The organism is Flavobacterium daemonense, assembly GCF_007341385.1.
Lineage (GTDB): Bacteria > Bacteroidota > Bacteroidia > Flavobacteriales > Flavobacteriaceae > Flavobacterium > Flavobacterium daemonense.
This window is the reverse complement of record NZ_VJYD01000016.1, coordinates 1-105,275: the sequence shown is the minus strand read 5'-3', so window position 1 is coordinate 105,275 and position 105,275 is coordinate 1. Positions and strand designations below refer to the sequence as shown.

Below are 105,275 nucleotides of genomic sequence, written 5' to 3'. Positions count from 1 at the left end.
TTTTGCTTCCTTTCTCAATCATAAATCTACTCAAAATTTCAAAAAACAAATCTAAAGGAGGAACGAGGAATCTCCGCGAGAAGCTCTATAAAGATTGGCGACTTAGTTTGCGGAGTTTCTAGTGTGATTTCTCGTTCCTCGAAATGACAAACTAAATTGACTATGTTTGTTAATACAAGTGAAACGCCTTTATAGACAAAGCAAAACTATGTATCTATGTGTTTAAAATATTATTTAAATTTAGAAATTGCCTGATTAATAAACTCCAATTCTGAAGTTGATAAATCGAAATCCATTGCTTTTGCGTTTGAAATGGCTTGTTCTGCGTTTCTTGCTCCGGCTAAAACAACTGCAATTCCTTTTTGTAAACTTGTCCAACGTAAAACCAATTGCGAAATAGAAATGTGTTTTGTGTTTGCTAATGAACTCAATTCTTCGACTAAAGTTTTTACTTTTTGAAGATCAAACTGTCCGAAATAACCATTTCTGTGATCGTTTTCTTTTAGTTTGCTGTCGGTGAAATATTTTCCAGTCAATAAACCTCTTTCCATTGGACTGTAAGCAATGATTCCGATGTTTTCTGACACTGTAAACGGAATTAAATCGGTTTCAATTTTGCGGTTCAGCATACTGTAAGCGACTTGGTTTGAAGCAATTTGAACTGTTTTTTGCGCTTCCTGAATTTGCGGAATACTATAATTGCTTACACCAAAAGCTCTGATTTTTCCTTGTTGAATTAAAGTTTCAATGGCTTCCATGGTTTCAGAAATTGGAGTAGTGGAGTCTGGCCAGTGAATTTGAAGCAAATCGATGTAATCGGTTTGAAGACGTTTTAAGCTTTCCTCAACTTCTTTTATTACGTTTGCTTTTGATGAATATTTGTAAATAGGAACTTTTTTGCCGTTATCGTCGGCATCAAAAAAGAAATCGCCTTTTCCGTTGTTGCTTCCGTCCCAAACCAAACCAAATTTGGTCAACAATTGTACTTTTGAGCGATCGTACGATTTTATTGCTTCGCCAATCATTTCTTCGCTTAAACCAAATCCGTAAAAAGGAGCGGTGTCGATTGTGGTAACGCCATGATCGATAGAAGCTCGAACAGATTCTATTGAATCTTTCTTTTCATTTCCGCCCCACATGTTTCCGCCAATGGCAAATGCGCCGTATGTAATTGCTGATAATTCAAGTTCAGTATTGCCTAATTTTCTATATTCCATAATGTTGTATTTTTAAATCTTAAATTTCACTTGGCAAAATTATACCATTTTTAAGAGTGTAAACTTGTATAAATTTGTCTTTTTTATGTAAATTTGCAACTTCAAATAATTCACAACTCATGAAAAAAGAAAATTTATACGAACCGTTTACCGTTTCTTTTGAAACTTTAGATGAATATCCGGATGTTGGCGATCGTCATAATTTTTTTGAATTAGTCTATATTTTAAACGGAACAGGAAGGCAGTGCATCAATAAAAATATTTTTGAATATGATGCCGGACATATGTTTTTATTGACGCCTGAGGATTGTCATAATTTTACAATTGAAACCAAAACGAAGTTTTTCTTTTTGAGGTTTAATGATATTTATTTGAAGAATTCGAGTCTGCAAAACGAGAATGTGCAGCGTTTGGAATATATTCTTCAGAACGCGAATCACCAACCGGGTTGCATTTTGAAAAATGATGCCGATAAATGTTTGGTGAAAGTAATGATTGAAGCGATTTGCAGAGAACACCAAGATAAGGATATTTACAATCAGGAATTGATTCAGCAATTGGTGAATACGTTGATTATTATTGTGGCTAGAAATATTGCGAAATATCTTCCTGAGCAAGTAAATGTGGGAACGGAAGCGAAAGCAATGGATATTCTGCAATATATTCAGACGAATATTTATTATCCTGAGAAAATTAAAGCGGAGTCGATAAGTGATTATTTCGGAATTTCGAATACTTATTTAGGACGTTATTTTAAAAAACATGCCGATGAAACGATGCAACAGTATATCAGCAATTATAAAACGAAACTGATTGAACATCGTTTGCAATTCAGCGATAAGCGAATTAACGAAATTGCGTATGAATTTGGTTTTACCGATGAAAGCCATTTCAATAAATTTTTCAAAAAGCAAAAAGGCTACAGTCCTTCAGAATTTAGAAAAACGATTCGATTGAGTGCATAGATTTTGTTTGCCACTAATTTCTCGAATTTGCACTAATTTTTAGCCACAGATTAAAGTGATTAAATGATTTTTTTGTTTATACGCAGATTTTGAATGATTTAGGCAGATTTGAAAATAAATTTACATAATCTGCTCAATCTGCGAGAGAAAAAAACAAGAATCCGTAAAAATCCGCGTTTTCGCAAAGCGAATCTGTTTTATCCGCGTACTTTATTCAATTTTTCGATATAAAATCAAAGCCCTTAGATAATCTTCTTGATTACACGAAGTTTATGCGTGTGTTTGTTTATTTCTGGATTGTAAATTCCGGTGTGATCTAAACGGTCGATACGTACTTTTCCGCTTGCGTGAATGATGTAGTTATTTTCCATTATGATTCCGACGTGAATAATATTTCCTTCGTCATTATCAAAAAAGGCCAAATCTCCTGGTTCGCTTTCTTCAATAAAACTTAAAGGTTCCCCGTCAAGTGCTTGTTGCGAGGCGTCACGATGAATTTTGTAGCCATTCAGCTTGTAAACCATTTGAGTGAAACCAGAACAATCGATTCCGAAAGGCGTTTTTCCACCCCACAAATAAGGAGCATTCAAATACATAAAAGCGGTGGTTATTAACGCGCTTTTTGGTTTGATGCCACTGGTTTTTGTCCCTTCAAAATCAAAATTTGAAATATTGATTTCGTTATTATTTAAAAAAGATAATGATGCTCCTAGGGGAATTGGGAGCAATAAATTGTCTGGAGCAGTGATGTAATCAATTAAATCGGCATTAAGAATAATTGCTTCTTTGCTCAACAGATTATAATTTGCCTCAGAAATTACCTGATATTGTTTAGAATCTACCCAGCCTACATAATCATCAAACTGAATTTTGATTTTTGCCCATTGATTATGGCGTTCTAAGATTTCGATATGCTCGCCAAACAAAAGCTGTGTAACGATTTCACTTCTGTCACTAGCTTCGGCTCGAACGGGTACTATGGCTAAATTGCAAATTCCGAACATTTAGGGTAATTTATAAGTTGAAAATTAGGAGTTAAACCAATAACTCCTAATTTGTTTTAATAGTATTTAAGCTTTTTCGATAACAATTGCAGATGCTCCACCGCCACCGTTACAAATTGCTGCAGCTCCAGTTTTTGCATTGTTTTGCTCTAAAACGTTTAATAAAGTTACGATAATACGTGCTCCTGATGCTCCAAGAGGATGTCCTAGAGAAACAGCTCCACCGTTTACATTCACTTTATTGTTGTCAAGATTTAAGATTTTTGAATTGGCTAAGCCAACAACTGAGAAAGCCTCATTGAATTCAAAATAATCAACATCTGAAATTGAAATTCCGGCTTTGTCCAAAGCTTTTGGTAATGCTTTTGCCGGACTCGTAGTAAACCATTTTGGTTCTTGAGCGGCATCTGCATAACCTTTTATGTAGGCAAGAGGTTTGATTCCTAATTCGTTTGCTTTTTCTTCAGACATTAAAATCAAAGCCGCAGCTCCGTCATTAATTGTCGATGCATTTGCAGCAGTTACAGTTCCGTCTTTAGTAAAAACAGGACTTAAAGATGGAATTTTATCTAATTTTACATTAGTATATTCTTCGTCTTTTGAAAAAATAATTGGTTCACCACGTCTTTGAGGCACTTCAACAGGAACGACTTCATTGTCAAATTTTCCGGTATCCCAAGCTTTTGCACTTCTTTCATAAGACTGAATTGCAAAATTATCTTGTTCTTCACGGCTGATGTTGTATTCAGTTGCACATAAATCAGCGCAAACTCCCATTGCGTTGTTATCGTAGGCATCTGTCAAACCATCTTTTTGCATTCCGTCAAGCATTGTTGCAGGACCAAATTTGTTTCCTGCACGCATTTGTACGTAGTGAGGAATCAAGCTCATGCTTTCCATTCCGCCAGCCACTACGATTTCAGCGTCTCCACAAGCAATTGCCTGTGCGCCAAACATTACAGCTTTCATTCCAGAGGCGCAAACTTTGTTTACTGTTGTAGCAGCAACTTCTTCAGACAAACCAGCAAAAAGCGCGGCTTGGCGAGCAGGAGCTTGTCCAACGCCAGCCTGAATTACGTTCCCCATGAAAACTTCATTAACTAATTTTGCGTCTAGGTTAATTTTTGAAAGGGCTCCTTTAATAGCGGCAGCGCCTAATTTTGGTGCGGGTACGGTAGATAACCCTCCCATGAAACTTCCGATAGGTGTTCTAACGGCAGAAACGATAACAACTCTTTTGTTCATTTTCTGTTAATATTAGTTAATCAAGCAAATTTACTGTTTATTTGAACAAATTCAAATTTTGTGTCAAATAGGGCGATTTTAAATTTAAGATGAAATTTTTGTTAATTCTATTCGTTTGATTGTGAACTGTTTTAGAAAAAAGATGAAAAAAACTTTAAAAAAAGCGCAAAAATAGTTGTGAGATATGGAATGTTGTCTTACATTTGCAACCGCAAAACAGAACACGTTTCTTGAGCTTGGAGAGGTGCCAGAGCGGTAATGGAGCAGATTGCTAATCTGTCGACGGGTAACCGTCGCCAGGGTTCGAGTCCCTGTCTCTCCGCTTAAATTTTGCCTTCGGGGTGTAGCGTAGCCCGGTTATTGTGTCCCGATTAAGATCGGGAAGACCACAGATACAAATCTATGTCTAATTCGGGGTGTAGCGTAGCCCGGTTATCGCGCCTGCTTTGGGAGCAGGAGGCCGCAGGTTCGAATCCTGCCACCCCGACGGAAACTTTACCATAAAGTTTTGAAACAAATGGACGCATAGCTCAGCTGGATAGAGCACCTGCCTTCTAAGCAGGCGGTCGAAGGTTCGAATCCTTCTGCGTTCACAAGAAGCCACTCAAATCGAGTGGCTTTTTTGTTTTGTATCTCTTCTTGAAATGAGTTATCTTGTCACTATCATCACTAATAAAAGTGAAAGTGAATAAAAAAGAAATCTCCAGTTTTTGGGTCTCTAGATTGAATTTCAAAAACGCTTTTTTATTCGAATTATAGACTCAGAAAAAGAATTCTTATTATCTCTCTTTGTATTAATTCTCTAATTAAAGGGAAAATCTTAACTTTTTAACACTCAAATGATTACTACGGTATTTATTGATAATTCAGTACTGATGGAGTTTTTTACCAAGTATTCAAAAACTATTTGTTTTTTTTCTAAAATCATAATCTTTTATGTGTACGAGCACATTTTTCTTTGTATTTCTTTTTTTATTAAAACTTAATATATATTTTTGGCGGTAAATGATGATAATTTTTATTGATTTATAAATTTTGATGTGTTAAAATTACATAAAAACTAAGTACTTGGATTTTAACTGTTGAAAATTTAAAAATAGTAAATTTAAAAATGTTGTTTCCAATATGTAAATAATGTTGTAATTGTCAAAGAAAGACAAAGTTTTATACACAGTTGTCACTTTCTTAATTTGAGTTTATAAAAATGCTGTTTTTAATAAGGTTTATTTACTTTAAAAAATGCTATAGTGAGTAATATGTCCTCAAAGTTGATTTCTTTATCTGAATCTGTTGCTTTATCTAAAGTAGCAGAAGGAAACGAATTGATATATACTCAGCTTGTTGAAAAATATTGGCAAAAAGTACTGCAACATGCGCTTAGTTATGTGAAGTCTTATCCAATTGCCGAAGAATTGACGCAAGATGTTTTTATTCAAATTTGGGATAAACGTGAAAAATTATTTGATGTCAACAGTTTTGATAATTATCTTTTCATCGTGAGTCGAAATTTGATCATTAGCCATATTCGAAAAAAACTGGTAGAAACAGATTCATTAAAGGGCGAAAAACTACAGGAGTTGTTCTTTAATCCGGACGATCAATATGAATTTAAAGAGTTGGTGGAAATAATAAACGAAGGCGCCGCACTTTTGCAGGAACCAAGGCGTTCTGTCTTTTTGCTTAGCAGAATGGAAGGACGCGATACCGACTATATCAGTAAAGAATTAGGAATTGCGACCAGAACAGTGCGATGGCATTTGTTACAATCGTTAAACTTCCTGAGAAACCACCTGCATAAACAATACAATGTCGATGTATTGCTCTGTATTTTATATAGTTTACTATTTTTTTGAAAAAAAATCATTTTTTCATTGCCACTTTTTCAACCTACTTGCGTCTTTATAATTGAAGGCTAGTTTAGGTCGCACAAAACCCTTTTGCTTATGTATCAAAAAGAAGAGTTTAAATTACTTATGGAACAATATGTTTCGGGAGAAATCTCGCCCGAAGGGAAAGCAAGATTACTTGCTATGCTTGATGATCCTGAATATTCTGGAGAATTTGATGCTGTTCTGAGAGAAAATTATGATTCAGTTGAAATTCACACTGCGAGCCCTGAAGCGACCCAAAAATTTATAACAAATCTGAAGAGGAGAATGGATGCTTTTTCTCAATCTGATGATTTAGATTTTCCAGTTATAAACTTCTTTAATTGGAGAAAAATAATGGCAGCGGCAAGTGTTTTATTTGTTGTAGGGCTTGGAACTTATTTTCTTTTTCAAAATGATAGCAAACATTTAAAGGTATTGGCATCAAAAAAAATAAATGATAAAGATGCAGGTAAAACTGGTGCCATACTCACTCTTTCAAATGGTTCTAAAATAGTTTTAGACAGTGTTGGGAACGGATTGCTGGCTAATCAAAACAATACAACTATTTCTAAAACGAATGGTGGTTTGGTTTATGAAGCAAATAATGATGCTCAAGTGGTTTATAATACCATGACTACTCCTAGAGCACGCCAGTATCATTTAGAATTATCAGACGGAACAAAAGTATGGCTAAATGCATCATCGTCAATTACTTTTCCTACTTCATTTGCGGCAAACGAGAGAAAAGTTGCAATAACTGGTGAAGTTTATTTTGAAGTTGCCAAAGATAAAACTAAACCTTTTAAGGTTGTTGTAAATGATATGCAGATCAATGTATTAGGAACTCATTTTAATGTAAATGCATACGAAGATGAAGCTACTGTAAATACAACCCTTTTAGAAGGGAGCGTTTTGATTACTGAAAAAAGTAAAAAAATAATTCTAAAGCCAGGACAACAAGCTCAAAAACAGAAGTCTGGAGTTATTGCTGTAAATGACAACGTCAATTTAGATGAAGCAATTGGGTGGAAAAATGGTTTGTTTTATTTTGAAAATGCAAATCTTCAATTGGTTTTGCGCCAATTGAGCCGTTGGTATGATGTAGATATTGTTTATGAAAATGGTGTGCCTTCGAGAGCGTTTGAAGGAGAAATTCAAAGAGATTTAAAATTGTCACAAGTATTGAGGATTTTAGAAAAAAACAAAGTTCATTTTAAAATCGAAGATAAGATTTTAAGGGTGATGCCAGATTAAATATAAGGGAGAAATCCTTTTAAAATAGTATTTATTGATCATAAAAAAAGCCAGCAAATGTTGGTAGCATTAGCTGGCTTGTTCCTCAAAATAAGGAACAGTTATGAGAAAATAAGTAAACAAACCAAGCAAGGAGAATTTATTATTAACCAAAACCATTACGAAAGTATGAAATTATTACCAAAACCAAAGCCAAAGAATTATTGGCTGTCATCAAAAACGCGGACAGTTATGAAATTAACATCCATACTGGTTATTGCCCTTACGTTTCAAGTTTCGGCATCAGTATCTTCACAAACCGTTACTTTTTCTGGAAAGAATGTCGCAATTAAGAAAGTGTTATCGGTTATAAAAAATCAAACCAATTATGTTTTTTTCTATGATGTCGAAATTCTGAAAAATGCCAAACCTATTTCGCTAAATGTTGTCAATGCTCCAATTGAAAAAGTATTAAAACTTACTTTTGAAAATCAGCCCATTACATGGATCATTGAAGGCAAAACAATTTCGTTTGCATTGAATACTGAAAAACCAAAAGTCAACACAAATCCGATAGCGGTTCAAAAGCAGATAAAAGGAAAAGTGGTTGATGAAACTGGTTTGCCTATTCCAGGTGCCAACATTACAGAGAAGGACGGAACTGCTTCTGCTCAAACCGACATGGATGGTAATTTTTCGATCACAGTTTCATCAGCAAATAGCACATTAGTTGTTTCTTATGTAGGGATGGAAACGCAGGAAATAAAGGTTAAAAATGAATTTTTATCAGTTGTTTTATTGCCTCAGAAACAAAAATTAGATGAGGTTTTGGTACAAGTTGCCTATGGAACTCAAAAAAAGAAAACCTTAACAGGCGCGCAGGCATCTGTAAATCAAAAAGCGCTTGAAAATCGTCCAATCACAAGTGTAACAACGGGAATTCAGGGAACGATGTCCGGAGTGACTGTAACCACTACAAATGGTCAGCCAGGGAAAGATGGAGCTTCTATTAAAATTCGTGGTATCGGAACTTTAAATAACAGTAATCCTTTAGTGGTTGTTGACGGAATAATTGCATCAATGAGTGAGGTAAACCCTTCTGATGTTGACAATGTTACAGTTTTAAAGGATGCCGCTTCATCTGCTATATATGGTTCTAGAGCCGCAAATGGAGTAATTTTAATTACAACCAAAAAAGGAAAAAAAGGAGGGGTTCAGGTTCATTTTGAGTCGAATACAGGATTGCAGAATTTAGGACCGTTGCCGGAATATTTACCGTCGTGGCAACAAGCAGAGATGTTTAACCAAGCAAAGTTAAATGAAGGAACATCTGTTGATAATTTACCATGGAGCGCTGACAAAATCCAAAAATTAAAGGATGGAAGTGATCCGTATAATTATCCTAATACTGACTGGTTGAAGTTATTTTATAACCGCGCAGCACTACAAACCAATCATTATCTTAGAGTAGGCGGAGGCGATGGAAACTCACAGTACTCTTTTTCTTTAGGATATTTTGATCAGTATGGCAATGTTGATGGATTGAGAAACCAAAAAGCTACAACTAGATTTAATATTAATACAAAGGTTACTGACAAGTTCAGCATAAACGGTAATCTTGCTTACCAATATATGCCAACAGTTGAACCAATTAGTTCTTATGCGCCTAGTTTTAGTTCAATGCTAAAGCTGCTTAATCGTATTTCTAATACAGTAGTAAATCAGTATCCAAATGGCCAATATGGCTATGTTGGAGACGGAAATCCAATGGCATGGCTGAACTCAGGTTCTGAAAATAAAACCATTGCAACTACACTTACTGCTAATTTTGGTGCTGATTGGGAAGTCGTGAAAAATTTACATTTTAGACCTGCATTGCAATATCGTGGCACTACAGGCGAAAGAAAACAATTCATGGAAAAAATCGAGTATTTTAGTCAGACTACTGGCGCAGCAACTAAAACTCAGGGACCAAATCAATTATATCAAACATCTGATAAAAATACGTATTATAATATTCAGGCTTTATTAGACTATAAGTTAGATCTTGGAGAAAAACATCATTTTAATTTTTTAGGCGGCGCTACTAAAGAATATAGTCTTTATCAATTCATGTCGGCTTATCGTCAGGATTTCTTAAATAATGAGTTGACCGAAATTAACGCAGGGCCATCTTCGGGACAAAAAACAGAAGGATATTCTAATGATTGGGCTCTACAAGGTTATTTTGGAAGATTCAATTATAACTATAACGACCGTTATTTATTTGAAGCGAATTACAGATATGATGGTTCTTCTCGTTTTACCGGAGACAACAGATGGGCAGCTTTCCCTTCGTTTTCTGCAGGTTGGAATATTTCAAACGAGCAATTTTTTGAACCAATCAAAGAAGTTGTTAATTCGTTGAAATTTAGAGCATCATGGGGACAATTAGGAAACCAGCAAGCGTCTTCTAATTATCCAACTTATGCAACCGTTGAATCTGGACAAAATTATTCTTTCAATCAGTCTTTGGCACCAGGTATTGCTCCAAACGATGGTGCTAATGCAAATGCCAAATGGGAAACTACAACGGCTACAGATTTCGGATTAGATGTCACGCTTTTAAATAACAGTTTGTCATTTACTGTTGATTATTTTACTAAAAAAACAGACGATATTTTGATGACTTTACCAGTTGGAGAAGTTTACGGATTAACTGCTCCAGTTGTAAATGCAGGTTCTGTATCTAATAAAGGCTGGGAATTTTCAGGAAAATACAATACAAATATTAATGAGGTTAAAATTGATCTGGGAGCCAATCTTACCTACATTAATAATGAAATTACCGATTTAAAAGGTGTAGGACCAATAGTGGGTGCAGGAAGTATAACATTCCAACAAGTTGGATACCCAATTAATTCACTATACGGTTATAAAGCTGAGGGCATATTTAGAACACAACAAGAAGTAAATGATCATGCTACTCAAGGTGCTACAACAGGACCTGGAGATTTGAAATATGAAGATATCAATAAAGATGGCAAGATTGATGCTAATGACAGAACATACTTAGGCACCTATTTTCCTAAAACAACTTACGGATTCAATATTGGGGCAACTTATAAAGCATTTGAAGTTTCTGCATTTTTTCAAGGGGCAGCTGGTGTAAAAGCCAATGTATCAACTATGATTGGGCAAATTGGAGGATCTAGTTCTAAGCCAACAACGGCATTTTTAGACAGCTGGACGGTTGATAATCCAGATGCTTCTTTCCCTAGATTATGGACTTCGTATAAACAAAATGATCCTGAAAGTACACCTTCTTCTTTTTGGGTAAAAGATGCTTCTTATCTGCGTTTGAAATCGCTGATGATTGCTTTTAATTTTCCTGAGAGCTTGAATAAAAAAATTGGAATTGCTAATGCCAAAATTTATTACAGCGGACAGAATATTCTAACGTTTACCAAATTTTACTCTTGGATTGATCCAGAGGTAGGTTCTAACGCTAGTATTTACAGTTATCCACAGGTGATTACAAACTCAATTGGACTTAGTGTCAATTTTTAATTAAAGACTTTTTTAAAAAATACGTTATGAAGAAAATACTTCTTTTTATATTTTTTGCAGTATTCCTAAGTTTGGGAAGCTGTCAGGATGACTTTTTAGAACGAGCTCCAAAAGATGCTTACAGCGATGCTTCATTATGGTCTTCAAAAGCCGATGCTTTGGCAGCTCTAAACGGATGTTATGCAGGATGGGAATCTGGAGCCAGTATTATTGGAGACGACTGTTTTACTGACAATGGTTTTGATCAGTTTGGATGGGATGGATATGAACCAATGGCTTCCGGATTAATTAGCCCGGGTGACGAATGGTTTCCTAATTTTTGGAGCTATAAAACCATTCAGAGATGTAATTGGTTCCTAAGTAATGTTGATAAAACTCCGGCATCTTCTTTAAGCGAAGACTTAAAAAATAGAATGAAATCTGAAGTTCGTTTTTTGAGAGCTTATCAATACTATAAAATGACGAACTATTATGGAGATGTTCCTTTGGTTAAAACTGCGCTAACTCCTGCGGAGGCAAATACAGTTACTCGCACGCCTAAAGAAGAGGTTATTGCTTTTGTTATTTCGGAATTAAATGAAATTGCACCGTTATTGCCTGTTAGCTATACTGGTTCTGATATTGGACGCATTACACGAGGTGCTACTCTTGGATTAAAATCAAGAATTCAGCTTATTCAGGGAGATTATGCTGGAGCGGCTGCCACTTCTGCTTTATTGATGAGTGCTCCTTTTACTTACTCTTTATTTCCAAATTTTGAAGAGCTTTTCAGACCAATAAATCATGATAATCAAGAAACGTTGCTAAACTGCCAATCTTTGAAAGACCTTAATTCAGAATGGTATCCAATTGTGTACGCTCCAAAATCGCAAGGAGGATGGAGTTCTTATGCTCCAACACAAGCACTTGTTGATAGCTACGAAACCATTAATGGAAAAACAATTGAAGAAGATCCTACTTATGACCCCTTGCAGCCTTATAAAAAGAGAGATCCACGTTTAGATATGAGTATCATTAGACCAGGATCTTACTACATGGGATCTTATTTTAATCCTTATGGAGGTGACGACGATTACAATTTGGTAATGGACAACACTTCACAAACTGGATATAATCTTAAAAAATACATTTCTAATCTTGATGATTATAGAGGTACTGATTATGGTACTGATATTGACAATGTGGGTGGAGCAGTAATGGTAATTAGATACGCCGAGGTTTTATTGACTTTTGCTGAAGCTAAAATTGAGTTGAACCAACTTGACCAATCAGTGTATGACGCCATCAACAAAGTAAGAACCCGAGCAGGAATGCCTAATGTCGATAAAACGATTTATAATAATCAATCCAAAATGCGAGAGTTAATCCGTAGAGAGCGAAGAGTAGAATTGGCTTTTGAAGGAGTAAGATTTGTTGATATAAGACGTTGGAAAATTGCAGAGCAAGTGATGCCCGGAATCGTGAAAGGAATTTCAGAAGGATCTGTTGATCCTACTAATGGAAATCTGACTTTGCAGCCAAATACAACAAAAGAAGTTACTAAACGTGTTTTTACGAATCCTAAACACTATCTATTGCCTATTAAACAAAAGGAAATTGATATTAATAAGAACCTAAAACAAAACCCAGGTTACTAAATACTATATAATTGGTTAATGTAGTTTTTAATTTTATTTGAGTTGAGAGAGGAGCTCGTGCTCCTCTTTTCAATTTTTATCGTTTGCCTATTTATATTTTTTTAACTCATACATGCATTAGATTTTATCTTGTCATTTGGTTTTAAAAAAGTAAAAATTGGCTTGCGATCACCTGAAAACCATTTTAATAAAATGTAATTATGAAAAAAATATTTTCGTTATTCGTTTTCCTTTTTTTTGCAAGAACCATCATACTTACAGCACAAGTACAAACAGTTTCGCAAACATGGACAGCAGATAATAGCGATGGAACTTTTAAAAACCCATTGCTGTGGGGGGATTGGCCAGATCCTGATTTGATTCGGGTTGATGATGAATTTTATTTTGTTTCTACCAGTATGCACTATGTCCCGGGATGTCCTATTTTAAAATCAAAAGATTTGGTAAATTGGGAAATGGCCGGTTATGCGGTAGATAAATACAAGGAGGATTCTCGTTATAATTTGCAAGGCGGTGATCGATATCTTAGAGGTTCTTGGGCGGCAACAATTCGCCATCATAACGGATTGTTTTATGTCGGATTTTGTACTCCAAATTGGGATAAAGAAAAAGGAAACTTCTCTATTTGTACTTCAAAAAATATAAACGGTCCTTGGACAAGAACCATATTTCCAGAATATTTATATGATCCGGGTTTGTTCTTTGATGATGATGGAAAAGTTTATGTGGCGCATGGGCAACAAAAACTTTATATAACCGAATTAAATGCAGATGCTTTATCTGTTAAAACACCTCAGAAAGAGATTTATAATAATCGTGAATATCCTTATTTAGAGGGATCGCATATGTATAAAGTTAATGGGAAATATTATATTCTGGGTTCTACAGGCGGTACAAAAGGACGTCAAGTATGTTTGAGATCAGATACTATTTATGGGCCTTATGAATCAAAAGTGGTAATTAATGACGACCATACTTATCCAGGTAATGGCTTGCATCAGGGCGGAATGGTTCAGCTAAAAGATGGTTCTTGGTGGTTTATCATAATGCAGGATCGCGGGCCCATAGGACGTACTCCAAATTTAGAACCTGTGACTTGGGTTGATGGATGGCCAATGCTAGGAGTTGATGGCAAGGGAGTTGAAACGTATAAAAAGCCTAATACTAAAGAAACATCTTCGATTAAAGTACCCGCTACATCTGATGAATTTAATGTCCAAAACCTTGGATTGCAATGGCAATGGAATCATAATCCTGATGATAAAAAGTGGTCACTTAAAGAACGTAAAGGTTATATGCGACTAAAAGCTTTGAAAGCGAATCGACTTTATGAAGCCCAAAATACGTTAACACAAAGAGTGCAAGGCCCTTTTTCTACGGGAACCGTAGAAATGCAGACAAATGGCTTGAAAGACGGGAATACTGCAGGTTTTGGGATTTTTCAAACGCCATACGCTTACGTTGCTGTACAACAAAAGGGGAAAGAGAAAAACATAGTGATGGTAAATAATGATACGATCATAGCTTCTGTAAAATTTACCGGAAATACAGTTTGGTTTAAAGCAAATGTAACGCACGAAAACTATCTCGCAACTTTTGAATACAGCACAGATGGTCAAAAATTTCAGCCTATTGGAAATACTTTAAAAATGGGACTTGGCTTAGACTGGACGGCGAATCGTTTTGCGTTGTTCAATTTTAGTACTACAACTTCAGGTATTGATGGTTTTGCTGATTTCAATTGGTTTCATTTTAACAATGAAAATGCATTTAAGAAAGACGAAGCATTCATAATTCCGAAGAAATTTGCTCACCCGGACAGAGTTCGTTATGACGGAAAAGGGATGATTATTGAGGGAAAGGAATTCTTTACGTACAGTGCTGCTTTCCACTATTTTCGTTGTCCAAAAGAACTTTGGAGAGATCGTTTTAAAAAGATAAAAGAAGCGGGATTCAACACTGTAGAAACGTACGTGCCGTGGAACTGGCATGAACGTGAAATGCCGGACAGTATTGATGACTACTCTAAATTTGATTTTTCAGATTTGCTAGCTTGGTTAAAAATGGCACACGAGGAATTTGGTTTCTACACCATTGTTCGTCCAGGCCCTTTTATTTGTGCAGAATGGTCAGGAGGAGGATATCCGCAATGGTTGGCAAAATACACGCCAGGTACAGAATCTTTTTGGCTTCGTAGTGCCGATCCAGAACATATAAAATGGTCGCAACATTGGTATAAAGCCGTATGTAAAGCTTTAGAAAATGAACAAATTTCGAGAAAAGGAAAAGGAGAAAAAGGAATCATTTTGTTTCAAATCGAAAATGAATACGATGCCGATGAATCTGCAAATAAAGAGATTTTGCTCAATGGACTTTACAATTCTGTAAAAGAAAACGGGATTGATATTCCGATGTTTACTTGTCTTACAAATGAGTGTCGTAACAGTAAAGATCCAGAACTTTCGCAAGTTTTTGATTGTGATAATTACTATGTTGGGCTAAATGAAGCTCCGGGCTGCGCTATCAGAATGGCAGATCTTCGAAATAAACAGCCTAATGCACCCGGATTTGTAACGGAACTTCAAGGCGGATGGTTTTCTTTAGTTAATGGTAGGCTAAGTGAAGATAATTATTCGGATGCGCGTCATTATAAAGCCATCAATGTAATGAGTTTATTGGGCGGAGCATCGGGATTAAATGCATACATGTTTTTTGGAGGAACTCATTTTGAAGGTTGGGGAGCACGCGGAATGACGACTTCGTACGATTATAATGCGCCAATAAGAGAAAATGGGGCTCTTAGCTCAAAATATTATGTAGCACAAAAAATTGGAGATTTTATAAAAGAATATGGAACAAAATTAATGCAGTCAGAAGGCGGACCATGCAATTTGATGATTGATGGAAAACCCGCTCCGAAAAATCTTTTTGGTGGCGTTCGTATTGCTCCTGATGGGACAAAATTCGTTTTCCTGCATAATACAGATGATAAAAAGCCTTTTTCAGGAAAAGTTACACTGATTCCGGGAAAAATTAACAAAACCAGCGAGCCTATTTATAATATCAACCAAAATGGCGAAAAAGTATTAATCGAAACAAATGAAGTAAAAAAGAATGAAGTGATAAATATTTCTTCTTTTGATGTTGATTTCGAATTGGCCGATTTGGATGCAAAAATTCTGGTGATTCCTGGTGGAAAAAGTGCTTCTGAGGGAAAATGGTGGCCCTTAAATATTGAGACTGATAAAAAAGTTTCAATTAATAAAAAAAGTGTCCGTATTTCAAAAGTATCGATGAAGGAAGATCCACTGGAAAAAGCGAAATGGGAGCCTTTGAAAACAGAAACTTCTTTGTCAGAAAATGGAGTAAACGACTTTAGATATACTTATTACAAAGCAAATATTAAACTAACGGCAAGCGAAGCCAAGAGCCAAAATAAGCTGTTATTTAATATGTTTTCCCGAGATATTGTCAACGCGCAAATCAATGGACAAATTGCTAAAAGAATTTTTCCTGATAAAGCCGATGCTCAATCTTGGCCGACTCGCGATTGTTTCGTGCGAATTGCACCAAATGTATTTGATAATCAGTTTGATGTTTCAGGATTGTTGAAGGAAGGAAATAATGAAATTGTAGTTGTTTATGAAAATTTAGGTCATGCGCATGGTTATATGCCTATGGAAGAGCTTGCGGGTATTAAGCGCGCAGGTTTGTCTGATTCCCAAATCAAAATAAATTATGAACTAACATGGGAAGTTGCCAAGAATATTACTGGAATAACCGAAGGGTTTGAAAAGCCAGAGCTAAAAACTTCTAATTGGAAAAAAATCAATCTTGACACAAATGTTGCGCTTTTGAGAAAAGGCAACGGAGTTCAGATCAAAGCAAATCCTACAAGTTTAGTTACGTGGTACCGAGCAGAATTTAATCTTCCTGAAAATATTGATTCTTCGGCCACTTGGAAACTTTTGATTAATGCTTCAGGAAATGGTTATATCTATTTAAATGGGCACAACATTGGGAGACATTGGGAAATTGGACCACAACGCGAATTCTATTTGCCAGAATGTTGGTTACGCTATGGAAAAAATGAAAAGAATGTTATTAGCATTCAGCTTCGTCAAACAGAGAGTGGTGCCGCTATAAAAGGATTGGAAATAATAGAATATTGAATAGTCAAGTATAAAATTAAAAATCATGTTTAAATTCACTCGATATTTATTTGTATTTAATATAGTTTTTTTTCTAGGCAATTTTGACGGGTATTCACAAAAAGCCAATTCCGACGAAATGAATGCATCGGCAAATAATCCTCGAATTAGTTTAAATTTTAATACCAATTGGGCTTTTTTCAGAGGTGATGCTAAAGATGCTGAAGCAGTAAATTATAACGACAAAAATTGGACTTCAGTAAGTATTCCGCATACCATGAGCCTTGAAAAAAAACACAATGGCGATAACATTATTTATCAGGGAATTGGCTGGTATCGCAGGTATTTTAAAGTGGATAAATTAAATCAGGATAAGAGAATCACTCTAAATTTTGATGGTGTTCAGATGAATTGCGAAATCTTTTTAAATGGTGAAAAACTAACAACTCATTATGGTGGATACATTGGTTTTGTGGTTGATATAACTGATAAAGTTAAATTCGGAGGAAATAATGTTTTAGCCGTTCGAGTTTCCAGTGAAAACGATCCACAAACGCCACCAGGCAAGCCACAATCTGGATTGGATTTTTATTATTATGGAGGAATATATCGCGATGTCACTCTAAATATTACTAATAAATTGTATATCTCTGATTCGCTTGAAGCAAATAAAATAGCAGGTGGCGGACTTTTTATTGCTTATCCAAAAGTAAGTAATGAGAAAGCCGAAGTTAGCATAAAAACTCACGTTGTTAATGAGGCTAAAACAAGTAATGAAATTGTTTTAAAGACCGTTATCAAAGATAAAAATGGCATTGAAGTAGCAATGTCTAGTAGCAAAGAATATTTTTCAGGAGATAGGGATTTCCAGCAAAGTCTCGTGATTTTAAAACCAAAATTATGGCATCCGGATCATCCGTATCTTTATAAAGTGGTATCTCAAATTTACGACGGAAAGAAACTTTCAGATGTCAAAGTCACAACAATTGGTGTCCGAACGATTTCTTTTAAATCTCCAAAAGGAGAAACAGATGGTTTTTATATCAATGGCGAAAAGTTGTATTTGCGTGGCGCCAATCGTCATCAATGTTATCAGAATATTGGGGATGCAGCTTCTAATTCAATGCAATTTCGCGATGCTTTGCAAATAAAAAAAGGAGGATTTAACTCAGTAAGAGCATCACATTATCCACAATCTCCAGCATTTTTAGATGCTTGTGATCAAATAGGTTTATTGGTTATTGAATGCGAACCAAGCTGGCAATTTTTTAATAAAGATTCCATTTTTATTGCACGCACGCATCAAAATGTTCGGGAAATGATTAGAAGAGATCGTAACCGTCCATCCATTTTTTTATGGGAAACATCATTAAATGAATCCCCTACACCAGATTACTGGGCTAAAGAAATTGTACAGGTTGCACATCAGGAAATGCCAAACGATCAAATGTTTACTTCTGATGATTTCTTTGCAAAGGGAGAAAAATTCTATGATGTAAGTTATAAAGTAATTAATGAAGATGGTACAGATCCTATGCCTACGATGCCTTCATTAACGCGAGAATGGGGAGACACTTGGATGGCTGATCCTGCAAAAGAAAATGGACTTCGTGCTTCTAGAATCTACACAGAAAAAGGGCTTTTGGCACAATGTTTTTTGAGGCAAAATGCGCTGAATGGAAGTATGTTGGAAGAAGAAGGTGCTTACTGGGATCATGCCAGATTGGATGCCAATAAAAGAATTGGAGGTTATTTTTTATGGAGTTTCAATGATTATACCAGAGGTTCTGATTCGATAACTGCTTTTAGCGGAGTAGTTGATATAGATCGCTATGAAAAATTCGGGTATTATTATCTGAAAGCGATGCAGAATGCGCGAAATCCTGTTTATGGACCAATGGTATATATTGCCAGTTACAATAATCGCCCTGATCTGGATTCCGTTATTACTGTATTTTCTAACTGTGATGAGGTAAAATTGTACCGAAACAACATTTTAATTGATAAAATGACAAGGATCGAAAATGCTAAAACGGCGCCATTTATAGTGGCCAAAGGAGGAAGTCCGTATTTTAATTTTAAAATGGTCGATTATCAACCTGGCGAATTAAGAGCTGAAGGGATAATGGATGAAAAAGTTGTTTGTTCTCATATTGTTAATACGCCAGGTGTGGCCGATCATCTTGAAATTGAAGTGGCAGATCGAGGTATTAAACCTGTCGCTGACGGATCTGATATGGTGGCTTTTTACGTTAAAGTATGCGATAAAAACGGAACAGTTCTTAGTAATAAAAATCCGTTAGAAACTTACAAAATTGATTTGCAGGTAGAAGGAAATGGAACTTTAATAGGAGCCAATATTCCAAGAATTAATATCGCTTCACAAAGAACAGAAGGAGGAATTGGCTATGGAATTATTCGCACAGGAACTAAGGCTGGTGATATTGTGATTAAAGCTTCGAGTACTGGACTTAAAGCAGCTAAGACGGTCGTCAAAACAATTCCCTATAAAGGAAAATATGTTTTAGATGGCGAACATGCAAAATGGGAGAATGAAAGAGAAACTAATCCGGAGCAAACGGTTTTGAATAATGTAAAATCTGAAGTGCCTCTTTCGGTTATAAAACTTTCTCCAGATAAATTTGTTTTGTCTGCTGGTATTGAAAAAAAAGGCTTAGAAAATATTTTAGATGCTAATTCTTCTACACGTTGGACAGCTTCAAAGAATGATTTGCCAATTACCATGCAGATTGATCTTGGTGAAAAAAAGACATTAAAAGGCAGTAAGATTATTTGGGGAAAAGACAGTGATTGGTACACTTATTCTTTTGAAGTTTCAGAAAATGGTACAGAATGGACCAATGTTTTTAAAGATAAAAAAGTCTCAGGTCAGGATTATAAAATGTTGCTTTATGATTATAAAAACATACGATTTCTGAGATTTATTTTTTCAGAAGTACAGCCTAAAAATAGCACAATAGTGATTAAAGATATTGAAATATACGGGATTTCAATGTAAGTTTTATCGTTAATCAACGGTCTCTTTTAAAGGGAAAATAATGTAAATACCCGCAAGAATAAAAGTGAACTTATAAATCAGTTATTTAAGAATTTATAATAATTTAAAATATCATCATAATGAAAAAAAGTCTTCTTATTTTATCCATTTTCTTATTGCTGGCCGCAAATGCAAAAGGACAATCCAAACATACCTTTGCAATTTCAAATGGCAATTTTTTATTAGATGGCAAATCCATTCAAATTCATAGTGGAGAGATGCATTATGCCCGAATTCCAAAAGAATATTGGCGTCATCGTTTGCAAATGATGAAAGCAATGGGACTAAATGCCGTTGCAACGTATATTTTTTGGAATTATCACGAAATTGCCCCGGGAGTTTGGGATTTTAAATCCGAAAACAGGAATATAGCCGAATATATAAAAATTGCCCAAGAAGAAGGGCTTTATGTAATATTGCGTCCGGGACCATATGTTTGTGCCGAATGGGAATTTGGCGGTTATCCGTGGTTTTTGCAAAAAGTTCCAGGAATGGTAATTCGTGGAAATAATAAGCAATATTTGGCAGCGACAAAATCTTATTTTACAGAACTTTACGGACAAGTAAAAAACTTATTGATTACAAACGGCGGGCCGATTATAATGGTTCAAGGTGAAAATGAATTCGGATCGTATGTAGCACAACGTAAAGATATTCCGGTTGAAGAACATAAAAAATATAGCGCAGCTGTTTTTCAACAGTTAAAAGATGTTGGTTTTAATGTGCCATTTTTTACTTCTGACGGAAGCTGGCTTTTTGCAGAAGGTGCTCTTCCCGGAGCTTTGCCAACTGCTAATGGAGAAGACAATGTAGATAAATTGAAGGAAATCGTAAATAAATTTAACGGAGGAAAAGGCCCTTATATGGTTGCAGAATTCTATCCAGGCTGGTTGGATCATTGGGCAGAACCTTTCCCAAAAGTAAGTGCTGAACAAGTAGCAAAACAAACTAAAAAGTATCTTGATGGCGGAGTTTCTTTCAATTATTATATGGTTCACGGAGGAACAAATTTCGGATTTACTTCTGGTGCGAACTATGATGGAAACCACGATATTCAGCCAGATCTTACATCATATGATTATGATGCGCCAATAAGCGAAGCGGGTTGGGCAACTGAAAAATATAATGCTATTCGTGATCTGTTGAAAACGGCTAAAACACCAGAAGTTCCGGCAAAAATAAATGTAATTTCAATTCCTGAAATCAAGTTGACTAAAGCAGTAACATTAGAATCGTTTAAAAACAAAATCAAACCAATAAACAATGAAACTCCGTTGACTTTTGAAGAGTTGAATCAAGGCCATGGCTATGTTTGGTACAGCAAGAAATTCAAACAGCCAATAAGTGGAAAACTACAGTTAAACGGACTTCGCGATTATGCGATAGTTTATGTTAACGGGCAAAAAATAGCTGAACTAAACAGCTATTATAAAAATTATGAATGTACTATTGATGTTCCTTTTAATGCTACTTTGGATATTGTTGTCGAAAATATGGGGCGCATCAATTACGGCGCAAAAATTATAAACAGTACTAAAGGTATAATTTCGCCCGTAATTATTAACGGTGAGACTATAACAGGCGATTGGAATATGTATCCGTTGCCAATGGACAAAATGCCAAATTTGTCGGAAGCAAAAAACAATGCTAAAGCCGGTCAACCTGCACTTTATCAAGGTACTTTTAATTTGTCTAAAAAAGGAGATACTTTTCTTGACATGCGTGAGTGGGGTAAAGGAATTGTTTTTATTAACGGAAAAAATATTGGACGCTATTGGAGCGTTGGGCCACAACAAACTTTATATGTTCCTGGTTGTTGGTTGAATGAAGGAAACAATGAAATTGTGATTTTTGAACAAAAAAATGACAAACTTCAGACAAGCGTAAAGACTATTGAAACGCCAGTTTTAGAGGACTTGCGAAGTGATAAAGAAGAATCTAAATAACAGAAAATTTTAGAATAATAATAAAAAGGGCGTTGCTTCATAGTGAAGTTAACGCCTTTTATGTATAAGAAATTGAAAATCGGAAAGAATAATTCAAAATAAAAAAGACAGTTTTAAGTTACATATTGATTGATTTATTAGCTTTGTATAAAGCACCCAAAAACTTTTTCATCATGCCGGTAATTGAACAGTCAGAATACGATTTTCCTTCTATTATTCATAGGAATAGGCATATTTCTACGATATATGCCGCTTTGATTAAAAAGTTTGATGTTCCTGAATATACAAGAGAAAAACTGGAATTGAATGATGGAGATTTCATCAATGTCGACTTTGTTATAAACGATCCTAAAAAAGCCGTGATTTTATGTCATGGTTTGGAAGGTGATTCCCGAAGAACTTACAATAACAGCTGTGCCTCTTATTTTCAGGAAAAAGGGTATTCAGTTTTTGCGTGGAATAACCGTACTTGCGGAGGTGAAATGAATCGCTTGCCAAGACTTTACCATCATGGTGCTGTTGATGATTTGGATGAAGTCGTTCAGTTTGTTTTCAGAAAAGGTTTTGAAGATGTTTATCTTATTGGATATTCAATGGGTGGTGTACAGCTTTTGAATTATTTTGGGTGGACAAAAATTGATAAACGCATAAAAGCGGGAGTTTCAATTTCTGTTCCAACGCATATTGCAACAAGCGCTGAGGTACTTAAACAAGGCTTTAACAGAGTCTATCTAAAGAATTTCACGATTGACATTAAAAGAAAACTGAAATATAAAGCAACACAGTTTCCTGATTTTATAAACCGCGACCAGATCGATAATATTTCATCCTTTGATGAAGTTGATCAATATTTTACTGCACCGCTGCATGGTTTCGCGAGCCGAGACGATTATTATCAGCGTGTTTCTCCTGAATTTTCATTAAAAAACATAACGACTCCGGTTTTAATTGTCAATTCGCTTGATGATCCTTTTTTGGGCGAAAGATGTTATCCAAGAGCAATTGCTAAAGAAAGTAAATATGTTTATTTAGAAACTCCAAAGTACGGTGGACATTGCGCTTTTCCACTTAAAAATTCAACGTATTCATATGCGGAGAAAAGAGCTTATAAGTTTTTTAAATCTTGTAAAGAATCTTCAGATTTAAAAGTGGATTAATTCTTTTGGGCTCTAAATTATTTCTTTTAAATATTTGTGTTTCAGAGTACGTATTTAATTTGTCATTTTCATCAGATTTCTCAAATTCAATTAGAATTAGAAAAGTATCTTTGCATCGCAAAATTCTCCTTTTTTTCTTTTCTGAAAATATTCTAATTACCGATAATGAACCAAAATAAAAAATCTATTTACACGCTTCAGTTTATTTTACTTTGTATGAGTTCACTCTTGTTCTCGTCAAGTTTTAATATGATTATTCCAGAACTTCCTAGTTATTTAAGCAGTTTGGGCGGTGCAGAGTATAAGGGTTTTATTATTTCATTGTTTACTCTTACAGCAGGAATATCGCGTCCTTTTAGTGGAAAACTGACTGATAAATGGGGGAGAGTTCCTGTTATGGCGGTTGGATCTACAGTTTGTGTCATCTGCGGATTTTTATATCCAGTATTGAGTTCGGTTTCAGGATTTCTGTTTTTAAGGTTGGTGCATGGTTTTTCGACCGGATTTAAACCCACAGCGACTTCTGCATATGTGGCTGATATTATTCCGCAGGAACGTTGGGGCGAAGCATTAGGTTTGCATGGTTTATGTTTTAGTATTGGAGGAGCTTTGGGACCCGCACTTGGCGGAATGGTTGTAAACACTTTTGGCATTAATGTTATGTTTTACAGTTCTTCTTTTCTTGCTTTTTTATCGATTGTGATAGTAATGAATATGAAAGAAACTTTGGCTACAAAGGAAAAACTTCATCGATCTATGTTTTATATCAGCAAAAAAGATATTATTGATATTGGCGCGCTTCCGGCGGGAGTTATTACTTTTTTCTCTTATACTGCATATGGTTTGATTTTGACATTGATTCCAGATTGGAGCGAGCATCTTGGAGCGCATAACAAAGGAGTATTTTTTACCGCCTTCACAATCGCTTCTGTTTTAGTACGATTTGGTGCCGGAAAAGTTTCTGACCGATACGGACGTACAAATGTTATTCTTGTTGGATTAATTATAACTTCTTGTGCATTATTTGTAATCAGTGAAGGAAGAGAACTCAATATCATGTTAGTAGGTGCAGCGCTTTACGGAATGGGAACAGGGATATTGTCACCGGCAATAAACGCATGGACAATAGACTTAAGCCAGCCGGAACATCGCGGAAAAGCCATTGCAACCATGTATATTTCTATGGAAATAGGAATTGGCTGTGGCGCTTTATTAGGCGGAAGCTATTATAATGATCATATCATGCGAATTCCATTAATAATGAAAATCGATATTTTAGTTTTATTTATGGGAATCGTGTTTCTGTTACTGTGGAAAAGAAATTACGGCAAAAGAAAAAGACAAAACGTTTAGTTATTTCTAAAATTTTCAATTTTTCCCAGCTGCCCAAAATATTGCATTTTTAAGCAATGTCGTGTACGCTTCATTGTTGAATAATTCTGGCGAATGTCCCATGAAAATATAAACATTTCGTGAAGCAAAATGATCATTTGTCCAAATTACAGGATGATCACCCATTTTGATTTCTGAGTCGGGTTTGTACGTAGATTCATCTACTGAAGCTAAAACATGAACATTCGCACGCGGACTTTTATCATAAATGTACCATTCTTCTTTTTGTATCAAAAAATCAGACTTAATTCCTTTAAACACGGGATGTGATTTGTCTTCAATTTTTACTTCGGCGTCTGCAAAAGTCGGAATATAATTCACAAATTTGATTCCGCCCATAAAATCAGAAAACCATTGCCACATCGGATATCCGTCAAATTCTCCCAACAAAGTCGCGTGATGCAAACCTACCCAGCCGCCTTTTCCGCTGTTCATGTATTTTTGAAATGCTTTCATCGATTCTTCACTCCAAGTGTACGGCGGGTAATCGAGTTGCATAAAAACTTTGTATTGTTTTAAAAGAGCCTCGTTTATGGTTTTAGTATTTTCGATATAATCAATTGTAAAACTGCTGTCGGCTGCCAATTTTTCAAGCCAAGGTTTTGCTGCCTTTGTAAATGGCAAATGATGCCCTCCGTTTTCGTATAAAACTAAAACCTTGAACTTTTCTTTTTTTGACTGTCCGAAACAATTTGCATGTAGCAAAAAACTAAGGAGAAGTAAGACAATTGCTAATATTAAATTTTTCATTTAATTTAAAATACCGTTATTTGAATTCTAATTTTTATTTTCGACCAAAGCTGTAATCGCCTGTAAATACCACGCTGAATGCGGAATCCATTGCTCCGTCCAGCGCCATTCGTCATTTCCTTCAACATCCATCTTAAAATCTATTCCTGATCCATCAGGGTTTCCATCTTTGCCTGTAATGCCGTTTGAAATACCTCCTTTTTCTGAACCGTGCCCGTAATTTGAATGCATATACGGAACATTCGTTTCTCCAAATTGATATAAAAAGCAAACAGAATAAGGATTGCAACCTAAAATCCAGGATAATTGCTGTGAAGCGTATAAATCAAGTGATTTTTTCTGAGAACTATTTTTTTCAACTGAAATACTTTTTCCACCTTCAATTGCTGCAGTTGCCAGCGATGCTAACCTTGCATTTTCGCCCTGCCACCACCAACCGGTTTCATTTTCATGGGGAATAAAAAAGCCGTCTTTTGCTTTATTTTCGAACAAAAATGTTTGTCGCGCATATCCAAACGGATTTTCTACATTATTGGTTACGGCGACATTATATTCTAATGCTTTTTTAATCACATTTTTTGTTGCTTTTATTTCGTTATTGTCTTCTTCTTTTCGCAAATATCTGGTTAATGCTACAACTGGTAAACCTGCATCTGAAGCATGCCAAAATGGTCGATCGTTGTCATTGGTTTTAAACCAGCCTTTATCGGTCATTTTATTTTCAAGATTATGCGCCCATTTTCTGGCTTCTTTTTTATAGAAATCATCATTTGTTGCGATCCATAATTCGGTGGCCGCTATTAAAGCGCAATAATCGTCAATAATGTTTTCTTTTCCGTCATCATCGTATTTTGAATTATTTATTAGAAGATGTGTATAAGCTCGTTTCGCTCCGTCAAGATATTGTGCAGAGGTAAAATCGCCATTTTTTTTCCATTGCGAAATTCTCGCCAAAGCCGCAATAGCCATTCCACCGCCTTCGCGAAAAGCACTTTGATATTCATCTGTAGTAACACTATTGGCTTTGAGTCCAACAATTCTCCTTGCTGCCGGATTTTTATCAAAATAGCTGAAAACAATCATATAAAAATAATCTTCCTTAGAGAGACAACGCATTAAATAATCAGCACCCCAAAGCGCTTCATCATCTAATGAATCTTTTATTTTCCATTGTGTAAGTTTTTCAGGAATGGTTTCAGATGTATTGATAAGCGACCAAGTTACAAGTGGCGTTTGTTGTGGCGACATGAAATTAGCGTAGGCTAAATGCGACATATATTTGCTCACATCACCAGACGCGTCGCACCATCCGCCATGAACGTCGACTCTTTTTGTGCTGCCAAATAAAAGCATGTCTTTATCGGCCTCAAGTTCTTCCGGAGTATTTGCTCTTTGCTTGTTGTAGTAATGTACAATTGACGAAATGGTTCGTTTTGCCAAAATATCTTCTTCAATAGAAAATCGCGGTGATTCGTAGATTTGATCTGCAATTTTGAGCGTAATTTTGTAGTTTCCCGTTTTCTCAAAAGATGAAAAATCGGCTTTATAATAGATTTCACCAAGTTTCCAATCCTCCACTTTTTCAGCTTTTCCAATTAAACCGGTAAATACCGTTTTGTTTGTTTTGGCATCAATAATATCAAAAGTTGCTTTGTCTCTAAGATTATCTGGAACACCAATAATAGCTATTTTTGGACTTTTTGGATTGTAACCAACTTGATTTACATAAATATTAGCTTTGCTATAAGCCATAATAGAAAAAAACAGCGCTAGTATGACATATGGTAATGGTTTGGAGAATTTTGGCATAGTATAATTTTTAGCAAAAAGAATTATTTAGAATTATGTTCTATTGACAACAGTGATACTGTGATTGGCAAATTACAAAAAAGATAAAAATTTTTCATTAGGTTTTTATTGCCCTTGAAATTTGCTTCTGTGAACGATAAGTACTATTTACGGTCTATTTGACGGGAATCAGAAAAAAAATGATGTGTATTTGATAGATTTTTTGCTTGAAAATAAAGCTCTCAGAAACCCTTTTTTGCTAAATAAAAACCTCTTTTCTGCATATTCAAAATAAAAAGAAGAAAAAAAATGTCTCCAAGCATAAACATAAAATAGAAATAAAATTTAGGAAATCTAAAATTTGCCATTGTAATAAAAATCAAACAAAAAGTTATAAAACCAACGGTTATTTTAAGTTTAAGAAATTCTTACTTTTTTTAAATGCTAAGGGTTTGTTTTAACGAGCTTTAACTTTTTTTTATTAAATTTGGTATGACAATTTCTAGCAAAACCAAATAGTATGGAAAAATTAAAACGCCCAGTTTATGTTAAAGCGGGCAATGATGATTTTTTTAAAAAGTTGCGCACGGAAGTGAACGAAACTGTTTTACAAAACTCATCATTGTATCTGTTGAACATTATTAAGTCTGTCGGACTTGTAATTCTTTTCTTTTTATTTTACGCCTGTATTTTGCTGTTTGGAAACAGCACTCCGTTATTATTTCTGTTTTACATTTTGTGTGGTTTTACTATGATCGTCCTTTTTATTAATGCCTTTCATGATGCCGCTCACGGAGCCCTTTTCAAAAAAGCAAAATACAACGAACGCTTTATGTATGTTTTAGAGCTTTTTGGAAGCAATCATTGGCTCTGGACACGTCGTCACATCAACCTGCATCATGCGTATCCAAATGTTCCAGATTGGGATGTTGATATCAAACAGAGCGACATCATCAGGATTTTTCCAAACAGTCCGCTGTTTAATTATCACAAATACCAGCATATTTATATGTGGTTTATTTATCCTCTTTATAGCTTGAATTGGATTTATATTCGTGATTTTAAAGACTTTTTTGGGACAAGAAACAATTATGTCAAAAAAGTAGTCGAAAAGATTCCGAGACGTGAAGTTTATAGATTATTTGCAGCAAAAATTATAAATCTGACTTATATGCTTTTCGTTCCAATGCTTGTCTTGAGCCAGCCTTGGTACTTAGTTTTAGGCGGATGGTTTGCGATGCATCTATGCGGAAGCGCATTAGGAGTCGTTGCACTTGTATCAACACATGTTGACGAAGATGCACATTTTCCGGGAACTGATGAAGACGGAAATCTTTCTGCAACTTGGGCAATGCACCAAATGATTGTAACGAAAGATTTTAGCACTAACAGCAAATTGGCTAATTTTTTATACGGAGGTTTTACGCATCATGTGGCGCATCATTTATTTCCAGGCGTTGCACATACATATTATCCGTATATCACGCCAATCATAATGCGTTATGCTGAAGAATATAATCTGCCATATACTTCGTATCCGTTTTATCATGCCGTGCGTTCACACTTTAGAATGCTGAGAGATAAAGGAATTCAAGAAAATATTTTGATGACGGGGGAGATTTAGAGAAGAGGAAAGTCTTAAAGTCGAAAGTCGAAAGTCCAAAAAAAAGCGGTATTATACCGCTTTTTTTATTTATATATTTATAGTTAAAGTATTTCACATTTCACATTTCATTTTCGACATTAAGACTTTATGACTTTCGACTTTAAGACTTATTTAATTTTAGCGTTGCTTTTCTTTATATTCAAGTCGTTGAGCAATGAATCTTTTAGGACAATATTGAAATTATCTTCGGCGAAGACATTTAGTTTTGACTCGCTGAATTTATAGACGTTGATTTTATTGTTTTTTATATCGATATATAAATCATATGAATAGGTATTGCAGTCATGCTGTTTACAGCCGCTGGCGTGCAAAATTTCGCCTTCTTTTTCAAAAGGAGTTTCTGTGTTCCAGTATTTTACCATTTGATCATAATCGGTACCCAAAAGTGTTTTTAATCTTGGAGTTAATTTGCTCTCAGATAATAAATGCGTGCCAATTACACTTTTGCCCACCAGATTTGTCAATGTATCAGTCGGATTTATGACTACAGAATCTGATTTCAAAGCTTCGGTCCTAATTGAAGTAGAGTCGGTTTTAGGAACATTTTTTATGCTTTCTTTTTTGCACGCTAATATTGAAAAACATCCCAGAGCAGCTATAAGTAAATGTTTGAATCTTTTATTCATAGTGTTTTCTTTTGAATTAACTTATTGAATTGTAAAGTGTTGTTTAGCTAATTTAATAAAAAAAAAGGAAAATTGTTAGTTTGCTGTTATTCAATAGTTTTTAGTTTATAGTTGATAGTTGATAGTTGATGGTTGATAGTTGATAGTTGATGGTTTATAGTTGATGGTTTATAGTTGATGGTTTATAGTTGATGGTTTATAGTTGATGGTTGATGGTTGAAAGTTAGAAGTTGAAAGTTTAAATCTAAAATCTAAAATCTAAATTCTAAAATATAATCTAGATTCCGATTTTTTGCTTAATTTCCAATTTTAAATAAAAATACTATGTCGCAATCTTTTAAAATCTTGTTTTTTGCTGGTTTTCTTTTTTGGAACATTTCTTCAGAAGCCCAAAATGAAGCGTATGCAACTCCTGTAAAACAAGAAATTCCAGATACTTCTTTCGTTAATCTAAAGGATTTCAGTACTGATTTTGTGTATGATATGAAATACGCAACCGAAGATAATTTTTTGAAAGCAAAAGTTTATGATTGCGCCGAATGTGTTTTGAGAATGAAAACCGTAAAAGCACTAATTGCGGCTAACAACGACTTCAAGAAAAAAGGTTTTCGAATAAAATTGTATGATTGCTATAGACCTTTGTCGATTCAAAAAAGAATGTGGGAAATTGTGTCAAACCCTCAATATGTGGCAGATCCAAAAAAAGGCTCCATCCATAATAGAGGAGGAGCCGTTGATATGTCAATAGTTGATGCAAATGGAAAAGAAGTTGATATGGGAACTCCTTTTGATTTTTTTGGTATCGAAGCCAGCCATGATTATCAAAATCTTTCAAAAGAAATAAAATCAAATCGAAAGTTTCTGAAAAAAATAATGATCAAAAACGGTTTTAATTCCTTTGATTCAGAATGGTGGCATTATAATTTAAAAGCAGGTTTGAAAGAAAAGGTTTCAAATCAAAACTGGAAATGCGAATAATTATTCAACGCATCTAATATTCTGAATAAAATAAGTATCAGGATTATACACCTTGCCATTCATTTCAGATGTTAATTCGCTTTTAACGATATAATCTTCAGTATCCGTTAAATATTTAATACGCATCATTGTTACAGGAGATTTTTTTAGTTCTTCGTAATTGTCCTTCATGAACATAAAAATTCCTGTATTTACTCGATTGTCAAATCCGTTATCATGAATAAGTGTTCCGCAATTTTCTTGATTAATATGCATTAACGTCACCACTTTTCCGTTTTGAAGCTGTAAAAATACACGTGAGTTTTTATCAAAACAGTTCGCTTTTATAAAATCTTTGCTTTTTTGAATAAGCTGTAAATTAAGTGTTGGCAATCCGTCTGTTTGGGCTAATGAAAAAAAGACATAACTAGCGCTTCCGCCAAAGTTTTTTTCACTAATCAAATACTCGTTTGTAATTTTATAAGTGCCAATTGAGTCGGTTACGTTTGTGCTGTATTCGCAAGGTTTTTGTGCAAATGCTGTAAAGGTTAATAGAAAAAAGGTCAGCGTAATTAGTTGTTTCATTTTTAAGTTATTTTTCTGCAAATTAAAACTATTTTGTTATCATTTTTATCTGTTGTAAAAAAACAATATAAATTTCCTCCGTTTTTTATTTTCCATTTTTTTCGGATGTTTTCGACCGTTTCCGGAAAATTGCGTGTCGTTATATTTGCCTGCTGATTTGAAAGCGCTGTTTTTACTTCGTTTTTGCTGTACGGAATCACTTTTTCGATTTCAAAAGTTCGGCCTGGAAACGCAATTAATTCCTCTGAAGTATATAAATGAGAATGTCTGTGAAGCTTGTTTATTTTGAAAAAAGTGCTCACTTCATCAAACCCGCCCGATTTCATAATGGCAGAATTAGGCTCGTAAACATATTTTTGTGGCAAATGATATGATGGGAATTCATTTTCATTGCCTAAAACAAATTCAAATGTTTCTATTTTCTCTTTTAGAATATTTGCCGTTTTTAGCGTTATTTCTCCATTATAATTTTTATGAATTTCAAAAAGCAATTCCTTTACTTCATTTTCAAGCGCAATGATATGAATGTTTTTTACAAATTTCAATTCAGATAATCCGGCAGAAATATCCAGCAAAGGTGCTGTTTTTATTAAAATAGAATCGCTTTTTTCAAAGTAAAAATCTAGTGAGTCAGGAACATTAGGCAGACAATCTTTCAGCATAAAAACTTTGCCTTTTGCATCATTTCTTCGTGAAGGATCAATATAAATCCAATCCCATTTTTGATCGGAATTTTTTAAAATTTCGGCAGAATCACCTGCAAAGCAAGTCAGGTTTTTTACTCCTAATTGGTTTACATTATGTTTTACGATTTCTGATAATTCGGAATTGATTTCACAATGTGTTACAAATTCAAATTTTTGTGAAAAATAATAATCGTCAACACCAAAACCTCCTGTAAGGTCGATTAAGGTTTTTCCGGATATTAAAGAAGCTTTATATGCTGCCGTTTTTTCTGAAGAAGTCTGTTCAACAGAAATTTTGCTAGGATAAATAATGTTTTCGGTTTTAAACCAAGTTGGCAGTTTTTCTTTAGCTTTTGTTTTGGCTTCAATCTGATTTAAAATCGAAATCCAGTCTGCTTCAGGAAACGGATTTTTTTGAAGTGCCAGTTTTGCAATCGAAGCACCAATATTTTGAGATATAAAATCTTGAATTTCTTGGTGCAAAATAATAGTGTTCAAAGCTAAATTCTTTCTGTTAATACGGAGACGATTTTATTTTCAGGAAAAAACTCTTTTAAAATTACTTTTAGCATCGTATAAACCGGAATGGCAATAATCATTCCCACGATTCCAAACGTAATACCACTGATTAAAGTAATCAAAAAGATTTCCAACGGGTGCGAATTTACACTTTTTGATGAAATTATGGGCTGGCTTATATTGTTATCAATTGCCTGTACTAATAAAAACCCGATTACGACGTAAATGGTTGTTGGCAGAATTTCTGACTGGAAATCTTTTCCGATCAAACTGATCATCGTTAATAATGCAGCCAAAATAGTTCCAATAATTGGACCTATGTACGGAATGACATTTAAAATGGCACATAAAAATGCAATTACAAAGGCATTTTTGTTTCCAAAAATTATCAGAACGATTAGGTATAAAATGAAAACCACGGTAAGCTGCAACAACAAACCAATAAAATAGCGAGTAAGCAAATGGTTTATTTTTGTTATTGAATTTAATATCTTGTCTTCGTTTGTGTCTGGAAGAATTCTTCGGGCTTGGATTTTAAAAGCTTCCTGATCTTTGATGAAGAAAAAAGTAATAAAAAATACCGAAACCAAACCCATTCCCATATCCGCCATAAAACTCATTATGGAGTTTATAAAACTGGTGAAATAGTTAAAATCTAATGCTGAGGTTATTTTAGAGCTGCTAAGCATTTTGCTGAGATCAACGTGCTCAATATTAAAATAGTTTTCGAGAGTTCGTTCTGTCTGTACAAATTGCGACTGTAAATGATTGGTGTCTAAAAGTGCTAAATTATTGGCCTGAGAAATAATTAAAGGCACAAAAAGAAGTATAAAACCAACCATTAATAATATAAAAAGTATAATGGTTACGGTCGCTGCCAATGAATTGCTGAATTTTAGTTTGTTTCGTAAAAACTGTACCAATGGATTTGCAATCAGACAAAGAATCAATGAAATACAGAGATATACAATTACGGTTTGTATTTCGTATAAAAAGTACAAAATCAGGCAAATAGCAAGTATTGTGGCTAAAGCTCTTAAAATTCCGTTCGAAATGATTTTTGGCGTTATCATATTTAGGTTTTAGACCATAAATATAGGAAAAAGCTTTTAAAATTTTAAGGACAAAAAAAGCGAGACCGTTAAATCTCGCTTTTTAAAAATATTTGACTTGGTTTTATTGTGCAAAAGCAGCTCGTGGTCCGCCAGACGCAAAAATTGCCATCATTCTGCTTTTTTGACCTGCCGAGAACATGTACATTGCATTATCATCAACATAATCCATGTAGTTCATTGTCATTTCAACAGGAGTTCCAGAACAAGTGCTGTAATGCGGATAAGCCGGTACGCCATAATTTGCGTCATTGTGCGTTGGAGTGTCTGCTACTAAATCACTTCCGCAAGTTGCATCACCCCAAATATGACGTAAATTCATCCAGTGTCCAACTTCGTGAGTCGCAGTTCTTCCTAAATTAAAAGGAGCATTTGCAGCACCAGATAATCCGAAATAACGAGAATCGATCACAACTCCGTCTGTAGATGAAGCACCACCAGGAAACTGTGCGTAACCCAAAATTCCGCCACCAATAGCACATGACCAAAGATTAAGTTTTGTAGTAGGAGATGTTGGAGCAATTCCGCCTTGAGCTGTTTTTTTCATCGCATCATTAGTTCCCCAAGATGTTTTGGTAGTCGATTTACGGATAACTTGATCAAGAACAAATGTGATTCCGATGTTTGCTTTTACGCCGGCAAAAAGTGCAGGAACACTGTTGTAATCAGAGTTTAAAGCATTGAAATCTTTGTTTAGCACATCAATTTGGGTTTGGATTTGTGCGTTTGAAATGTTTTGTGCAGTTGTTTTGTACAATACGTTAACCACTACAGGAATTTCAATTTTGCCGTTAACTAAACGGCCAGAAAATCCTTTAAGCAACTGTTCATTTGTAAATGCCTCAATTTGGTTCATTCTAATGGCCAGCATCGGGTCTGCTTGTAATTGCGCTTCCAATACATCTTGTGAAGCACAAGAACGAACTGTTGCAACTTTTGCTTCAGAACCAGCTGATTCATTTTGGTCATTTTGACAAGAAAACAGCATTAACGCTGCAACTGCGGTAATAAAAATCTTTTTCATAATAATTTGGGTTTTTGTTATAAAAAATTAAATTTGGTTAATTATAACGCAATTTTATAACAAAAAAATATTGTAGAAAAATATTACAAAGATTATTTTGTGAGAAATTTTACAAACCCTTACAAATGTTGATTCCTACAAAAATTAGATAAAAAATATTAGTAATCTTTTTCTTTCTTTTGTGTTTTTAAGGTGTTTTTTGTCTTGATTATCTGTTGTTTACCGAAAAATTAAGCAAATCAAATCGCCAAAAAAAGGATAGGATGCTTCAAAAAGATCTTTTTATAAAGAAGTAATCTCATAAAGTGCAATACTTGCAGCTTGCACAACATTCATACTAGAGTTTTTTCCGAACATATTTATGTGCACAATTTGATGTGAAATTTTGAGAAGTTCGTCTGAAATTCCGTTGATTTCATTTCCGATTATAAGTGCAATTTTTTGATTATCAGGAATAACGACTTCTTTTAGCGGTTTGCTGTTATTTGTAATTTCAAGCGAAATAATTTCGAAGTTGTTTTCAAGAAGATGCGTTATCAAATCTGAAGTTTCTTCAATAACTCTATATGGGACATGCAAATGTGTGCTTCGGGACGTTTTATTTATTTTTCTTGGCGTAAGCGGAATATCTTTTCCTAAAAAAATAATATTTTCTACACCAAATGCCTCACTTATTCTAAAAAGCGAACCAATATTCTGCTGAAAATAAATATGATCACAGACAAGAGTTATCGGAAACGTTTTTCTTTCAAATTGATTTTCTTCGTGAGTGAGCTGCATTTTTTTTAAGTGAAAAGTAATTAGTAATTAGTAATTAGTAATTAGTAAATAGTGGTGAGTCAGAATCTAAATAATTTCATGAATTACTAGTTACTAATCACTTGTAACTAATCATTAATTAGTAAAAATATAATTTATGATGTTCGCGCCCATTTTCAAGGCTTTATCCCGAACATTTGCTGGATCATTATGAACTTCTGGATCTTCCCAGCCGTCGCCAAGGTCACATTCGTAAGTATATAGTAAGACTAATTTGTTTTCGACGAAAATCCCAAAAGCCTGCGCGCGAGTGCCGTCGTGTTCGTGAATTTTTGGAAGTCCGTTTGGAAAAGGAAACGGTTTTTGAAAAATAGGATGATTGGCCGGAAGTTCAATTAAATCATTATTTGGAAATATTTTTTTGATTTCTTTTCGAATGTATTGATCCATTCCATAATTATCATCAATATGAAGAAAACCGCCTGAGGTCAAATAATTTCTTAGATTAGCAACGTCAGAATCACTGAAAACGACATTTCCGTGACCTGTCATGTGGACGAAAGGGTAGGAAAGCAAGTCGGGATTGCTTGGTTCAACTGTTGATGGTTTTGCTTTTATTCTTGTATTAATATTAGAATTGCAAAAACGAATAAGGTTTGGCAATGAAGTTGGATTTGCATACCAATCACCGCCGCCGCTGTATTTAAGCAACGCAATTTCTTGTGAGAAAGAAGAAATTGAAATCAATAAAAATAGCAAGAATATTTTTTTCATATAATTATAAATCTTTTAATTATCTGCCGCATTTTGTCATTTCGACGAAGGAGAAATCTTCGCGAGTAACTCCGCCAACAATTGCCAATCTTTGTAGAGCCACTTGTAGAGATTTCTCCTTCGTCGAAATGACAAGAAAGTAATTAAACCTCATTAAAAAACACTACACTATGACACGCCACAACCGCAGCAGTTTCAGTACGCAATCGAGTATTTCCTAACATAACTGGCTGAAAATTATTTTCGATTGCCAATGCAATTTCTTTTTCAGAAAAATCACCTTCGGGACCAATTAATAAGGTTACATTTTCATTCGGCTTCAGAGCTTCTTTCAACGATTTTTTGTCGGTTTCTTCGCAATGAGCGATGAATTGGATACCTGTATTTTTTTGTTTAATGAATTCTTTAAAGGAAACTGCTGGATTTAATTTTGGAAGAAACATTTCATTAGACTGCTTCATTGCAGAAAGAATTATTTTTTCAAAACGATCTGCATTTATGGCTTTTCGTTCCGATCTATCGCAAAAAATAGGCGTAATTTCCTGAATCCCGATTTCGGTAGCTTTTTCTAAAAACCATTCAAAACGGTCATTCATTTTTGTTGGAGCAACAGCTAAATGAAGACGAAATTTTGGTTCTGGAGATTTTTGAATCGAAAGCACATCAACGATGCATTTGTTATCAGAGGCTAATGTTATTTGGGTTTCAAATAATAATCCTTGACCATTTGTAACATGCAGAATATCGGCATCTTTCTTGCGTAAAACTTTTATTATATGACGGCTTTCTTCTTTGTCAAAAGAAAAACTTTCTGTTGTTTCGTCAATATCAGGATTGTAGAATAATTGCATAAATTAAAATTGAATTCGCGCTTTTGAAACTACAGATGCATCTTCAAAACGTTGTGTTAAGTATTTTTGGTAACCAACAATTCCAATCATTGCTGCGTTGTCTGTCGTATATTCAAATTTCGGAATAAAAGTTTTCCAGCCATATTTGCTCTCGGCTTCTTTTAATGTAGTTCTGATTCCAGAATTTGCCGAAACACCTCCACCAATAGCAATTTGCTTTATTCCGGTTTCTTTAACGGCTAACTTCAGCTTATCCATCAAAATTTCGATAATAGTATGTTGGATAGAAGCGCAAATATCATTTAAGTTTTCTTCAATGAAATTTGGATTTTCTTGTTTGTTCTTCTGAATAAAATATAAAATCGCCGTTTTTAAACCTGAGAAACTAAAGTCCAATCCAGGAACTTTTGGTTTCGTAAATTGAAACGCTTTTGGATTCCCTTCTTTTGCATATTTATCAATCAAAGGCCCTCCAGGATAAGGAAGTCCAAGGATTTTGGCACTTTTATCAAAAGCTTCTCCAACGGCATCATCAGTAGTTTCGCCAATGATTTCCATGTCAAAAAAGCTGTTTACTTTTACAATTTGCGTGTGCCCGCCACTAATTGTTAAGGCAAGAAAAGGAAATTCAGGCTTGTCATAGCCTTCCTCATCTATAAAATGCGCCAAAATATGGGCATGCATATGATTTACCGCAATCAACGGAATTTTTAGCGCAAGGGATAATGATTTGCTGAACGAACCGCCAACAAGCAATGAACCCATCAATCCCGGACCTTGTGTAAAAGCAATGGCGCTTAGCTGTTCTTTTTGTATATTTGCTTTGCGAAGCGCGGCATCAATTACCGGAACAATATTCTGCTGATGCGCTCTTGAAGCCAATTCAGGAACCACACCGCCATATTGGTTGTGAATTAACTGGTTGGCAACAACATTTGAGAGTACTTTGTCGTTATGTAAAACTGCAGCGGCAGTATCATCGCAGGAACTTTCAATGGCAAGTATAAAAACCTCTGAATTTTGCATATAAAGGCACAAATTTTGAATTATATTTGACGAATCAAATTATTGATTTTCTTTGATTGTAAGAAGAAGCCAAAATTAAAGAATTTTTATCGAAAAACAGCTGTTCTTTGTCTGTGCAAAATAAATTTAAAAGAAAACTAAAATATAAGCAGTTATCAAAAAAGTAAAGAAAATAGTATCCAGAACCCTCATTGGGATAATTTTACTTTTGTTGGCGCTTGCTATCATACTGTCTTTGCCTGTTGTTCAGACAAAAATTGCCAGATATGCGACAGATTCTCTTCGCGAAGATTTTAATGCGAATATCACTGTTGGAAAGGTCGCAATCAATATTTTTGGTGGTGTAAAACTAAAGGATGTTTTGATTTTAGACCATCACAAAAAGGTGATGATTGTATCTGAAATTATTACAACCGATATTTTGAGTTTTAACAGATTGATGGACGGCGATCTGATTTTTGGCGATCTTCGATTGACGGGCTTGATTTTTAATTTGAAGACCTATAAAAATGAAGATGAGAACAACATCAACAAATTTGTTAAGTTGTTTGAATCTAAAAAACCTTCAAAATCTAAAAAACATTTTTTGCTTACTGCTAAAAATGCGTACATCACAAAAGGCTTTTTCTCTGTTATTGATGAGAATAAAAATACGCCAAAATTTCTTGAATTTACTAAGTTAAACGCCTATATCAGTGAGTTTCAGCTATACGGGCCAAATGTAAATACCAATATCCATAGGTTTTCATTTTTGGATCATCGTGGTTTGTATGTTTCCAACTTTGCAGGGAAATTCAGTTATACAAAAAAACAGATTAAAGTTGAAAATCTGGCTATAAAAACCAAAAGATCATCTATTTACGGTTATGCTATTTTGAATTATAAAGTAGAGGATTTTCTTCATTTTACTGATAAAGTAAAGTTTGATGTTGCTATTGATTCGGCTTCAATTGCTTCAAATGATATTCGTTATTTTTATGATGGATTGGGCCGGAATCAACATTTTAAGATTAAAACAAAACTAAAAGGGCCCTTGAATAATTTAAATCTGCATGGTTTGCGTTTGTCAGATAGAAATGGTTCTAGAATTGTTGGGAATATCAATTTTAAAAATCTTCTGGGAGATAAAATGCAGAAATTTTCAATGGATGGAAAGTTTGATAAACTGATTTCCAGCTATGATAATCTAGTCGTTTTATTGCCAAATGTATTAGGAAAAAAACTTCCGAAAGAATTGCAAAGAATCGGCACATTCAATATTACCGGTAAAGCAAAAGTTTCGACGACAGATTTGGAAGCGAAATTTAAAATGATCACCGATTTAGGAAACGGAGAAGCTGATATTCACCTGAATAATATGGATTTTATTGATAAAGCTTCGTATTCTGGGAATATTATTTTGGATAATTTCAATGTTGGTGCTTTGCTCGCGCGAAAAGACATTGGCAAAACAACACTAAATATTGATGTTGATGGTGTTGGTTTTACAGAGAAATATTTGAATACAATTATTAAAGGTGACATTATAAAATTAGATTATAACAAATACACCTATAATAATATCACGGTAAATGGTAATTTTAAATTGCCTTATTATAAAGGAGAAGTTACGGTAAACGATCCGAATTTGAGTTTGAATTTTGACGGTTTGGTTGATTTGAGCAAACGCGAAAACCGATACGATTTTCATATCAATGTCGAGAATGCCAATTTGCAAAAATTAAAATTTGTATCTGATTCTATTTCGCATTTTAATGGAGATGCCGTTGTTCAGGTTTCTGGTAATTCTATAGAAAATCTTCAAGGAAACATTTTTATAAAAGATGCGGTCTATATAAATCCGAAAAACACTTACGCTTTTGATGATATTACAATCAACTCAAGTTTTGATGAAGACAGGCTTCGAACTATTACAGTTAATTCCACGGATGTTGTAAATGGAAAAATCGTGGGTAAATTCCGTTTTGATCAGCTGGGTAAATTGGTTATGAATTCGGTTGGAAGTCTATATACGAATTACAAACCTTATCCAGTTAGAAAAGGACAATTTTTGCGTTTCAATTTCCATGTTTATGACAAGGTTGTCGAAATGCTTTATCCAGAAGTGAATGTGGATTCGTCAACGGTTGTACGTGGAAAAATTGATGCCGATTTACAAGAGTTTAAGTTCAGGTTTAAATCGAAAAAAATTACTGCAGATAAAAATACTTTCGATAATATCCGAATCAATATTGATAATAAAAATGCGCTTTATAATGCCTTTGTGGAGTTAGACAGCATCAAAACACCGTATTACAAAATACGTGATTTTAACTTGATCAATGTAACATCAAAAGATACTTTGTTTGTTCGTTCCGAGTTTAAAGGAGGCGATAAAGGCGAGGATTATTTTAATCTCGATTTGTTTCATACCATCGATAAAAATAAAAACAATATTGTTGGAATCAAAAAATCTGAAATGAAGTTTAAAGACTATTTATGGTATTTAAACGAAAAATCAGAAAAAGACAATCAGATTGTTATAGATCAGTATTTTAAAAATTTCACTTTTGATAATATCGTTTTATCGCACGAAAATCAAAAAATTGACTTAAACGGAGTGATCAAAGGAACCGATTATAAAGATCTCGTCTTGAATTTTGAAGACGTTGATATTAATAAAATTACGCCTTTAAATTCTAAGTTTGTTTTTAACGGAAATTTGAACGGAAGCGTCAATTATAAGCAGAATAAAAATGTTTATCAACCCACGGCTTCTATTAAAATTGATCATCTTAACTTGAATAAAACCGAATTAGGAACGCTGAATTTTGATATTGCCGGAGATGAAAGCTTTAAAAAATTCACCATAAATTCTAATATTCAAAATGGTTTTGCGGAATCGTTTAAAGCAAACGGAACTTTTGCAATTGAAAATAAAGAGACGATTTTAGATTTAAATTTGAAGCTCGAAGGATTTAATCTGGCAACGTTAGGGCCAGTTGGTGGTGATGTTATTTCAAATGTAAGAGGTTCGGTTTCTGGAAATGCGTCTGTTGTTGGGAATTTAAAAAAACCTGAAATCAACGGACGATTATATGTTGAAAAAGCTGGAATGACAATTCCGTATCTAAATACCGATTATGAATTAAGCGACCGCACCGTAATTGATTTGACGGATGAGAAGTTTTTGTTCAGAAATAATCAAATGACCGATACAAAGTATAAAACAAAAGGGCTTTTAAACGGAACAATTGAGCATCATAATTTTGGAGACTGGAAGCTTGATTTAACAGTTACTTCAAAAAGATTATTGGCACTTGATACTAAAGACAGTGAAGATGCTGCCTATTTTGGTACGGCATTCATAAACGGAACAGCCAGCATTAAAGGGCCTACAGATGGTTTGTTTATTAAGGTTGCTGCAAAATCTGAGAAAGGAACCGAGGTTAAAATTCCGATTAACAATGCGCAGAGTACTGCAGAAAGTAGTTGGATCCATTTTGTGACACCGAAGGAGAAATATAATTTAGCAAACGGAATTGTTGAAAAAACAAGAAATTATAATGGTCTTGAATTAGAATTTGATTTTGATATCACGCCAGACGCTGAAGTCGAAGTAATCTTAGACAGAAATTCCGGACACGGTATGAAAGGAAAAGGTTACGGATCATTATTATTTAAAATCAATACGTTGGGCAAGTTTAATATGTGGGGAGATTTCCAGGCATATGAAGGAACGTACAATTTTAAATACGGCGGTTTGATCGACAAAAAGTTTGCGGTTAAAAAAGGAGGTTCGATTATTTGGGAAGGAAACCCAATGAAAGCCCAGCTGAATCTTGAAGCGGTTTATAGAACATCGGCAAATCCTGCTGTATTATTAGAGAATTCTTCTTTTAATAAAAAAGTGCCGGTTGAAGTTGTTATTGGTTTAAGAGGAGATTTAGCAAGTCCGGATCCTAATTTTGATATTCAGTTTCCATCGGTGAGCAGTGTATTGAAATCGGAAATTCAATATAAATTAGACGATAAAGACGTTCGTCAGACACAGGCTTTGTATTTGCTTTCGACAGGTTCGTTTATGAGTCCTGACGGATTTAATCAGAGCGATTTGTCTGGAACTTTTGCCGAAACTGCCGCAAGTTTATTGGGGGGAATTATCAAATCAGATAATGACAAAGTAAATATCGATTTGAATTTTATTTCTGCTGATAAAAGAATCGGACAAGAAGCAGATGGTCAGTTTGTGGCCAATATTTCGTCGCAGATTAATGAAAAAATTTCGATAAACGGAAAAGTTGGTGTTCCGGTAGGAGGAGTTAATGAATCAGCTATTGTTGGAGATATTGAAATTTTGTACCGAGTAAATGAAGACGGCTCAATGAACCTGAGACTTTTTAATAAAGAAAATGACATTAATTATATAGGACAAGGAATTGGCTATACGCAAGGTGTGGGTATCTCATATGAGGTCGATTTTGATACGTTTAGCGAATTAGTAAACAAACTCTTTAAGAACCATAAATTAGAACGCTCTATAAAAAGTTCTGGTGATGATGTTCAGGATTCGTATTTAAATCCGGATTATATCAATTTTACCACTAAAAAAGATGCGGATAAGAATAAAAAGAAACCAGAGAAAAAGGAGGAAGAAAAGAAACCACCGCCTCAAAACAATAATCAGGGCTTAATTCCTGATAATGACGACTTTTAGGATATTGTTAAAAAAAATCCAATTATAAACCATTATTCGCGTAATGGTTTTTTTTTGTGCTAATTTTAGATTTTTAAACACTTTTTTGAATTGAAGTGTACTTCGCAATTTTATAACACTTCATTTATGTATTGTTAATTTTAAGGATTTAATTAAAATATGTGCCTTTTATTATTTTAAATGAATTTTTTGGTATCAAAAAACTTATTAACGAAAACGTTTGAATTTAACATATTTTATTAAATTATGATAAACATAGCCGGAAAAGTGGTGAATGTTTGCTAATTTTACAACTTAATACTTAAATAATGCCAAAAACAATAAAAAAAGTTGGTGTTCTAACCTCAGGAGGAGACTCGCCAGGAATGAATGCTGCAATACGATCAGTTGTTCGAACATGCGCTTATCATAATATAGAATGCATAGGAATTTATAGAGGGTATCAAGGAATGATCGAAGGTGATTTTAAAGAAATGGGCCCTCGAAGCGTAAATAATATTGTAAACAAAGGCGGAACGATTTTAAAATCGGCTCGTTCGGTTGAGTTTAGAACCCCAGAAGGTAGAAAAAAAGCACACGATAATCTATTAAAAGCTGGAGTTGATGCTCTAGTGGTTATTGGTGGAGATGGAAGTTTTACCGGAGGATTAATTTTTAATTCAGAATTTGATTTTCCAGTAATGGGAATTCCTGGTACAATTGATAATGATATTTATGGTACAAGTTTCACATTAGGTTATGATACTGCTTTAAATACTGTTGTAGATTGTATTGATAAAATTAGAGATACAGCAAGTTCACATAATCGTCTGTTTTTTGTAGAGGTTATGGGTAGAGATGCTGGTCATATTGCTCTTAATGCCGGAATTGGGGCGGGAGCAGAAGAAATCCTTATTCCTGAAGAAGATCTTGGTTTAGATCGTTTGTTAGATTCACTTCAAAAAAGTAAAGCTTCAGGAAAATCATCAAGTATAGTTGTTATTGCCGAAGGCGATAAAATTGGTAAAAACGTATTCGAATTAAAAGATTACGTTGAGGCTAATTTGCCAGAGTACGACGTAAGAGTATCTGTTTTAGGACACATGCAGCGTGGTGGTTCTCCATCTTGTTTTGATCGTGTATTGGCAAGCCGTTTAGGAGTAAAAGCTGTGGAGTCTTTAATTGAAGGAAAATCAAATTATATGGTTGGACTTAAAGAAGATAAAGTTGTTTTAACGCCACTTGAACAGGCTATTAAAGGAAAATCAGAAATTGATAGAGAATTATTAAGAGTGTCAGACATTATGTCGACCTAATAAATAAAAGTTTAAAAAAGGAAAGAAGTTTATTGTGAGGAAATTAGACTTTAAAATTAGTGTAATAAAAACAAAAGCAAAAAATTAGTAAAATGTCAAAAGTAAAATTAGGAATAAACGGATTTGGACGTATCGGAAGAATCGTTTTTAGAGAGTCTTTCAACAGAGATAATGTAGAAGTAGTAGCGATCAATGATTTATTAGATGTAGATCACTTGGCTTACTTATTAAAATATGATTCAGTTCACGGTCGTTTCAACGGAACTGTAGAAGTTAAAGAAGGAAAACTTTATGTAAACGGAAGAAACATCCGTATTACTGCTGAAAGAAATCCAGCTGACTTAAAATGGAACGAAGTTGATGTTGACGTAGTTGCTGAATGTACTGGTATTTTCACAACTATCGAAACTGCAAGCGAGCACTTAAAAGGAGGAGCTAAAAAAGTTATCATTTCTGCTCCATCTGCTGATGCTCCAATGTTTGTAATGGGTGTTAACCACGAAACTGCAAAAGCTTCTGACTTAGTTGTTTCTAACGCTTCTTGTACTACAAACTGTTTAGCTCCATTAGCTAAAGTTATCCACGATAATTTCGGAATTGTTGAAGGTTTAATGACAACTGTTCACGCAACAACTTCAACTCAAATGACTGCTGACGGACCTTCTAGAAAAGACTGGAGAGGTGGACGTGCGGCTGCAATCAACATCATTCCTTCTTCAACAGGTGCTGCAAAAGCGGTTGGAAAAGTTATCCCATCTTTGAATGGAAAATTAACTGGAATGTCTTTCCGTGTTCCTACTGCTGACGTTTCTGTAGTAGATTTAACTGTAAAAGTGGCTAAAGAAACTTCTTACGAAGAAATCTTGGCTGTATTGAAAAAAGCTTCTGAAAATGAAATGAAAGGTATCTTAGGATATACTGAAGATGCTGTTGTATCTCAAGATTTTATTTCTGACAAAAGAACTTCAATCGTTGATGCTGGTGCAGGAATCGGATTAAATTCAACTTTCTTCAAATTAGTATCTTGGTACGATAATGAGTACGGATACTCTAGTAAATTGATCGACCTGTCTGTGCATATTGCAGGTTTAAAATAATAATATATATTTGTGGAAAATCCCGTTATTTTGTAGTAACGGGATTTTCTTATTTTGTTATGTCTTTAATTAATGTAAATATCACACTTTTAAATCGGTTAAAGAAAAACTAATCCAAAAACAAAAAATAAAATGAAATTAATAGTTGATAGTGGATCTACTAAAGCAGATTGGATTGCAATTGATGATAATGGAAAAGTATTATTCACAACACAAACTTTGGGTTTAAACCCTGAAATCCTTGACGGTCCAGAAATCGTTGAAAGATTAAACGATCGTTTTGATATTTTACAAAACAAAAAAAATGCAACACATTTGTTCTTTTACGGAGCAGGATGTGGAACAGACAGAATGAAAGAATCATTGAAACAAATCTTTCAGGAGTATTTTTCTAACGCTATTGTAGATGTTCAGGAAGATACTTATGCAGCTGTATATGCGACAACTCCAAAAGGAGAAGAAGCTATTGTTTCTATTTTAGGAACGGGTTCTAACTGCAGTTATTTTGATGGTAAAGTTTTGCATCAAAAAGTTCAGTCATTAGGATATATCGTAATGGATGATTGCAGCGGAAATGTTTTTGGAAAAGAATTAATCAGAAAGTACTATTTTAATAAAATGCCTAAAGAATTGGCTGTTGAACTTGAAAAAGAGTATGACGTTGATCCTGATTTTATTAAAAATAAATTATACAAAGAGCCAAATCCTAATGCTTATTTAGCGACTTATGCTAAGTTTTTAATTAAACATAAAGACACTGAATTCTGCAGAAAAATTATTTTCAAAGGAATGAAGTCTTTTGTTAAAAACTACATCAAACAGTTTGATAACTGCAAAGAAGTTCCTGTGCATTTTGTTGGTTCTATCGCGTTTTATTTAAAAGATGAATTGCAAGAAACATTCAATAAATACGAGCTTAAATTAGGAAATGTTTTAAGAAGACCTATTGATGGTCTAATTGCTTATCATGTTGCTAACCAATAGTTCTGGATTTATGGAAATTGCAATTATTGCACATGATGGAAAAAAAGCTGATTTGATTGATTTTCTAATTAAAAATGAAGCAATACTTCATAATGAGAAAATCAAATTGATTGGTACTGGTACAACTGGAGGAAAAGCTGAAGCTGCTGGATTTAAGACACAGCGAATGCTTTCTGGGCCTTTGGGCGGTGACGCTCAAATTGCTGGAAGAGTTGCAGAAGGAATCACTAATATGGTTTTCTTTTTCAAAGATCCCTTGTCTAGTCATCCGCATGAAGCAGATATCAATATGCTGATTCGTGTTTGCGATGTGCATAATGTGCCGCTGGCAACAAATGAAGCAACGGCACAATTATTATTAGATGCTATTGCACTGCAATTATAGAAATTTCAACATTTACATTTTTTGGCAAACATGCCACTTGAACCGTTTCACGTGCTGGAGCGGTTTTTTCGTTAAAATAAGATCCGTAAACGGTGTTTATGGCCGCGAAATTATTCATGTCCATAATAAAGATAGAGGCTTTAACAACGTTTTCAAAAGTCATGTCGGCAGCTTCTAAAATGGCTGCAATATTTTCCATAACTTGTTTTGTTTCGTCATTAATATTGTCTGTAACAAGTTCTCCTGATGCTGGATTAATCGCAATTTGACCAGAAGCATAAAGTGTATTTCCTGATAAAACGGCTTGATTATACGGACCGATTGGAGCTGGAGCTTTTTCGGTAAAAATGATTTTTTTCATAATGAAAGTATTTTGATTCGAAAATTGTTTAGCGATTAGAAACGCTTCGTTTATTCCATTTAATGTCACTCAAGACACCAGATTTAATTCCGATGAAGAAGTTCCAGTTAGAATTGGTTCCTAGCGGTTGCCAGTTAAAGGCCATACGCCAGCTTAATAAGTCTCTTTCAAAACGGAATTGAGTAAAAGTAACTCCTTTTTGTACAAAATCATATCCCGTAGAAACACCACCTTTCCATTTTGGCGTAATATCAGTATTGATGGAAATCATAATGGAGTTTCCAGTAATTTTGTTTTCTCGGTTTACATTTGAATAAGTCAATGAGTAGGCCATTGTCATATCCCACGGAATTTTAGCATTGAAAAACTCTGTAATGACATCTTTATCATCATCTTTTTCTTTGGCAAATTGGCTGTTTCTGCTATCAGTCAAGTCAGTATTGGTTCCAAATAAGTCATCGTTACGTCCTCCGTTCCGCTGACTCTGCGTATTGTTTTTTTCTTTTTCCCCACCTTTATTGGAGAACGAATAATTTAAAGTAACATTGGCGCTAGTTAATCTAAACAAACTTCCGCCATTATCGATATTGTACGTGTTTATTCTTGTTCCTGAATTGTCAATAGCGTACGGATCTAAAGTAGCACCAAAATTCATATTCATTTTGTTGTCAAAAAACTGTGTTCCTCCAGATACAAGTACAGGTTGCCAAGCTAAAGTCTGCCTGCCGTCTGCATTAAAATTATAACTCGTACTGAAGTTCAAGTTATTTAAAAGCATGATTTTTTTAGGTTCCGTTTTTGTGCTGTCGCGATCTCTTACTTTTGCTTCAAAAGTATTGCTTAAAGAGAAACCTACAATGTTTGAATTTTCTTTTCCAGGTGCGCCATAAATACCACCTTCAAAACGGGTATATTCGGTCGTAATTCGGCCAGAAGCATCTACGGCATAGGTGTCGTAGTATTTTTCAAAACTCGGTGTATATGCGTACGTGATAGATGGACGCATGACATGGCGAATCGATTGAATTTTTTTATCAGAACCAAAATTGAAAGTTCCATAAATTGTAGTTCCTAAATTTGAACTGAAATTGTAGGTTCTAAATGCATCAAAACCATTTACAGTTTGATCAACAACTTTGCTTTGGTCTGGGTCGTAACTTCTGCTGATTGTTTTAGTTACCCATGTTTCTTGGTAGTTAGTTGACATTCCGGCACTGAAATACTTGAATAATTTAAAGTTTGTGCTTAACGGAATTGTATGCTGCATTCCAATTTGGGCATCTTTAAACATTTGAGGCTTAAAGAATAAAGAATCGGTCGTTACGAAACTGTTTTTACCGCTTAAGTTATATTGTAAGTTAATGTTCTTTATAAAACCTTTTTTTACGCCGTCTTTTCCAACAAAAGGATAAACACGATCAATACTTGCTTGTAGCGAAGGTAATGTCATATTAATAACTTCTGTTTGTGTATTTTGCGAATGCGTTGCTGTTAAAGCAATTCGGGCTTGTGGAATGGTGTTAAATGTTTTGTTCCAAGAAATAGATGAACTTAACGTATTGTTCAAGTTTGAACCAATGTTCGCTTGATTGATAGATTGCTTGAAATATTTACTACTACCCATGTTTACCGAAGCAGAAAACGTTGAATTCGGATTCGATTTTGTGTCTTTTGAGTGCGACCACTGAATGTTGTAAATATTTTGTTTGGAGTAATCAGGATAACCTCTTTCGCTGCTGATCAAATTCTCAAAACGGACATTGATATTACCTCTATACTTGTACCTTGTGGCATACGCCGATTCAAAGCGCATGGCGTAACTTCCGTTGGTGTAATAATCTCCGAGAACGGTCAGGTCGTAATTATCGCTTAAAGCAAAATAATATCCTCCATTTTGCAATGAAAAACCTCTTGTATTTGAGTCGTTATAACTTGGTATGATAATCCCTGAAACGCTTTTTTCTTCACTCATTGGAAAATAAGCAAAAGGCAGTGCTAGAGGAGTTGGAACATCAGCAATAACCATGTTTGTTAAACCTGTTACTACTTTTTTTCCAGGAACAAATTTTACTTTGTTGGTTTGGAAATAATATTCAGGATTGTCAACATCTGTAGATGTTGTGAAACGCGCACCTCTCAAAAAGTAAACAGAATCATTTTCTTTTTTAGTAACGGCAGCCTTTATCTTAAATTCTCCTTGTTCTGTTCTTGAATTGAAGATTAAGGCTTTTTTTGTCTTAAAATTAAATCGGATAGAATCAGGTTGTACTTCGTTTGATCCTTGCTTGAAATTTGGATACTGAATTAAAACTCCTGCAGAATCTTTTATTCTTCCGGCATAAACTTCATCCTTGGCATAATCTAGAACAATGATTCCAGATTTAAGTTCGACATCCTTATAATATAGTTCTGCTTCATTATATAAGGTGATCAGTTTTTTCTTCTGATCAATTTTTGCGTAATCTTTTGCTTTGTATTTTACTTTTCCGTCAAGAAAAGTCTTTGGAGGTTTGATGCTGTCAACTTTTACAGTGTCAATTTTACCAACAGTCGTTTTGTCTGTTTGTTTTGCAGGCTCAATTTTTGGAGCGGGAGCTTTATTTGGTTGTTTTACAGTTGGTAAGGGCTTTTTTGGGTTTTTTATTTCTTGCGAATATACTTTACCACATCCTATTGTTAGGAAAAATGATAATAAAACGATATTAAATAAGTTTGTGTGCAAAGGTTTAAATGCTATTTTTGTAAAAGTATGGCTTGTTTTTTGACATGTCAAAACTACATATAATTTTTTGGCAAAAATAATCAATTGCGAAAATTATAACAGTAGCAAATTATTAAAATTAACTTTTAGATTTATGAATATATTTAACAAAACTAGGCTATTATTTAGTTTTTTTCTAACTATAATTTCGTTTTGTGCTTACAGTCAGGCAAATGTTTTTAAAGTAACTCTTGATGCCGGGCACGGTGATCATGACTTTGGAGCTGTTTATAGCGGCCGAATTGAAAAAAATATTGCATTGGCAATTGTACTTAAAGTTGGGAAAATATTAGAAGCGAGCCCAAATGTTGATGTAATTTATACTCGTAAAACCGACGTATTTATTGATTTGGTAGAAAGAGCCAACATTGCAAACAGAGCTAATTCTAATATTTTTGTTTCTATTCACTGTAACGCAAACAAAAATACGGCGGCCGACGGAACAGAAACGTATGTAATGGGTTTGAGTAAAGTAGCATCGAACCTTGAAGCGGCGAAAAAAGAGAACTCGGTAATTACATTAGAGAAGGATTACAAACGTAAATACGAAGGTTATGACCCAAATTCTCCAGAATCGATGATCGGAATGACTTTGATGCAAGAAGAATATTTGGATAACAGTATTTCATTGGCTACAAAAATCGAAGATAATTTTGATCGTCTTGGTAAAAAAATAAGACAAGGAGGGGTTAAGCAAGCGCCTTTTATGGTACTTCATAAAGCGTATATGCCGAGAGTTTTGGTTGAAACAGGTTTCGTTTCTAATCCTACAGAAGGTAATATTCTAAATTCTGAAGAAGGGCAAAATGATATTGCAAAAGCAATTGCCGATGCTATTTTAAGTTATAAAAGCGAGTATTTTGGGTCAGGAGCTCCAGAACTTTCAGATGTAAGGCCAGCAAAAGATACTTCGACTCCTAAAAAACCTAAGACTGCCGAGCCATCAGCCGCAGCAAAAAATGCTGTAAAAGGTACATTTTATAAAGTACAGTTAATTGCTAGTATTAAAAAGACACCGTTAGAGCCTAAAAATTTTAAAGGCTTGAAAAATGTAACAATGGTTTATGAAAATAATGTGTATAAATATTTCTATGAAGAAACTTCAGATTATGAAGCAGCTAAGAAATATCTGCAAGAAGCTAAGAGTAAAGGATATGGCGCAGCATTTTTAACTGCAACTAAGGACGGAGAAAAAATCAGTATTCAGGACGCTACTAAATAATAGTCACAAGTTCGAATATTTATATTAATTTTGTACAAACACTAAGAATTTTGAAACTAACAAGAGAAATTAAAACGGCTATTTTAGTCATCGCGTCAATATTATTATTTATTTGGGGCTACAGTTTTTTAAAAGGCAGAGATCTTTTTACGAATTACAAAACATTATTTGTTGAGTATGATAATGTTGAGGATTTGGCACAATCAGCACCAGTTACCATAAACGGACTTGCAGTTGGTAAAGTAAATAAAATTACAATCAATGAAACAACAGGAAAGTTGCTAGTTGAACTACAGCTTAAAACAGATTTTCCTATTTCTAAAACAAGTACTGCTGCATTGTATTCTCCGAGTTTGATTGGAGGAAAACAAATTAAAATCATTCCTAATCTTGCTGATAAAGATCCTATCGCTGACGGCGCAACGCTTCCTGGAGCTGTTGAGCTTGGATTAACGGAATCTTTAGGAGGAAAACTAGAACCAATTCAGGCGAAATTAGATAAAATGCTTGTAAATATTGATAATCTGGTTACAGGATTAAACAATACTTTGGATAAGAATACGCAAGAAAATGTAAAGAAAACTATTGCAGAATTGAGCCAAACAATGGAGCAATTTCATAAAGCTTCTGGAAGTCTAAACAACATTTTAGATAGTAATAAAGGGCAGATCAACGGAATGGTGTCTAATTTTAATAAAGCATCAAACAACTTTAATAAAATTTCTGATTCTTTAAACAAAGCCGATTTAGGAAAAACAGTTCGAAGCTTAAACCAGACTTTAGCTAAAGTTGATGGTTTAATGGCGAATTTGAATTCAGGAAAAGGTACAGCAGGGAAATTGCTTAATGATGATGCGTTGTATAATAATTTAGCAAAAACTTCAAAAGAGCTTGAACTATTGCTTCAAGACGTTCGTCTTTACCCAACACGTTATGTGAATGTTTCTCTTTTTGGAAAGAAAAACAAACCGTATGTAGCACCAACAGAAAATACAAACTCAACTGATAAAAAATAATTATAAATGAGTTATTTAGATAATATTTTATTTGCCATACTTCTTATAGTTGGTTTCGGTTTTTTTGCAGCGAGCGTAAAAAAAATCATCCGCAACATTAATTTAGGAGTTGATGTAGATCGAAAAGATAATCCTAAAGCTCGCTGGAAAAACATGGCTTTGATTGCTCTTGGGCAGTCAAAAATGGTGAGACGCCCTGTTGCTGGTGTCCTTCATGTTTTTGTATATGTAGGTTTTGTAATTATTAATATTGAGTTGCTCGAAATTATTATTGACGGACTTTTTGGAACGCATAGAATTTTTGCGCCTTATTTAGGTGTTGTTTATGATGTTTTGATTGCTTCATTTGAGATATTAGCAATACTAGTGATTATTGCTGTTGTAACTTTTTGGATCAGAAGAAATGTAATTCGTTTAAAGCGTTTTATTAATTCTGATTTGAATGGATTTCCTAAAAGTGATGCGAATTACATTTTGTATTTCGAAACTGTCTTAATGATTTTGTTCTTGTTGATGAATGCTTCTGACTTGCATTTACAAAATGTACCAGGTGGTTATTCGCATTTTCATAAAGCAGGAAGTTATCCAATAAGCCAATTTATTGCGCCAATTTTTAATGGAACATCAAACGAATTAGTAGGTCTTTTGTTTGAAGTATTCTGGTGGTTGCATATTATTGGTATCTTGGTTTTTATGAACTATTTATACTTCTCAAAACATTTGCACATTCTTTTGGCTTTCCCAAATACTTATTTTGCAAACCTGAAGCCAGAAGGTCAGTTTGATAATTTAGCTTCAGTAACAAAAGAAGTTAAATTGATGATGGATCCAAATGCTGATCCATTTGCAGCAGCTCCTGTTGACGAAAATGCTGCTCCGGCTAAATTTGGTGCTAGCGATGTTCAGGATTTGAACTGGGTACAGCTTTTAAACGCTTATACTTGTACAGAATGTGGTCGTTGTACATCTTCATGCCCGGCGAATCAAACAGGTAAAAAATTGTCTCCTCGTAAAATTATGATGGACACAAGAGATCGTTTAACTGAAGTTGGAAAAAATATCGATGCTAATAAAGGTGTTTTTGTTCCAGATAATAAAACATTATTAAACGATTATATTACACCAGAAGAATTGTGGGCTTGTACATCATGTAATGCCTGCGTTGAAGAATGTCCGGTAAATATTAGTCCGCTCTCTATTATCATGGATATGCGACGTTATTTGGTGATGGAGCAATCAGCTGCGCCAATGTCATTGAATGCGATGATGACGAATATTGAAAACAACGGTGCGCCTTGGCAATACAGCCAGCAGGACCGTTTGAATTGGAAAAACGAGAACTAAAAAAGTATAGTTTAATCGGTTAATCGTTAATTCGTTTAATCGTCTAAGGATTTGAGGAACTGCCGATTAAACAAGTAAATAAATCAACGATTAAACAAAAAGAAATGTCAGAAAGTTTAGTAGTGCCAACAATGGCTGAAATGCTAGCCCAGGGAACACAACCAGAAGTTTTATTTTGGGTTGGTTGTGCTGGTAGTTTTGATGATAGAGCAAAAAAAATTACGAAAGCATTTGTACGTATTTTAAATCGTACTAATGTTTCATTTGCAGTTTTAGGTACTGAAGAGAGTTGTACCGGAGATCCTGCAAAACGTGCCGGAAATGAATTTTTGTTTCAAATGCAAGCCATGATGAATATCGAGGTTTTGAATGCATATGAAGCAAAAAAAATTGTAACGGCTTGTCCGCATTGTTTTAATACTTTAAAAAATGAATATCCTGAATTAGGCGGAAACTATGAAGTTATTCATCATACTGAGTTTTTAAAGTCATTGATTGATGACGGAAGATTGACTGTTGAAGGTGGTCAGTTTAAAGGAAAAAAAATCACTTTTCACGATCCTTGTTATTTAGGAAGAGCGAACAAAGTATATGAAGCGCCTAGAGATTTAATTCAGAAGTTAGATGTTGAATTGGTTGAAATGAAGCGTTCTAAAGCAAATGGATTATGTTGTGGAGCTGGTGGAGCACAAATGTTTAAAGATGCTGAACCTGGAAATAAAGAAGTAAATGTGCTTCGTACAGAAGATGCTCTCGAAACTAAACCAGATATTATTGCAGCGGGTTGTCCTTTCTGTAATACAATGTTGACAGACGGCATCAAACATCAAGAAAAAGAAGGTCAAGTAAAAGTGCTTGATATTGCGGAATTAATTGCAAATGCACAGGATTTGTAATATGAAGAGATTATTTTTATTGACTGTTTTGTTTTTTAATATTGTCGCATATTCTCAAGATATGTTGGAAGTTGTTGCTAAAGAAACCTGCAGTTGCTTAGAAGCAAAAAAAGCAAAAAGGCCTAATATGTCTACAGAAGATTTTAAAGTTGAAGTAGGTGTTTGTATGGTTAAAAGCTACTCAGATCATTTGACTGAATTTAAAGTGGAAGATAGAGTAACTTTTGACGATAAAGATGGAATGACTAAGCTAGGAGAAAATGTTGCTATAAAAATGTTGCAATTTTGTCCTAATATTATTCTGGAATTAGGGAGAAGTGCTATTAAAGAAAAAAAGGAAGTTAAGCGAGAAAATTTATCTGTTTCTGGTGAGGTTACTGATATTAAGTGGGAACAATTTGTTACTTTACAGCTTAAAGATAAAAACGGCAGAAACTACAGTTTTCTGATGTTGGATGCTTTTGACTCGGCGTCTTTATTGACAAATGATGAAATAAAGAAAAAAGACAAGCTTAAAGTAAGCTATACTGAAATAGAATTATTTGATTCGAAAGCTAAAGAATTCAGATATTTCAAGATTCTAACTAAATTAGAAAGACAATAAATGTTTAGGTAAGTTTCTATAGAAATAATCTGAAACTTCTCAACAATTTAAAATCACTCCCGAGGTGTCGGGACTAAAATCTAAAATTAAAAATGTATATACCTTTTGAAAATTTACCTGGTGAATCTAGAGTTTGGATTTACCAATCGAACAGAAAATTTTCTGAGGAAGAGTTTTCTGAAATCGAAACCGATTTAAAAGCTTTTGTTGAGGAATGGGCGGCTCACGGAACAAGCCTTGAAGCTTCATTTTTGCTGAAGTATAACCGTTTTATCATTCTAGCTGTAAATCAGGACGTGCAAGCGGCGACGGGTTGTTCTATCGATAGCTCTGTTGAATTTATTCAAGGTTTGGAGAAAAAGTACAATGTCGATTTGCTTGACAAAATGAACGTTACTTTTAAACTTGGAGAGCATATTGCTCACAAACCTTTAATTGATTTCAAAAAGATGGTTAAAGATAAATCGGTTTCTGCAAATACGATTGTTTTTAATAATCTTGTGAACAACATTGAAGAATTTAATGAATCTTGGGAAGTTCCTGCTGCCGATAGCTGGCATAGCAGATTTTTCTAAGAGAAATTTATAATATTTTTGAAAGGCACGAAACTTAGGTTTTGTGCCTTTTTTGTTTTTTATTGTTTCAGGTTTCACGTTTCAAGTTGCACCCAAGTTTGTCATTCCGAGGAACGAGGAATCTCCATAAGTAGCTCAACAAAGATTGGCGACATACGTTATGGAGTTTCTTGCGGAGATTCCTCGTTCCTCGGAATGACAAACTTTGTGTTGATTTAACTTTGTCAAAGTTTTAAACTTTGACAAAGTTGCTTAATCTTGTTGTTCTTTCGAAGAGCAGATTGTCTATTTTTATCAATAATTTTATGTTTATGAGGATAGTTTTCAATTTTGTGAGTGTTTTATATTTTATTTGGAGCTTAACAATACTAAGCTTTATTTTTAGAGGAAAGATAGTTTTCGGACAAGGAGTAGGTGATATACTATTTCTCTTATTATTGTTCATGTTACAAATTATATTTGGCTATGTTTTTTTTCTAAACATTAAAAACAGAGTAACCTTGCCTATAGTTATAGTAGTGACTATTTTATTAATTGTCTTTGTTTTGCTTTTTACCTTAAAAATGACAATTTACCGAGGAATGGAATATCCTTGGAACGGTAATTTCTTTTTTGAATAAATCTTTAAATGGATTTCTTATAAAAACAAAAACGTCTAGTTTAGCCCCGATGGAAGCGGCATCTCCCGATTTAGAAAAACAAGGCTTTTTCAGCCGTAGTTTTTGTTAATCGGGAATATAGCGGACAGCGGGACGAGTGGTCTTTTTGATCGAAGTTGTTCTGCTTCAAGAAAATAACATATTAATTAGAATTAATCTAATATTGTCGAAAATCTAACAATTTAAAAGCTTAATTAAACGCTATTTTTGAGTATTTTCGTAGAATTAAATTTAATACATGAAAATAGCAATAGTTTGTTATCCTACATTTGGCGGTAGTGGGGTAGTAGCCACAGAGTTAGGTCTTGAATTAGCCAGACGAGGACACGAAATACATTTTATAACTTATAGTCAGCCTGTGAGGTTGGCACTATTGAATCCGAATGTTCATTATCACGAAGTAAACGTTCCAGAATATCCTCTTTTTCATTATCAGCCTTATGAGCTGGCTTTGTCAAGCAAATTGGTTGATATGGTGAAATTATACAAAATTGAGGTGCTTCATGTGCATTATGCAATTCCACACGCATATGCAGGTTATATGGCAAAACAAATGCTGAAAAATGAAGGAATTAATCTGCCAATGATTACTACGCTTCACGGAACTGATATTACGCTTGTTGGTAATCATCCTTTCTACAAACCAGCGGTGACTTTCAGCATAAACAAATCGGATTATGTGACTTCGGTTTCACAGAGTTTGAAAGACGATACTTTGAAATTATTCAAAATCAAGAATAAAATTAAAGTAATTCCGAATTTTATTGAATTGGATAAAGTGGTAAAAGATCCAGATGCGCCTTGCCATCGTTATGTAATGGCGAAGGAAAATGAGCGTATCGTGACGCATATCAGTAACTTTAGAAAGGTGAAGAGAATTCCGGATATTATTAAGATTTTCTATAATATTCAGAAAGAAATGCCAGCTAAACTGATGATGGTGGGCGACGGTCCAGAGAAAGAAAAAGCCGAAGTTTTATGTATGGAATTGGGCATTTATGATAAAGTAATTTTCTTTGGAAACAGCAACGAGATAGACAAAATTTTATGCATGACCGATTTGTTTTTGCTTCCTTCAGAAACAGAAAGTTTTGGTTTGGCAGCGTTAGAGGCTATGGCTCTTGGTGTTCCGGTGATTTCTAGTAATTCGGGAGGTTTGCCGGAGGTTAATTTTGATGGTGTTTCGGGTTACTTGAGCAATGTTGGAAATGTTGATGAAATGGCGGCAAATGCTATTAAAATTTTAAAAGATGATGCTACGCTAAAAGAGTTTAAAAAGAATGCTCTTGAAGTGGCGAAGAAATTTGACATCAAAAACATACTTCCAAAATATGAAGCTTTGTATCAAAAGGCGATTGACGATTATAAAGAGTAAAACATTTCTTATTGGTGTATAAAAAAACAATTTAACACATAGAAACATAGTTTTTGAAATTGTGAAATAGAATGCAAAAGAAAGTGAGTTTCTCACACATAGACTATGTTTGTAAATCTAAAATGAAATGCCTTTTACGGTTTACAAATCTATGTTTCTATGTGTTGAAAATAATTGCACACAACAGATTAAAACATTAATTTAAAATTAAATGCATGAAAAAGATAATTTCAGTTTTGGTAGTTTTTGTTTTGTTTTCGTGTGGAGCTAAAAAAACTCCGAATTCAACTGCGCTTTATGAAGTTTTGACGGAGCAATCTAATGGTGGTGGAAATATCAAATTTTTTGAGATTTTGACAGAGCCAAATGAAATTAAAATGCTTCAAAATGATCCGCTTTTGGCTGACAAAATGAAACAGGCCGATATCAACAATTCGAATTACGTAATTTTGAATATGGGCGAAAAAAATACCAGCGGTTATTCAATTGATGTTGAAAAAGTGGAAGAAACAGATAAAAATATTATTATTACGGTAAAAGAAAATAATCCAGCGCCAGACGCAATGGTGATGCAGGTTGTTTCCTATCCTTATACTGTAGTGAAAGTGCATTCTAAGAAGGAGATTATTATTAAATAATTAGTCCCTAGTGATTAGTTTTCAATTTTAATCATAAAAAAAACCTGTCGCAAAACGACAGGTTTTCTTTTACAATTATTTTTTAATTTAATTTTAGAATTTGAATTTGATTCCTAAACCAACGTCAAATCCAAAGTTATCATCGTCATAGTATCCAGAACCAATTTCTGGTCTTGCATCTAATGAAAGTAAAATTGGCACTTCTTTAAATCCGTACTCAATTCCGATATCTCCTGCAGCAAAAACATATGTTCCACTGTCATTATATTTTGTATTGTTGTTGTAATAATCGTGGTCCCAAGCAGCTAAACCACCACCTACACCAGCGTACCAGTTAAAACCTCCGTCTATATTCCAAACCCATTGATAAAGCGCTACACCTTTAATAGCATCAACGTCGCTGCTGTTTCTCCAGCCTAAATCAAATTCAAGTCTGTTTTTTTGATTTAATCCTCTTTGATAAGATACTTCTCCTCCAAAACCGTTATTGTCTCCTAAACGCAATCCTAGCGCGTTTTTTGCAATGTCTTGTGAATGAGCTGTAAATGCTAATCCTAATAGCATGATGGCAGATAAAATGATTTTTTTCATAAAAATGGTTCAATTAATTTTTTCAAATGTATAAATACGTTCAAGTAGAGAACGTATAAAATTTTTGAAAATTGTTATATAATTTACATTTTTATGAATAAAAAACGCTGTTATACGCCTTGTAGAGGCTTATTTGGCTGTGTTTCTTGGTTTTGCAATTATTTATTAGCGATTATTGAAGTCAATAATTGGGAAGTTAAATTATCTTCCATTTCAAATAAATTTTCTTCTTCAGCAAAGTTGCTTTCGGCATAGGAATATAATTTCCAACGTCTTTTATGGTATTCTAAAGCGGTTAAGTTTTCGATCCAGTCTCCCGAATTTAAATATAAAGTAGAGCCATGGCGATTTTCCTTGGTAATGATTTTTGGTTCATGAATATGACCGCAGATCACATAATCGTAGTTTTTTTCAATTGCTAAATCGGTCGCCGTTGTTTCAAAATCGGATATGAATTTAACGGCCTTTTTTACGCTGGCTTTTATTTTTTTAGAAAAAGAGTAAGGTTCACGCCCCAGTTTCGCTAGACACCAGTTTGCAAATCGGTTACAAAGTATTAAATAATCATAGCCTAATCCTCCCAATTTTGCAATCCATTTTGAGTGCTGAACCGATGCATCGAAAACGTCTCCGTGAAAAATCCATGCTTTTTTGCCGTCTAATTCAAGAACCAGTTTATCAAGCAAAGAAAAATTTCCCATATTCATATCGCTGAATTTTCGAAGAATTTCGTCGTGGTTTCCGGTAATATAATATACTTTGGTTCCTTTCGAAGCCATTCCGATAATACGCTGAATTACTCGTAAATGTGCTTTTGGGAAATATGATTTTCGGAATTGCCAAGCATCAATAATATCTCCGTTTAAAACTAATGTTTTAGGTTTAATGCTTGATAAATAGTTGTTTAATTCCTTGGCGTGGCTTCCGTAAGTTCCCAAATGGACATCTGAAATAATGACCAGTTCGACATTTCTTTTTTTCAATTTTTCGTGATTTGAAGTTTAACAAATAAAAGAAACAATCGGCTGATTTATTTTATCAAAAGGTTATCAATTTGGAAGCAATTTTAATAAATTATGATTTTTGAACGGCTTAACCTTTAATTAATAATCACAATTTTATATTTTTTAATTTAATTCATAAAACTTACATTTGCTAAAACAAATAACATGGCAGGAAATAGCTACGGCACACTATATAGAGTTACAACTTTTGGCGAATCACATGGTGAAGCTTTAGGCGGGATTATTGATGGTTGTCCATCAGGTATCGAGCTTGATTTTGAAGCAATCGAAGTTGAAATGTCACGAAGAAAACCGGGACAATCGGCAATTGTAACACAAAGAAAAGAACCAGATGCGGTTCAGTTTTTATCTGGAATTTTTGAAGGAAAAACGACCGGAACTCCAATCGGTTTTATTATTCCAAACACCAATCAAAAATCAGACGATTACTCGCATATAAAAGATAATTACAGACCAAGCCACGCTGATTATGTATATGATCAAAAGTATGGTTTTCGTGATTACCGCGGCGGCGGAAGAAGTTCTGCGCGTGAAACAGCAAGTAGAGTAGTAGCGGGTGCAATTGCTAAGCAGATGCTTCCGGAAATTAAAATCAATGCTTACGTTTCTTCTGTTGGACCAATTCATTTGGATACTCCTTATCAAGATTTAGATTTTTCGAAAATTGAAAGTAATCCTGTTCGTTGTCCAGACGAAAAATCGGCAGCGATTATGGAAGAATATATTCGTGATATCCGCAAGCAAGGTGATACTGTTGGTGGAGTGGTTTCGTGTGTGATTCAAAATGTACCGGTTGGTCTTGGCGAACCTGTTTTTGACAAATTGCACGCTGAATTAGGAAAAGCAATGCTATCTATCAATGCTGTAAAAGGTTTTGAATATGGAAGTGGTTTTGCAGGTTCTGAAATGAAAGGAAGCGAGCACAACGATTTGTACAATCCTGACGGAACTACAAAAACAAATCTTTCAGGCGGAATTCAAGGTGGAATTAGCAACGGAATGGATATTTATTTTAAAGTTGCTTTCAAACCAGTTGCAACAATTATGCAAACTCAAGATTCATTAGATAATAAAGGAAATATTACACCAATTACAGGTAAAGGACGTCATGACCCGTGTGTAGTACCTCGTGCGGTGCCAATTGTTGAGGCAATGGCCGCAATTGTTTTGGCTGATTTTTATTTGATCAACAAAACATATTAATAAAAGTTAAGGCAGTGAGGGTCTTAATATTTTAACTTAACACAAACAAATTAATGCAAGTTACAGAAACTAAAAAAAAATCATTTCTTTCAGGATTAACAGGGCAAATTATTATTGCAATGGTTCTAGGGGCAACGCTAGGAATTATATTGCATAATTACATTTCTCCAGAAGCAGCGCAGTCATTTAGTGATAAAATTAAAATGCTGGCTACTGTTTTCATTCGATTGGTGCAAATGATTATTTCACCTTTGGTATTTACAACTTTAGTGGTTGGAATCGCTAAACTCGGAGATATAAAAACGGTTGGTAGAATTGGAGGAAAAGCTCTTGGATGGTTTTTTACGGCTTCATTTATTTCGTTATTAATTGGTTTGTTTTACGTAAATGTTTTAGAGCCGGGTGTAGGTTTGAAATTAGACCACGTTGATATGGCTGCGGCGACTGAAGTAACTGCAAAAACGAAAACACTTTCGGTTGAGAATTTTGTTGAGCATATTGTTCCTAAAAGTATTTTTGAAGCAATGGCAACTAATGAAATCCTTCAGATTGTTATTTTCTCAATCTTTTTCGGGTTAGCTGCTGCGTCATTAGGAAGTACTGTAAAACCTGTAATTAATGCTTTAGACAAAGCTTCGCATATTGTTTTGAAAATGGTGAATTATGTAATGAACTTTGCTCCAATTGGAGTTTTTGGTGCCATTGCAGGAGTATTTGCTATTAGAGATGCAGAAGAATTAGTGATTACTTATTTTAAATTTTTCGGTTCCTTTTTAGTCGGAATTAGTACTTTATGGGTTGTTTTAATTGCTGTGGGATATATTTTCTTAAAAGGAAGAATGACCGAATTATTACGCCGTATTGTTGGACCATTAGCAATTGCTTTTGGAACAACAAGTAGTGAGGCTGTTTTTCCAAAATTAACAGAGCAACTAGAAGAATTTGGTGTAAAAGATAAAATTGTTTCTTTCATGTTGCCGCTTGGTTATTCGTTCAACTTAGACGGAAGTATGATGTACATGACATTTGCCAGTATATTTATTGCGCAGTTTTATGGAGTTCATCTAGATCTTGGATCTCAAATGGTAATGCTTTTGGTTTTAATGCTGACCAGTAAAGGAATTGCGGGCGTGCCAAGAGCGAGTTTAGTTGTTGTTGCGGCTACTTGTGGTATGTTTGATATTCCGGTTGAAGGAATTGCTTTGATTTTGCCGATAGATCATTTTTGTGATATGTTCAGAAGCGCAACAAATGTTCTAGGAAACGCTTTGGCTACTTCTGTTGTTGGTCAATGGGAAGATAATAAAGAAATAGAAGGAGGTTTAGAGCAGTAAATTCTGAAAACAAGATTCATATTAGGCTAGCTTTTACGAAGTTAAAGTCTAAACAATTATTAAAGAAAGTTGTATTTTTAGTTGAAATACAGCTTTTTTTTATTTTTAAGTGTATATTTGGTAAAATTAGCCATTTATGCCCCGAATGCGGATTTTTCTTTTTCTGGTCGTTTTTCTGAATTGTGGTATCAGTTCAGCATTCGTGCAGTCTGAAACGATCCCGGATGCTAAAATCAGCAAGCTTGTCAAGCAGGCTTGGGATGATTTTAAGGAATCCAACTTCGAAAAATCCCTAATAACTTCACGTGTTGCTTTGAACTATGCAACTACTTCAAAAAATAATATTTTAATTGCAAAGTCATATAAAATAATCGCTGGTAATTACAATGAATTATCAGAGTTTGATAAAGCGATTTTTTTCTATAATAAAAGTTTGTTTTATGCCAATAAAACTAATAATGATTCCATAAAATATAGTCTTCATAATAATTTAGGAAACATTTACTGTTTTGAAAAAAAACAGTTTGATAAAGGAATTACTTATTACAAAAAATCAATCGCATATAGTTTAAAAATCAATGCGATAGATCAGGTTTATTTTACGAATGTAAATATAGCATGGGCTTATTTTGATATTGGAAAGTATAAAGAAGGTTATCCGTATTTGAAATTTGTTGGCAATAACATCGAAAAATATGGTGACGAATCCACCGAAATTGTGGTTAATATGCTGAACGGCATGTATGCTTCCTTCAGGAATGAAAATGATACGGCAAATGCCTATTTTTTAAGTGCGATTGCGGCCGGAAAAAATAGCGAAGAAAGATCGGATTTGTCCTATGCGCACCAAGAATATTCAAAGTTCTTGATGAAAATCAAAAAATATAAAGAAGCATACGAAAATCTTACTGCATATAATAAGATTTCAGAAGAGCTTTACAATCAAGAAAAGCTCAAAAAGGCAACTATTGCGGGTTTTAATCTCGAGTTGGATGAATATAAAAGACAAATCGATAAAATTGAAAACGAGAAAATTTCGCAATATCAAAGTCTTAAAAAGTCCCGAATTATTGTAATTCTATTTGTACTGATTTCTCTTATTCTCCTTGTTTTGATTATTACGTTAGTTAAGAACATCAGATTCAAAAAGAAACACAATTTAGAGCTTCTAAAAGCCAAAGAAATTGCAGAAGAAGCCTCATTGCTCAAAACACAATTTATTTCGACTATAAGCCACGAATTGCGCACACCGCTTTATGGTGTTGTTGGAATTACAAACATGCTTTTAGAAGAGCACAAAGAATTATCAAGAAGCCAACATTTAAGTTCGCTTAAATTCTCTGCTCGATATTTGTTATCCTTGGTAAATGATATTTTGCAGATTAATAAGATTGAAGAAAACAAAGTGGTTTTAGAAAACCTGACATTCAATATTTCTGATGAAATCACAATGATCAAAAACTCACTTTCTTTTTTATCTCAAAAAAATAACAACAAAATCAATATTTACATCGATCCAGATATTCCTGAATATCTAATTGGTGATAAACTGAGACTCGCTCAAATTTTGATGAACTTAGTGAGCAACGCGCTGAAATTTACTAAAAATGGTGAGGTCGAAGTTAAAGTAGATCTTTTGAAGACGGAAGGGAAAAATTATTTTTTGGATTTCTTGATTAAGGATAATGGTATTGGGATTGCGACGGTTGATCAGAGCAAGATTTTTGAAAAATTTGTTCAAGTTGGCCGAAAAGATGAAGATTATCAGGGAACTGGACTTGGTTTGAGTATTGTAAAACGTTTATTAGGATTGTTTGGCAGTACAATTACGCTTGAAAGTGATTTGGGACAAGGAACTTCTTTTTCATTTGTTATTCCGTTTGAACACGATCCAATAAAAACTAAAAAAATCATTGATGAGATAGAAGTTGATTTGACATCAAATGACGTTCATAAAATTTTAATTGTCGAGGATAATCGCATTAATCAGCTTGTAACAAAGAAAATTATTGAGAAGAATAACTACATCTGCATAGTTGCTGATGATGGTTTTGGCGCTTTGGATATTTTGGAAAAAGAAAAATTCGATCTTATTTTAATGGATATCAATATGCCATTGATGAACGGATTCGAAACTAGCAAAAGAATTAGATTACAGGATATTAAAACGCCAATTGTTGCTTTGACCGCTTTTGATAAAGATGAAATCACAGATGAAGCAATTTCGTCAGGAATAAATGATATTATTATAAAGCCGTTTGAGCCTGTAAAACTCTTTAAAATTATAAGTTATTTGATAGAAGAAGCAAAAAACGCTGGTTAATACCAGCGTTTTTTATTTTTCTTAGATGTATTTGATTTTCTTGATTTGTGAGCGCCTCCGCTTCGATTTGAGCTTTTAGGTTTTTCGCCTGCTTCAGGACTTCCAGAATGCCATTGGTAAGGATGCTCGGTGATTACTTTTACATCGACTTTTATCAATTTTTTGATGTCTTTCCAATATGGTTCTTCGTCTTTTCCGCAAAATGAAATTGCAATTCCGCCATTTCCTGCACGTCCCGTACGACCAATTCGGTGTACATAAGTTTCGGGAATATTAGGCAAATCAAAATTGATAACATATGGAAGTTGTTCAATATCAATTCCTCTTGCAGCAATATCTGTAGCAACCAGAACACCAACTTCTTTATTTTTGAACGCGTCTAAAACACGTTGTCTTGCATTTTGTGATTTGTCGCCATGAATCGCTTCAGCCGGAATATCTTTTTTGCGAAGTGCTTTTACTACATTATCAGCGCCGTGTTTGGTTCTCGAAAAAACAAGAACGTTTGATAAATTTTCTTCTTTGATTAAATGATACAGCAAGTTTCTTTTTTCTGTTTTATCAACAAAATAAATACGCTGCTCAACATTTTCGGCAGTTGAAGAAACTGGAGAAACTTCTACTTTTTCTGGATCTTTCAAAAACATTTCTGCCAATTCTCTAATTGCGATTGGCATCGTTGCAGAAAACAATAAAGTCTGGCGGTTTTTAGGAGTTAATTTTACGATCTTTTTCACATCGTTGATAAAACCCATATCCAACATTTGGTCGGCTTCGTCTAAAACCAAAGTGTGTAAATGGTCTAGATCAAGAAATCCTTGTTTGTGTAAATCCAATAATCTTCCTGGAGTTGCCACAAGAATATCGACTCCTTTTTTTAAGGTATCAACTTGCGGATTTTGCGAAACGCCTCCAAAAATCGTTAACTGTGTTAAATTGGTATATTTTGCATACGTGTCAAAACTTTCTCCAATTTGCACGGCAAGTTCACGTGTTGGTGTAACGATAAGTGCACGAATTTGTTTGGCTTTTTTTGATGAACCTACAATTCGGTGTAATTGATGTATGATTGGGATAGCAAATGCTGCTGTTTTTCCTGTTCCTGTCTGCGCGCACCCAATTAAATCGCGTCCTGATAAAACGATCGGGATTGATTGTTCTTGAATTGGAGTGGGGTTTAGGTAGCCTTCTTCAAATACGGCTTTTTGTATACTTTTTGAAAGTGATAAATCTTCGAATAACATATCTTAGGTATTAAGAATTTAGTTTTAAGTACTAAAATTCTGTGCAAAGATAGGTTTATTCGGCCAATCGTTTATTTGATTCTTGTATTATTTGGAAAATGTGTGGTTTTAAAGTAGTTGACCTTCAGTTTGATTTATCTTTTTCGTTGTTGGCTTTTATGAAATCAGTAACCAGATAACCAATTAATTTTCCAATTAAATTATTATTTGGAGAATCGGCTAAATCTGGCGCTCCTTCGCAAATATGCAAATAAGCGGCATTTTTATGCTGACCGAAAAAAGATACGAATTGTCGAAGCTCTTCTACAGAAAAACCGCTTATTGTCATGGCGCTGCTCGCAATATTTGGGATTGCGTCCAAATCAATTTCGATTCCGAATGCATCACTTCGAATAAATTCCAAAGCAAGAGCCATTTCTCTAGTGAAATCTTTTTCTTTTCGGATGTTTACGCTGTCATACGTGTTGTAACGCACGCGGTCTTCCAGTTTTTTGATAATATCCAAAACACTTTTTGAAGTATAATTTTCATGCAATCCAAAGATGAAATATTTTTTAAGGAAACCTTCTTCATAAGCATATGAAAATCCGTTTCCGCTATGGCGTCCTTCTAAAATCCTGAAATCTGAATGTGCATCAAAGTTGATCGCATTTATTGGTTTTCCTTTGGCAAGAGCCGAACCTTTAATATTTCCGTATGCATTATTATGGCCTCCGCCAATGATAATTGGAGTTTTTCCGGCTTTTATAATTGTGAAGATAATATGAGAAACTTCTTTATCGATTTTTTCAACCAGCTGACTCAATTTTGAACGATCGTCAATGTCATTAAAATCAAGATTTTCAACATCTCGCATTTCCTGCGCAACATTTATTTGTCCTAAAACTATTATTTGGCTTCCTTTTGAAAAACGATTGTGCTGAATATTGGCAATACTTTTTATAGCACATTCCCACGCCGATGCAGCGCCAGGACGGCCGTAATTTGCTCGAACACCAATATCTTCAGGAATTCCCAGCAGTACATATTTAGCTTCACTTTCGGTCAAGAATTTTACTTTGTCAGCTTCTTTTGGAATGACAATCATTTTTTCGCCAAATTTTATTTCGCCGCTTCGGTGATTTGTGATTTTTGCTAAATCATTAACAGTAAAAGGAATTAACTTCTCCATATAAAAAAAATATTGCTCAAAAATAATATAATTGTGACAACTTACGTTATTACGATATATTAATTCTTAAATTTGTTAATAAAGAAAATTATTAAATATGGAAAACCCAAAGAACAACAACTCAAGTCTAAAGGCGGTAATCGCTGTTTTAGCAGTCCTACTGATTGGTAGTTTAGTGTATATTTTTAAATTATCTTCTGATACAGAAGTGGTTAAAACTGAACTTACCACTACAATGACAGAAAAAGAATCTGTTATGAAAGATTTGCAAGAATTGAAAGCAACTTATGATGCTGCAATTGCTGAAAATACATCAATGTCTGATGAATTGATTCAGGAAAGAGATAAAGTAGTAGCTCTTATGGATGATTTGAACAAATCAAAAGGAGATGTTTCTAAATATAAATCTCAAGTTCTGGCAATGCAGGCTAAAATGAAAACTTTAGTTGCTGAAAATGACGAGCTTAAAAAACAAAATGGTGTTTTAACAACGCAAAGAGACAGTACTATTGTAGTTTTAGGAGAATCTAAAAAATACAATGAAGTATTAGTTGGTCAAAACGAAGAGTTGGCAAAAACGGTTGAAAAAGGTGCAAAATTATCTGTTTTGAATACTAAAACTTCAGCTTATAAATTGAAAAGCTCTGGAAAACAGATTGAAACTGATAAAGCAAGCCGTGCTGATATCTTGAAAGTTAGTTTTACAATTGCTGAAAACCAAATTGCAAAATCTGGTGACAAAACATATTATGTACAAGTTATCGATGCTAAAAACAACGTTTTAGGCGAAAAGAAAACAGAAAGTTTTGGAGATAATTCATTGACATACAGTTTTAAAACTACTGTAAAATATGAAAACAAAACTGTAAACGTAAGTGAAGATCTTCCAGGAAAAGATTTTGCTAAAGGAACTTACTTCATCAATATTTTTGATAATGACGAATTAGTTTCAAAAACTAGTTTCAGCTTAAGATAATTAGTGCCAAAGGATATAATACCACTTTGATATTAAAGGTCTGTGATTTTTCACAGACCTTTTTTTATAGATGAATTTTATTCTAAAATTTTTCCTTCCAGAAAAACATATTCGATTAAATTGCTTCCAAAAGCATACGGAATTTGATAATAAGATGAAACTGGTTTTGTCAGGATCAAATTTGCTTTTTTACCTTTTGTGATACTTCCGTGGGTTTCAGAAAGTCCCATTGCATATGCTCCGTTTATTGTTGCGGCGTTTATGGCTTCTTCAGGTGTCATTTTCATTTTAATGCAAGCCGTTGCCACCACAAAATTCATATTTCCAGATGGAGTAGAACCGGGGTTGAAATCTGTGGCTAAAGCTAATGGAAGTCCAGCTTTGATCATTTCGCGCGCTGGCGTATATGGGATACTCAAAAAATAAGAACATGAAGGCAATGCAACAGGCATTGTTTCAGTGTTTTTTAACGCCTCAATGTCTTCTGGGGTCATAATTTCGAGATGATCGACAGAAAGGGCTTTAAATTTGATTCCGGCTTGAATACCGCCAATAGAATTAAATTGATTGACGTGAATTTTTGGCTTTAAGCCAAATTGAATTCCGGCTTCCATGATTTTTTCTGTTTCTTCAACAGAAAAATAACCCGTTTCACAGAAAACATCTACATAATCTGCGAGTTTGTTTTTTGCAATTTCCGGAAGCATTTTGGTGATGATTTCGTCAATATAACCTGCTTTGTTTTCTTTGTAATGCTTTGGAAAAGCATGCGCGCCTAAAAAAGTAGCTTTTATCGCAATTGGGTAATTTTTAGCTAATTTTTTAATCACCCGAAGCATTTTTAATTCGCCTTCAATTGTGAGACCGTAGCCAGATTTGATTTCGACAGCGCCGGTTCCTAGTTGCATAACTTCTTCCAATCGAATTTTAGATTGCTCATAAATTTCTTCCTCGGAAGTTTCGTTTAGTTTTTTAGCCGAATTTAAAATACCGCCACCGCGATTGGCGATTTCTTCATATGATAATCCATTAATTCGGTCCACAAATTCTTGTTCGCGATTTCCTGCATAAACAATATGTGTATGACTGTCGCACCAAGTTGGCAGTACAACTTTTCCGGTTGCATCGATAACTTTATTAGCTTTGATTTCAGGAAGATTTTCCATCGATCCAAAATCTTCAATAAGATTATCTTTTATAACTAAAAAAGCATTTTTAATTGTAGGAAGAATTGCCATTTCGGTTCCAGAAACTTTAGAAATTGAAGTTTCGCGAACTTGAAGCAACTCTTTTATGTTTGTAATTAATGTTGTCATTATTGATATTGTTATAAAACACAAATTTCACAAATTTTACAAATTATCACGAACTAATCCGTGAAATCTGTGAAATTTGTGTTTTCAAATTAGTTTTCTTATTTATTCTGAAACTGTAATTTCAAATAAAGTATCCCAATATTTTCCAGTTACAAAAATGGTTTTGGTTTTTGGATTGTAGGCAATTCCGTTTAAAACATCTGCATCAGCATTTTTGACGAATTTTTTTAATCCTGACATGTCCAAAATTCCTTCAACAGCTCCAGAAGTAGGATTTACAACTGCAATTGCATCTTTTTGCCAAACATTTGTATAGATTTTTCCGTTGATCCATTCTAATTCGTTGATGGCTTTTATTTTTGATTCACCAGAATAAACGTTGATGTAATCAATCATTTTTTGAGTAGCAGGATCCATTTTCCAGATTTTCTCTGTTTTATCTGTTTGGTAGATGTATTTTCCGTCATTCGTCATTCCCCAACCTTCAATATCTTTATCGTAGGCAAAAGTTTTTTCCAATTTCAAAGTTTTGGCGTCATAGATAAAACCAGTTTTTTCTTGCCATGTCAACTGGAATAATTTTCCGTTTACGAAAGTAATTCCTTCGCCAAAATATTTGGAATCCATATCAATTTGCTTGAATATTTTCCCTGTTTTATAATCGTATTTTCTTAAGTACGAAGCTCCTTTTTGACCTGTATTTTCATATAAAGTGTCATTGTAGAATTCTAATCCTTCTGTGAAAGATTTTGTGTCGTGAGGATATTTATTGATGATTTTGTATTTCAATAATTTTGGTTGAACATCTGAAACTAATTCAATTCGTTTAGTCGCATCTGAAGAATCAGAACCAAAATGTACAACCGCTTTTAAGTATTGGTAACCTAATTTTTGATCTTTTAATTCAAATTTGAATTTTTCAGCACCTTTTGTACTTCCCACTCTTTTGTCATTTACAAAGTAGGTAATGCTGTCGATTTCTTTCGATTTTGGGTTTAAAACTCCAATTGAAACGGCTTCTTTTTGCGTAAAATGTGCCGGAAAAGCTGAATCATCAATATTAAATAAAGAATTTTCACCTTTATTTTTATCTCCACATCCAATTAATGTGATTCCTAATAAAATGACAGTTAGGAAGTTATATTTTTTCATAGTTTAAAATTTGAATAAGCCAATATACGACGATATTTTTATAGCAACAAAGCTCTTGCAAAAATATAAAAAGATTGTATATTTGCACCGGCAAGTCCTACACGACCAGCTCCTGCAGACTCCCCCAGGATGGGAACATAGCAAGGGTACGTGGTTGAGCGGTGCGATGTAGGTCGCTTGCCATTTTTTAGAATTTATTCAAAAGCGGTCTTCCTTCGGGAGGATTTTTTTATTTTTACCCCTTTCAGAAGTAAGAAGTTGTATGTGAGATTAAAGATTTTGTCTCAAACGCATAATCTCAAATAAATAATAAATGCCAAAATTTTCAAAAATAATTTTAGTAGGTTTTGCAATTGGAGTAATTTGTCTTTTTGTGAAAAGTGCGAATGATAGAAAAGAAATTGAAGAACATCCTGGTCAGACAATTTGTAAATATACTCTTTGCAGACAATCTGGAAGATCTAGTGATGCTTATGTGAAATATTATGTGGATAATAAATTGCATAGAACTAGAGCGGGAGGTTGTCCTAAAAATTCGGAAGAAAAAATAAATAAATATTTTGTAATAAAATATTCTACAATTGATCCTGATAATATACTGGTGGATTTTGAAAATGAAGTCAAAGATTCACTGTTAATAAAAGAATTGGAATCAAAACTTGAATTTAAATATTGGCTTGACCATTAAATATGATTCGAACTCATAACTAAAAACTCATAACCCATAACTAAAAAAAATGAACAAAGTCGTTTTAATTACTGGAGGATCCTCAGGGATTGGAAAATCAATTGGAGAATTTTTGCATAAAAAAGGTTTTGTGGTTTATGGAACCAGCAGAAATCCTGAAAAAGTCGTGAATTCTATTTTTCCACTAGTAGCTTTAGATGTTCGAAATGCCGATTCTATTAAAACTGCCGTATCAAAAATCATTGAAATTTCGGGAAGATTGGATATTGTAATCAATAATGCGGGAGTTGGAATTACAGGGCCTTTGGAGGAAATTCCGATGGAGGAAATCAAAAACAATTTTGAAACCAATTTTTTCGGACCAATTGAAGTGATGAAAGCGGTCTTGCCAAAAATGCGTGAACAAAACTCAGGTTTGATCATCAATATTACTTCGATTGCCGCTTATATGGGATTACCTTATAGAAGTGTTTACTCGGCTTCAAAAGGAGCTTTGGAGTTGATTACGGAGGCTTTGAGAATGGAAGTAAAGCAATTCGGAATCGAAATTACAAATGTTGCGCCTGGCGATTTTGCAACGAATATTGCATCGGGACGCTATCATGCGCCAGTTGTAAAAGGTTCTGCTTATGAAAAAGTGTATGGAGATACGCTTGCAACGATGAATGAACATGTTGATGCAGGAAGCAATCCAAATGAAATGGCTGAGGCGATTTATAAAATTATTCAAAAAGGAAAACCAAAAGTGCATTATAAAGTTGGCGTTTTCATGCAGAAATTTTCGATCGTTTTAAAACGCGCGCTTCCAGATAAAGTTTATGAAAAAATGCTGATGAATCATTATAAGCTTTAAAAATTAGTTAATTAATCGGTTTTGTAACATATAATTTCAAAATGGTTTTGATTTTGAAATTGTTATTGATATTGATTTTGTAATTTTGCACGGGAATTTGCGTGAGGGATAGAAGCTGACTACCGAAGTAGTGCGTATAGCCCGACCATATTTGCAAAAGGCGCGTATATGCGGCTTGTGGAGTGCGCCTTTTGCAAATGTGGTCACGCCCAGATTATTAATCAACACAATTTAAATTTAAATAAATTATGAAATTTTTTATTGATACTGCTAATTTAGCTCAAATTAAAGAAGCACAAGCTTTAGGTGTTTTGGATGGTGTAACTACTAATCCGTCTTTGATGGCTAAAGAAGGAATTACAGGAAAAAACAACATTTTAAAGCACTATGTTGACATTTGCAACCTTGTTGAAGGTGATGTAAGTGCTGAAGTAAATGCGCTTGATTTTGACGGAATGGTCAAAGAAGGCGAGGAGCTTGCTGAATTGCATGATCAAATCGTTGTAAAATTGCCAATGACCAAAGAAGGTGTAATGGCGGCAAAATATTTTTCGGATAAAGGAATTAAAACTAACGTAACACTTGTTTTTTCTGCAGGACAAGCTTTATTAGCTGCAAAAGCAGGAGCAACTTATGTTTCTCCGTTTGTTGGCCGTTTAGATGATATTTCGACTGATGGTTTGAATTTGATCCAAGAAATTAGAGAGATTTATGACAACTATGGTTATGAAACTCAAATCTTGGCAGCTTCTGTACGTCACACAATGCATATTGTAAACTGTGCAAAAATTGGTGCTGATGTTATGACTGGACCATTGTCTGCAATTACTGGTTTATTGAAACATCCTTTGACTGATATTGGATTAGCACAGTTTGTTGCTGATTTTGAAAAAGGAAATAAGTAAGAATCAGGTTTTTATAAATATTAAATCGTCTTTCTTCTGCTGAAGGGAGACGATTTTTTTTTACTTTTATAAGAACTTAAAAAAAGTCCCTATGAAAGTAATTCTCGTTTTAATTTCGTTTTTTATTGCAAGTTTTTCTATTAATGCACAGGCTAAGGTTTTAACTAGCGTAAATGATGCGGGCGATGTAGCCACATATGAGCTAGATTGCACGGTCAAATTCCAGTCGTTGGCAAAAGGGTTGCGGTATAATATTACACGCCATGAGTTCAAAGGTCCCGATCTGAAAAATTCGTATCGCTTAATGTTGGTAATGGATGGTTTTTATTCGAATACGCCAAATAAAGAAATGACAATTTCTGCAGTACTTACTGACGGAACTGTTATTGAAGCAAAAAAGATAATTGAAGATGATGGTTTTTTTGACGGAGCCTGTACTTTAAAAATAAAAGACCCTAAAGCGCTTTTAGCAGCTAATATTGATAAAGTCATTGTTCATGCTGATAAAGATGTTGTTTATAAAATCTCTGAACAGAGCCGCGTTGTTTTTAAGAAAAACTTAAGCAATATTATGAATGCCAAATAAAGGCTCAAAGGTTCATAGTGGCAAAGATTCATAGGTTTTCTACCTTGCGTTATAAAAAAAGCTCCCATTTTTAAATTAAAATGGGAGCTTTTTTGTTTGATATTTTTTAGTGACCTCCGCCACCACCTTCAACATGGTTTATGCCTTGTCTTTTTAATATTTTAGGGCAATAGAAACCATAAAATGCTAAATAGGCAAAACCAATAAGTGGAACTACATATGAGAAATGTGTAAATGAAATACCTAGAATTCCATTTGGGTTTGTAGCGTCTAAATCACAGATGCTTCCTTGAATCAACGGAATAACTCCTCCTCCAAGAATCATCATGATTAAGAAAGATGACGCTTTTCCTGTGTTTTTTCCTAAACCAGCAATAGCTAAATCGAAGATAGAAGGCCACATGATAGACAAAAATAATCCGCCAGAAATAAAGAAGAATTTAGCAATTGATGGATCTGGCCAAACTAATCCCGCAACCATCATTGTGATTCCTGAAAGCCCGAAAAGCATTAACGTTTTTCCAGCATTTTTTCCTCCTACAAAACTTACAGCAATGAATAATAAAATCCAGATTGGGTAAATATAGAATGAAGATACATCATGCGCGGCAAAGATGTTTGCGCCTATGATTACTCCAAATGCTACTGCAGGAACAATGAATTTTAAAGCTGTATTTACTAAATTAGAAGTATTGAAAACGTTTGCACCACCATTCCAGCGTCCGATCATTAAACTTCCCCAGTATAATGCGATAAATGGAGCGATTGCATCTTCAAGAACATTTCCAAATTCTTTTGTATGCAATAGAGCCGGTAAATTACTGATAATTGTCACCTCTGTACCTACATAAATGAAGATTCCTAACATTCCAAGGTATAATTGTGGGTAGTCAAGAATGCTGAATTTAACATGTTGGTGTTCGATTAGCGCTTCTTCTTCAACTTTTGCAGGATCTTCAATTTTAGAAAAATACATGAAAACAGCAACAAGTATAAAAGCAAGGCCAAGAATTATGAATGGTAATTTAATGTCTTCTAAAGAAAGGCTTGTCTTTTTGTCATCACCCATTCCGAAAAGTGCAATTCCTAATAAAATTGCTCCAATTGTAGTTCCGAAAGAGTTGATACCTCCTGCTAAAGTCAAACGGTGAGCACCTGTTTCAGGGCTTCCCATTTTAATAGCAAGCGGGTTTGCAACAATTTGTTGAATCGAAAATCCTAAACCTACAGTAAAAAGTGCTGTTAAGAAGAATGGGAAACTTGCCATTGTAGCAGCTGGTACGAATAAAAATGAACCTACTGCAGAAAGAAGTAATCCCGCAGATAATGTTTTTTTGTATCCAAATTGCTGTAATACATCTCTCTTTAAAGAAACTAAAAAGAAAATTATTGATCCTACAAAGTATGCAGCATAGAATGCCCAGGCAACTAATTGTGACTGTACTTGCGATAAAGTAAATACTTTTTTGAATACTGGGATCAGGATATCATTGGCAGAACCAACAAAACCCCAAAAGAAGAAAACAATTATCAAAGAGATAAATTGTCCCCATTTGGTTTGAACATTTTCTGAACTCATAAATTTGTAATAAGGTTAATTTTTAATTTTATTGTTTTTTGAAGACCGTAAATATATTTGTTACGAATAGCAAAAAAAAATAAAAAGGCACAAATAATGTTAAATTTAAACAAACAACATCATTTTTTCAACAATGTGTTAGTTTTAACTTAGTTAGAAAATCGAATTTAATGGAGATTTTATTCCAATATTTTGTTTTTTACGTCTTTACTGTAGTTTCTGCCTATAGGAATGGTGTATGATTGTATCTGAATACGGTTTCCTTCAATCGATTTTACCTTATTCAAGGCGATGACATACGATTTATGGATACGTAGAAAGCGGTCAGTTGGCAACTCTTCAGATAAAGAAGTTAACGATTTATGCGTAATATAGGTCTTGTCTGGAGTTACTACTTTGATGTATTCTTTCATTCCTTCGATAAATAATATTTCTTCAATATTAATTTTCATCATCTTTTTATCGACTTTGATGAAAATATGAGAATCACCTTTTATTGCTTCAACCTTAATGTTGTTTTTAAGATTGAATTCAGTGGTGATTTTATTGATGCATTTTATAAATCTTGGAAGAGGAATAGGTTTTACTAAATAATCTAAAACATCAAGATCATAACTTTCGGCTGCAAATTCTCTAAAAGCTGTTGTAATAATTACTTTGGTTTTATTCTCGATAAGGCTGATTAATTCGAACCCAGTCATCATAGGCATGTTGATGTCTAAAAATACAGCATCTACAGGAGTACTGTTTATAAAATCGAGTGCTTCTAAAGAATTGTTGAATGTAGCAACAACTTCAAAATCTGGAAAATTCGTAAAGTAATTTTGCAGGACTTTGATAGCTAATGGTTCATCGTCGATCAAAACGCATTTAATCTTCATTATGAATAGGTATTTGCAAACGGATTATATAGTAGTTTAGTTTTATTGACTGTTTTAAACTGAAATTGTTTTTGTAAATTAACTTTAATCTCTTCTTGGTATTGATTAATCCAATTCCTCCTTTTTGATTAAGATTTTGTGAAATTACAAAATTATTTAGGATTTCAAAATCTAACAATTTATTGTCGATAACTTTACAGTTGATTTTAATTTTTAAGTTTCGATTGTTTAAACCTCCATGTTTAAAGGCGTTCTCAACTAATGAAATAAATATTAATGGAGGGACAACAACGTCTTCAATATTTGATTCTAAATTTATAGTAACTTCCACATTTTCAAAACGAAGCTTCTCTATTTCAATGTAGTTTTGAATGTAATCTATCTCTTTTATTAATGGAACAAATTTGGTTCCTTTTACATCATACAAAACATATTCCATCAAATTTGATAATTTAATGATTACGTCTGGAACTTTATTTGAAGATTCAAGTGATAGAGCGTATAAATTATTTAAGGTATTAAAGAAAAAATGCGGCTGTATTTGATTTTCAAGATATTTTAATTTGATTTTGAATTGGTTTTCTCTTAATGATCTATTTCGTTCACGTTCACGAAGCCATGTTAAAGTTAGATATACTGATGATGCCATGGCAAGAACATATAATTCTCCAATGCAGACTGCTACAATATGGTTAAGTTCAAACGGATGATATTCTCGATTGGCTTCTGGCCAGATATTTTCAGATATAATATAATAGGTAAGGGTTGTCTTGCATAAATACATTACAAACAGACTTACTAAAAGCCAAAGTGTATAGATGATATATTTTTGTTTTAATACAAATCGCGGCACCAAAACAAACAGATTGAAATATACTAACGGAATAACTAATGCAAATTCAATAGAGTTTGATTTGAAGGCGTATGGATAATCATTAAAATAAGCACCCCATCTTAAAAAGTTTAAAGTAAAATAAATGCCCCAAAACCAAATATGATTTTGAAGTTTGATATCAAACTTTAGTTTTTGAATTTCTTTCAAGTTGGTTTTTGGGATTTAGCTTTTATTGCGCAATTACATAATTCTTGTGCAACTTTAAACATTTAGAAGTTAAAACGCAATTCTTTTGAAGAAAAAAAGTAAAAAAAAGTGAAATGATATTTTATTCCTACAGGATAACGTTTTCGTAAAGCAAAATATTGAATGATTTGTTTCGGATTACCTCGCAATTGCTTAATCTGTTGATCTAAATAATATTAGAATTAATTATCGTGAACTTGTACAATATTCTTTTGCTGAATATTTGCTTTTGAAAGTTGTTTATATATCAATTTCGATTCCTAGAAATTAAAACTAATTATTACAAACAGCGTTTTTCAGCATAATCTGTTAACGAAAAAGAAAAAACAATGCTTAACGGTTTGTTAAAATAGCAGTTCGAAAAGGTTGCAAAACCACGGTATTGCTGTTAAAATGTTGTTTTTTAAGGATTTGAAATATTTTTATATTATTTAGTAAATATCCTAATTTGTTGAATATAATCTTGAATAATGTTTAAAACGCCTAAATATTTTGATCAGAAAACGTTTTCGGAAAACGCATTGTTGAATGTTTTATGTCGTTTGTTTAAAATTTATAGCTGTTTGTATAATTTATTTTTTTTAACAATGTCTTAAGGATAATTTTACGTCATAACTAACAAAATAAATAAACATGAAAAAAATTTTCTTAATCTTTATGATTGTTTTTACTGCGCAAGTTTCGCTTGCTCAAGTAAAAAATGTCAAAGGTGTGATTACAGATTCTAATGGAATGCCGTTGCCAGGGGCATCTGTTTTAGTACAAGGAAGTCAAAAAGGTGCTACTACCGATTTTGATGGTTTGTATACAATCGAAGCACAAAAAGGACAGACATTAGTTTTTAGCTATGTGGGCCTTGAAACGCAAAGTATTGTAGTTGGTGATGCCACTACAATAAATGTGAAAATGATAGCTGCATCTTCAAATGCATTAAGTGAGGTTGTTGTAACCTCTTTAGGTATTAAGAAAACTAAAAAATCTTTAACTTATTCTGCGCAGGAATTAAAAGGGGAAGAACTAGTTAGAGCTAAAGATCCCAATCTTATGAATACAATTGCTGGTAAAATTGCCGGTGTTGCTGTTACTAAGAGTGCTGGTGGTTCTGGTGGATCTACAAAAGTAACGATTCGTGGTAATTCATCTACAACTAATAACAATCCTTTATATGTTCTTGATGGTGTGCCAGTATTGAATATATCATCTATTCAGCCAAATGATTCTTTTGGTTCTACTCAAGGTGGTAATCGTGATGGTGGAGATATTATCGGGTTATTGAATCCAGATGATTTTGATGGAATGACAGTGCTTAAAGGTGCATCAGCAACTGCTTTATATGGTAGCCAAGGTGCAAGAGGTGTAATTTTATTGACATCTAAGAAAGCAAAAGAAGGAGTTGCTACTTTCAGAGCGTCTTCAAATACGACTATCGAAACGGCTGCATACTTGCCTAAATTTCAAACTTCTTATATTGCAAAACCTGGTGCAGATGAATCATGGGGAGCTGCTCAAAGTACACCAGATCATACAAGAGACTATTTTCAAACAGGTGTAACTCAAATTACTTCTTTTGGTTTTTCTAATGGTTCTGAGCATGCATCTACTAACATATCTTACGCTAATACTACTGCTTCTGGAGTTACACCAACAAATGAGTTGAGCAAAAACAACTTTAGTATTAGACAAATGGGTAAATTTTTTGGTGATAGATTGACTGTAAATGCTAATGCAAATTACACCTCTCAAAATATAACAAACAGACCTGTAAGCGGTTTATATTTTAATCCATTAACTGGTCTTTATTTAATGCCAAGAGGATATGATTTTAATACTTATAAAAACAATTATGAAGTGTTTGATCCTACTAGAAACTTAATGGCTCAAAACTGGATGACTGATAGAGATATTGAACAAAATCCATATTGGATCTTGAATCGTAATAAATCTCATGATGGAAATCAATTTATGAATGGATCTATTGGATTGAACTACAAAGTTAATGATTGGCTTTCGATAGGATCTAGATATAATTATGATAGAATTACGTCTCAATATGAAAAAGAGGTGTATGCTACTACTCAAGGAACTTTGTCTAGTGCAAACGGTAGATATATCAATATTAGTGATATTAGTAGTCAAAGTTATGGTGATTTAATTGCTACAATTAACACTAAATTCAATGATGATTTTACATTTTTCGCTAACGTTGGAACAAGTTTCACAAAAACTTCTCTTAATGATGAGACAGCTTTAGATTCTGAGCCACTTGGTTTAAATATTACAAACTGGTTTACACTACATAATTTTAACGGAAATACTGGAAATTACCAAAATTACGGATACCGTAGAGAACAACAATCTATTTTTGCTGCTGTAACTTTTGGTTATAAAAACTTCTTGTTCCTTGATATTACAGGACGTAATGATTGGTCTTCTACATTAGCGAATACTGGAACTATGTCTTTCTTCTATCCGTCTGTAGGTGCTACTTGGATATTATCTGAATCTTTGACATTGCCAGAAGCGATTTCATTTGCTAAAGTTCGTGCTTCTTATGCTGAAGTGGGTAATGATGTACCTGCATTTTATACTTCTCCAACTAATAATTTTACTACTGCAAATACAACAACAAATTCTCCTAGCGTTGGTCCAGCGCCAGGTGTAAGTTTGAAACCTGAAAGTCAAGGTTCTTATGAGTTGGGTACTGAGTGGAGATTTGTGAATAATAGATTTGGAATAGAGTTGACTTATTATAATAATAAAACTAAAGATCAATTACTTACAATTCCTGCTCCTTCTACAAATGCTGAAGGTTATCAAAATTATGCTTTCAATGGCGGTGTGATCTCAAACAAAGGAGTTGAAGTATTACTTAATGCTAAAATTATTAATGGTGAGAAATTTAAATGGGATGCTACTGTAAACTATTCAAAAAACATCAATAAAGTTTCTGGTATTCCAGATGAATTAGGAGGAAAAGTTATTTTAACTAACCCAGGTGTAAATAGTTATCAGTATTCATTAATCAACGGTCGTCCGTTTGGAGTTATTGAAGGGATTGCTCTTAAGAGAGATGATCAAGGTAGAATCTTGTTGAATGAGGATGGTTCAATGCAAAAAACTGGTTTTCAAGAAGTAGGAAATGCAAATCCAAAATTCATGTTAGGTTTTAGTAATTCATTCAAATATGGTAACTACTTCTTAAACTTTACTATCGATGGACGTTTTGGAGGAAATGTAATGAGTTTAACTCAAGCTGTAAATGATCAATTTGGTGTTTCTAAAGTAACTGGAGACGCAAGAGCTGCTGGTGGTGTAGATGTTAATGCAGTTTATGCTCCAGGAACAACAAAAGCGGGTCAAGCTTTTGCAGGTAAATACGATACAGAAAGTTATTATAGCCAAGTTGGTGGTAGAGCTGGTGCAAGTGGAGAATATGTTTATAATGCTACAAATGTAAGTATGAGAGAGTTAGCTCTTGGTTATACTTTTAATCTTAAAAATAGTGTATTTAGAGCAGCTAATTTATCTGTAGTAGGAAGAAATTTATTCTTCTTCTATAAAGACGCACCATTTGACCCAAATGTTACTTTAAGTACTGGTAACGGTTTACAAGGAATTGATGTTTATGCAGCACCATCTACAAGAAGTATCGGTCTTAATTTAAATCTAACTTTTTAATCATAATCATCATGATACTAAATAAAATAAAAACAACTGCTATCTGTGCTTCATTGTTTGCAGCAGTTAGTTGTACAAGCGATTTCAACGATATTAATACAAATCCAACGGGGTTTACTAACCAGCAGCTTACTCAAGATTTTAATGATATTAGATCTCCTTTTACGAGTATGTTCACAGGGATTTTTAATACATTACATTGGAAATACCAGTTGCAGCAAAACTTAAGTGCTGATATCTGGTCAGGTTATATGGCAACACCAACTCCATTTAAAGGGTTGTCAGGAGATAACTCTAATTATAACCTTGTGGATGGTTGGAATACTTACATATGGGATTTACCTTATGTTGATGTAATGGCAAATTCACTTAAAGTGGAGCAAAGAACTAAAGATTTACAGAAATTCCCTGAGTTTTATGCTGTTTCTTTAATCTTAAAAGTTGAAACAGTAAATAGGTTAACTGATGTTTTCGGACCAGTAGTATATTCTAAATTTGGAAGTACAGAACTTACTGTTCCTTACGATTCACAACAAGACGTATACACTAAAATGTTTGCTGAATTAGATTCTGCTGTTGATGCATTAACTTCAAGTGTAAACGCTGGTAACAAATCGCTTTTTGCACCTATAGATATGACTGCTTACGGCGGTGATTACAAACAATGGGTTAAATATGCTAATTCATTACGTTTGCGTTTAGCAATGAGAATTGTTAAAGTTAATCCAACATTAGCTAAAACTCAAGCTGAAAAAGCAGTTAATCATCCTTTTGGAGTTTTGACTACAAATGCAGATATCGCTAAAGTTATTATTCCTAATTACATTGATCCAATTTTAACTATTACTAATGCATGGGGTGATATTAGAATGTCAGCAGATATGGAGTCTATCATGGGTGGATATAATGATCCAAGACTTTCTAACTATTTTAATGAATCAGCTGATTTCCCTGGGCAATACAGAGGTATACGTACAGGTATCAATATAGTTGCTAAATCTGATCGTACTGGTATGTCTGAAATTGGTGCTGTTGTTGGATCAAGTGAAAAAGTGTTGATGACTACAGCTGAGGTTTATTTCTTGAGAGCTGAAGGAGCATTAAGAGGTTGGAATATGGGTGGTACTGCTCAAAATTTATATGAAACAGGTATAACAACTTCATTTGCGCAACACGGTTCTCCAGGAGCTGCTGCTTACATAGCTGATAACGTAAAAATGGCTAAAGACTTTGTTGATGTTAAAGACGCAACTAATAATGCAACAGCAGTAAATAATGTAACGGTTGCTTGGAGTGAAGCTTTAGGTAATGAAGTTAAATTACAAAAAATTATTACTCAAAAATGGATTGCTAACTTCCCAGAAGGCCAGGAAGCTTGGTCTGAGTATAGAAGAACTGGATATCCTAAATTATTCAGAATAGTTTATAATACAAGTGGTGGAGCAATTACTACAGCTTCAGGAGTACGTAGAGTAAATTTCCCTCAATCTGAAAAAGCTGGAAATCCTGGCGGTGTTGCAACAGGAGTAGCAGCATTAGGAGGACCTGACAATGGAGGAACAAGACTTTGGTGGGATACTACAGGTCCTAATTTCTAAAAAAAAAAGACCTTAAGATTAAAAGAATTTAAGTTTGGTTAGTAATTGCAAATGGTATAAGTAATGAGAGTTACTTATACCATTTCAATAACCAAAATTGTACATACCAAAAAAAGAAAAAAAATGAAAAGTGCTTTAGAAATTAAACCTGACATCAGCTATAAAAGCGCCGGTAAATTTGAAGAAACTAGATTTGAGAAAATTCATAATGAAATCTTCAAAAGTTCAGCCGAAGCATCAGTAATTGTAGCACAGGAAATTGCTCAGTTAATCAGATCTAAACAAGAAAAAAATAAAACTTGCGTACTAGGTTTGGCAACAGGTTCTTCTCCAATAAAAGTATACGAGGAACTAGTGAGAATGCACAAGGAAGAAGGCCTAAGTTTTACCAATGTAATCACTTTCAATTTGGATGAATATTATCCTATGTCGAAAGAAAACAATCAGAGCTATCACTATTTCATGCATCAGCATCTTTTTAATCATATTGACATTAAACCTGAAAATGTTAATATTCCAGATGGTACCGTTGCTATTGATGAATTGAATCAATACTGCATCGACTACGAAATGAATATTAAGCAAGCCGGCGGACTTGATTTTCAGTTATTAGGAATTGGGCGTACAGGTCACGTTGGTTTCAACGAACCAGGTTCTCACATCAATTCTGGAACTAGAATCATTACCTTAGACCATATCACAAGAGTCGATGCTTCTTCTGATTTTAATGGTATTGATAATGTTCCAAAACGCGCTATTACAATGGGAGTTTCAACCATTATGCGATCTAAAAGAATCGTTTTGATGGCTTGGGGACAAAACAAAGCTGATATTATTAAAAGAACCATTCAAGGCGATATCAGTTCTGAGGTTCCTGCAACATTTTTACAAAATCATCCTAATGCGACTTTCGTTTTAGACCAGTCAGCAGCTTCTGAATTGACAAGATTCAAAACGCCTTGGCTTGTTGGAGAATGCATTTGGACTCAAGAATTAAAAAGCAAAGCGATTGTTTGGTTATGCCAAAAAACAAAACAATCTATTTTAAAATTGACTGACCGTGATTACAACAATAACGGAATGTCTGATCTTTTGGCACAAGAAGGTTCTGCTTACGATTTGAACATTAATATGTTCAATATCTTACAGCATACAATTACAGGATGGCCAGGCGGAAAGCCAAATACAGACGATTCACATCGTCCAGAAAGAGCCAATCCTGCAAAAAAACGAGTTATCCTTTTCAGTCCGCATCCAGATGATGACGTGATTTCGATGGGGGGAACTTTTTCAAAATTGATAAAACAAGGTCATGATGTGCATGTTGTATATCAAACCTCCGGAAATATTGCTGTTACAGATGACGAAGCATTGAAATTTGCCGAAGTCTGCAACGATTTTGCGGGAGAAAATCTTCCAAAAGACATAAACTTCAAATCGGTTATCAAGTTTTTAAACAACAAATCTGAAAATCAGATTGATTCTTTGGAAGTTCGAAAACTAAAAGGATTAATTAGAAGAAGGGAGTCTTATGCTGCAACAAGATACATCGGACTTAAGGATGAAAATACACACTTTTTAGATCTTCCGTTTTACGAAACAGGACAGGTAAAAAAGAATCCGCTTGGCCAGGAAGATATCGAAATTGTAAAAAATATTATTGCCAAAATAAAACCACATCAAGTCTTTGCAGCCGGAGATCTTGCAGATCCGCACGGAACGCATGAGGTTTGTTTGAATGCGATTTTTGCAGCCTTGAAAGAACTTAAGCCTGAAAAATACATGGATGACTGCTGGTTATGGTTGTACAGAGGTGCATGGCAAGAATGGGATATTAATGAAATTGACATGGCTGTACCGCTTTCTCCTTCAGAAGTATTATTGAAACGCCACGCAATTTTGTATCACCAGTCTCAAAAAGACCGAGTTATGTTCCAAGGAAATGACTCCAGAGAATTCTGGGTTAGAGCCGAAGACCGAAACAAAAACACTGCAATTCTTTACGATGAATTAGGTTTGGCAGAGTATGAAGCAATCGAAGCTTTTAAGCGTTTTGATTACTAAAATAAAATTTAAGATTCATCTCTAGAGCGAATCAAATTACAAAATTCAGATTGGTTTCATAGCGATTAGTGTGGTTCAAAAGCAACCATTCTGAGTTTTGTTTCTTTTATCATTTATTAATGTTTCTGCAAGGAAACATCATTTCAAAAAAATTAAAATGAAGTATTTATTAGTCCTACTATTTGCAGGTTTGACATCTAATGCTCAAATTCAAAAGGAGCAGCTAAATCTTATGCCTTGGCCTCAGAGTATTGTTTTAAATGATGGGAATTTTGCTTTGACTAAAAGTTTTAAAGTAAACATTACCGGAAATCCGAATCCAAGAATTTTTGGCGGAGTAACTCGTTTTTTGCGTCGCTTAGATGGCAGGACTGGTCTATTTTTTCAGCAAGGTTTTATTACAAAATTAAATGAAGTTCCAAATGCAGAATTGCAGATAAACTGTACTAAAAGCGGAAAAATTGGTCTATATGAAGATGAAAGCTATCATTTAGATGTAAAACAAAATAAGATTACAATAAACGCAACAAGTGATTTAGGAGCGCTTCATGGTCTTGAAACTTTATTGCAGTTATTGCAGAACAATAATTCGTCATTTTATTTTCCGAATTCGCAAATTTCAGATTTTCCAAGATTTACTTGGAGAGGATTAATGATTGATGCTTCAAGACATTTTCAGCCAATTGATGTCATCAAAAGAAATATCGACGGACTGGCAGCAATGAAAATGAATGTTTTTCACTGGCATTTGGTTGATGATCAAGGCTGGAGAATCGAAATGAAAAAACATCCAAAACTAATTGAAGTAGCTTCAGATGGATTGTATTACACACAAGAGGAAATTAAAAATATCGTAAAATATGCTGATGAGCGCGGTATTTTGATCGTTCCAGAAATAGATGTTCCGGGTCACGGATCTGCGATTTTGACGGCTTATCCAGAAATTGGAAGCAAAGTGATTACGCTGACAGGTGGAACTTCTGAAAAAAATATTCAGGGAACCGCAATTGCGACCTATGGAATTGAAAGAAATGCTGGGATTTTTTCGCCAACATTAGATCCTTCAAATCCTAAAACGTACCAAATTTTAAGCGAACTTTTTGATGAGGTTTGCCCGTTATTTCCGGGAGCGTATTTTCATATCGGGGGAGATGAAAACGAAGGGAAAGACTGGGATGCAAATCCGAAGATTCAAGAGTTTAAAAAGAAGCATAATTTAAAAACAAACCACGAATTACAAACGTATTTTACCATGCAATTGGCTCCAATGCTTAAAAAACATGGCAAACAATTGATGGGGTGGGAAGAAATTATGACTAAAGATCTTTCAAAAGATGCCATTGTGCATTCTTGGAGAGGTGCAAACGAAGGAATGGCGGCAGGACAATCATTAGTTGATGCAGTAAAAAAAGGTTATAAAACTGTTTTGTCAAACGGCTTTTACATCGATTTGATGTATCCGGTTGAAACGCATTATTTGAATGATCCAATGCCAAAAGGCGCTGAATTAACCGCGGAAGAAAAAGCGAGAATTCTTGGTGGCGAAGCGACCATGTGGACAGAGCTTGCATCTCCAACAACTATAGATTCAAGAGTTTGGCCAAGAACGGCGGCAATTGCAGAAAGGCTTTGGTCGGCAGAAGATGTTAAAGATGTGGCAAATATGCGAAAACGTCTTGATGTGGTTTCGTTTAGATTAGAAGAACTTGGTTTGACGCATATTCGCAATAAAGCGGTGATCTTAAGAAATATTTCAAACAATCAAGATATCAGCGCTTTAAATGAATTTTCAAATGTTTGTGAACCATTAAAAGGATACACGCGCAACAAAGGCGGAACGGAATATCAAATGTACTCGCCATTGACGCTTTTTGCAGACGCATGTACAGCAGACGCAAAAGATGCGCTGACTTTTAACGACGCAGTGACACAATATGTTGCAAACAAAACGCCTGAAAACAAAGCAAAAGTGCAGTCGTTTTTAACAAAATGGATTACAGTTCATAAAGGATTAAATGAATTAAGTGCAAATGCGCCATTAGTGCAGCCATTTCTTCCTTTGGCAAAAAAATTAAGCGATGCTTCAGAACAAGTTTTGTTGGTTTTGGATAACAAATCGACTTTGAAATCGGAAGAGTTGAAAAAATTGATTGAAGATTGCAATACAAAAGATTACGCAGATGTCGAGCTGGCGGTTTATGCAGGCTTGAAGAAATTAATATAAAAATTAGGTTTGAATTAGTATTGTTTATTTTGTTGCCCTTATTAGCAGTAATTTAATTTATCTCTGCTGGAAATTTTCGGCAGAGATAATTATGACAAAATAAAGCGCTGATTCCATCAAAAATAAATAGAAATAGAATATTGGGATGGTTAAAATTGAGTTTGGTTATTTATTTTTTAATCTAAGATTTTATTTCAAATGATGATCAAATTTGAGTGATTTGTTATTTGGTTTTCTCTCAAAGGAGCGCATCATAAAACCTGGTAAATCTCTATTACCAGGTTTTTTTATGTCTGAAATGTAAAGTAGCCTCATAGTATGTCATTGCGAGGAACGAAGCAATCGCACTTGCTGAATCAATTGTTAGTGAGATTGCTTCGTTCCTCGCAATGACATTGCAGTTAAAAAGAAATTAGTACTTTTGATTTTTAGAATTATTGCCTAAAAACTCCATGAAAAAATTATTCACTATTATAATCACATTTTTAATTTTTGCTTCTTCCTTCAGTCAAAACAAATTTGGAAACCCAGAAGTTGATCCGCTTCAAATACAAAAAAACTTTACTGAGTGGTCTGTTTATCAAAGCAAAAAAATAATGCTTTCTAGAGATTTTACGGCACTAGATTGTTCTTCTAAAGAAATTTCAAAAAAGACTTTTTTTGATCAATTGGCGAACGGCAATTTCATCCCAATTCGTTTAAAATCGGAAACTAATGAATATGTTTATAAACTATTCAAAATTCTGCCAAAAACAGATACAAGTATCAAAGCAACTATTAATCAAATTGGTTTTGATGCCTTGAAAAACTATGAAATGGAAGGGAAGCCTTTTCCGGAATTCTCCTTTAAAGATTTAGATGGAAGAATAATTTCGAATGAATCAATGAAAGGCAAAATCATCGTGATAAAATGCTGGTACATTCATTGTGCTGCGTGTATCAAAGAATTTCCGCTAGTCAATGCATTGGTTTTAAAATACAAAGATCGACAAGATATTGCTTTTGTAAGCCTTGCCGAAGACACACCAGAACAGTTGCAAGTTTTTTTAGCAAGAAAACCGCTTTCGTATTCAGTTATTCCGAATATGAAAACTTACATGAACGAAAAGCTTGATTTGAATGCTTTTCCGACTCATTTTATTCTAGATAAAGAAGGGATAATCAAAAAAGTAGTTTCTAATTATGAAAGCCTTGAGGTTGCTTTGGAGAAGGAGAGTAAGTTGTAGGTTTTGATTAATCACGCAAAGTAATCTCATTTTTGTCATTTCGACGAAGGAGAAATCTTCGCAAGTAGCTCGACAAAGATTGGCGACAATAGGAGCGGAGTTTCTTGCGGAGATTTGCTTCGCCTATTCGCTTTCGCTCGGGTCTCCTTCGTCGAAATGACAAGATTGTGTATGATTGTCAACGTAAAAACAAAACTTAGCGCCTTTGCGACTCCGCAAGAAATATTCGTTCGAATAAAAAACCTTAGTCCCTTTGCACCTTTGCAACTCTGAACCTTTTTCACTACTTTTGCACCAAATTAATTAAAAAGACATTCATGTTAACAGTCAATAATTTATCAGTTCAATTTGGCAAACGAATTTTGTTTGACGAAGTAAATACAACTTTCACTCACGGAAATATTTACGGCGTTATTGGGGCCAATGGTGCTGGAAAATCAACTTTCTTAAAAGTTATTTCGGGTGATATCGACCCAACTTCTGGACATATCCATTTAGAACCAGGAAAGCGTATGTCGGTTTTGAACCAGAACCACAACATGTTCGATGAGCATACTGTTTTGGAAACGGTTTTAATGGGAAATAAAGTTTTGTACGCTGTTAAAAAAGAAATGGATGAACTTTATTTGGACTACAACGATAAAAACGCTGATAGAATAGGGGAGCTTCAAGTTCAATTCGAAGAAATGAACGGATGGAACGCTGATTCTGATGCTGCAGCAATGTTGTCTAACTTAGGAATCTCAGAAGCAGACCATTATACGTTGATGGGCGACATGGAAGGAAAAATGAAAGTTCGTGTGCTTTTGGCGCAGGCGCTTTTCGGGAATCCTGATTTGCTTATTATGGATGAGCCTACCAACGATTTGGATTTCGAGACAATCGCTTGGTTAGAGAATTTCTTGGCAAACTATGAAAATACTGTAATCGTAGTATCTCACGACCGTCACTTTTTAGATGCGGTTTGTACACATATTTCTGATATTGATTTCGGGAAAATCAATCACTATTCAGGAAACTATACTTTCTGGTACGAGTCTAGCCAATTAGCGGCAAAACAACGTGCACAGCAAAACAAAAAAGCAGAAGAGAAGAAACAAGAGCTTGAAGAATTTATTCGTCGTTTTAGTGCAAACGTGGCGAAATCGAAACAAGCAACTTCTCGTAAAAAAATGATTTCGAAATTGAATATTGCCGAAATCAAACCTTCAAGCCGTCGTTATCCTGCGATTATTTTTGATCAGGATCGTGAAGCTGGAGATCAGATTTTGAACGTTGAAAACTTATCAGCTTCTGTTGAGGGTGAAGTTTTATTTAAAGATGTTGATTTGAATATGGCAAAAGGCGATAAAATCGTTCTTTTCTCTAAAGATTCACGTGCAACAACAGCTTTCTACGAAATCTTAAACGGAAATCAAAAAGCGGATTCGGGAACTTTTGATTGGGGAATTACAACAAACCAAGCGTATCTTCCTGCTGAAAATCATGCGTTTTTCGAAAATGATTTGACTTTAGTAGATTGGCTTCGTCAATACGCAAAAACTGAAGAAGAGCGTGACGAGGTATTTATTAGAGGTTTCCTTGGAAAAATGATTTTCTCAGGAGAAGAAGCTCTTAAAACGTCTAGAGTTTTGTCTGGAGGAGAAAAAGTGCGTTGTATGTTGTCTAGAATGATGATGGAGCGCGCTAATATCTTGATGCTTGACGAACCAACAAACCACTTAGATTTGGAGTCGATTACAGCTTTCAACAACTCATTGAAAAACTTTAAAGGTTCTGTAATCTTCACAACGCATGACCACGAGTTCGCGCAAACTGTTGGTAACCGAATTGTAGAATTGACACCAAACGGCGTTATCGATCGTTACATGACATTTGATGAATATCTTGATGATGAAAAAATTCAGGAACAAAGAAAAAAGATGTACAATCTTTAAATTTTTAAATTCCAATTTTAAAAATTCCAAATTCCAATTTTTGAACAAGGAAACTTTGATAAAAGATAAATCATAAAGTTGATTTGTGCATTTTTGTCATTTCGACGAAGGAGACTCGAGCGATAGCGAATAGGCGAAGCAAATCTTCGCAAGAAGCTCGATGAAGATTGGACTTTATTCTATATTGATAAAAAAAAATCCCAAACACCAAGTTTTAAATTGGAATTTGGGATTTTTTTTATTGTTTATTTTACTACTATTTACTGCCGAATATTTTAGCGAAAATGAATATTATTATCGCAACTATAAAAATTACAATAAATATCCCGAATCCCATTCCGGCTTTAAAAATGTCTCCAATAACTTCGCAGCTTGTAAATGAAAACAGTATTACAAATACCATTAACAATCTTAGTATTTTATTTTGCATGATTCTGAGTTTTTAAATTTCATAAATAAAATTACTCTAAGAATCAGGGAAATGTGTTATAGAATTTTTGAGAAATGTTTTAGGATTTTGAGATAAATCTAATTTCGACGAAATTAAAAAAAGAGTCAGTAACTCGATCTATATTTTAAGGCCGGATTCATAGAGATTTACAATTTTATTCCACGTTTCAAAAGTTTCTTGGTATTTATCCATAAATTCTATTGATGTTTTTGGTTAAACTTGACCTCTTCTTGGAGGTTCGGGTTTCCAGGGCGGTACTATAACTCTTTTTTGAAAATTTATATAGTTTTTTTTTGAATGAAGCTCCACTTTAACAAGGTATTCTTGAGGTCCTAAATCGATAGTGTCTATTTTCATTTCAAAGTCTCCGTTTAAAGCTTTTTCTTTCGAAGTTAATATAATTTCAGTATTGTCCTTGTTGTCTTTCTCTATACTAAATTGTGCACTTGTGTCTATGTCAAATGTTGAAATGTCTATAGAGTTACTCCAATTGTTAATTATAATTTGATTTGCTCCTTCAAAATCATTTAAAACATTATCTGTCATGAAGTTTTTGCCATCGATGACAATTTTGGTTGGAGTCCAAACGCCTTCTAAGTTTATTTGTTTAGAGTTCCATACAATAAAATATATACCAAAACAGATAAAAATACATATGATGATAAATTTGATAATTTTTGGTTTCTGTTTGGTGTTTGGCTGATCTAATGGAATTGATCTGCGAATAGATTTCTTTTTAGGCACTATTTGAGTAAATAAGGTTAAGAATTTTCTTTAGCTAAAATATGATATTTAGTTAAGAATGATTTTGTGAAATAGGATTTATTTCAATAAAAATATTTCCCTACTCAACACCCCAACAAATAAATTCTGATTTCGTATATTTGCCCAACCAAACATTACAATTACTTATGAGCCAAAAAGTATTACTTAATTCAAAAGAAGTTACTATCATACTCCATCGTTTGGCTTGTCAGTTAATCGAAAAACATCTTGATTTTTCAGAAACAATTTTAATTGGAATTCAGCCGAGAGGTGTTTTTTTGGCAGAGCGTTTAAAACAAATTTTAGAAAGCGAGTATAATACGCCCGAAATCTCTTTGGGTTGCTTGGATATTACTTTTTTTAGAGATGATTTCCGAAGAACCGATAAACCGCTTGAAGCAAATAAAACCCAAATCAATTTTATAGTCGAAAATAAAAAAGTCATTTTTATCGATGACGTTTTGTTTACCGGAAGAAGCATTCGTTCGGCGCTAACTGCCATTCAATCTTTTGGAAGACCTTCAGAAATTGAATTATTGGTTTTAATTGACAGACGTTTCAGCCGACATTTACCAATTCAGCCCGATTACCGTGGCCGTCAGGTAGATGCAATCAACGGCGAAAAAGTGATTGTAAGCTGGAAAGAAAATGATGGTGAAGATGTGGTTCACTTAGTGACGAATTAGTTTAATCGGTTAACCGGTTAATTGTTTAATCGGAAGAAAAACGATTAAACGATTAAACAAATAAACGATTAAACAGTAAAAAAACAATTAAACAATAAAAAATGAAAGAATTAAGCGTAAATCATTTATTAGGAATAAAATATATCAACGAGAATGATATTAACCTGATTTTTGAAACGGCAGATCATTTTAAAGAAGTCATTAATCGACCAATTAAAAAAGTTCCTTCATTACGAGATATTACCATTGCCAATATTTTCTTCGAAAACAGTACCAGAACCAAACTCTCTTTTGAATTAGCGCAGAAACGTTTATCTGCTGATGTGATCAGTTTTTCTGCAGCGCAATCATCGGTTAAAAAAGGAGAAACGCTGATTGATACTGTAAACAATATCCTTTCGATGAAAGTGGATATGGTTGTAATGCGCCACTCTAATCCCGGAGCGGCTTATTTTTTATCTAAAAACGTCAAAGCCAGCATCGTAAACGCCGGAGATGGAGCGCACGAACATCCAACTCAAGCTCTATTGGACAGTTATTCGATCAGAGAAAAATTGGGTGATGTAGCTGGAAAAAAAGTAGTTATTGTAGGCGATATTTTGCACTCACGTGTAGCGCTTTCAAATATATATGCTTTGCAGATGCAAGGCGCAGAAGTTAAAGTGTGCGGACCAAAAACATTGATTCCGAGATATATTGAATCGCTTGGAGTTACGGTTGAGCCGAATTTAAGAAAAGCTTTAGAATGGTGCGACGTTGCCAATATGCTTCGGGTACAAAACGAACGTATGGATGTGAACTTTTTCCCATCAACGCGTGAGTACGCACAACAATATGGAGTGGACAAACTGCTTTTGGATTCGCTAGGAAAAGAAATCATAATCATGCACCCAGGACCAATCAATAGAGGAGTAGAGATAACTTCTGAAGTGGCTGATTCGGATCATTCAGTGATTTTGAATCAGGTGGAGAATGGTGTTGCGATTAGAATGGCAGTTATTTATTTGCTGGCTTCTAAGATACAGTAGTTTCAAGTTTCAAGTTTTGGAACGTGAATATCGAGTTGTCACACTGAGCGAAGTCGAAGTGCTTTTTAAAACAAAATGTACTTTGCAAACGTGGGCTTCTCCCGATGCTTCGGGATCGCTCAGCCTGACAAACATGAAACGTAAAACCTGAAACAACACTAAAAAAAAACTTCGTAACTTAGCTCATAGAAAAATATTAGCGCATAAATTATATAATGAAAGTAGATCAAAAAGGACATACCGTTACCATTAAGGATACTCAAGGAGATGTTAATTCGTTCTTGGAAAAAGTGACGCAACAAATTAAGACTTTTGAAAAACATAATATTATAATCGATCTTTCATCTGATACAGCTCTGACTGAAGATGATTTGAAGCTTTTTTTACCGCTTTCAAAACAACAGAAAAAAGCCAAAAAATCATTTGTAATTGTGGCTTCAGATCTTGATTTTAATGCGATTTCAGATAAATTGGTTGTGGTTCCTTCTCTTTTAGAAGCGCACGATATTATCGAAATGGAAGAAATTGAAAGAGACCTCGGTTTTTAAAAATTAGGTTTAATTGTTTATTCGTTTAACTGTTTAATCGTTTTGATTTGATTTTAGCCGATTAAACGATTTGCCGATTAAACAAATAAACAAATTGAAACTAACGATACTTGGCTGTTATGCCGCAACTCCTAGAACAATTACTAATCCGACTTCGCAGGTTTTAGAAATCAAAAACAGATTGTTTTTAATTGACTGCGGCGAAGGAACTCAGGTACAGCTTCGGAAGAATAAAATAAAATTTTCTAAAATCAACCACATTTTTATTTCGCATCTTCATGGCGATCATTTGTTTGGATTGATTGGAACAATTTCGACTTTTTCGCTTTTAGGAAGAACTACCGATTTACATATTTACGGGCCAAAAGGAATCAAAGAACTTATTCTGCTTCAATTAAAACTGACAGAATCTTGGACAACTTATAATTTGTTTTTCCATGAACTGGAGTCGAAGGAAAGTGAAGTTATTTTTGAAGATAAACGGGTTATTGTAAAAACGATTCCGCTGAAACATCGCGTTTACACAAATGGTTATCTTTTTGAAGAAAAACCAGATGAACGAAAATTGAATGTTGAAGCGGTTCAGAAATACGATATTCACGTTGCTTATTATCAGAAAATAAAAAACGGAAGTGATATTACCCTTGATAACGGAACCGTAATTGAGAACGAAAAACTATCTTTTGATCCGGCGCCAACAATGAAATATGCTTTTTGTTCAGACACGGTTTATCACGAAGCTATTATTCCGATAATAAAAGATCTTGATGTTTTGTACCACGAATCTACTTTTTTAGAATCGGAAGCTCCTTTGGCGCAAAAAACATTGCATTCAACGGCAAAAGAAGCAGCACGAATTGCATTAAAAGCAAATGTAAAACAATTGATTTTGGGGCATTATTCAACAAGATATGACGGGATTGAACGTTTTAAAGAAGAAGCTCAAGAAGTGTTCCCGAATGTACTTTTAGGCGATGATGGGGTTTCTTTTAGTTTTTAAAGGGGCTAAGAGGCTAAGGTTCTGAGATGCTAAGGTTTATCACCCTGAGCGATCCCCAAGCCTCGGGAGAAGGGCTTTTGTAGTACGAGGGGGCTTCGACTTCGCTCAGCCTGACAAACCTAGAACATGAAACCTGAAACAAAAAATCTAAAATCTAAAATCAACAATCTAAAATAATAAATCATGAACGATTTAAGCAATTATAGAAAATCCTACGAAAAAAGTGAATTACTGGAAACTAATATTCCGGAAGATCCGATTAATCTTTTTAATAGATGGTTTCATGAAGTAGAGGATTTTGGTGGAAGCGGTGAAGTAAATGCGATGACCGTTTCGACCATTGGTTTAGACGGTTTTCCAAAATCCAGAGTGGTTTTGCTGAAGAAATTCTCTGAAGAAGGTTTTATATTTTACACCAATTACCAGTCTGAAAAAGGAAAAGCAATTGAAGCGAATCCAAATATTTGTTTGTCGTTTTTTTGGGAGGAAATGGAACGCCAAGTAATTATAAAAGGAATTGCACAAAAAACATCTGAAATTATCTCAGATAACTATTTTGATTCAAGACCAGACGGAAGCAAGCTAGGCGCAATTGTTTCGCACCAAAGCGAGGTGATTCCGTCAAGAACTTTTTTGGAAGAAAATTTAAAAAAACTAGAAGCCGAATTTGAAGGAAAAGCGATTCCAAGACCGGAAAATTGGGGTGGTTATTTAGTGACTCCTTTACAAGTAGAATTTTGGCAAGGAAGACCTAACCGCCTGCATGACAGAATTCGATATACAAGTCAATCTGATTTTTCATGGAAGATTGAGCGATTATCTTCGTAGTTGTAAGAAAAATACATTTCAAAATAAAATTATATGTAGTTCGTCGATTAATTTTGTAGTTTAACGATAATTTGAATAGGTTTGGCTTAAGAAAACAAAAACAAATTTATTCAAATATAAAGATTTAAAGGATTTGCCCCAACATTTACTTTAAGCATTAAACTACTGTATGATTATGAAGAAGATAATGCGCATCATGACGTTCATTGCAATACTTTTTGCAATGAACGCATGTTCTGCTGACACTGCAGAGGGAACTGAAACAAACAGTGCTTCAAATGAGATTCTGATTACGAACTACACGTATAATGATTCAGAATTAGGAACCATGAAATTGATTAACGATTACCGCGTTAGTATTGGTCTAAATACTTTAGAGCCAATTAATCATATTTCAGCCAAATGTGAAGAACACAACAAATATATGATCGAAAATAATGTTGTTGATCATAATGATTTTGTAGCCCGTTCTGAAAATCTTGAAAAAGTCCTTGGTGCAAAAAAAGTAGGCGAGAATGTCGCATACAATTATAAAACTTCTGAAGCCGTTGTTAAAGCATGGCTTGACAGCCCGGGACATAAAGAAAACATTGAAGGAAATTTTACTCATTTCGGAATTTCGGTAACTGTTGACGCCGCTACAGGTAAAAAATATTACACTAATATATTTGTCAAAATATAAATTAACTAAAAAAAAATCTGGTTGGTTTTTTAGCGATCGTTGCAGTTTTTTAGCTGTAGCGATTTTTTTTTTATATAAAAAAGCTGCCTGAGTTAGGCAGCTTTTTATCCAAAAACATAAACTAAAATAACTAAAGTGCTGTAATAATAAATTCGCTTCGTCTGTTCATTTGATGTTCTGCTTCAGTACACGGAACTCCGTCTGAACATTTGTTGACAAGCTGTGTTTCGCCATATCCTTTTCCGGTTAAACGATCGGCTTTGATGCCATTTTTAATCAACCACTGAATAGTCGATTTTGCTCTACGGTCAGACAAGGCTTCATTATATTGATGCGTTGCACGACTGTCTGTGTGCGAACGTATATCGAGTTTCATTGCTGGATAATCGTTTAATACGGCAAGTATTTTTTCTAAATCCAATGCAGCTTCAGGTCTGATGTTTGATTTATCCAAATCGAAATAAATCATTTTGATGCCAAAGCATTTTCCTAAATCATCGCCAACAGTTACACGACACATACGTTTGTTTAAAGCAATCGGCAAGTCGGTTTTGCCGCTTACTTTGTCAATTGTTACGCTGACTTCTTTGGTTTCATAATCCAATTTTTCAGCACGAACATTGTATGTTTTTTTACACTCAACTGGCAATTTATAGAATCCTTTGTCATCTGCAGTTGTGGTACTTTTAGCAACTTGACCTTCGTACAATGTGACTTTTGCTCCCGGCAGGATTTCGTTTGTTTCGGCATCTGTTACAATACCACTCAACTCTTGGATGCATTTTAATCGCCTTGTTTCTAAGAATTTATAAATATCGTCTGAGCCTTCACCGCCGTCTTTATTGGAACTAAAATACCCCAATCGACTGACCGGATCGATGAAGTAGGCAAAGTCATCTTTTGGTGAATTCACATCGGCGCCCAAATTCTGAATATTGCTTACAGTGCCGTCGTCGTCAAGATCTCCAACAAAGACATCTAATCCGCCGAGTCCGGGATGACCATCAGAGGCAAAATAAATTTCATTGTCATCGGTTACAAACGGGAAAGTTTCTTTTCCTTCTGTATTAATGCTTTTTCCGAGATTTACAGGAGTTCCATAACTTCCGTCGCTATTGATGCTGACTTTATAAATGTCTGATTGTCCTACTGTTCCCGGCATATCGGATGCGAAATACAACGTTTTTCCATCGGGACTTAATGCTGGATGCGCGGTACTGTAATTATCACTTGTAAAAGGAAGCGCCGTAATATTTGTCCATTGCCCTTTGCTGTCAAGTGCGGCTTTGTATAATTTTACCAAAGTAACTTTTTCGGCATCTTTTCCTTTTTTTCCGTCAACAAAATTATTTCTGGTAAAATAAGCCGTTTTTCCATCTTTTGTAAAAACAGGTGTCGCTTCGTTGAATTTGCTGTTTAAAGCATTTTTAAATTTATTGACTTTGCCTGGGCTGTAGGTTGCAGGATCAATATCGGCATTATAAATATTAGTAAAATACTCTCCAGTCCATTTGTGTTTTCTCTGAGAAAAATTCCCTGTATCTCTCGCCGAAGCAAAATATAATTTGTTGTTGTAGACAAAAGATCCATAATCAGAATATTTACTGTTGATTCCCGCATTTTCGATTTTGTATCGGCCTGAATTTGCTTTGATCTGATCGAGATAGTTTACGTCTTCTTTATAAAGTTTTGCTCTGTTGTCGTTTTTGTTTTTTGCATCAAATTCATCTAGAATTTTATTTGCTTTGGCAGTTTCTCCAATCGATTTTAGCGACTGAGCGTATCTGTAATAATATTCAGGTTCTATGCTTGAATTCATTGCAAATAGCTCGCCATACCATTTAGCAGCTCCGTCAAAATCTGAATTAAAGTAATAGGAATTACCAAGCTTCTTGAACATTTCTTCAGACTTATATCCTTTATCTGCTACCTTTTCATACGTTTTTATTGCATCAACATAAGCGTAATTATTGTATTTTTTGTCCCCAGAAGTTACTTTTGACTGCTGTGAATAACTGTCCAATGAAAAAACGCTTACAAATGTTAGGCAAAGGAAAATATAATTTTTCATAGTACTTATTTTTAGAAGAAACGAGGAGTTGTTATTTTACCATTTTTAGTAAAGAATTCATAACGCAGGAAGATCTCATGTGATCCTGAATTATAATTGTTCAGTTGTGTGGTTTCATGATCATAACCATAACCTAAATAAAGACCATCTGTGATTTGAAAACCAACCATAGCACTCAATGAAGCACTCCATCTATAAGCAACACCAGCAACAAATTTGTCAAAGAACATGAAGTTTGCAGAAAGATCTACTTGCAACGGCGCACCTGTGACCATTTTTGTAAGTACTGCTGGTTTGAATTTAATGTATTGGTATTTGTCAAGATCAAATACATAACCAGCCATTAAATAATAATTGATTTTGTCTTTGAAAATGGCGATATCGTTGGCATCATATCGATTTGTTTCAATGAAATTTGGAATTGAAAAACCAACATATGCTTTATCTGAGTGCCAATAAACTCCGGCTCCTACATTTGGCGAAAATTTATTGTTCAAGTCCTGAAATTGCGGGTCACCTGCTGTTTCGGGATTCAGTTTGTTTACATCCAAATTGAAGATATTGGCTGTTCCTTTGATACCAAATGAAAGTTTGAAATTTGCCGAAGTCTGTACAGTGTACGAAACATCAACAGAAATATTGTTTTCATTTGTTGGGCCAATTTTATCATTTACAAGAGAACCTCCAATTCCGAGATTGCTGTTGTTGATTGGTGTATTTATTGAGAAACTGCTTGTTTCAGGCGCACCATCCATACCAACCCATTGTGTACGGTACAAACCGAAAATACTCAAGGCTCCACGAGAACCTGCATAGGCAGGATTTATGTTTATAGTGTTGTACATGTATTGCGTATATTGAGCATCTTGCTGCGCGTGACCTGCAATAGTTACAAACAGAATGACGAAGTAAAATAATTTTGTTCTCATAGTAGATATTTATTATTTCAATTTTCCTATTGAATTATTAATGAAATCCCCTAAAAAAATCCACGATATTATTCTTTCTATTCCCGGATTTTTAATATGCTCTGCTGTATCAGGCTGCTATAGTATTTATAGCAGCCCTTTGCAGTCTGGGTTTATTTTGAAAGATATAGGTATCCGTCTTTTTTGTTATACTGAATTACATTATTTCCGTCTAAAGATTTGTAAGTAACTATGTAGAAATAAGTTCCTGTCGGCAATCCTTCAGATTTATTAACAGTAGTTCTTCCTCTCGAAGTTCCATCAAATGCATTCGTTGTATTGTTATAGTCTGTGGTTTCAAAGACTAATATTCCCCAACGATTATAGATCTCGACTGTATTGCCTGGATAACAGGTCAAGTCGTCTATACCATCAATAACAAATAAATCATTTATACCGTCTCCGTTCGGAGAGAAAGCATTGTGCACCACTATGTTTTGGCATGGCAACACTTTACAGTCGTCATTGATTTCCATGCTAAGTACTATACTTCGAGGGCAAACCTGATCGGCAATTTTGTATTCAAATACATAAGTGCCAAGTGCTAGTCCAAATGCATTTAAAACACTTCCCTGCAATGCTCTCGTGTTGTTTGTATCAACCCAAGTACCGTTTCTTGGAGTTTCTGCAGGAAGCAGTGAAAGCAAGTCAATTAAAGTTGAATCATCATTACAAGCACTACTTGACAGATTTGTAACTCCATTTGGAATGACAGTTATAGTTATAGTTCCGGTATCACAGTTATTTGGATTTAGTTTTTCACAAATTTGATACGTAAAAGTATAAGTGCCAGGAACTGTTGCGCTTCCTACGGTTAAATTACCAGCAGTATCTACTGTTATATTTGGATCTGATTTTACACCAGTATTCTGCGGTACTAAACTGAAGTTTACTAGCTGCAATGTCACTGGAAGACCATTTAATAGATCATTACTTAGTAAATTTCCAACCACTCCAAATCGATTACAACCTATGTTAGTGTAGCTGTCATCATTTGCAATTATAGGAGAAGATGAAACTGTCACTGTAACAATCGCTGTATCACAGTTGCCAAAATCAGCTATTTCACAAATTTGATACGTCAAAGTGTATGTACCAGCGGGAGTATTTGGCGCTACAGTAATTGTTCCGTCAGGATTTAATGTCAAGACTCCTTTTGGATCAGGCGTTACTGTAGTCAAAGTAACATCGCTTGGGTTAACCGGTGAACCATTTAAAGTATCATTAGTATAAACATTGATTACGTTTGTTCCTCCAGTTGTGCCGTTTATTGGCCCAGCAACATCATCATTAGCAACAATTGCAAATGTTGGTCTTGCGATGCAATAAGGATCAGCCGGCGGATAATTTACAACAATCGTTTCACTTGGATTAACAGAGATTGTAACAGTAGCTGTTGGACGAAGATTTTCAAATCCGTCTGGAGCCTGAATCCATTTGTTGTCTTTGAAAACCCAACCTGGCCAGTCAATACCGTTTCCAGCTTGATCTACTACAGCTCCTGGCCATAATACTCTTCCGCTAAGCGGTAAGTTGGTCATTGTAGTAATTACATTATTGTTGCTGTCAGCCCATGTAATCGTTACACCATTTACAGGAGTAAAGTTTTCAGGAGTTGCTGAATAATCAAGATACGGAACATCGTTCACACAAATTGATGTTGCAGTAACTTTCATAACTGGAGCTTCAATTGTAATTGTTACAGTAGCTGTGTCACAATTTGAAGTTTGATCGGCTTCACAAATTTGATATACCATTGTCAATGTGCCTACCGGAGCATTTGGCAAAATGTCTAATGTTCCATCAGGATTCAATTGCAAGAATTCATTTGGTGTTACCGTTGTTATCACTACACCCGAAGCTGTTACAGGAACACCTTCAATTGTATCATTTGTCAATACATTCAATACATTTGTTGTAGTATGATTAACCCCTGGGAATGGTCCTCCGTTGTCATCATTTGCAACAATATCTTGGTAATCTTTACAATTTACACCAAAGTCAACATCTAAGTGAACCAAATCTTCTGGTGTAACATTTACGATATAACCATCAGCGCTGGTAGTAGTACAAACGGTGTGCATTTGTATTTTTCCGGTTTTAGATGTTATTTTTTTAGCTGTTTTAGCTGTTGCAGATGGAAGTACTTTTACTAATCCTGTAGCTCCTAAAGCAGCACCAACTGCATCTAAATTAGCATCTCTAACCAATTTCACTTTATATTCGCCATACGGATTTGCGATATCTGGTCTGTTTCTCCAGTATCCTTGGATTCCGATAATAACATCATCATGATAGCCATTCGGACCATCAACGAAAATATTTGAGCTTTTATCATTTCCAAATCCGCCAGCATTTAACTCACCAGCATTTTGAGGTCCAACATAGCTACCGTCTCCGTTAAAGTCAATCCATTCCCACATGCTGTAGTCGATAGCGCCATTGCTGTCTGGAATATTTTGAGTTACAACGCCATCATTATTAGCATCATACCATTCATCTTGAATTCCGTTGCTGTTGACATCATACCAAACATAATCTCCTAAAACAGGAAGGTTTGATTTTCCGTACAAGAAATTATGAACTTGGAATTTACAATCTTCAAGTGTAGTAAAGAACAAACTTGAATTTAAAGGATATAGTTGATAAGCGCTATTCAAATTAGCATCTTGAACCTGAACTAAATAGCTTCCGGCTGGTATGCCTGCAAAGCTGTATTCACCATTCGCATTCGTAATTCTTATTAAAGTAGAACCCGGAGTTGAACCTTGAGGTATTAAAGTCACTGGCACATTTGCAATTGGAGTATTTGTGTCAGAATTAATAACTTGTCCAGATACTTTAACTTTATAAGTAGGCTGTGTAATTGTTACAGTTGCTGTCGCAGTACATGTTTGACCCTCGCCATTTACTGGAGCAGTAGCTGTAAGCGTATAAGTTCCGGCAGGAAGATTAGTATTTCCAACCACTTCGTTATTTGCGTTTGTAATCACAACAGTTGCGCCTGGACTGCTTGTCACGGCAATCGAACCATCAGTTCCATCAAGACAGCTTACATTTGTCGCAACTCCAGATACAGAAACTTTATTGTCAACAGTAAAGGTTTGTACCAATTCTGTTTTGTTTCCTGCACAGTCTGTTAATGTATACGTTCTTGTCAAGATGTAGGCATTTCCATCGCAACCATTTGCTCCGTTATTTGCATCACTAACGGTAATTTTTACATTGCCACCGCAGTTGTCTTTTGCATCTGTAATATCAGCTGGGCTTCCGGCAGGAATATCCGCTGCATTTTGTAAGCCAGCTACATCTGCAGGAGCAGTTCCTGTTGGTGGCGTAGTATCGCGAACTGTTATAACTTGAGTAAATGAAGCTGTATTTCCTGAGCAATCGCTAGTTGTCCATTTACGAGTCAAAGTATATTCAGTTCCACATTCGTTTTTGCTATCGGTTTTAGTTTCTGCTAAAACAATTGGCAAATCACCACCACAATTATCAGTCGCTTGAACATTTGCTGGTTCTGGAACCGCGTCGCATGAAACTGTAATGTCGCTTGGAAGTTCACCGCTAAAGACAGGAGCAGTAGTATCCTGAATAGTAATCACCTGAGTGAATGTATCAGAAGTATTACCACAATTATCTTTTACTGTCCAAGTATTGGTATACGTTCCAGCGTTTGAACATCCTTCAGAAGCTACAAATTTTCCGCTTACTTTTTCGATGTTTTTAAGATCAGTATCGCATAAATCTGATGCTACAGGGAATAACGCTTGCGCCGATGTTAACGCTTCTTGGTCACTGCATTCGATAGTTTTGTTTAAAGAAGCAGCTAGAGTAGTCCAAGTTGGAGCTTTAGTATCTTGAATTGTAATTACTTGAGTAAAAGGCTCAGAAGTGTTTCCGCAAGCATCTTTCACTGTCCAAGTATTGGTATATGTTCCAGCATTTGAGCATCCTTCAGAAGCTACAAACTGTCCGCTCACTTTTACAATATCTTTTACATCGCTGTCGCATAAATCTGAAGCTACAGGGAATAAGGCTTGCGCAGATGTCAAAGCTTCTTGGTTGCTGCATTCGATAGTTTTGTTTAAAGAAGCAGTTTGTGTAGTCCAAGTTGGAGCTGTTGTATCTTGAATTGTAATTATTTGAGTGAAAGGTTGAGAAGTATTTCCGCAAGCATCTTTTACTGTCCAAGTATTAGTATATGTTCCAGCATTCGCACATCCTTCAGAAGCTACAAACTGTCCGCTAACTTTTACAATATCTTTAACATCAGTATCACAAGCATCAGTAGCCACTGGGAATAAGGCTTGCGCCGATGCCAAAGCTTGCTGATCGCTACATTCTACAGTTTTATTTAAAGAAGCAGTTTGTGTAGTCCAAGTTGGAGCAGTAACATCCTGTACAATAATTGTCTGGCTTACTGGAAGTGAAATATTTCCGCAAGCATCTTTGGCTGTCCAAGTTCTTGTTTTAGTGTATGATCCCGCACAATTGCCTGGTGTAACTGTATCTTCATAAGTTAATGAAGAAATAGTACCGTTTAAGTCGCTTGCAGTTGCTTGTGCAAATACAGGTTCTGCTGGGCAATTGATTGTTGAGGTTACAGGTAAAGGATCAATTACTGGCGGTACAGAATCTCCATCAATAATTTGGAACGATTCACTATGTGTACATCCTTTAGCATCTGTAATTATTACAGTATAATTTCCGGCACCAAGATTAGTTGCTGTTGCTGAAGTCTGAACCGGACTTGTATTCCAAGAATAAGTGTATGGTGAAGTTCCGCCAGAAGCAACAACAGTAGCTGATCCTGTAGCAGCGCCTCCACAACCCGGATTAATTTGTGATTTTGTCGCAGTTAAAGCAGCGTCTGGCTGGCCGATAGTTACACTACAAGTAGTTTTGTAACCTAATTTATCTGTAACTGTTACAGTATGATTTCCTGCGTTCAAAGCGATTGCTTGTGCAGTTGATTCTCCGTTGTCCCAAGCGTAGGTATAACTTCCGTTTCCGCCAACAGGTGTTACAGTTGCTTTACCGTTGCTGTCTCCAAAACATTTAGCAGGCTCATTCTGAACTACGCTACAAGATAAAACATCTGGTTGTGTGATGGTTACAGTACAAGTTGATGTACATCCTTTAGAATCAGTAACTGTCACAGTATGCAGACCAGCATTTAATTTGATCGCTTTTTGAGTTGTTTCTCCGCTATCCCAAGCATAAGTATAACCTCCGTTTCCTCCAGCTGGAGTTACAGTTGCTTCTCCGTTGCTCAATCCGTTTGAAGTTACAGGTTTATCTTGAACCACTGAACAGCTTAACGCTAATTGTGGCTGACCGATTGTTACATTACAAGTTGTTTTATAACCTAGTTTATCAGTTACAGTTACGGTGTGATTTCCTGCATTTAGACCAGTTGCCTGTGCAGTTGTTTCTCCGTTATCCCATAAGTAAGTATAGTTGCCATTTCCGCCAACAGCTACCACAGTTGCTTTACCGTTGCTATCGCCAAAACATTTAGCAGGTGCATCCTGAGTGATGCTGCATGATAACACATTTGGTTCAGTAATCGTAACAGTACAAGTTGTTTTGCAACCTTTTGAATCGGTTACAGTTACAGTATGCACACCAGCATTTAATTTTACAGCTTTTTGAGTAGTTTCGCCGCTATCCCAAGCGTAAATGAATCCGCCGTTTCCGCCAAGTGCTGTTACGGTTGCTTCACCGTCGCTTAGTCCGTTTGATGAAACAGGTTTGTTTTGTACCACTGAACAGCTCAATGCAGATTGTGGCTGATCAATAGTTACGTTGCAAGTCGTTTTATAACCTAAATTATCAGTAACAGTAACAGTATGGTTTCCTGCAGTAAGACTTGTTGCTTGAGCAGTTGTTTCGCCATTATCCCAAAGATAAGTGTAGCCAATGTTTCCGCCCACAGCAGTTACGGTTGCTTTACCGTTGTTGTCGCCGTAGCATTTAGCAGGCTCATTTTGTACAACACTGCAAGACAATGGATCTGGCTGTGTGATGGTAACTGTACAAGTTGTTTTACAACCTTTAGAATCGGTAACTGTTACAGTATGCACACCAGCATTTAATTTGGTCGCTTTTTGAGTTGTTTCGCCACTATCCCAAGAATAAGTAAAACCGCCGTTTCCTCCAGTTGGAGTTACAGTTGCTTCTCCGTTGCTCAACCCGTTTGATGTTACAGGTTTATTTTGAACTACTGAACAGCTTAAAACTAATGTAGGTTCAATAATTGTAATTTGTTCTGTATCTGAACAGCTATTTTGATCTGTAACCGTAACCATATAAGTTCCAGCAGTTAAATTTATTGCTGTTGCTGCAGTTTGTACCGGAACGGTATTCCAAGAATAAGAATAAGTTCCTGTTCCTCCAGTTGCCGAAGCTGTGGCAGAACCAGTTGCATTTCCTTTACAATCTACATCAGTTTTTGTATTGATTGAAGCTACTAAAGCCGCATTTGGCTGATTGATAGTAACCGAATTAGTTTGGCTTGAACAATTGTCAGTTACAGTCAAAGTATAAGTTCCAGAAGGAAGATTTGATACTGTTGCTGATGTTCCAACTTCAACATTAGAAGAATTTTTCCAAAAGTATTTTACCGTTCCAATTGCATTGCTTACCGTTCCAGCAGTTACGCTTCCTGTGCTTGCTCCATAACATGCTACATCAGTTTTTGATGAAGCACCAAGTGCTAAAGCTGCAGTCGGCTGTCCAATTGTAACTGAATTAGATTGGCTTGAACAATTGTCAGTTACAGTCAAAGTATAAGTTCCAGTAGGAAGATTCGATACTGTAGCTGTTGTCCCAACTTCAACATTAGATGAATTTTTCCAAGAATATTTTACAGTTCCAATTGCGTTGCTTACCGTTCCAGCAGTCACGCTTCCTGAACTTGCGCCATAACAAGCAGCATCAGTTTTAGATGAAGCGCCAAGTGCTAAAGCCGCAGTTGGCTGACCGATAGTAACTGAATTAGATTGGCTTGAACAATTGTCAGTTACAGTCAAAGTATAAGTTCCAGTAGGAAGATTTGATACTGTAGCTGATGTTCCAACTTCAACATTAGATGAATTTTTCCAAGAATATTTTACAGTTCCAATTGCGTTGCTTACCGTTCCAGCAGTCAC

General features: G+C 34.6%; 75 protein-coding genes, 3 tRNA genes and 1 other RNA gene. 50 read left to right on the top strand and 29 right to left on the bottom strand.

Going from position 1 to position 105,275, the window contains the following annotated elements:
• Positions 1 to 230: 230 nt before the first annotated feature.
• Positions 231 to 1,217, bottom strand: coding sequence for an aldo/keto reductase (locus tag FND99_RS17685; RefSeq protein ID WP_144339263.1), 987 nt, complete (start codon positions 1,215 to 1,217; stop codon positions 231 to 233).
• Positions 1,218 to 1,336: 119 nt separating this feature from the next.
• Between FND99_RS17685 and FND99_RS17680 the strand changes: the two genes are divergently transcribed.
• Positions 1,337 to 2,182 carry an AraC family transcriptional regulator gene (locus FND99_RS17680; RefSeq protein ID WP_144339262.1) on the top strand — a complete coding sequence of 282 codons (846 nt, stop codon included), beginning with the start codon at positions 1,337 to 1,339 and terminating at the stop codon, positions 2,180 to 2,182.
• Positions 2,183 to 2,424: 242 nt separating this feature from the next.
• Here FND99_RS17680 and FND99_RS17675 read toward each other — a convergent pair whose 3' ends face one another.
• Both FND99_RS17675 and FND99_RS17670 read right to left on the bottom strand, forming a co-directional pair.
• Positions 2,425 to 3,186: a C40 family peptidase gene (locus FND99_RS17675; protein WP_144339261.1), complete on the bottom strand. Its 762-nt coding sequence runs from the start codon at positions 3,184 to 3,186 to the stop codon at positions 2,425 to 2,427.
• A 66-nt stretch (positions 3,187 to 3,252) separates the two neighbouring features.
• Entirely contained in the window at positions 3,253 to 4,431 is a 1,179-nt protein-coding gene (locus FND99_RS17670) for an acetyl-CoA C-acyltransferase (protein WP_144339260.1), read from the bottom strand.
• Between the two features lie 238 nt (positions 4,432 to 4,669).
• Here FND99_RS17670 and FND99_RS17665 point away from each other — a divergent pair.
• The 12 genes from FND99_RS17665 to FND99_RS17610 all read left to right on the top strand — a co-directional run bounded on the left by FND99_RS17665 (position 4,670) and on the right by FND99_RS17610 (position 24,386).
• Positions 4,670 to 4,753: transfer RNA gene (locus FND99_RS17665), tRNA-Ser, on the top strand.
• Positions 4,754 to 4,843: 90 nt separating this feature from the next.
• A tRNA-Pro gene (locus FND99_RS17660) sits at positions 4,844 to 4,918 on the top strand.
• Between the two features lie 32 nt (positions 4,919 to 4,950).
• Positions 4,951 to 5,024, top strand: a tRNA-Arg gene (locus FND99_RS17655).
• Between the two features lie 663 nt (positions 5,025 to 5,687).
• A complete protein-coding gene (locus FND99_RS17650) occupies positions 5,688 to 6,284 on the top strand; it encodes a sigma-70 family RNA polymerase sigma factor (RefSeq protein ID WP_246074242.1) in 597 nt (198 codons plus the stop codon).
• 90 nt (positions 6,285 to 6,374) lie between these two features.
• A complete protein-coding gene (locus FND99_RS17645; protein ID WP_144339258.1) occupies positions 6,375 to 7,556 on the top strand; it encodes a FecR family protein in 1,182 nt (393 codons plus the stop codon).
• Positions 7,557 to 7,787: 231 nt separating this feature from the next.
• Complete coding sequence (locus FND99_RS17640) at positions 7,788 to 11,084, top strand: TonB-dependent receptor (protein ID WP_162615574.1); 3,297 nt, start codon at positions 7,788 to 7,790, stop codon at positions 11,082 to 11,084.
• 26 nt (positions 11,085 to 11,110) lie between these two features.
• Positions 11,111 to 12,721: a RagB/SusD family nutrient uptake outer membrane protein gene (locus FND99_RS17635; protein WP_144339256.1), complete on the top strand. Its 1,611-nt coding sequence runs from the start codon at positions 11,111 to 11,113 to the stop codon at positions 12,719 to 12,721.
• Positions 12,722 to 12,921: 200 nt separating this feature from the next.
• Entirely contained in the window at positions 12,922 to 16,893 is a 3,972-nt protein-coding gene (locus FND99_RS20265; RefSeq protein WP_211356642.1) for a beta-galactosidase, read from the top strand.
• A gap of 25 nt (positions 16,894 to 16,918) precedes the next feature.
• Positions 16,919 to 19,891 carry a glycoside hydrolase family 2 TIM barrel-domain containing protein gene (locus tag FND99_RS17625; RefSeq protein WP_144339255.1) on the top strand — a complete coding sequence of 991 codons (2,973 nt, stop codon included), beginning with the start codon at positions 16,919 to 16,921 and terminating at the stop codon, positions 19,889 to 19,891.
• Positions 19,892 to 20,010: 119 nt separating this feature from the next.
• Positions 20,011 to 21,876, top strand: coding sequence for a glycoside hydrolase family 35 protein (locus FND99_RS17620; protein ID WP_144339254.1), 1,866 nt, complete (start codon positions 20,011 to 20,013; stop codon positions 21,874 to 21,876).
• A gap of 173 nt (positions 21,877 to 22,049) precedes the next feature.
• Complete coding sequence (locus FND99_RS17615) at positions 22,050 to 23,033, top strand: YheT family hydrolase (RefSeq protein ID WP_144339253.1); 984 nt, start codon at positions 22,050 to 22,052, stop codon at positions 23,031 to 23,033.
• Between the two features lie 165 nt (positions 23,034 to 23,198).
• Positions 23,199 to 24,386, top strand: coding sequence for an MFS transporter (locus FND99_RS17610; RefSeq protein ID WP_144339252.1), 1,188 nt, complete (start codon positions 23,199 to 23,201; stop codon positions 24,384 to 24,386).
• Between the two features lie 15 nt (positions 24,387 to 24,401).
• Here the strand turns inward: FND99_RS17610 and FND99_RS17605 are convergent, their stop codons facing one another.
• Together FND99_RS17605 and FND99_RS17600 are read right to left on the bottom strand one after the other, a co-directional pair.
• Complete coding sequence (locus FND99_RS17605) at positions 24,402 to 25,175, bottom strand: ThuA domain-containing protein (RefSeq protein ID WP_144339251.1); 774 nt, start codon at positions 25,173 to 25,175, stop codon at positions 24,402 to 24,404.
• A 27-nt stretch (positions 25,176 to 25,202) separates the two neighbouring features.
• A complete protein-coding gene (locus tag FND99_RS17600; RefSeq protein WP_144339250.1) occupies positions 25,203 to 26,984 on the bottom strand; it encodes a glycoside hydrolase family 9 protein in 1,782 nt (593 codons plus the stop codon).
• A 499-nt stretch (positions 26,985 to 27,483) separates the two neighbouring features.
• Between FND99_RS17600 and FND99_RS17595 the strand changes: the two genes are divergently transcribed.
• Complete coding sequence (locus FND99_RS17595) at positions 27,484 to 28,587, top strand: fatty acid desaturase family protein (RefSeq protein WP_144339249.1); 1,104 nt, start codon at positions 27,484 to 27,486, stop codon at positions 28,585 to 28,587.
• 149 nt (positions 28,588 to 28,736) lie between these two features.
• On the opposite strand, the gene FND99_RS17590 is transcribed toward FND99_RS17595, so the two are convergent.
• The gene (locus FND99_RS17590; RefSeq protein WP_144339248.1) at positions 28,737 to 29,255 is read right to left on the bottom strand and encodes a hypothetical protein; all 519 of its coding nucleotides are present in this window, start codon (positions 29,253 to 29,255) and stop codon (positions 28,737 to 28,739) included.
• A gap of 324 nt (positions 29,256 to 29,579) precedes the next feature.
• On the opposite strand from FND99_RS17590, the gene FND99_RS17585 reads away from it, so the two are divergent.
• Positions 29,580 to 30,233, top strand: coding sequence for a M15 family metallopeptidase (locus FND99_RS17585; protein WP_144339247.1), 654 nt, complete (start codon positions 29,580 to 29,582; stop codon positions 30,231 to 30,233).
• Here FND99_RS17585 and FND99_RS17580 read toward each other — a convergent pair whose 3' ends face one another.
• The 8 genes from FND99_RS17580 to tsaD all read right to left on the bottom strand — a co-directional run bounded on the left by FND99_RS17580 (position 30,234) and on the right by tsaD (position 37,548).
• Positions 30,234 to 30,797 carry a hypothetical protein gene (locus tag FND99_RS17580; protein WP_144339246.1) on the bottom strand — a complete coding sequence of 188 codons (564 nt, stop codon included), beginning with the start codon at positions 30,795 to 30,797 and terminating at the stop codon, positions 30,234 to 30,236. It lies immediately after the preceding gene.
• Positions 30,798 to 30,799: 2 nt separating this feature from the next.
• Positions 30,800 to 31,981, bottom strand: a complete 1,182-nt coding sequence (locus FND99_RS17575) for a class I SAM-dependent methyltransferase (protein ID WP_144339245.1) — start codon at positions 31,979 to 31,981, stop codon at positions 30,800 to 30,802.
• 2 nt (positions 31,982 to 31,983) lie between these two features.
• Positions 31,984 to 33,075 (bottom strand): AI-2E family transporter, encoded by a 1,092-nt coding sequence (locus FND99_RS17570; RefSeq protein ID WP_144339244.1) that lies wholly within the window; start codon positions 33,073 to 33,075, stop codon positions 31,984 to 31,986.
• 103 nt (positions 33,076 to 33,178) lie between these two features.
• Complete coding sequence (locus tag FND99_RS17565; RefSeq protein WP_144339243.1) at positions 33,179 to 34,138, bottom strand: zinc metalloprotease; 960 nt, start codon at positions 34,136 to 34,138, stop codon at positions 33,179 to 33,181.
• Positions 34,139 to 34,420: 282 nt separating this feature from the next.
• Positions 34,421 to 34,918: a TrmH family RNA methyltransferase gene (locus FND99_RS17560; protein WP_144339242.1), complete on the bottom strand. Its 498-nt coding sequence runs from the start codon at positions 34,916 to 34,918 to the stop codon at positions 34,421 to 34,423.
• Positions 34,919 to 35,032: 114 nt separating this feature from the next.
• Entirely contained in the window at positions 35,033 to 35,671 is a 639-nt protein-coding gene (locus FND99_RS17555; protein ID WP_144339241.1) for a DUF4159 domain-containing protein, read from the bottom strand.
• A 143-nt stretch (positions 35,672 to 35,814) separates the two neighbouring features.
• Positions 35,815 to 36,522, bottom strand: coding sequence for a 16S rRNA (uracil(1498)-N(3))-methyltransferase (locus FND99_RS17550; RefSeq protein WP_144339240.1), 708 nt, complete (start codon positions 36,520 to 36,522; stop codon positions 35,815 to 35,817).
• Between the two features lie 3 nt (positions 36,523 to 36,525).
• On the bottom strand, positions 36,526 to 37,548 hold the full coding sequence (gene tsaD, locus FND99_RS17545) for a tRNA (adenosine(37)-N6)-threonylcarbamoyltransferase complex transferase subunit TsaD (RefSeq protein ID WP_144339239.1): 1,023 nt from the start codon (positions 37,546 to 37,548) through the stop codon (positions 36,526 to 36,528).
• 208 nt (positions 37,549 to 37,756) lie between these two features.
• On the opposite strand from tsaD, the gene FND99_RS17540 reads away from it, so the two are divergent.
• The 5 genes from FND99_RS17540 to FND99_RS17520 all read left to right on the top strand — a co-directional run bounded on the left by FND99_RS17540 (position 37,757) and on the right by FND99_RS17520 (position 46,005).
• Positions 37,757 to 42,244, top strand: a complete 4,488-nt coding sequence (locus FND99_RS17540) for a translocation/assembly module TamB domain-containing protein (protein ID WP_246074241.1) — start codon at positions 37,757 to 37,759, stop codon at positions 42,242 to 42,244.
• A gap of 308 nt (positions 42,245 to 42,552) precedes the next feature.
• A complete protein-coding gene (gene pfkA / locus FND99_RS17535; protein ID WP_144339238.1) occupies positions 42,553 to 43,539 on the top strand; it encodes a 6-phosphofructokinase in 987 nt (328 codons plus the stop codon).
• Between the two features lie 92 nt (positions 43,540 to 43,631).
• Positions 43,632 to 44,636 (top strand): type I glyceraldehyde-3-phosphate dehydrogenase, encoded by a 1,005-nt coding sequence (gene gap / locus FND99_RS17530; RefSeq protein ID WP_144339237.1) that lies wholly within the window; start codon positions 43,632 to 43,634, stop codon positions 44,634 to 44,636.
• A 132-nt stretch (positions 44,637 to 44,768) separates the two neighbouring features.
• A complete protein-coding gene (locus FND99_RS17525) occupies positions 44,769 to 45,620 on the top strand; it encodes an N-acetylglucosamine kinase (RefSeq protein ID WP_144339236.1) in 852 nt (283 codons plus the stop codon).
• A 10-nt stretch (positions 45,621 to 45,630) separates the two neighbouring features.
• On the top strand, positions 45,631 to 46,005 hold the full coding sequence (locus FND99_RS17520) for a methylglyoxal synthase (protein WP_144339264.1): 375 nt from the start codon (positions 45,631 to 45,633) through the stop codon (positions 46,003 to 46,005).
• Here the strand turns inward: FND99_RS17520 and FND99_RS17515 are convergent.
• On the bottom strand, positions 45,986 to 46,366 hold the full coding sequence (locus FND99_RS17515) for a Rid family detoxifying hydrolase (protein WP_144339235.1): 381 nt from the start codon (positions 46,364 to 46,366) through the stop codon (positions 45,986 to 45,988). The two genes, FND99_RS17520 and FND99_RS17515, sit on opposite strands and share 20 nt — an antisense overlap.
• Positions 46,367 to 46,394: 28 nt before the next feature.
• Positions 46,395 to 49,139: a putative LPS assembly protein LptD gene (locus FND99_RS17510; protein WP_170245710.1), complete on the bottom strand. Its 2,745-nt coding sequence runs from the start codon at positions 49,137 to 49,139 to the stop codon at positions 46,395 to 46,397.
• Positions 49,140 to 49,221: 82 nt separating this feature from the next.
• Between FND99_RS17510 and FND99_RS17505 the strand changes: the two genes are divergently transcribed.
• From FND99_RS17505 to FND99_RS17470, 8 genes are all read left to right on the top strand, one after another.
• On the top strand, positions 49,222 to 50,349 hold the full coding sequence (locus FND99_RS17505; RefSeq protein ID WP_144339233.1) for an N-acetylmuramoyl-L-alanine amidase family protein: 1,128 nt from the start codon (positions 49,222 to 49,224) through the stop codon (positions 50,347 to 50,349).
• Positions 50,350 to 50,399: 50 nt separating this feature from the next.
• Positions 50,400 to 51,365, top strand: a complete 966-nt coding sequence (locus tag FND99_RS17500) for an MlaD family protein (protein WP_144339232.1) — start codon at positions 50,400 to 50,402, stop codon at positions 51,363 to 51,365.
• Positions 51,366 to 51,371: 6 nt separating this feature from the next.
• Positions 51,372 to 52,709, top strand: a complete 1,338-nt coding sequence (locus FND99_RS17495) for a (Fe-S)-binding protein (protein ID WP_144339231.1) — start codon at positions 51,372 to 51,374, stop codon at positions 52,707 to 52,709.
• A gap of 104 nt (positions 52,710 to 52,813) precedes the next feature.
• Positions 52,814 to 53,605 (top strand): (Fe-S)-binding protein, encoded by a 792-nt coding sequence (locus FND99_RS17490; protein WP_142450837.1) that lies wholly within the window; start codon positions 52,814 to 52,816, stop codon positions 53,603 to 53,605.
• Between the two features lies 1 nt (position 53,606).
• Positions 53,607 to 54,209, top strand: a complete 603-nt coding sequence (locus FND99_RS17485) for a hypothetical protein (RefSeq protein WP_144339230.1) — start codon at positions 53,607 to 53,609, stop codon at positions 54,207 to 54,209.
• Between the two features lie 92 nt (positions 54,210 to 54,301).
• Positions 54,302 to 54,784 carry an ABC transporter ATPase gene (locus FND99_RS17480; RefSeq protein ID WP_144339229.1) on the top strand — a complete coding sequence of 161 codons (483 nt, stop codon included), beginning with the start codon at positions 54,302 to 54,304 and terminating at the stop codon, positions 54,782 to 54,784.
• A gap of 897 nt (positions 54,785 to 55,681) precedes the next feature.
• Entirely contained in the window at positions 55,682 to 56,818 is a 1,137-nt protein-coding gene (gene bshA, locus FND99_RS17475; RefSeq protein ID WP_144339228.1) for an N-acetyl-alpha-D-glucosaminyl L-malate synthase BshA, read from the top strand.
• A 215-nt stretch (positions 56,819 to 57,033) separates the two neighbouring features.
• Positions 57,034 to 57,456, top strand: a complete 423-nt coding sequence (locus FND99_RS17470) for a protease complex subunit PrcB family protein (RefSeq protein WP_144339227.1) — start codon at positions 57,034 to 57,036, stop codon at positions 57,454 to 57,456.
• A gap of 93 nt (positions 57,457 to 57,549) precedes the next feature.
• Here the strand turns inward: FND99_RS17470 and FND99_RS17465 are convergent, their stop codons facing one another.
• Positions 57,550 to 58,047, bottom strand: a complete 498-nt coding sequence (locus tag FND99_RS17465) for a hypothetical protein (RefSeq protein ID WP_144339226.1) — start codon at positions 58,045 to 58,047, stop codon at positions 57,550 to 57,552.
• Positions 58,048 to 58,205: 158 nt separating this feature from the next.
• Entirely contained in the window at positions 58,206 to 59,030 is an 825-nt protein-coding gene (locus FND99_RS17460; RefSeq protein ID WP_144339225.1) for a UDP-2,3-diacylglucosamine diphosphatase, read from the bottom strand.
• 186 nt (positions 59,031 to 59,216) lie between these two features.
• Between FND99_RS17460 and aroC the strand changes: the two genes are divergently transcribed.
• From aroC to FND99_RS17445, 3 genes are all read left to right on the top strand, one after another.
• Positions 59,217 to 60,275: a chorismate synthase gene (gene aroC, locus FND99_RS17455; protein ID WP_144339224.1), complete on the top strand. Its 1,059-nt coding sequence runs from the start codon at positions 59,217 to 59,219 to the stop codon at positions 60,273 to 60,275.
• 53 nt (positions 60,276 to 60,328) lie between these two features.
• Complete coding sequence (locus tag FND99_RS17450; protein ID WP_144339223.1) at positions 60,329 to 61,609, top strand: dicarboxylate/amino acid:cation symporter; 1,281 nt, start codon at positions 60,329 to 60,331, stop codon at positions 61,607 to 61,609.
• Between the two features lie 136 nt (positions 61,610 to 61,745).
• Positions 61,746 to 63,932 (top strand): response regulator, encoded by a 2,187-nt coding sequence (locus tag FND99_RS17445; RefSeq protein WP_144339222.1) that lies wholly within the window; start codon positions 61,746 to 61,748, stop codon positions 63,930 to 63,932.
• On the opposite strand, the gene FND99_RS17440 is transcribed toward FND99_RS17445, so the two are convergent.
• Positions 63,929 to 65,176, bottom strand: a complete 1,248-nt coding sequence (locus FND99_RS17440) for a DEAD/DEAH box helicase (protein ID WP_144339221.1) — start codon at positions 65,174 to 65,176, stop codon at positions 63,929 to 63,931. The genes FND99_RS17445 and FND99_RS17440 overlap by 4 nt on opposite strands.
• Positions 65,177 to 65,300: 124 nt before the next feature.
• Complete coding sequence (locus tag FND99_RS17435) at positions 65,301 to 66,347, bottom strand: formimidoylglutamase (RefSeq protein ID WP_144339220.1); 1,047 nt, start codon at positions 66,345 to 66,347, stop codon at positions 65,301 to 65,303.
• Between the two features lie 97 nt (positions 66,348 to 66,444).
• Here FND99_RS17435 and FND99_RS17430 point away from each other — a divergent pair, with 97 nt between their 5' ends.
• On the top strand, positions 66,445 to 67,323 hold the full coding sequence (locus FND99_RS17430; protein ID WP_144339219.1) for a hypothetical protein: 879 nt from the start codon (positions 66,445 to 66,447) through the stop codon (positions 67,321 to 67,323).
• Positions 67,324 to 67,400: 77 nt separating this feature from the next.
• On the opposite strand, the gene hutI is transcribed toward FND99_RS17430, so the two are convergent.
• The gene (gene hutI / locus FND99_RS17425) at positions 67,401 to 68,639 is read right to left on the bottom strand and encodes an imidazolonepropionase (protein WP_144339218.1); all 1,239 of its coding nucleotides are present in this window, start codon (positions 68,637 to 68,639) and stop codon (positions 67,401 to 67,403) included.
• A 102-nt stretch (positions 68,640 to 68,741) separates the two neighbouring features.
• Entirely contained in the window at positions 68,742 to 69,791 is a 1,050-nt protein-coding gene (locus tag FND99_RS17420) for a glutaminyl-peptide cyclotransferase (RefSeq protein ID WP_144339217.1), read from the bottom strand.
• 88 nt (positions 69,792 to 69,879) lie between these two features.
• Here FND99_RS17420 and ffs point away from each other — a divergent pair.
• The 5 genes from ffs to FND99_RS17395 all read left to right on the top strand — a co-directional run bounded on the left by ffs (position 69,880) and on the right by FND99_RS17395 (position 72,823).
• An RNA gene (ffs, locus tag FND99_RS17415) (signal recognition particle sRNA small type) lies at positions 69,880 to 69,977 on the top strand.
• Between the two features lie 127 nt (positions 69,978 to 70,104).
• Positions 70,105 to 70,479, top strand: a complete 375-nt coding sequence (locus FND99_RS17410) for a hypothetical protein (protein WP_144339216.1) — start codon at positions 70,105 to 70,107, stop codon at positions 70,477 to 70,479.
• A gap of 49 nt (positions 70,480 to 70,528) precedes the next feature.
• Positions 70,529 to 71,332 (top strand): SDR family oxidoreductase, encoded by an 804-nt coding sequence (locus tag FND99_RS17405; protein WP_144339215.1) that lies wholly within the window; start codon positions 70,529 to 70,531, stop codon positions 71,330 to 71,332.
• Between the two features lie 248 nt (positions 71,333 to 71,580).
• Complete coding sequence (fsa, locus tag FND99_RS17400; RefSeq protein ID WP_144339214.1) at positions 71,581 to 72,237, top strand: fructose-6-phosphate aldolase; 657 nt, start codon at positions 71,581 to 71,583, stop codon at positions 72,235 to 72,237.
• Positions 72,238 to 72,328: 91 nt separating this feature from the next.
• Positions 72,329 to 72,823 (top strand): hypothetical protein, encoded by a 495-nt coding sequence (locus FND99_RS17395; protein ID WP_144339213.1) that lies wholly within the window; start codon positions 72,329 to 72,331, stop codon positions 72,821 to 72,823.
• Positions 72,824 to 72,929: 106 nt separating this feature from the next.
• Here the strand turns inward: FND99_RS17395 and FND99_RS17390 are convergent, their stop codons facing one another.
• From FND99_RS17390 to FND99_RS17380, 3 genes are all read right to left on the bottom strand, one after another.
• A complete protein-coding gene (locus tag FND99_RS17390) occupies positions 72,930 to 74,402 on the bottom strand; it encodes an MFS transporter (RefSeq protein ID WP_144339212.1) in 1,473 nt (490 codons plus the stop codon).
• Positions 74,403 to 74,581: 179 nt separating this feature from the next.
• Positions 74,582 to 75,283, bottom strand: a complete 702-nt coding sequence (locus FND99_RS17385; protein WP_144339211.1) for a LytR/AlgR family response regulator transcription factor — start codon at positions 75,281 to 75,283, stop codon at positions 74,582 to 74,584.
• Positions 75,273 to 76,325: a sensor histidine kinase gene (locus FND99_RS17380; RefSeq protein ID WP_144339210.1), complete on the bottom strand. Its 1,053-nt coding sequence runs from the start codon at positions 76,323 to 76,325 to the stop codon at positions 75,273 to 75,275. Before FND99_RS17380 ends, FND99_RS17385 begins: the two co-directional genes overlap by 11 nt.
• Before the next feature lie 672 nt (positions 76,326 to 76,997).
• Here FND99_RS17380 and FND99_RS17375 point away from each other — a divergent pair.
• From FND99_RS17375 to FND99_RS20205, 7 genes are all read left to right on the top strand, one after another.
• A complete protein-coding gene (locus tag FND99_RS17375) occupies positions 76,998 to 80,042 on the top strand; it encodes a SusC/RagA family TonB-linked outer membrane protein (protein ID WP_144339209.1) in 3,045 nt (1,014 codons plus the stop codon).
• A gap of 11 nt (positions 80,043 to 80,053) precedes the next feature.
• Positions 80,054 to 81,640, top strand: a complete 1,587-nt coding sequence (locus FND99_RS17370) for a RagB/SusD family nutrient uptake outer membrane protein (protein WP_144339208.1) — start codon at positions 80,054 to 80,056, stop codon at positions 81,638 to 81,640.
• 123 nt (positions 81,641 to 81,763) lie between these two features.
• Complete coding sequence (gene nagB / locus FND99_RS17365; RefSeq protein ID WP_144339207.1) at positions 81,764 to 83,704, top strand: glucosamine-6-phosphate deaminase; 1,941 nt, start codon at positions 81,764 to 81,766, stop codon at positions 83,702 to 83,704.
• Positions 83,705 to 83,861: 157 nt separating this feature from the next.
• A complete protein-coding gene (locus tag FND99_RS17360; RefSeq protein ID WP_144339206.1) occupies positions 83,862 to 85,928 on the top strand; it encodes a beta-N-acetylhexosaminidase in 2,067 nt (688 codons plus the stop codon).
• 452 nt (positions 85,929 to 86,380) lie between these two features.
• Positions 86,381 to 87,154, top strand: coding sequence for a TlpA family protein disulfide reductase (locus FND99_RS17355; protein WP_144339205.1), 774 nt, complete (start codon positions 86,381 to 86,383; stop codon positions 87,152 to 87,154).
• A 317-nt stretch (positions 87,155 to 87,471) separates the two neighbouring features.
• Entirely contained in the window at positions 87,472 to 89,091 is a 1,620-nt protein-coding gene (locus tag FND99_RS17350) for an ABC-F family ATP-binding cassette domain-containing protein (RefSeq protein ID WP_144339204.1), read from the top strand.
• Between the two features lie 284 nt (positions 89,092 to 89,375).
• A complete protein-coding gene (locus tag FND99_RS20205) occupies positions 89,376 to 89,537 on the top strand; it encodes a hypothetical protein (RefSeq protein WP_162615573.1) in 162 nt (53 codons plus the stop codon).
• A gap of 218 nt (positions 89,538 to 89,755) precedes the next feature.
• Here the strand turns inward: FND99_RS20205 and FND99_RS17345 are convergent, their stop codons facing one another.
• On the bottom strand, positions 89,756 to 90,286 hold the full coding sequence (locus FND99_RS17345; RefSeq protein WP_144339203.1) for a hypothetical protein: 531 nt from the start codon (positions 90,284 to 90,286) through the stop codon (positions 89,756 to 89,758).
• 167 nt (positions 90,287 to 90,453) lie between these two features.
• Between FND99_RS17345 and pyrR the strand changes: the two genes are divergently transcribed.
• From pyrR to FND99_RS17315, 6 genes are all read left to right on the top strand, one after another.
• Positions 90,454 to 90,993, top strand: a complete 540-nt coding sequence (gene pyrR, locus FND99_RS17340) for a bifunctional pyr operon transcriptional regulator/uracil phosphoribosyltransferase PyrR (RefSeq protein WP_144339202.1) — start codon at positions 90,454 to 90,456, stop codon at positions 90,991 to 90,993.
• Positions 90,994 to 91,094: 101 nt separating this feature from the next.
• Positions 91,095 to 92,021, top strand: coding sequence for an aspartate carbamoyltransferase catalytic subunit (locus FND99_RS17335; RefSeq protein ID WP_144339201.1), 927 nt, complete (start codon positions 91,095 to 91,097; stop codon positions 92,019 to 92,021).
• Between the two features lie 215 nt (positions 92,022 to 92,236).
• Positions 92,237 to 92,569: a ribonuclease Z gene (locus tag FND99_RS17330; RefSeq protein WP_144339200.1), complete on the top strand. Its 333-nt coding sequence runs from the start codon at positions 92,237 to 92,239 to the stop codon at positions 92,567 to 92,569.
• 94 nt (positions 92,570 to 92,663) lie between these two features.
• On the top strand, positions 92,664 to 93,569 hold the full coding sequence (locus FND99_RS17325) for a ribonuclease Z (RefSeq protein WP_144339199.1): 906 nt from the start codon (positions 92,664 to 92,666) through the stop codon (positions 93,567 to 93,569).
• 183 nt (positions 93,570 to 93,752) lie between these two features.
• Positions 93,753 to 94,397: a pyridoxamine 5'-phosphate oxidase gene (pdxH, locus tag FND99_RS17320; RefSeq protein WP_144339198.1), complete on the top strand. Its 645-nt coding sequence runs from the start codon at positions 93,753 to 93,755 to the stop codon at positions 94,395 to 94,397.
• Positions 94,398 to 94,572: 175 nt separating this feature from the next.
• Positions 94,573 to 95,079 carry a CAP domain-containing protein gene (locus FND99_RS17315; RefSeq protein ID WP_144339197.1) on the top strand — a complete coding sequence of 169 codons (507 nt, stop codon included), beginning with the start codon at positions 94,573 to 94,575 and terminating at the stop codon, positions 95,077 to 95,079.
• A 130-nt stretch (positions 95,080 to 95,209) separates the two neighbouring features.
• Here FND99_RS17315 and FND99_RS17310 read toward each other — a convergent pair whose 3' ends face one another.
• The 3 genes from FND99_RS17310 to FND99_RS17300 form a co-directional block, all read right to left on the bottom strand.
• Positions 95,210 to 97,150 (bottom strand): OmpA family protein, encoded by a 1,941-nt coding sequence (locus tag FND99_RS17310; RefSeq protein ID WP_144339196.1) that lies wholly within the window; start codon positions 97,148 to 97,150, stop codon positions 95,210 to 95,212.
• Between the two features lie 11 nt (positions 97,151 to 97,161).
• Positions 97,162 to 98,079 (bottom strand): PorP/SprF family type IX secretion system membrane protein, encoded by a 918-nt coding sequence (locus tag FND99_RS17305; RefSeq protein WP_144339195.1) that lies wholly within the window; start codon positions 98,077 to 98,079, stop codon positions 97,162 to 97,164.
• A 152-nt stretch (positions 98,080 to 98,231) separates the two neighbouring features.
• The coding region (locus tag FND99_RS17300; RefSeq protein WP_144339194.1) for a T9SS type B sorting domain-containing protein at positions 98,232 to 105,275 on the bottom strand (7,044 nt) is incomplete at its 5' end.

Bases quoted from the DNA above. Each gene is read 5' to 3' on its own strand.
- FND99_RS17600 (WP_144339250.1), bottom strand. From the start codon at position 26,984: ATGCCAAAATTCTCCAAACCATTACCATATGTCATACTAGCGCTGTTT.
- FND99_RS17405 (WP_144339215.1), top strand. From the start codon at position 70,529: ATGAACAAAGTCGTTTTAATTACTGGAGGATCCTCAGGGATTGGAAAA.
- FND99_RS17390 (WP_144339212.1), bottom strand. From the start codon at position 74,402: ATGAGTTCAGAAAATGTTCAAACCAAATGGGGACAATTTATCTCTTTG.
- pfkA (WP_144339238.1), top strand. From the start codon at position 42,553: ATGCCAAAAACAATAAAAAAAGTTGGTGTTCTAACCTCAGGAGGAGAC.
- FND99_RS17620 (WP_144339254.1), top strand. From the start codon at position 20,011: ATGAAAAAAAGTCTTCTTATTTTATCCATTTTCTTATTGCTGGCCGCA.
- FND99_RS17305 (WP_144339195.1), bottom strand. From the start codon at position 98,079: ATGAGAACAAAATTATTTTACTTCGTCATTCTGTTTGTAACTATTGCA.
- FND99_RS17440 (WP_144339221.1), bottom strand. From the start codon at position 65,176: ATGTTATTCGAAGATTTATCACTTTCAAAAAGTATACAAAAAGCCGTA.
- FND99_RS17375 (WP_144339209.1), top strand. From the start codon at position 76,998: ATGAAAAAAATTTTCTTAATCTTTATGATTGTTTTTACTGCGCAAGTT.
- FND99_RS17570 (WP_144339244.1), bottom strand. From the start codon at position 33,075: ATGATAACGCCAAAAATCATTTCGAACGGAATTTTAAGAGCTTTAGCC.
- pdxH (WP_144339198.1), top strand. From the start codon at position 93,753: ATGAACGATTTAAGCAATTATAGAAAATCCTACGAAAAAAGTGAATTA.
- FND99_RS17550 (WP_144339240.1), bottom strand. From the start codon at position 36,522: ATGCAATTATTCTACAATCCTGATATTGACGAAACAACAGAAAGTTTT.
- FND99_RS17465 (WP_144339226.1), bottom strand. From the start codon at position 58,047: ATGAAAAAAATCATTTTATCTGCCATCATGCTATTAGGATTAGCATTT.
- FND99_RS20265 (WP_211356642.1), top strand. From the start codon at position 12,922: ATGAAAAAAATATTTTCGTTATTCGTTTTCCTTTTTTTTGCAAGAACC.
- FND99_RS17520 (WP_144339264.1), top strand. From the start codon at position 45,631: ATGGAAATTGCAATTATTGCACATGATGGAAAAAAAGCTGATTTGATT.
- FND99_RS17470 (WP_144339227.1), top strand. From the start codon at position 57,034: ATGAAAAAGATAATTTCAGTTTTGGTAGTTTTTGTTTTGTTTTCGTGT.
- FND99_RS17435 (WP_144339220.1), bottom strand. From the start codon at position 66,347: ATGGAGAAGTTAATTCCTTTTACTGTTAATGATTTAGCAAAAATCACA.
- FND99_RS17395 (WP_144339213.1), top strand. From the start codon at position 72,329: ATGAAAGTAATTCTCGTTTTAATTTCGTTTTTTATTGCAAGTTTTTCT.
- FND99_RS17585 (WP_144339247.1), top strand. From the start codon at position 29,580: ATGTCGCAATCTTTTAAAATCTTGTTTTTTGCTGGTTTTCTTTTTTGG.
- FND99_RS17605 (WP_144339251.1), bottom strand. From the start codon at position 25,175: ATGAAAAATTTAATATTAGCAATTGTCTTACTTCTCCTTAGTTTTTTG.
- FND99_RS17555 (WP_144339241.1), bottom strand. From the start codon at position 35,671: ATGAAAAAAATATTCTTGCTATTTTTATTGATTTCAATTTCTTCTTTC.
- hutI (WP_144339218.1), bottom strand. From the start codon at position 68,639: ATGACAACATTAATTACAAACATAAAAGAGTTGCTTCAAGTTCGCGAA.
- FND99_RS17480 (WP_144339229.1), top strand. From the start codon at position 54,302: ATGTATATACCTTTTGAAAATTTACCTGGTGAATCTAGAGTTTGGATT.
- FND99_RS17485 (WP_144339230.1), top strand. From the start codon at position 53,607: ATGAAGAGATTATTTTTATTGACTGTTTTGTTTTTTAATATTGTCGCA.
- FND99_RS17445 (WP_144339222.1), top strand. From the start codon at position 61,746: ATGCCCCGAATGCGGATTTTTCTTTTTCTGGTCGTTTTTCTGAATTGT.
- FND99_RS17590 (WP_144339248.1), bottom strand. From the start codon at position 29,255: ATGAATAAAAGATTCAAACATTTACTTATAGCTGCTCTGGGATGTTTT.
- FND99_RS17430 (WP_144339219.1), top strand. From the start codon at position 66,445: ATGGAAAACCCAAAGAACAACAACTCAAGTCTAAAGGCGGTAATCGCT.
- FND99_RS17565 (WP_144339243.1), bottom strand. From the start codon at position 34,138: ATGAAAAAGATTTTTATTACCGCAGTTGCAGCGTTAATGCTGTTTTCT.
- fsa (WP_144339214.1), top strand. From the start codon at position 71,581: ATGAAATTTTTTATTGATACTGCTAATTTAGCTCAAATTAAAGAAGCA.
- FND99_RS17505 (WP_144339233.1), top strand. From the start codon at position 49,222: ATGAATATATTTAACAAAACTAGGCTATTATTTAGTTTTTTTCTAACT.
- bshA (WP_144339228.1), top strand. From the start codon at position 55,682: ATGAAAATAGCAATAGTTTGTTATCCTACATTTGGCGGTAGTGGGGTA.
- FND99_RS17650 (WP_246074242.1), top strand. From the start codon at position 5,688: ATGTCCTCAAAGTTGATTTCTTTATCTGAATCTGTTGCTTTATCTAAA.
- FND99_RS17685 (WP_144339263.1), bottom strand. From the start codon at position 1,217: ATGGAATATAGAAAATTAGGCAATACTGAACTTGAATTATCAGCAATT.
- FND99_RS17360 (WP_144339206.1), top strand. From the start codon at position 83,862: ATGAAGTATTTATTAGTCCTACTATTTGCAGGTTTGACATCTAATGCT.
- FND99_RS17495 (WP_144339231.1), top strand. From the start codon at position 51,372: ATGAGTTATTTAGATAATATTTTATTTGCCATACTTCTTATAGTTGGT.
- FND99_RS17410 (WP_144339216.1), top strand. From the start codon at position 70,105: ATGCCAAAATTTTCAAAAATAATTTTAGTAGGTTTTGCAATTGGAGTA.
- FND99_RS17350 (WP_144339204.1), top strand. From the start codon at position 87,472: ATGTTAACAGTCAATAATTTATCAGTTCAATTTGGCAAACGAATTTTG.
- FND99_RS17640 (WP_162615574.1), top strand. From the start codon at position 7,788: ATGAAATTAACATCCATACTGGTTATTGCCCTTACGTTTCAAGTTTCG.
- FND99_RS17680 (WP_144339262.1), top strand. From the start codon at position 1,337: ATGAAAAAAGAAAATTTATACGAACCGTTTACCGTTTCTTTTGAAACT.
- FND99_RS17315 (WP_144339197.1), top strand. From the start codon at position 94,573: ATGAAGAAGATAATGCGCATCATGACGTTCATTGCAATACTTTTTGCA.
- FND99_RS17595 (WP_144339249.1), top strand. From the start codon at position 27,484: ATGGAAAAATTAAAACGCCCAGTTTATGTTAAAGCGGGCAATGATGAT.
- tsaD (WP_144339239.1), bottom strand. From the start codon at position 37,548: ATGCAAAATTCAGAGGTTTTTATACTTGCCATTGAAAGTTCCTGCGAT.
- FND99_RS17525 (WP_144339236.1), top strand. From the start codon at position 44,769: ATGAAATTAATAGTTGATAGTGGATCTACTAAAGCAGATTGGATTGCA.
- FND99_RS17610 (WP_144339252.1), top strand. From the start codon at position 23,199: ATGAACCAAAATAAAAAATCTATTTACACGCTTCAGTTTATTTTACTT.
- FND99_RS17420 (WP_144339217.1), bottom strand. From the start codon at position 69,791: ATGAAAAAATATAACTTCCTAACTGTCATTTTATTAGGAATCACATTA.
- FND99_RS20205 (WP_162615573.1), top strand. From the start codon at position 89,376: ATGAATATTATTATCGCAACTATAAAAATTACAATAAATATCCCGAAT.
- FND99_RS17625 (WP_144339255.1), top strand. From the start codon at position 16,919: ATGTTTAAATTCACTCGATATTTATTTGTATTTAATATAGTTTTTTTT.
- FND99_RS17635 (WP_144339256.1), top strand. From the start codon at position 11,111: ATGAAGAAAATACTTCTTTTTATATTTTTTGCAGTATTCCTAAGTTTG.
- FND99_RS17675 (WP_144339261.1), bottom strand. From the start codon at position 3,186: ATGTTCGGAATTTGCAATTTAGCCATAGTACCCGTTCGAGCCGAAGCT.
- FND99_RS17515 (WP_144339235.1), bottom strand. From the start codon at position 46,366: ATGAAAAAAATCATTTTTACCGAAAAAGCTCCAGCTCCAATCGGTCCG.
- FND99_RS17615 (WP_144339253.1), top strand. From the start codon at position 22,050: ATGCCGGTAATTGAACAGTCAGAATACGATTTTCCTTCTATTATTCAT.
- FND99_RS17335 (WP_144339201.1), top strand. From the start codon at position 91,095: ATGAAAGAATTAAGCGTAAATCATTTATTAGGAATAAAATATATCAAC.
- FND99_RS17330 (WP_144339200.1), top strand. From the start codon at position 92,237: ATGAAAGTAGATCAAAAAGGACATACCGTTACCATTAAGGATACTCAA.
- aroC (WP_144339224.1), top strand. From the start codon at position 59,217: ATGGCAGGAAATAGCTACGGCACACTATATAGAGTTACAACTTTTGGC.
- FND99_RS17385 (WP_144339211.1), bottom strand. From the start codon at position 75,283: ATGAAGATTAAATGCGTTTTGATCGACGATGAACCATTAGCTATCAAA.
- nagB (WP_144339207.1), top strand. From the start codon at position 81,764: ATGAAAAGTGCTTTAGAAATTAAACCTGACATCAGCTATAAAAGCGCC.
- FND99_RS17450 (WP_144339223.1), top strand. From the start codon at position 60,329: ATGCAAGTTACAGAAACTAAAAAAAAATCATTTCTTTCAGGATTAACA.
- pyrR (WP_144339202.1), top strand. From the start codon at position 90,454: ATGAGCCAAAAAGTATTACTTAATTCAAAAGAAGTTACTATCATACTC.
- FND99_RS17645 (WP_144339258.1), top strand. From the start codon at position 6,375: ATGTATCAAAAAGAAGAGTTTAAATTACTTATGGAACAATATGTTTCG.
- FND99_RS17670 (WP_144339260.1), bottom strand. From the start codon at position 4,431: ATGAACAAAAGAGTTGTTATCGTTTCTGCCGTTAGAACACCTATCGGA.
- FND99_RS17580 (WP_144339246.1), bottom strand. From the start codon at position 30,797: ATGAAACAACTAATTACGCTGACCTTTTTTCTATTAACCTTTACAGCA.
- gap (WP_144339237.1), top strand. From the start codon at position 43,632: ATGTCAAAAGTAAAATTAGGAATAAACGGATTTGGACGTATCGGAAGA.
- FND99_RS17560 (WP_144339242.1), bottom strand. From the start codon at position 34,918: ATGCAGCTCACTCACGAAGAAAATCAATTTGAAAGAAAAACGTTTCCG.
- FND99_RS17310 (WP_144339196.1), bottom strand. From the start codon at position 97,150: ATGAAAAATTATATTTTCCTTTGCCTAACATTTGTAAGCGTTTTTTCA.
- FND99_RS17355 (WP_144339205.1), top strand. From the start codon at position 86,381: ATGAAAAAATTATTCACTATTATAATCACATTTTTAATTTTTGCTTCT.
- FND99_RS17370 (WP_144339208.1), top strand. From the start codon at position 80,054: ATGATACTAAATAAAATAAAAACAACTGCTATCTGTGCTTCATTGTTT.
- FND99_RS17490 (WP_142450837.1), top strand. From the start codon at position 52,814: ATGTCAGAAAGTTTAGTAGTGCCAACAATGGCTGAAATGCTAGCCCAG.